The organism is Lentzea albida (assembly GCF_900111005.1).
GTDB lineage: Bacteria > Actinomycetota > Actinomycetes > Mycobacteriales > Pseudonocardiaceae > Lentzea > Lentzea albida.
On sequence record NZ_FOFV01000025.1, the window covers coordinates 1 to 114,051 of the forward strand.

Sequence of the window (114,051 nt, forward strand, 5' to 3'; positions counted from 1 at the left end):
CCACGGCCCCGCCGAACAGGTTAAAACTCAAGCTAGTGGTGTGGCGCAGAAGGTTGCCGGGGGAATTCGCGGTCAGACGGGTGGATCGTGGTGCCGCCCCCACGTCCTCGTACTGGTTGTACGGGGGCGTGGGGGCGGTGCCGCGAGGCGCCCTGCTGGGCGTGGATTACCTCGCCGACCTTCTGGGACGCGCCACTAGTTCTTGTTGGCGCACACCTTCGCGGAACCGCCGCGCTCCCCGGCTGTGCCGATCGCCGCGATCTGGAAGCACCGGCGGTCGCCGCCACCGTCCTCGATGACGTACTTGGTGCCACCGCCGGTGACCGTGACCACCGCGTACGGTTTCTCGCCGGTCACGTCGACCACCACGAACTGCGCCTGGCCGTCGCTCGGGTCGGTCCACTCCAGCTCGATCGACCTGCCCTTGTACTCGGCGCGCTTGAGCACCGGGACGAAGCGAGGATCGCTGTTCGGTGAAGGACCGGCGTCGGCCGAGTCGGACGTCGGCACGGGCGGTGCCGTTGTCGTCACAGGAGGTTGGGCCTGCTGACCGTCGCCGCCGCGGTTGAGGAAGATGCCCGCGGCGAGCCCGGAGGTCACGGCGATCACGGCCAGCAACGCGAGCACCGCGCCGCGTTTGCTCTTGCGGACCGGCCCGGTCATCGGCTCGGCGGGAGGCAGGTCCACCGTCGGCAGCACCGCGACCGGGTGCGGCCGGGGCGGGGGCGGCGGTGGGACGAAGTCGTGGTGGCGGTAGGTCAGGTCCTCGAGGCGGCCCTGCCACGAGTCGTCGGGCTCGGCCTCCGGTTCGGGCTCGGGTTCCGGCTCCGGCCTGAACCCGCGCGGGCCGAAGCCCGGCGCCTCGGTCGGGCCCTCCGGGTAGAACTCCGGGCGCTCGCCCAGCATCGACGTCGCATCGGGGTCCACAGAGGACAGTGCGGTGCCGGAGTTCGCGGCCATCAGCGCGTCCCGCAGCTCCAGCGCGGAGCCGAACCGCTCGGCGCGGTCCTTGCGCAGGCAGCGGTGGATCACCGCGACGAGCCACGCCGGCACGTCGAACCGGGTGAGCGCCCGCGGTTCGCCGGAGCTGACCCGGCCGACGTAGGACAGCAGCGTGTCCTCGTCCGGGTTGTCCGAGGCGAACGGGGGTTTGCCCTCCAGCAACGTGAACAGCGTCGAGCCGAGCGACCAGATGTCGTCGGCGGACGACGGAGTGGCGCCCTCGATCATCTGCGGGGCGGCGTGCCGGTAGCTGACCATCTGCAGCGACGCGGAATGGCCCGCGTCGGCGCCGCGCGCGATGCCGAAATCGGCCAGCACGTACGAGGTCGGGAGGACCAGGACGTTCTGCGGCTTCACGTCCCGGTGCAGGATGCCCTGGCCGTGCGCGAACGCCAGCGCGTCCGCGACCGCGATGCCCGCGGCCACCACGTCCTGCACGGGCAACGGGCCCATGGCGCGCAACCTGTCGTGCAGCGAGCCCCGCTCGTAGAACTCCATGACGATGCTCGGGCGGCCGTCGGGCAGCGTGCCGGTGTCGAGCACCGTGACGATGTGGGGGTGCTGGCGGCCCAGTTCGACGGTGATCGCGAGCTCGCGGCGGAAGCGCGCCACCGTGGCCGGGTCCGTCACCTGGAGCACCTTGACCGCGACGTCACGGCCCAGGCCGTCCTGGCGGGCGCGGTAGATCGTGCCCTCGCCGCCCTGCGCGATCACGCGGAAGGCGCTGTAGCCGGGCAACGCGATCTCGGGCGCCTGCGCAGCGCCCTGCGCGGGTGCCCAGGCCATCAGATCGTCTTCCACCAACGGATCCTATCCCGGAGCGATGGGGTCACCGCTCGACGTTCGGAAGGATCGGGAGGAAGGGTTCGGCTCAGTCGCCGACGACTTTCACCTGGAATCCCAGCGCCTGCAGCATTCCGGTGAGCATCACTCGTGTGTTGTCCTCAGCGCGCTTGAGCAGTTCGGACTGCTTCGCCGCCTCCGCGAGCTTGCCCTCCGCAGCGACGTAGAACTTCTGCTGGTCGGGAGGGCCCGCCAGCGCCTGCAGGTCGTTGATCAGGCCGCGTTCCTGGCTGAAGACGTACGACCTGTCGTGGTGCAGGTTCGGCTTGTCCAGCTGGGGCTTCGGCACGCGCAGTTCGACGGTCTTGCCGTCCGGGGACACGACCAGGCCGTCGTCGGCGAGCGTCCCGAAGTCGACGAAGGCGTTGACCGACCCGGCCGCGACGAACAGCGTCCGCTCGCCCGCGAGGGCCGCCGGCACCCACTTGACGTCGTCCTCGATGTCGAGCACGACCTGGAACTCGCCCGCCGCGGCGTGGTACTGGCTCAGGTCCCGCACGGACTTGAGCATCGCGGGCTGGCTGCGGTCGATCGATTCACCGCCGAAGGGCCTGAATTGGCCGAAGACGAACACCGCCGCGCCGAGGAGAATGACGACGGCCGCGACCACAGTTCCACGCATCACCCAGCGCCTGTCCACCGCGTGGGAGTACCCGTGAGGTGATGCGCGCACACGGTCCGTATGGGCTAATCGACCCGTGCGGAATCAGTTCCGTGTCCTCGTGGTTGGCTTGGACGAGACGAGAGCTAGTGATCAGGAGGCGCGCGGTGGACCCGGAGAACCTGTACGAGGTGGACTCGGAGGTGCCGGACCTGACGGGTGCGGTGCTGCTGCACCACTTCGAGGGCTTCATGGACGCCGGCGCCGCGGGCCGCCTGCTCTCCGAACACCTGCTGGAGACGCTCGAGAGCCGCGTCGTGGCGCGGTTCGACATCGACGGCCTGATCGACTACCGCTCGCGCCGCCCGCTGATGACCTACGCGACCGACCACTGGGAGGACTACGCCGCTCCCGAACTGGTCGTGCACCTGCTCTGGGACAGCGCCGGGCACCCGTTCCTGCTGCTCACCGGCCCGGAGCCGGACCGCGGCTGGGAGGCGTTCATCCAGGCCGTGCGTTCCCTGATCGACCGCTGGGGCGTGCGTCTGACCGTGGGCTTCCACGGCATCCCGATGGGCGTGCCGCACACACGGCCGTTGAACGTCATCGGCCACGCCACGCGCCCCGAGCTGGTGAGCGAGTACCAGCCGTTCTTCAACCGCGTGCAGGTGCCGGGCAACGTGTCGGGCCTGCTCGAGTTCCGCCTGGGCCAGGCGGGCCACGACGCGATGGGCTTCGCCGCCCAGGTGCCGCACTACCTGGCGCAGTCCCAGTACCCTACGGCCGCCGTGACGCTGCTGGACGCCGTCGCCCGCGCCTCGGGCCTCGCCCTGCCCATCGGCTCGCTCGTCGAGGCCGCCCAGGCCGCCGACGCCGAGATCCACCGCCAGGTCGCGGAGTCGGACGAGGTCGCGCAGGTCGTCGAAGCGCTCGAGCGGCAGTACGACGCGTTCATCCAGACTGTCGGCACCACCGACATCCCCAGCGCGGACGAACTGGGCGCCGAGTTCGAACGGTTCCTCGCCGAGCAGCAGCGTCCGCCGGACCACCTGTAGGAGCTCGTGATGGCCACCTGGGACGACGTGCACCGGATCGCCACCTCCATGCCCGACGTGACGGAGCGGGTGCGCGAGGGCGTCGTCGACTGGAGGGTCAGGGACAAGCTGTTCGTCTGGGAACGGCCGCTGCGCAAGGTCGACCTCAAGGCGTTGGGCGCGGCGGCTCCTTCCGGGCCGATCCTGGCCGCTCGGGTGCCCGACCTGGGGGCCAAGGAGGCCCTGCTCGCCTCCGACCACTCGGTGTACTTCACGACGCCGCACTTCAACGGGTATCCGGCGATCCTGGTGCGGCTGGAGCACATCGAGGTGGGGGAGTTGGAGGAGCTGATCGTGGAGGCGTGGCACGCGCGGGCGCGGCGGCGCTGATGGAGTTCTTCACCTACCACCGGGACCGTCCCGGTTCGATGCCGTTGCGCCGAGCCATGCTCGAGGAGCACTGGTCCTACATGGACCGCTTCGAGCTGATCGCCCGCGGTCCGACGTTCGCGGGCGGCGTGCTCACCGGCAGCGTGCACGTCGTCGACGTGCCGGACGCGGCGGCCGCGCGGGCGTTCGCGTTCGACGAACCCGTCTACCAGGCCGGTGGCTACCGGGACGTGCTGGTGCGCAGGTGGCGCAACGTGCTCGGGCGGACGATGTGGGACTTCACCGGCGGCAGGGAGGGGCACCTGGTGCTCGGGTTCTCCTCCGGCGAGCCCGCCGACCTCGTGCCCGCCCGACCGGACGAGCTGATCGCGTACGGGCCGCTGCTGTCGGACGACGGCAGCGCCTGGCTGGGGACGGCGGCGCTGGTCGCGTCGGCCGACCCGGTGGCGGTGCTGACCGCGGAGCGGTACGACGCCGTCGAGGTGCACGAGTGGGAGTTCGGCGGGCGCCGCTAGGAGGTCCGGATCGCCTTCAGCGAGCGGTCTACCACGTTGACGAGCAGGAACGCGAGGCTCGTGACGACGAGGAAGATCGCCAGTTCGTGCAGGCCGCGGGTGTCGACGGTGTCACCGAACACGAGTCCCAGCACGACGGCCGACACGATGGCGCCGAGGTAGCCGAACGTGCGCAGCAGGCCCGCCGACGCGCCGACGGAGGCGGGATCGGCCTGCCGGTACACGGCGTTCTGCAGCGCCAGGCTGGTGAGGCCCTGGGGAACGCCGCTCAGCACCGTCACCGCCAGGAGCATCCACAGCGGACTCGACGTGCCCAGCGCGAGCAGGAGCGCGCAGACCGCGAGCTGGCCGGCCGCCGCGACGATCAGCTTGCCGCGCAACGCTTCGCTGCGTCCGGTGAGCGCGGACACGGCGACGCCGACGCCGAACACCGGCAGGACGACCAGGCCCGCCTGGCCCGCGCTGAACCCGCGTTCCGCCTGCAGCCACTGGGTGAAGCCGAAGATGAAGCTGTACGACACGAGGTACGAGAGCACCGCGCGGACGTAGGTGATCACCAGTGGTGTGTTCAGGCCGCTGAGGTCGAACAACGGCCTGCGCTCGCGCATCCGAGGCCGTGAGCGGGGGAAGTAGCGCCACCCGAGCGCGAACGCGGCCAGGGCGAGCGGCACGTTGATCGCGAGCGTCGTGCGCCAGCCGCCGAAGTCGACCAGCAGGCCGCCGAGCGGCGGGCCGAGCACGGAGACGGTCTGGGTGGAGATCGCGAGGATCGTGAGGACGCCGCCGGGGCTGTCGTCGCCCGTGCGGTCGGCCTCGTCGCGCAGCAGGCGCATCGCCGCGGGGTAGCCGGCGCACGTGCCGAGGCCGAGCAATACGCGCGCTACGACGAGCACGGCCAGGTTCGGTGCGAAGGTGCCGAGCACGCCGGCGATCCCGACGAGCGCGGTCGCCGGGAGGAACAGCCTGCGCGGCCCGCAGGTGTCGATCAGACGGCCCGCCACGGGTTGCCCGATCGCGGTGGCCACGTACAGCGAGGTGATCAGCCACGCCGTCGCCGAGGGCGGTTCGCCGAACGACACCCCGATCGGCACCAGCGCGACCGACAGGATCGTGGTGTTGACCGGGTTCAGCACCGCCCCGGCGACCAGAGGTGTGATCAGGCGGCGGTCGAAGCCGGTGGTGGCCGTCATTCGTCCACCACGCGCTCGAGCAACGTGAGCGCCTCGGCGATCACCTGCCGCTCGGACTCGGTGAACCGCTGCGCGATCAGCTCGGTCAGCCGCTCGTTGCGGGCGGCTCGCGCGCCCCGGGCGGCCGCACGGCCCTCGTCGGTGAGCGTGATCAGCTGACGCCGGCCGTCGCTCGGGTCGGCCGCGCGCCGGATGAGGCCCTGCTCGTGCAACGAGGTCAGGGTCTTGGCCATGGACTGCGGCTTCACGCGTTCGGCGCCCGCGAGCTGACTCGCGGTCGACGGCTCGTCCATCAGCAACAGCCTGGCCAGCGCGGACGCCTGCGGTGCGCTCAGCTCGTCGACCGACGACTCGTCCTGCAGCCTGCGGCGCAGCCGTCCGACGAGCACGCGCAGCCGTTGGAGGAGGGAGGCCGGATCGGTCATGGTAGACAGCCTAGACTGAACAGTCTGGGCTGTCGATTTCAGTACGTGACGAACCGGTAGTGCAGGCCGCCGCTCGACTCCAGCCACTCACCGACGCTGACCGGCTCGCGGTCGATCGCCGGCGCGTACGTGTCGCCTTCGAACGATTCGCGGATCTCGGTCACCTCGACCCGGTCGGCGAACGGCAGCGCGGCCGCGTACACCGCCGACCCGCCGATCACCCACACGTCCCCGGTGACGTCGGCCAGGGCCTTCTCGAGCGAGGAGAACGTCTCCACGCCCTCCTGCGGCGTGCGCGACAGCACGAGGTTGCGCCGGCCGGGCAACGGGCGGAAGCGCGGCGGCAGCGACTCCCAGGTGCGGCGTCCCATGAGGACGGCCGCGCCCGACGTGATCTGCCGGAAGCGCTTCATGTCCTCGGGAACGTGCCACGGGATGGCGTTGTCGCGGCCGATCACGCCGTTCGCGGCCTGCGCCCAGATCAGGCCGATCACACCGCCACCGGCGCCTTGATGCCGGGGTGCGGGTCGTAGCCCTCGATCGCGAAGTCCTCGTAGGCGTAGTCGAACAGGGAGGCGGCGGGAGCCATCTTCAGCTCGGGGAACTCGCGCGCGTCACGGCTGAGCTGCAGCTCGACCTGCTCGACGTGGTTGTCGTAGATGTGGCAGTCGCCGCCGGTCCAGATGAAGTCGCCGACGCCGAGACCGGTCTGCGCGGCGATCATGTGCGTCAGCAGGGCGTAGGAGGCGATGTTGAACGGCACGCCGAGGAACAGGTCCGCGCTGCGCTGGTAGAGCTGGCAGGAGAGCTTGCCGTCGGCGACGTAGAACTGGAAGAAGGCGTGGCACGGCGGCAGCGCCATGTTCGCGATCTCGCCGACGTTCCACGCGGAGACGATGATCCGGCGCGAGTCGGGGTTCGTCTTCAGCGTCTTCAGCACCTCGGCGATCTGGTCGACGTGCCCGCCGTCCGGGGTGGGCCACGAGCGCCACTGCACGCCGTAGACCGGGCCGAGTTCGCCCTCGGGGGAGGCCCACTCGTCCCAGATGGACACACCGTGGTCCTGCAACCACTTCACGTTGCTGTCGCCGCGCAGGAACCACAGCAGCTCGTACGCGATCGACTTGAAGTGGACCTTCTTCGTCGTGATCAGCGGGAAGCCCGCGGCGAGCGGGTAGCGCAGCTGGTGGCCGAAGATCGACCGCGTGCCGGTGCCGGTGCGGTCCTCTTTGCGCACGCCTTCTTTCAGGACGTGGCGGAGCAGGTCTTCGTACTGCGTGTCGGGCATGCCCCGCACACTACCCAGCTCCCGGATCAGAACCTCGACATGTCCGGGGCGAGTCCCAGCCGCAGCATCGAGTACGTCTCCAGCATCCGCCGCGACACGACGGTGTGCTGCGCGGCCACGTGCGCGTCCCGCAGGCAACGCTGCAACGCCGACGACTCGAACACCGAGCTGCCGCCGCCCGCCGCGAACGCCTTCTGCGTCACGTCCGTCGCCTCGCCCGAGGCGAACGAGCAGGCCAGCCGCAGCCGTGCCTTGATCGGGTCAGGGGTCGGCTCGCCGTTCACGGCGTGGTCCCAGGCCGTGCTCAGCGCCTCGTGCAGGAACGCCGCCGCGGACGACAGCCGTGCCTCCGCCAGCGCGAGCTCGATCTGCACGCCGGTCTGCTCGGCGAGCCGGGACGTCGCGTACTGGGGCACCTTCTCGACGGCCAGCGACTCCATCTCGTCGATCGCGCGGCGCGCCACGCCGAGGCACACGGACGCGACGCCGACGGCCAGGAAGCTGAAGTAGGGGAACACCGTGATCGGGCCCTCGATGCCGGGTGGGGTGCCGATCGGCCACACCGCGCGGCGGGCGGGCAGGAAGGCGTCCGAGACGGAGAACTCGTGCGAGCTGGTGGCGCGCAGGCCGGCGGCGTGCCACGTGTCGTGGATCGTCACGTCCTCACGCGGATACACGGCCAGACGCGGGCCCACGGGCGTGATGGTGCCGCCGATGACCCACGAGCAGTACGCGACGGCGCTGCCCCAGCCCCAGCGGCCGGTGGCGCGGTAGCCGCCGTCGGCCTCCACGGCCTTGCCCAGCGGTGCGGCGGTGCCCGCGATCAACGCGCGCGGGTCGCCGAAGACCTCGTCGGCGGCGTCGGTGGGCAGGTACCAGGCCAGTGACGACGAGGAGGTGGTCGTCATCGCGGTCCAGCCGGTCGAGGCGTCCGCGCGCGCCAGTTCCTGCAGCTCGCGGCTCCACTCGGGCAGGCCGAGCTCGGCACCGCCGTAGCGCTTCGGGGCGATCATGCGGTGCACGCCGTGGTCGACGAGCGCGGTCAGCACCGGTTCGGTGAGGGCGCGCTGCTGCTCGGCCAGCGGTGCTTCGGCGCGGATCAGGGCGTGGAGATCCATGTGCGCGATCTTGCTGGAACGGTCAGAGCTTGGCGAGCGCCTCAACGAGTGGCTTCAGCTCCGGGACGTCCCCCGCCTCCGCGAGCGACTCGGACAGCACCTCGTCGTGCGTGGGGCGGGCGAGCGCGAGCAGCTCGTGGCCCTTCTCGGTGACCTCGGTGTAGATGCCGCGCCGGTCGGTCGGGCAGAGGTAGCGCGCGAGCAGGCCGCGGTCCTCCAGGCGCGTGACCAGCCGCGTCGTGGCCGACTGGCTGAGCACCACGGCGTTGGAGAGCTGGTTCATCCGAAGGTGGAAGCCGTCCTGGCGGTTGAGGACGTCCAGAACGGTGTACTCGCTGACGGAAAGCTCGTGGGCCTTCTGCAGCGCTCGCTCCAGACGGTCCTCGATGCGCGCGTGCAACGCCGCGAGCGTGCGCCAGCCCTGTGCGCGCGCCTGGACGGCGTCGTCGTCCAGTGACATAGGTCAACCCTTCTCGAATAGACAGCGTGTGCAACTATTGCGTACGCTTGTAATCGTCTTCAACAAGTCTACCGGGGAGAGACATGGATCTGTCGGGACGCACGGCACTTGTGACGGGCTCCACCGCCGGCATCGGCTTCGCCACGGCGGAAGCCCTGCTGAAGGCGGGTGCCGCCGTCGTCATCACCGGCCGCACCGAGGAGCGCGTGGCCGAGGCGGTCGGCAAGCTCAGCGGAAACGGTGACGTGCGCGGAGTCGCGACGGACCTCGCGACCGCCGAGGGAGCCGCTTCGCTGGTCGACCAGGTGCCGGACGTCGACGTGCTCGTCAACAACCTCGGCATCTACGGCGCGAAGCCGGTGTTCGAGGTCGACGACGCCGAGTGGCAGCGCTACTTCGACACCAACATCATGTCCGGCGTCCGGCTCGCCCGGCACTACACGCCCCGCATGGTCGGCCGCGGCTGGGGCCGGGTGATCTTCGTGAGCAGCGAGTCGTCCGTCTTCACGCCGACCGAGATGGTCCATTACGGCATGACGAAGACCGCCCAGCTGGCGTTGTCGCGCGGCATGGCGCAGGAGGTCAAGGGCACCGGCGTGACCGTGAACTCGGTGCTGCCCGGCCCGACCCTGACGCCCGGCGTCGAGGAGTTCATCCGCGACCGCGTCGGCGAGGGCGGCGAGGCCGAGTTCGTCCGCACCGAACGCCCCACGCTGCTGCTGGGCCGCCTGATCCGTCCCCACGAGGTCGCGAACCTCATCACCTACGTCGCGTCGGACCTGTCGTCCGCGACGACCGGAGCCGCGTTGCGCGTCGACGGCGGCACCGCTCCGACGCTGATCCCGTAACGACCGTAAGGATTTCTCTTGAACACCGTGAAGCTCAACAACGGCGTTGTCATGCCCCAGCTCGGTTTCGGCGTCTGGCAGGTGCCCGACGCGGAGGCCACCCCGGCCGTCGCGGAGGCGCTGAAGGCCGGCTACCGCAGCATCGACACCGCCGCCGCCTACGGCAACGAGGCGGGCACCGGCGCGGCGATCGCGCAGTCCGGCGTGGCCCGGGACGAGGTCTTCGTCACCACCAAGCTGTGGAACGACGACCACGGCCACGACAACACGCTGCGCGCGTTCGACGCGTCGATGTCCAAGCTGGGCCTCGACGTGCTCGACCTGTACCTGATCCACTGGCCGACCCCGGCGCGCGACAACTACGTCGACACCTGGAAGGCGTTCGTGGAGCTGCAGAAGGAGGGCCGCGTCCGCGCGATCGGCGTCTCCAACTTCCAGCCCGCGCACCTCCAGCGGCTGATCGACGAGACCGGCGTGACGCCCGCGGTCAACCAGATCGAGCTGCACCCGTACTTCCAGCAGGCCGACCTGCGCGCGTTCCACGCCGAGCACGGCATCGTCACCGAGGCGTGGTCACCGCTCGGCCAGGGCGGCGAGCTGCTCACCGACCCGGTGGTGCAGAAGATCGCGCTCGCGCACGGCAAGTCCGCGGCCCAGGTCGTGCTGCGCTGGCACCTGCAGCTCGGCAACGTCGTGATCCCGAAGTCCGTGACGCCGTCGCGGATCCGGGAGAACATCGACGTGTTCGACTTCGAGCTGCCGGACGCCGAGGTGGAGGCTCTGTCCACTCTGGACCGGGGTGGGCGCATCGGGCCGAACCCGGACGAGCTCAACTAGTCCCCGGGAAAACGCGAAACCCCGGCCCGCAGCAAGCGGTCCGGGGCTTCGCCGGCGACGAGCCGAAAGCGCTGTGGCCGCCGAACCCCCGGTTCGGCGGCCACAGCACTCAGGCTCGCATGACTGTGGCGATCGGGATCCGCGCCGCCCGGATGGCCGGGATGAGCCCACCCAGCACACCCGCGATCAGCCCGGCGATCACGCCCGCGACACCCGCCTCCCACGGGAAGGCGGTGCCCTGCAACGACGGGAACCGGCTGCCGAACATCATCAGCGCCACCTGCAGCCCGGCCGCGCCCGCGCCGATCGCCAGCGCGGCCGTCAGCAGGCCGGTGAGCAGGGTCTCGGCGAGCACGATGCCGGCGAGCAGCATGCGGGACATGCCGACCGCGCGGCGCAGCGCGAACTCCTCGACGCGTTCGCCGACCGTGGCGAGGCCGACGTTCAGGATGCCCGCGACACCGATCAGCAGCACCAGGAGCGCCATGCCGAGGAAGATCAGCCGCATGATGCGCAGCTCGGACTCCATGCGCTCCTTGGACTTCACGACCTGGAAGTGCATCTGGTCCTGCGGGATGCCGACGCCCGCGAGCTTCGCCTTCAGCAGCTGCTGGAGCTCGTCGGAGCCCGGCTGCAGGTAGAGCTCGAGGTTCGTGCCGCCGCCGCGCATCCGGTCGACCTCGGTGGTCTCGGCCGCCGCGGGCATCCACGTGCGCAGTTCGTCGAGGCGCATGTAGATGCGCGGCTGGAAGTAGCCGTCCTGGACCACGCCCGTGATCTGCGGAGACACGTGGTGGGTGGCGCCTTCGATCATCATCTCGCCGGGCACGCGGTACTGCCGCAGGCCCTTGGCGGCCTCCTCGTTCAGCACGATCCTCGGGGCGAGCGAGGGCGCGGTGTCGAACTCGAGCCAGCTGCCGGAGACCGGGCGGAACGGCTTGAACGGGCGGATGTCGCCGGTCAGCGCGACCATGCTGACCTCGATCGCCTGGCCGTCCGGCTTCTTCTCCGGCTGCTTCTGCTCGGTGCAGGTGCCGTTCGAGTCGCAGTAGACCTGCGGGCCGGAGTAGTCGCCGCCGCGGCCCGCGTACTCGAACGGCATGCCGCCCTCGTTGATCGGGCGCACGCCGGGCTCGCCGATGATCGCCTTCGAGCCGATCATCGCGACCGCGTCCGTGCGGCCCTTCATCATGGCCTCGACGATGCCCGGCGCGCCCTTCTCACCGGGGACGTAGCCCGTGACGGTGCCGTCCTTGCCCGACTGGAGCTCGACGTCGGTGAGCATCGCGCGTTCGGCGATCTCGGCGCCCGCCTGCACGGCGACGACGGCGAGGACGCCGAGGAAGAGCGACACCATCGAGAGGAACGTGCGCAGTTTTCGGGCGCGGATGCCCTGTCCGCCGATGACGAGGGCGGACCGGAACTTGCCGGAAAGCATCAGTTGAACCGCCCGTCGCGCAGCTCCAGCACGCGGCCCATCTTGCGCGCGTGGTCGTGGTCGTGCGTGACCAGCACGAGGCCGCAGCCCTGCCTGGTCGTGTTGAGCAGCACCTCGACGACGAGGTTGCCGGTCTCGGTGTCGAGCGCGCCCGTGGGCTCGTCCGCGAGGATGATCCGCGGCTGCCGCACGAGGGCGCGGGCGATCGCGACGCGTTGCTGCTCACCGCCGGAAAGCCTGGTGGGCTTGGACTTCGCGAGGTGCGCGATGCCGACCTGCTCCAGCGCGTCCATCACCTGCTGCCTGCGCTTGCGCCGCGCCGACCAGCCCTGGCCGTTCACGAGCGCCATGGCCACGTTCTGCGCTGCGGTGAGGTGCTTGAGCAGGAAGAAGCGCTGGAACACGAACCCGAACTCCGCGCTGCGCAACGCCGCCGCCCTGCGTTCGGGGAGCTTCGTGATGTCGTCGCCGTGCAGGAGGTACTGGCCCTCGTCGGCGCGGTCGAAGAGCCCGATCAGCGACAGCAGCGTCGACTTGCCGGAGCCGGAGCGGCCGAGGATCGCCACGCTCTGTCCCGCGTGGACGGTGAAGTCCACACCGGACAGGATCGTGCGCGGTTCCCCTTGCCCCTTCAGGACTTTCGTGATGCCGTTGAGCTGCAGCAGTGGTGCCTGCACCTGCACCGTCGGCTGGTCGAAGGTCTGGGTCATCACGGGCCCGTCGGCTTCTGCTGCTGGTCGCCGCCCTGCTGCTGCCCCTCCGGCAGGTTCGGGCCGGGCACCGCGAGCTCCTCGTCGCCGGTGAGGCCCGACTTGACCTCGACGACCTTGCCGTCGGTCAGGCCCAGCACCACGTCGGTGGTGCGGCGCGACCCGTCGGGCTGGATGACGTCGACCTTGCCCTTGCCCTGCTGGCCCGCGACCGCCTCGACCGGGACGACCAGCGCCTGCGCCGCCTTGCCGGTGGTGACCTCGATCGACGCGGTGGCGCCGTTGATCATCTGCACGTCCGCGGGCGCGCTGCACACGATGCGCAGGCCCGTCGAGGAGCTCGGCTGCTGCTGCGGCTGTTGCTGCTGAGGCTGCTGCTGCGGCTGGTCCTTCTTCTCGCCGTCCTTGTTGTCCTGCGTGACCGGCGGCTTCTCCGGGATCGTGCCCTGCGGCAGCGCGGCGATCGTGCCGAGCACCGTGCACGGGAACGGACCGGGACCGTTCTTGATCTGCGCCGTCACGTCGGTCAGCGCGCCGCTGATCTTGTACGCCTGCTGGCCGTCGATGTCGCCGACGAGCGCGTAGCCGACGTGCTTGGCCGACGCGATCGGCATGCCCGCCGTCACCGTCGCCTTGTCGTCGACGAGCCTGCCGCTGAACGTGGACCCCGCGGGTGCCTCGACGTAGTTCGGCGTCTGGTCCTTCCACACGGTCGCGACCCGGATCGGCTTGGTCGGCGTGCCGTTCGGCGCGGGCACGTCGAAGTACCGCACCTGGCCCGCGACCGGCGCGACGAGCCCGAACGTCGGGTTCATCTCGACCTTGCCCGCGATGCTGAGCTTGGTGGTCAGGTCCTGCCTGGTCGGCTTGACCTTGGTCATCGTCGTGCCGCGCGGCGCCAGCTCCGGGTTGGCCTGGTCCGGACCTGACGGACTGCACGCAGCCACGCCCACCGTGACCAGCGCGCACAGCGGCGCGAGAAGAATTTTGCGCACGAATGTCCCCCATGTCGTTTCGACCAACCTACCGATAAGGACACCCGATGGGGTGAGGAGGTTGCATCGGTCTTTCGGCCGATGCGCATCGACCTGGTGGCCACGGGTATCCGGGCTCTGACCCGAAGGGAGAACGCCTGTGAATGCGCTTGCCGTGGTAACCGGTGCGTCCAGTGGAATAGGTTACGAACTCGCGAAAGTCCTCGCCGACAACGCCTTCGACGTCGTCGTCGTGGCGGAGGACGAGGGGATCGAGGACGCGGCCGCACAACTGCGGTTGCGCAGCGGTGGTGTGCACGTGGAACCCCTGCGGGCCGACCTGCGCGGCTACGAGGGCGTGGAGTCCGTCGTGGCGCGCGTCCGCGCGATGGGGCGCCCGGTCGACGTGCTCGCGGTGAACGCGGGCGTGGGCGTCGGCGGCGACTTCGTGCGCGACACGTCGGTCGACGACAACCTGGAGATCGTGGACCTGAACGTCCGCTCGGCCGTGCACCTCTCGCACCGCCTGATCGGCGACATGGTGGACCGCAAGGAGGGCAAGGTGCTCTTCACGTCGTCCGTCGCCGCCACCGCGCCGGGCCCGTTCCACGCGGTCTACGCGGCCTCCAAGGCGTTCCTCGCGTCGTTCGCGCAGGGCCTGCGGGAAGAGCTGCGAGACAACGGTGTCAGCGTGACCACGCTGATGCCCGGACCGACCGACACGGAGTTCTTCGACCGCGCCGGCATGCAGGACACCAAGGTCGCCACGGGCGACAAGGACGACCCCGCGCAGGTCGCCCAGCAGGGATTCGACGCGCTGATGAAGGGCGACGACCACGTGGTCGCGGGATCGCTGAAGAACAAGGTGCAGGCGATCGCGGGCAAGGTCGCGCCGGACCCCGTCAAGGCGAAGATGACGCGGTCGATGACGGAACCGGGTTCGGCCGAGTCCTGACGGGTATTCGCGCCCCATGAGCGATCAGAACCCCATCGAGGTCCAGAAGCACCTGTCCGGCGTCGACTACCCGGTGGCCAGGCAGCAACTGGTCGACAAGGCCCGGGAGAACGGCGCGTCCGACGACATCGTGTCGGCGCTCGAGAAGCTGCCCGACCGCGAGTACAACGGCCCGAACGCCGTCAGCGCGGAGGTTTCGAAGGCGTGAGGAAGATCTGGAAGGCGTACGGCGAGGGCAGGCCGCTCCCGGGCTACCTGCTCGCCATCGGCAGCTACGCGACCCTCGCCGGCGCCGTCTCGGTGGCAGGACGCCTCACGGGTGTCCGGTTGCCCGAACGGTTCTCGCTCGTGGACACCGCACTCGTGTCCGTGGCGACGCACAAGGCGAGCCGTCTGCTCACCAAGGAGGCGGTGACCAGCCCGATCAGGGCGCCGTTCACCCGGTACGAGGAACCGGCGGGGCACGCGGAGCTCAAGGAGTCGGTGCGCTCGGACCACCCGGCGCAGCACGCGATCGGCGAGCTGCTGACGTGCCCGTTCTGCGCCGGGGTGTGGATCGCCAGCGGTCTCACCGCCGGGCTGGTGTTCGCGCCGCGGCTCACCCGGTTCGTGTCGACCGCGCTGACGGCCGTCGCCGCGTCGGACGTGCTGAACCTGGTGTACGACAAGCTGAAGTCATGACCCCCGGCGGCCGAGCCTGCTGCCCCGGTAGGCCTGCGCGCGCAGCCGGGCGAACCAGCGCGGCGCGAGTTCCAGCTCCGGCGGCAGGGTGAGCACCGGGTCGAACGCCACCGGCTCCGTCTCGCGGTGGTGCAGCGTCAGCTCGGCGACCTGCCGCAGGCCGCCGTCCCTGCCCGAGGCGTGCAGGGTGAACCGCTCCGGCGGTTCGCCCGCACCCGGCAGGGCCGTGAACCACACCAGTTCGCCGCGGTAGCGGTAGGGCAGGAGCGTGCCGAGCCGGGCGTTCTGCCACCGGCGCGCGAACTTCGGCAGCATCCGCGTCCACCGGCCCGTTCCGGCGCTGGACAGCAGCAGGTCCCAGTCGCCCGACTCGGTGGGGATCCGCACCGCGAGCCCCAGCACGTCCGGCCTGCCCGGCGCCGTTTCTGCCCCTTTGGACAGCCTGGCGGTCACGGTGGCATGGTGCGGGAAGGGCTCGGTGCCGCGCAGTTCGCCGCTCCTGCGCACCCCGCGAGGATGCAGCGCGGGAGCTCCCCGCACGCGGGCGAGCAGGCGGAACGCAGTCGTCAGCACATCCTCGTGTACCCGTCGAAAACCCCGGAAAACACGGTGTTTCAAGGTCTTTTGGCGGGGGATTCCAACGCCGTGAGGCTGCTCAGAGCACCAGGCGTGTACACGCCCCAGGACGACACTGCGCTTCTGGTCGAAGCGCTGCACGCGGCGGCGATCGCGCCCGGTGGCCGTGTGCTCGACATCGGGACCGGCACGGGCGCGCTCGCCATCGCGGCGATCCGCGCCGGCGCCGCCGAGGTGACCGGGGTCGACGTTTCGAGGCGTGCCGTGTGGACGGCGCGCGTCAACGCCGCCCTGCAGCGGGTGCCGTTGCGCGTCAGGCTGGGCAACGCGCTCGACGTCGTGGCGGACGAGAGCTTCGACCTGGTGCTCTCGAACCCGCCGTACGTGCCCGCCGCGAGCACCTGTGCCGCCAAGGGACCGGCCAGGGCGTGGGACGCGGGGCTCGACGGCCGTCAGTTGCTGGACCCGTTGTGCGCCAGGATCCACGACCTGCTGGTGCCCGGCGGTGTGCTGCTGATGGTCCATTCAGCACTGTGCGGAGTGGACACGACGCTGCAACGCCTGCGCGACTGCGGCCTCAAGGCGGCGGTCGTGCAACGGCGCTGGGTGCCGTTCGGCCCGGTCATGAACGGCCGGATCGGCTTCCTGGAACAGCACGGCCTGATCGAGGCGGGCCAGCGGCACGAGGAACTGGTGGTGATCCGAGGTGACCGGCCAGAACGCCCGCAGGGTGACGGTGGTGCCGAACGGGCCGATGCTCGTTGAGGGCCCCGTCGAGCTCGTCACCGACGACGGCGTGACGCACACGAGTGACCGGTTCGTGGTCGCGGTGTGCGCGTGCCGGCGCAGCAAACGCTTTCCCTTCTGCGACACCAGCCACCGCAAACGCGTGCGCGACGACCCGCCGGACGGAGCGGGTCAGCCGCCGAACCCCGCCGCGAAGGCGGAGAGCGACTCCCGGTCGGGCTGACCGGTCTTCGCGATGAGCGAGGCGACGTGCTTCTCCACCGTGCGCGGGGAGATGTGCAGACGCGTGCCGATCGCCTTGTTGCCCATGCGGTCGGCCAGCAGCACGAACACCTCGAACTCGCGCACCGTCACGCCCTGCCCGCGCAGTTGCCGCGGCACCTGGTCCGTGCCGCTGCGCCGTTGCTGCACGGGCGCGCCCGCCTGGCGCAGCAGGCCCCGGCACGCCGACGCCACCGCCGGGATCGTGCGCTGGTGGAAGTACTCCTCGGCGGAGCGCAGCCACGCCACCGGGTCGCCCCACGACGCCGCGTCCCCGGCGACCAGCCGCAGACCGAGGTGGCGTGCCAGCGGGTACGGCTCCGCGGCCTCCTGCGCGCGCTGGAAGGCCTGCAGGGCCTCGTCCCCACGCCCGTCGCGGCCGAGCAGGACGGCCTGCGCCAGTTCGGTGAACTGCCGGTTCCACCGCATCCCCGAGGCGGACGACGTCGTGAGCGCGCGGTGGTCCGCCCAGCCGAAGCGGCCGTCGAGCACGCCGAGCAGCACCCGCATGCCGTGCGTGCCGGACAGGTGGAACGTGGTGGGGTTCTGCGACTCCAGGGCGAGCGCGCGGTCGAGCTCCGTCATCGCCAGGGTGTGGTTCTCCTCCAGCAACGCGCAGAACGCGCGGGCCAGCCCGAAGCACAGCGGGTACTCCTGCGCCCCGTTCTTCGCGACCGCCTCGAACTCCGTGATGGCGTCGTCGGTCGCGGCCCGGTTGCCCTGGTGCGCGGCCAGCGTCGCCTTGCTCATCAACAGGTACCGGGTCAGCGAGTGGAACCGCAGGCGCGTGGTGGTCTGCAGGCACCGCTCGATCTGCTCGGCCGCCACGGCGTAGTCACCGGTCAGCACGGACTGCAGCGCGAGGATCGCGTCGACGTTGTGCGCCACCGCGATCGCGCCCGCCCGGGACGCCTCGGCGTGCGTGCGGTCGAGGGAGGTGGTGTCGCCGTGCTGCAGCCAGTCGTTGCCCGCCAGGCGGACCAGGGCGTAGACGTGCTGGATCGGCATGTGGTGGGTGTCCGCGAGCGCGAGGGCCTTGCCGAAGCACGCGTTGGCCTCGTTGATGTCGTGCTCGCGCGCGATGATGCCGAGCAGCTGCCACGCCTCGCACGCCTCCACCGGCAGCTGCGCCCGGTCCGCCGCCTGGGCGGCCCGCCGGGCGAGGCCCTCCGCCGACGAGATCCGGTCGGGGCTCGGGATGTTCAGCGTCAGGTGGGCCAGGTTGACGTCGAGCGACGCGGTGAGCGCGTCGGGTGCGTCCGGTCCGAGCAACGTCCTCGCGATCCGCACCTGCTCGACGCCCTCGGTGAACCACCCCGCGGTGAAGGCGACGCGGGACAGTCGCGAGTGGAGCTTCGCGCGGCGTGGTCCGTCCAGGGCCTGGAGATCCGCGACGTCGAGTGCGAAGGCGCGTTCGAACTCACCCGTCTCGGCGAGCGCGGGCAGCAATGTGTCGAGGACGTCGGCGCGCAGGCCGGCCTCCCCGGTGAGCAGGCCCTGCGCGCGGTCGAGCAGCGTGACGGCCGACTCCGCGGCGCCACCCGCGAGCGCGCGCCTGCCCGCCTCGGCGAAGAGGAGCCCCGCCTCGGTCTCGGTTCCCGCGTCCAGGCGCAGCTTCGCGACGAGCGGGCACCAGTCGCCGGGCAGTCCCGGGTGCAGGTCCTCGATCGCGTCGGCGGTGCGCGCCGACAGGTCGACGCGTTCGGCCAGGGTCAGCTGCGCGAGCAACGCGTCCGCGGTGAGCGGGTGGCGGAACGCGTACCAGTCGGGCGCGGGCTCGTCCGGTGTCACGAGCTGCGCGGCCACGCCCGCGTGCAGGTGGCTCAGCAGCTCGCGGTCGTCGACGCCGGTCACCTTCTGCACCAGGGAGAGCGGGAACCGGTGGCCCAGCACCGCCGCGATGGACAGCACCTCGCGGCCCTGCGGCCCCAGCCTGTCCGTGCGGTGCGCGACGCTGCGCACGAACGCCGCCGGCACCGGGAGCTTGAGCTCTCCCAGCACCTGCCAGCCGTGCGCCCCGGCCACCAGCAGGCCGCCGCTGACCATGCCGTGCAGCAGTTCCTCGACCACGAACGGGTTTCCGGCGCTGTCCGTCCACAAGCGATCGACGAGCTCCGGCGGGATGCGGTCGCTGTCCAGGCAGGCGGCCGCCATCTGGCCGACCTCGTCCTGCGACAGCCGGTGCAGCTCCACCAGCGCGCCCGACCCGCGTTGCACCATCCGGCGGACCAGCTCCAGCGCGTGGCCGGGTTCGCTGCGGATCGTCGCGAGCAGCAGGACCGGCTGGTCCTCCAGGTTGTCCGCCAGGTACTCCACGACCGCAAGCGTTTCCGCGTCCGCCTCGTGCAGGTCCTCGAGCACGAGCAGCACCGGGGTCTTGCGCGCGACGGAGGCGAGGAGCCTGAGCACGGCCTCGGCCAGCACCACGACCGACTCCGTGGTCGACCGGTGGTCGTGCCACTCCGGGATCAGCGTGCCCAGCACGGGTTTGTACGGCCCGAGCGCGGAATCGTCCGGCGGATCACCGCGGAAGAGGCCCAGCAGCGCCTCCGCGATCGGGCGGAACGGCACCATCGGGCCGATCGTCGTGCCGCGCCCCTTGAGCACCCGCATGCCCTCGTCGAACGCCGCGCCCGCCGCGTACCGGGCGAGCCTCGACTTGCCGATCCCCGCCTCACCGGTGAGGAAGACGGCGCCGCCGCGGGAGTCACGGGTGCGGGCGAGTGCCCCGGTGACGGCCGTGACTTCCTGATCACGACCGATCACCCGGGACGCTCCTGTCTGCATGTGTGGACCCTAACGGGCCCGTACCGGTCTCGAAATCGACCGGCCAGACGTATTCGACGTGAAAGTTTCCTACTTCGCGCTGACCGTCGTGTCCGTGAGAAGCGGGGTGATCGCCACGAACGCGCTCGTCGCCATGGTCAGGCCCATCAACGCACGCGCCCGCGCACCCGCCAGCGTCTTCGGCGCCAGTTCCATCTCGCCGATCGCGTGCTCGGCGGTGTCGGACCGGTCGGCCGCGCTGTGCAGGGACTCGTTCATCGGGTGCACTCCTCTTCGTCAGGTGATGCTTGCAGTAGCAGGACCGAGGGGATCGGGAATCCTTGGCGCAGCAGGCCGTGACCGATTCCGGACAGGCCGGTGAGCAGTCCGGGTGACGGCACGCCGCCCGGGGTGGCGCAGCGCGCGCCCTGCTCGTCCAGCGTTCCCAGCAACAGGGCCGTGCGCCGGTTCGCGGCGCTCGGGTGGTGCGCGGCCAGTGCCTCGACGACGCCCAGTTCGCCGTGGCAGAGACTCATGTCCCGCAACGGTTCCCTGGAGGCGAGCAGACCGGCCAGGCGCTCGTCGTCCCTGGCGAGCGCGACACCGGCCAGTCCCGTGCACCACCCGGTGTCGGTGGGGTCGATCGCGTCGCTCTCCAGGGACGTTCGTGCGGCCACATCTGATAACTCGTCACGAACCGTTGCCGCGTAACGCCTCAGGGCCCATCCGATTCCCGCATCGCCACGGGCGAAACCATTCGTGGAACTGATGACCCCACGCAGAGTGGACGCGTAGTGATCGGCGAGCGCGAGGGATTCGGGCGTGCCCACGGCGAGCATCGCGGCCAGTGAGCCCGCGACGCCGTCCAGGACGGTGTGCGACGAATCCTCCCTCGGCATCAGCTGAACGGCCTGCGCGAGCAGCTTCGGGTCGAGGCCGAGCAACGGTGTGAGGCGCGCGAGGCCGTAGCAGATGCCGCCCAGGCCGTGGATCCCGCCGCCGACCACCGAGACGAGCTCGGGCTGCTCGGCGAAGAGGTGCAGCAGGTCGGGCAACGGCCGCAGCGCGTCCCGCGCGAAGTCGACGTAGCGCGCGGCCCCGGTGAGCGCGCCCAGCTCGGCGAGGAACAGCGCCACGCCCGTGTAGCCGTTCGACAGGCCGGCGCCGAGCGGCTGCACCGTCCAGTGCCGGTCGTCGACCAGTTCGAGCCCGAGCCAGTTGACGCGGTCCTCCCCGGTGACGGCGTGCGCGAGGATCTGGTCGGCGATCCCGCAGGCGGCGACGAGCAGCCGCGCCGGGTCCGGGTCGACCGGCGCGACGTGCCCCTGCACCGCGGCGCCGCTGTGGTGCGACACCGGGCGCGGCCGCGACGCCAGCAGGGCCGTGATCACCCACTGCTGGTCGTGCCGGTCGACCTCGCTCATCGCGAGGATCTTGCGCGTGACGGCGTGCAGCCCGGGCTCCGGCAGCATCCCCGGCAGCCGGAGCCCGGACGCGGTCCACAGGTCGGTCGAGCCCGGCCGGCAGGTGAACAGCGGCACGTCCCCGCGCCACAGGTCGGACACCTCGAACGGCACCAGCCGGTCGAGCAGCGGGTCGTCGACCACCAGCACGCCGAACGCCAGGTCGCGGTCGAGCGCGTCGGCCAGCACGGACGGGTGCGTCGACTCGTCGAGCAGCCGCGCGTACTGCCGCGTCGCCCGCGCCACGAACCGCACTTCCTCGTCGACGCACTCCCGGACGAGCTGCAGCAGCTCGTCGCGGTGCGCCACGATCGCGTCGTAGCCCGCGCGGAACCCGGCCAGCAGCGAGTCCTGGTAGTCGGCGGGCTCGGCGGGCGTGCCGTCGAGCAGCGGCCGGTTGCGCGCCCCCGACGACGTCCGCGGGCGCCTGACCAGCCGCATCCTGTCGGTTCCCGGGTCGGCCCAGTCGACCGAGTTCAACGGCGACAGCACGCCGTGGTCACCGCCGACACCGGACACGTCCGCCACCCCGTTGTCACCGAGCAGCACGTGGGGGAGCAGGGCCGTGCGGTGCACCGACCGCACCAGCGCGGCCGCGGCGGGATCGGCGTCGTTCACGAGAGTCGGGTGGAACAGCGTCTCGACGTCCACGAGAACCGGCTGGTCACCGCACGCGATGAGGTTCTCGTAGTGCATGTCGGTGCCGTCGACCGCGTAGAGCAGCGCCAGCAGCGCGCCCAGCCGCCGGTAGAATTCGGCGACCTGCGACACGTCCGCACACGGCTCGTGGGTGACGTGCTCGATCCACCCGTAGCCGTCGCGGGGCAGCAGCCTCGGCGACCTGAAGTCGATCCTGGTCCGCTCGGACAGCCACCGGACCTGCTCCTGGAAGCGCACGTGCAGCCCGACCGGCCGCGGCCGGTAGACGAGCTTCGCACCGGACTCGAAGGTCAGGACCGCCACGGTCCGCCCCTGCTGGTGCGCGTCGCCCTGCCCCGTCTCGATGGAGATCAGCGCGCCGGGGTCGTGGTCGTCGAAGATCGTGCGGACGATCTGGGCGCGGTCGCGGGTGAACCGCGACGACAGCTCGTGGTGAGTGGAAACGGCCTGCTCACAGGCCTGCGCGAGCAGCCGGGCGAGCACCGGGTACCGGTTGAAGACGCTCGAGAGGTTCAGCGTCCGCGTGAACTCGGCGAACCGCTCCTCACTGGTCGCGCTCGTCAGCGTGCCGCGCACGGTGTGCAGCTCGAGCACGAGCGTCCGCGCCGCGATCTCCACCAACCGGCGCCCGAGCTGCTCGGCGAACGCCGCGTCGAACGGCGGCGCCACCTCGGTGCGCGAGGCGTCGATCAGCGGGCGCAGGGCGTGGGCGAAAGCTGCTGTCCAGCTCTCGCCGGTGCTGGTCTCGGCCGCGGAGGTCACCGGCACAACCTCGCACGCGCGGCCGCCCCGCACATGGGGATCAACCCCCCAGATTTGCGAACGCCCCCGGCCACCGCTGCTCCCGAGCCCGCCCGCGGCCCGGCCGTGCCTGCTCGCGGCCGTGAATATGGGGGTCCGCCACCCATGTCCCGCCGCCCGATCACCCCGAGACTCGAAGTCCGAGGGAGGGAACGGGATGAGGGAGTTCGGAGAACTGCTGCGCACGCACCGCATCGGCGCGGGCCTCACCCAGCAACAGCTGGCTGACTTCGCGATGGTGAGCGTGCGGGCGATCCGGGACCTGGAGTGCGGCCGCACCCGCTCGCCACGTGCGGAGACGGTGCGCCTGCTCGCCGACGGCCTGCGGCTGGACGAGGGCAGCCGCGCCGACCTGCAGCAGGCCGGGGGGCGGTCGGCCGGTCGCGCGGCGGTGGCGCCACCCGCGCCGGCCGGGCCCGGCGGGCTGATCGTGGGGCGGGAGGCGGAGGCGGCGGCTTTGGCGGCGTTGCTGACGGAGGCGCCGGGTGGGGCCGGCGGTGGTGGGGGTGCCGCAGGGCCGGGCCAGGCCGGGGCCGGGCCGGGTCAGGTGAGGGGTGGTGCCGAGCCGGGGGAGGCGCGGCATCGAGCCGGGAGCGCTGCCGGGCTGGGGAACGCCGTGCGGCACATCGCCGCACCAGGCGGCACCGTTGCCGACGCCATCGTGCTCGGCCGCGCCGACACGCTTGGCCGCGCCGACACGCTCGGCCGCGCCGACACGCTCGGCCGCGCCGACACCCTCCGCGGGCCGCTCCCCCCGACGCGCCTCATCACCATCACCGGGGTCAGCGGCGTCGGCAAGACGAGGCTCGCCCTCGAGGTCGCGGGCGACCTCCACTTCCGGCACGGCTGGTCCGTGCTCTGGCACCCGTCGCACGCCACTCCTGCCGTCGACGACGACCAGGACACCGTCCTCGTCACCGACCACCGCCCCGACCCTCACCTGCTGGACGCGCACCCGCGGCTGCGGGTGGTCGTCACGGCGCTGGCGCCGACCGGGTTGCCCGGTGAGCACGTGTTCCCGCTGGGGCCGCTGGCCGACGACGCCGCGGTGCGGCTGTTGCTCACGCACGTGCACCGGGTGCGGCCCGCGTTCAAGCCAGAGCCCGCCAACCAGGCCGCACTCATGGGGCTCGTGCACGCGTTGGACGGGTTGCCGTCGGCGCTGGAGTTCGCCGCGGGGTGGTTCATGGTCTACTCGCCGCAGCACCTGCTCGAGCGGTTGCGGTCGCACCCCCTCGACCCGACGTCGGCGCACCTGCGCGACTCGCTGCGGCGCTCGCTGTCCACAATGGACGACGAGGCTCGCGCGCTGCTCGTCAGGATGGCGGAGGGGCAGGAGGCCGGGCACGGCCGCGCGCTCCAGGAACTGCGCGTGCGCGGGCTCGTCCGGCGTGCCGGGGACCGGTACGAGGTGCTGGGCCTCGTGCGCGCGGCCGTGCTGGAGCCCGTGTCAGGGCCGCACCTGCACGGAAGCGTGGCCCTGACCTGGCCGGTCTGAAAGCGCGGCTAGAAGGTGGCGGTCAGGCACGCCAGGCGGTCGCCCGCGGTGCCCGCCTTGCCGTGTTCCGTGCTGGTGTGCGCGGCGTGCACGACGACGGCGTTCGCCTCGCCCTCGCGGAACTCCCACGCCACGGTGGCCGTGGCGGACGCGGCGCCCTGCGCGTCGGTGGTGAAGTCCAGCCAGATCTCGTTCTCCGCGTTGGCGTAGCGGGGGTCGACGCTCGGTGACACCGGGTCCTTCGAGTTCTGGTAGTGCGGGCCCGAGTCGGCCGGCTTCGCGCCACACGGCTTGGTGTGCACGTGCGAGCCGTACTTCGTGTCCGGCAGCAGACCGGACACCTTCAGCTCCACGGTCGTCCGTCCATCCGCGACGGTCGAGCCGGTGGAAAGACGAGCTCCCACGGGGATTCGCGCCACGTCGTAGGTGATGCCGGCGGGCTGGTCGCCCGACGCGGCGGGCGCGGCCACGGCCGTCTCGGCGATCGGCTTCACGGAAGGCGATCCGGCCGGGCCGTCGGGTGCCGAGCAGGCGGCCAGTCCCGCGGCCAGGAGCACGGCGCCCGTGAGGGCCGCCACAGTCGTGCGCATGTTTCTCCTCGAGTCAACTGCGTTCCAGGTTCCCATCCTCTCCACGTCCACGATCGGGTGACTGGTTCAGATCGGTCGGGACGAGTTCCGCGAACGCCTTCCGGTAGGCCGCGCACCGGTGGTAGTCGCTGTGGGTCTCCACTGTGGACGCGCCCTCCAGGGTCTCGTCCGCGCGGCGGTCGGCGGTACCGCCCGTCCAGCTCTGCACCGGGAAACCGAGGTAGTCGGTCCGGCGCCACAGGTTCACCCAGTTCGCGCCCAGCAACGACGACAGCCCGCCCTCCTGCGGCTCGCCCGGCGGCCGCCACCACGGGTCGAGGCTGAAGAACGTGCCCGCGCGCACCTGCGGGGTGCCGAGCACCGGCGGCCCGAGCAGCTCGGGGAAGATCCGCCCGAAGTAGGGCCGCAGCTGCACGCCGTACGTCAGCAGCCGCACGCGCCCCAGATCCTCCGGCGGCAACGCGTAGATGGCCGCCACGGCGAGCACCGCGCCGAGGCTGTGCGCCGAGAGCACCACGCGGTTCTCCGGCGACTGCGCCAGCCACGAGTGGGTGTGCTCGGCGAGTTCCGGCACCGCGCGCTCCGCGTAGCAGGGCGGCGCGAACGGGTGCGCCGCGCGCGGCAGGAAGCACATCAGGTCCCACACCAGCCCGAGCGGCCGGCGGTTGGTGAGCGTGCCGGCCCCGATGAACGCCCCGACCACCGCCACTCCCACGAGACCGATGACCCAGTTGCTCCCGTTCACCACCCACGTGATGTTCGACCACCGGGCCCACGCGGGCGACGCGAAGGAGAGGTAACACGTCAGCACGAGAGCGAGCACGCTGATCGTCGACAGCACGCCGACGACGTTCTCGGCGCGGTGGGCCACGGCGGCGAGGTGCCGCGCCCGCACCACCGACGACGTGCCCTCACCGTCGAACGGCGACGGCCTCTTCCAGCGGGCCATGAAGAATCCGGCGTGCACCAACAAGAACACCAGCAGCAGGACCGCGACACAGGCGAAGGTCGCGCCGAACCACAGGTAGAACGACGACGCCCGCAGCCCCGCGCCGACCCAGCCGCGGAACGTCAGCACCAGCACGGTCGACAACGTCACCGACGCCGTCAGCGACAGCCCGAGCAGCACACCGGGTCCCGCGCCGTGCCACGCCTGCCACCCGTCGCCCTTCCGCGGCCACGCCCTCCACAGGAAGGCGCCACCCACCAGGACAACGCCGATCCACGCCCACGAGGACCAGTGCCCCGCAACCATGAACGCGGCGAACAGCACCACGAACACGAGCGGGCCCTTCTTGTCGTTGCGCCGCCACGACCACGCCGCCAGCGTCGACCCGAGCAACGCCGCGGTGACGACCGGCGGCCCCCACTGCACGAGCAGCAGCGGACCGTCGAACGCGGGCGCGAGGACGTAGATCCCGGCCAGGTGCGCGGCCAGCACGAGTGCCGCCGCCACCACCAGCCAGCGCGACCACGGACCGTTCCCGACCGACTGCGGCACGTCCGGTCCGTCCGCCGCCGTCACGACCACCCGCGCGACGACGACGGCGAGCACCGCGGCAGCGGCGACGGTGACGCCGAAGAAGAAGGTCTGCGGCACCTGGACGCTCGTCACCAGCGCCACCACCGAGAACCCCGCCGCGAGGTGCAGCCGGGTGAGCCGGCCGACCCGCGAGTCGCCCTGCCACATCGACGACCGGCCGAGCATCACCCCGTCATGGCGTTCCGGCGTGCTCTGCGCCGCCTCGTACCTGCTGCGGGACAACGAGGTGAGCGCCACCAGACCGAGGAGCAGCAGCACCGGCACGACGGAGGCGACGAGCACCCGGACGTGCCGCGGCGGGTCCCCGAGCACGTCGAGGAACTCGGGCAGCCGCCGGCAGTTCGCCGCGGGCAGCGAGCACTGGACCGCGTAGACGTCGATCGCGACCTCGCACACGGCGAGCACGAGCAGCAACGTGAGCCCCAGCCCGAACAGGCGCGTGCTGGCCGCGCCGCGCCCGGAGTTCCACCACACCTTCTGCGGCTTGTCCGGCGACGCGTCGACGGGCAGTTTCCGGGACCAGTAGGCGACGTTCGCGAGCCCGAACGGCAGCAGCAGCGCCCATCCGATGCGGCCCAGCAGGTTCACGGCCCTGGACGGAACCCCGCTGCCGCCGATCCCCGGACTGCTGCGCGCCATCCCGCCCCACGAGTAGGCCTCCCGCCGCACGCCGGGCGGGGCCTGACCGGGGTGTCCCTGGGGCAGCGCGGCCACCCGGTCCGGTTTCGTCTCCCAGAAGCTGCCGAGCTTGTCGCAGCCGCTGAACCGCTCGACGTCGTCCGGTGACAGGGCCAGCATCGCGTGCGGGGGCGTGTTGTTCACCCCGTGGATGCGCAGTTCGAGGACACGTGGACTCATGGCGCGCCTCCCTCTACTCCAGTTGTCGTCCCGGGAACTGCTCCAGTTAGCGGCCGAACGGGTGAAAAAGGTGTATCCAGACGGCCTCGGAAGCCTCTACTGAGCAAGGAGGCCCCACCATGACCGCAACCGCTCACCCGAACATCGCGAACTCCGTCGGACTCGCCGAGTTCCTCGCCACCGCGGGCACGCTCACCCTGGCGCAGCGCAAGCTCATCGTCGACCAGGCGTTGATCCTGCTGGAGCAGAACTACGCGCACCTGCCTCTGAAAGTCGCCATGCACGCCGTGAACCCCGTGCAGCGACTCAGAGTTCTCAGAGCGAGACTCGAACGGCAGACCGACGCGACGGCCGAGGCCGAGTGGCAGTTCCACCGCGAGCTGTCGAGCACCTTCCACTCGGTGCGCGACCTGCACACGAACTACCTGCTGCCCGCGCCGTTCGCCGGCAAGATCGCCTTCCTGCCGTTCCAGCTGGAGCGCTGCTTCGCGCAGGACGGCACCGAGCAGTACCTCGTCGCCCGCACGGTCGCCGGCTTCACCGGCCTGGCGGTCGGCGCCGAGGTGACGCACTGGAACGGCACGCCGATCGCCCGTGCCGTCGCGCTGAACGGCGCGGTCTTCGCGGGCAGCAACACCGCCGCGAACCTCGCCCGCGGCCTCGAGTCGCTCACGTTGCGCCCCTTGGTGATCCAGCTCCCGCCCGACGAGGACTGGGTCGTCGTCAGCTACCGCACCGAGGCGGGCGCCGCGGAGGAGATCCGCGTCGACTGGCAGGTCACCGAGAACCTGCCACCGATGACGGACGTGGATTCTCTGTCACCGGCCGCGGCCGCCCAGGGCGTCGACCTCGACTCGGACGAGAAGGCGCGCGCCAAGAAGTTGTTGCACGCGCCCAAAGTCGTGCAGGCAGAGGCCGCGGGCGGCGCGGTCGCGATGGCCGCGCAGGACGTCGCGACGACGATGCCCGGCGTGTTCCGGGCGCGTCCCGTCACCACGCCGTCCGGCACGTTCGGGCACCTGCGGATCTTCACCTTCAGCGTCGACGACCCGGAGGCGTTCCTCGCCGAGTTCGTCCGGCTCGCGAACCTGTTGCCGCAGAACGGACTCATCGTCGACGTCCGCGACAACGGCGGCGGCCACATCTTCGCCTCGGAGTTCCTGCTCCAGACGATGACGCCGAAGCGGATCGCGCCGGAACCCGTGCAGTTCCTGAGCACGCCGCTCAACCTGAGGATCTGCCGCCGCCACGCGGAGGACCCGACCGGCCAGATCGACCTCGGCCCGTGGTTCCCGTCGCTCGACAGCTCGACCGAGACGGGCCAGGCGTTCTCCTGCTCGCACACCATCACGCCGGTCGACGGCGCGAACGCCGTGGGCCAGACCTACCACGGCCCGGTCGTGCTGATCACCGACGCGCGCTGCTACTCGGCCACGGACATCTTCGCCGCGGGCTGGGCCGACCACGAACTGGGCCCCATCCTCGGCGTGGACGACAACACCGGCGCGGGTGGCGCGAACGTGTGGACGCACGGACTGCTGGCGACCCTGCTGAAGATCCCGGCGCCGGTGGACCCGGAGTCGCCGTACCGGCCGTTGCCCAACAAGGCGAACATGCGCGTGTCGATCCGCCGCACGTTGCGCGTCGGCAAGCTCGCGGGCACGCCCGTGGAGGACCTCGGCGTGCGTCCGACGCACCAGCACAAGACCACGCGCGCGGATCTCCTGCAGGGCAACGTGGACCTGCTCGCACGGGCGGGGGAGTTGTTGGAGGAGCTGCCGGTGCGGCGGCTCGGGGTGGCGGTCGCGGGCACGACCGTCTCACTGGACACCGTGAACCTCGACCGGGTGGACGTCTACGTCGACGGCCGCCCGGCGACCTCGCTGGACGTGACCGACGGCGCGCACACCGCGACGTTGACCGCGACCGGGCGCGAGGTGCGCGTCGAGGGGTTCGCGGACGGGCAGCTGGTGGCCGCGCGCAAGGTCGCCAGTTGATCGGGCGGGCGCTTCCGGTGACTCCATGGCCGGAAGCGCCCGCACCCTCAGCCCCTACCGCGTGAAGGTGTACGCGCGGTCGGCGGCGATGGCCGCCACCTGGGCCTTGGTGTCCGGAGCCCAGCTCTGCGCCCAGACGACCTCACCGTTGCGGCGGAAGTTCCACGCGATGGTGATGCCGTACTGGGTGTTCTCGGTGAACACGGTCACGCCGCCCTTGTGGTCGCTGACCTGGCCGGTGCAGGTGTCCCGCTCGCAGAGTTGCTTCGGTGAGTCCGTGAAGAAGCCCGGCGCGTTGACCTGCGTGAACACCTCGGTGTCCTGGCCGCGGTAGGTGAGCCTGGTCCAGCTGGTCAGGTACTGCTGACCGTCCTCGATCCTGCCGGCCGACTCGCCGCCCCACTGCCCGTGCACGACGTTCTGGGCGCCGCGGAAGAGCCGCGGGAACGTCTGCTCCTGGCGGTCGGTGAACTCCGCCGCCTGCTCCTGCAGCTCCGCCTTGGTCTTGTGGACCGGCGTGACGTCCTTCGGCGGCCACGTCAGGTCCGCGGACGCCGACGCCGTACCCGTGATCCCGATGAGTGCCAGGCCCGTCAGGGCAGCCGCCATCACCTTGAGCATGCGCATTTTTTGAATCCCCCTGGGTGAGTACTTGCTTGCTGTGGGTAAGACGCCACAAGATCACCCGGGGTTGCATGCCGCCTAGAGCCAGCCTCGCCGCATCGCCTGGACGCCGGCCTGGAACCGCGTCTGCGCCCCGCACCGGTCCATCAGCTGCCGCACCCGCCGCTGCACCGTCCGCGGCGCGAGCCCGAGCTGCCGCGCGATCGACTCGTCGGTGAGCCCGGCGGCCAGCAGCCCCAGCAGGTTCGGGTCGACGTCGGCCGCGGCCGCGTAGATGCCCCCCGGGCTGAACGGGATCCCCTTGTCCCAGTACAGCTCGAACGTCGACCGCAGCACGTCGAGCAACGCGGACGGGCGGATCAGCAGCACCTTGTCGACCACGTCGCCGTTGACGACGGGGAGCACGGCCGCGTGCGTGTCGATCACCGCGAGCTTGAACGGCAGCGTCGGCGTGACGCGGGCGCGTTCGCCGGCCGCGACCAGTTCGATGATCTCCGTGACCCTGCCGGGGATGTCGACGGCCGAGCGGTCGTAGACGACGCGCCACTGCACGTCCCGTTCGCGCGTCTCGTCCTCGAGCGCGACGTGCTGGCCCAGCGGCGTCACGTACGGCGGCTGGTCGAGCACGCAGACCTCGTCGCGGGCGCCGCGCAGCAGGGCGTGCCACAGCTCGCGGACGGCGTCCACACCGGACACCACCTCGACGAACGCGTTGTCCGCCAGCTCCTCGCCGCGGTTGCGCAGGTACAGCTCCATCAGCGGGCCGACGTCCGCGCGGGCTCGGCGGTTCTGCTCCTCGCGGGCCGCGATCAGCGCCTCCACGGCCAGGTCGGGCGCGACGGCCTGCCACACGTCCCCTGGCAGGTGCCGGACCAGGCCGAACTCCCGCATCCGCTCCAGCAGCGAGGCGTTGACGCCGATTTCGTCCGTCGTGCGGCTTCCGCCCGTTACCAGGAGCTCGTAAACGGCGGTGAGCTCCGGTGCGACGCCCAAGTGTCCGAACACGGCCACATTGTGCGCCATTCAGCGCAACACCCGTGTCGTGAACACGACAGTGTCGGAAATCGGACTCCGCTAGACCTGTTTTCGCAGGTGTGACCCGACTTACGGTCCCTCCACCTCCGCAGCCGGTTCAGAACCCTGACGCCCTCAACGGCACGCGAAGGCCCTGCGTGGAAGGACCTCACGTGAACAAGATGCGACGCACGAGTGTGTGCGCCGCGGCAGTTTCCGCCGCCGTGCTCAGCGTTGTCGCCCCCTCGGCGACCGCTGCCCCCGCCCAGATCCAGTCCCAGCCGGACTCGACCCAGGTGAACCGCCCCTTCGAGCGGCTGATCGTCGGCTACAAGCCCGGCACCGCCGAGGCCTCGTCCGACACCGCTGCCTCGGACGACGCCCGCAAGAAGGGCAAGTCGCTGCACCGCCGCACGGCGAGTGGCGCTGTCGTCGTCGACCTCGGCTCGAAGACCACGAACGCCGACAGCACCATCCAGGCGTTCAAGAACGACCCGAAGGTCGCCTACGTCGAGCCGGACCTGCTGATGCAGCCGTTCGCCGACCCGAACGACACCGAGTACTCCAGGCAGTGGGACCTCTTCGAGGCCACCGCGGGCATGAACGTGCCCGGCGCCTGGTCCAGCACCACCGGCGCGGGCGTCACCGTCGCCGTGATCGACACCGGGTACGTCGCGCACAGCGACCTGGCGAGCAAGGTCGTCGCGGGGTACGACTTCGTTTCGGACTCGGCGCGCGCTCGGGACAACAACGGCCGTGACTCGAACCCGGCCGACGAGGGCGACTGGGTCGCCCGCGGCGAGTGCGGCACCGACGCCAACGGCAACCCGGTTCCGGCCGCCGACCAGGGCTCGTCCTGGCACGGCACGCACGTCGCCGGCACCATCGCCGCGGCCACGAACAACAGCAAGGGCATCGCGGGCATCGCCTACGACGCGAAGATCCAGCCCCTGCGCGTCCTCGCCAAGTGCGGCGGCGCCACCTCGGACATCGCCGACGCGATCACCTGGGCCTCCGGCGGCACGGTGAGCGGCGTGCCCGCGAACCAGAACGTCGCCAAGGTCATCAACATGTCCCTGGGCGGCCAGTCCTCCTGCTCCACGACGTACCAGAACGCGATCAACGGCGCCATCAACCGCGGCACCACGGTCGTCGTCGCGGCGGGCAACTCCAACATGAACGTCGCGAACTTCACCCCGGCCAACTGCAACGGCGTCATCACCGTCGCGGCCTCCTCTCGTGAGGGCAACAAGGCGTTCTACTCGAACTTCGGCACCCGCATCGACATCGCGGCCCCCGGCGGCGAGACCCGCCGAGGCACCGACACCCCCGGCACCATCACCACGCCGGAGAACGGCATCTGGTCGACGCTGAACGCCGGCACCACCACCCCCGGCGCCGAGAACTACAAGCCCTACCAGGGCACCTCGATGGCGGCCCCGCACATCGCGGGCCTCGCGGCACTGCTCGTCGCCAAGAAGCCGTCGCTCACCCCGGCCGAGGTCAAGGACCTGATCAAGACCAACGCCCGCACCTTCCCCGGCACCTGCTCGGGCGGCTGCGGCGCGGGCCTCGCGGACGCCACCAAGACCGTGAACGCCGTCGACACCACCCCGCCGCCCTCCGGCGGCCTGGAGAACACGACCGACGTGGCCATCCCGGACCGCGGCACCGCCGTCACGTCCTCCATCAACTCCACGGTGACGGGCAACGCCTCCGCCACCACCAAGGTCGGCGTGGACATCGTCCACACCTACCGCGGCGACCTGGTGATCGACCTGGTCGCGCCGGACGGCACCGCCTACCGGCTGAAGAACTCGTCCTCTTCGGACAGTGCCGACAACGTGGTGGCGACCTACACGGTCAACGCCTCGTCCGAGGTCGCGGCGGGCACGTGGAAGCTGCGGGTCCAGGACGTGTACTCCGGTGACACCGGGTACATCAACGCCTGGAACCTGACCCTGCGATAGCTCCACGAGTTCGCCGAGGGGCGGCGCCTCCCAGCCTGTACTGGGGGAGCGCCGCCCTTTCACGTGCGGCGCGAACTGCCCAAGGGCTGCCGGGGGCGAGAAGCCCCTCGCACGACAGGGCGACGGCGGAGCGGAGACACCTGCTGCCAGCGGCAATGCCGAAGGCGAGGCGTCCCTCTGCGCTGAACGGCCAATGGTGAAGCCGAGGCACCCTGCCGCCAACCGCAATGCCGCAGGCGAGGCGTCCTTACCTTCGCCTGCCCGGGACGCGGACACGACAGCCGCCCACCCCGCTGGAACCGGCACCAGCCGGCACAACCCGACCCGCGTAGGCGAATAACCCCACCCGCCCACGGGTAACGTCAAAACCATGGCCACACTGGTGACGTTCCACGCCCACCCCGACGACGAGTGCATCGTGACCGGCGGCGTGATGCGCAAGGCGTTCGAAGAGGGGCACCGGGTCGTGCTCGTCGTCGCGACGCGCGGCGAGGCCGGCGAGGTCCCGGACTTCCTGGACGAGGGCGAAGAACTCTGGCAGCGCCGCGTCGTCGAGACGCACGCGGCAGCGGACCTGCTGGGCGTGGCGCGCGTGGAGTTCCTGGGGTACCGCGATTCCGGGATGATGGGCGACGAGCTCAACGACCAGCCCGGCTCGTTCTGGACCGCGGACGTCGAGGAGGCGGCCCAGAAGCTCGCGGCGATCCTCGTCGACGAGGATGCGAAGGTGCTCACCACGTACGACAGCTTCGGCGGCTACGGTCACCCCGACCACATCCAGACGCACCGCGTGGGCATGCGCGCCGCGGAGATCGCGGGCACGCCGGCCGTCTACCAGGCGCTGGTGCGGGAGTCGGCGTTCCGCGAGGCGTTCCGGCGGGCGAACATCGAGGAGCCGCCGCCGCTGGGTGAGGGTGCGGTGCCGGAGTCGGAGATCAACGTCGGTGTCGACGTCTCGAAGTACCTGGAGGTGAAGCGGCAGGCGATGCGGGCGCACGCCTCGCAGATCCCCGAGCAGTCGTTCTTCCTGTCGCTCGACGAACCCACGTTCGCGCACGCGTTCGCCACGGAGTGGTTCATCCGCGAGGGACACGAGCCCGCGACCGCGATGGACCTCTAGAAACGAAAGCGGGGCGGTCCTCGGAAGGACCGCCCCGCTTCGTGGTTCAGCTAGTTCACGCGCTGCGGCGGCGACGCAGGAACAGCAGGGTGCCGGCACCGGCACCGACGAGACCCACACCCGAGAGCAGCAGCCACATCGGCGAGGCACCGGTCGCCGCGAGGGGCGGTTCCGGGGCGCTGCCGGCGGGAGCGGCCGGGGTGGACGACGGCGGGACCTCGGAGGACGAGGGCGTCTCCGGGGACGTCACGACCGGCTTGGTCGTGGTCGTCGTCGTGGTGGTCGTGGTCGTGGTCGGCGGCGTCTTCACGCACGCCGGGGTCTCGTGCGTCTTCTCGTAGTTGTACTTCGAGCCGTCCGAGGCGGTCACCTTGATGGTGAAGGTGTGCTTGACGGTGCCGTCGGCCTCGAACTTCTTCTCGCCCCAGTTCTGGCCGAACTTCTCGTCGGCCAGGACCTTGTCACCGTCCTTGATCAGCACGGTGTTCTTGTCGCCGCCCGCGTACTGGGTCAGCTTGACCTTCAGCACAGCCTTGTCCTTGACGCACTCCGCTGACGACACCGGGGTGTGCGCGCTGGCCGGGGTAGCCAGTGCCAGCGAAGCGAGGGCTGCGGTGGCCGTCACCGCGAGCGCGCCGAGAACTCTGCTTGCCATGGAAACTCCTGCTCTGCATTGGTGCGATGGCGGATCAAACAAGTGAAATGCCAAATCACCCGACCGGGTGAACCGCGCCACGCTAACAACTCAGAGCGTTCGAAAGGTCACTGTATGGCAACGCTACGGTGTCACCACGGGTAGATCCGCATGTTTTCTGTTAGCCCGATCGTGCCGGCGACCAACCGCATCTGTTCCACGCCCCGCACGTCGGCGTCCAGCAGCCGCGGCGAGCAGATCATCACGGCGAGCACCTGGGCGCGCGACAGGGCCACGTTCAATCTGTTGCGTGACAAAAGAAAGTCCAGGCCACGCGGCAGGTCCACGGTGGACGACGACGTCATGGACATGATGACGGCCGGTGCCTCCTGGCCCTGGAAGCGGTCCACCGTGCCCACTCGGGTGTCCCCGAAGCCCGCCTCGGCGAGCTTGCGGCGGATCACCCGCACCTGCAGGTTGTACGGCGCGACGACCAGAACGTCCGTATCGGTCAGTTCGCGCGTTTTGCCGTTGTCCGTCCAAGTGCGACCGACGATCGCGCGCACGGTGTCGACCACGGCGTCGGCCTCTTCGACCGACGACGTGATGTTGTGCCGGTGGTCGACCTCGCGCAGGTAGATGCCGGGTTCGACCCCGGAGATCGACCGCAGTGCCGCCGACTCGTGCGAATGGAGCAGCCCGGCGTACGAGAGCTCCGACACGGGACGGCACACCGCCGGGTGCATCCGGCGCGTCTCCGCCAGGAAGTAGCCGAGGTGCGGGGGGATCACGTCCGCGTCGCCCAGCAGGTGGCCCAGCGCCGAGGCGTCCGAACCGGGCGGGTGCACGCCCTGCACCACCTGCGGCAGTTGCTGGGGATCGCCCAGCAGCACGAGGTTGCGCGCCGCCGTCCCCACCGCCACGGCGTCGGCCAGCGCGAACTGGCCCGCCTCGTCGATGATCATCACGTCGAACGGCTGCGCCTTGATCACCGCGTTGGAGAAGGTCCAGGCCGTGCCGCCGACCAGGTGACCCTGCGGGTGCTCCTCACGCCACTGCGCCAGGGCGCCGTTGCTCTTCGGCTGGTCCCACGGCAGGCCCTCCTCGGGCTTCTTCTCCTTGGGGCGCTTGGCCATCGGGATGTCCGGGTCGACGCTCGACAGCACGTTCTCCACGGCCTTGTGCGACGTCGACGTCACCGCGACCGTCTTGCCCTGGTCGATCAGGTGCCGCACGAGCTTCGTCGCGAGGTAGGTCTTGCCGGCGCCGGGCGGCCCCTGCACGGCGAGCGTGCCGCCGTCGAGCTGGTCGACGGCCTTGATCACGGCCTGCACCACGTCGGGGTGCTGCGGCAGCGGTTGCGCGGGCGGCGTGCGCAGCAGCAGGTCGATGCCGGGGTTGCGGGGGAGCAGCGGCAACAGGCCGACGGCCTGCTCGGCCAGTTCCGCGACGGCCTCGTCCTTCGGCGACGCGGGCACCGGGCTGCCCGGCAGCACCGCGATCGGCATCTCGCCGTGCTCGACCGCGTTGCTCTCGGTCAGCACCAGCTCGTACGGGTTGTCGTCCGCCACGACCGCGTTGCGCGTCATGTTGCCGGGGTAGAGCAGCCGGACCTGCTCCCCGGAACCGAACGGGTGCGGCCGCTCCGGGTCGATCCGCGCGTGCACCTGCCGCTTGTGCGTCCGGACCCGCCCGGCCGGCGGCACCCAGTCGTCCGCCCGCACCGTGATCGGCACCGCGCAGTTCGAGTCGGTCTCCAGGTCGGAGATCGGCGCCAGGGCCTGCCGGAAGAAGTCGCCCCACGCCGGACTGGCCTCGCGCCGGTGGTACCCGACCGTCGCCGCGAACAACGCGTGTCCCTCGGCCATCAACGGCTCGGTCAGCGCCGCCATCCGGCGCGCCCGCTCGGCGGCCTTCTCCAACGCGGCCTCGTCGCGTTCCTCGCGCACGGCCGTCTCGATCTCGCGCTCGACCTTGATGCGGTGCAACAGGTCCCGGAGGCCCCGTGTCGGGACCTCGTCGTCCAGCAACGGCTTCAGCGCGGACAGCGTGTACTCCCTTGTGGACACCCGCAACACCCGCCGCGTCAACGCCCCGAGGTCGACGCACCGCCGCACGAGCTCGTCCACTTCGGACTCCAGTGTCGCCGACCGCGCGGCCCGTCCGGCGAGGTCGTGCGGCGCGAAGTGGTAGACGGTGCCGGCCGGTGTGCGCTCGACGAACTCCGCGAACGTGCCGGACCACCCCGGAGTGCGGAACGTGTCGCCGTCGACCTCCAGGAACACGTCGTCCTCGGAGGGCCCCGGCAGGTTCGCCAGCGCCTCGGGCGCCACGACCTCGTAGGTGGTGACGCCGGTGCGCTCCTGCTGCACCTGGAGCCGCGCCTGCGCGGTCAGCGCGGTGAACGACGCCGGCGACAGGGTGGCGGGACGTTCCTCGGTCTCGGCAAGTGCGTCGATGGTGTCAATGCCGACCGAAACCAGCTTTCGCCTCTGGTCGGCCCGCAACCCCGCCACCAGCGAGAGGTCCCGTGCCTGCTCACGGCCGGAAGCGCAGTGACGGGCGAACCGGCAGCCGGTGCAGGCCGCGCGCACGTCACCCCACGAGCGGGCAGGCGCGGGGGAGGGCTTCGCGAGCCGGGTCCGCAGGCGGCCGAGCAGGGGCGTGAAGTCGGCGACGCGGAACGACGTGCGCCTGCCGTCGACGACCAGGTGGGCGCGCGCGGCACCCAGCGACTCGGCAGCCGCCACCAGCGACAACACGGCCAGTGGCGTTGCCTCGGGGACCTCGTCGCACGGCTCGTAGCCGTCGGGGGTGCGCACGAGCATCTGGGCCGAGCAGTGGAAGGCGCCGTCGAAGAACACGGCGTTCTCGACCAGCTCCGCGCCGGAGCGCATCTCCTCGGCCGTCCTGGCCGCCTGCCGGTGCAGCTCGGCGGGGTCGCCACGCCGCTCGTCGCGCGCCAGGTAGCTGCGGTGTTCGCATTCGAGCAGGTCGACGAGGTCGGACGGACTGGCGAGCATGGTCGGTGATGCTAGTCAGCCCCACCGACAACGGTGGGACCTCGCCCCCGGCGGCACGGGCGCGCGACCCGCGTTCATCCCCGACTCGCGGGTCGCGCGCCCGCTCCCACCTGGAGCGGTGGCCTAGACGTTCGCCTCCACGAGATGCAGCAACGCCTCGTGGTGCGTGTTCGGGTAGTCGCGCGGCTTGAACGGACGCATCTGCGCCCGCACCAGCGCCGCCGCCGCGGCCAGTTCGCCGGTGCGCACCTCGGTGTCGCGGTGCAGGAACGCGAAGTGCGGCTCCCGCACCTCGTCCGGCCACAGCAACGTGTGCAGCACCAGCACGCCCTGCTGCGGTCGCAGCGCGGCCAGCGTTTCCTTGCCGCGCAGGGCGAACTTGACGATCGCGGCGGTCTTGGTGCGTTCCAGGGTCTCGCGCAGCAGCACGTAGGACCGCACGGCCAGGTCGTCCGGCTCGACGTAGTAGCTGCGGTGCAGCGCCACCGGGTCGACGTCGGTCTGCGGCGCGAACTGCTGGACGTCGATGACGCCGTCCTCCGGTGAGGGGAGGTCGCCGGGATCGATCTGCACGATCCGGCCGTCGTCGAGCTCGTAGCCGCGCCCGATGTCCTCGGGTGTGAGTCTCAGCGAGCACTCGCCGCACACCTGTTGGTGGCGCACGCGGCCGCTGTCCTCGCGGTGCACCAGGTGTACCTTGCCGCGGTGCTCGGTCGCCGCCGAGACCAGCCGCACCGTCATGGTCGTCATCCCGAACCGAAGTGCTCCCCGCCACACAGTTCTCATGACAAATGAGTACTCGAACAGGTGTTCAACTACGCGTAAGGGCTGGTGGAAGGCCTCGTTCGGACGCGTCCGACAGGTGTCTCGGACGCGTGTATCCGACGAAAGTCACCCCAACGGCCTCACCAGGCAGAGGGTGCGTAGTCCTTCAGGAAGCAGCCGTACAGGTCCTCGCCGGCCTCGCCGCGCACGATCGGGTCGTACACCCGCGCCGCGCCGTCGACCAGGTCCAGCGGGGCGTGGAAGCCCTCCTCGGCCAGCCGCATCTTCATCGGGTGCGGCCGCTCGTCGGTGATCCACCCGGTGTCGACCGCGGTCATCAGGATGCCGTCGGCCTGCAGCATCTCCTCGGCGCTGGTGCGCGTCAACATGTTCAGCGCGGCCTTCGCCATGTTGGTGTGCGGGTGCCCGGAACCCTTGTAGGCGCGGGAGAACTGCCCCTCCATGGCCGACACGTTCACCACGTACTTGCGGCGGTACGACGACTTGGCCATCGACGCGCGCAGCCGGGAGATGAGCAGGAACGGTGCCGTCGAGTTGCAGAGCTGCACCTCGAGCAGTTCCACCGGGTCGACCTCGTCGACGTTCTGGATCCACGAGTTCGTGGCCGCGGTGTCCGGCACCAGGCCGCCCGCGTCGATGTCCTTGGAACCGGCCATCAGCGCGAGCGTCGTGACCGAGTGCGCCTCGGGCACGGCGGTGCCGGGCAGCGCCAGCTGGCCGTGGCCGCCGAACGAGATCAGCTCGGGCCGCCGGGCGTCGCCGGTCAGGGCCTCGTGCTCGGCGTGGGCCAGCGGCGCGTAGGCCCCGGGGGACCGCCGCACGGTCTGGGCGGCGTTGTTGATGAGGACGTCGAGGGGCCCGCGGGAGGCCACCTCGTCGGCCAGCGCCAGCACCTGGGCCGGGTCGCGCAGGTCGATGCCGACGATCTTGAGGCGGTCGATCCACTCGGCGGCGTCGGGCATCGAGGCGAAGCGGCGGGCCGCGTCCTTGGGGAACCGGGTGGTGATCGTGGTGTGCGCGCCGTCACGCAGCAGGCGCAGCGCGATGTACATGCCGATCTTGGCGCGGCCGCCGGTCAGCAGCGCGTTGCGGCCGGTCAGGTCGGTGCGGGCGTCGCGCTTGCTGTGGTTGAACGCGGCGCAGTCCGGGCAGAGGTTGTGGTAGAAGGCGTCCACCTCGACGAACCTCTTGCGGCACGTGTAGCAGGAACGCGCGCGCAGCAGCGTGCCCGCCGTGGCGCCGACGGCGTTCGACACGAGCGGAAGGCCCTGGGTCTCGTCGTCGATGCGGTCGGGCGAGCCGGTGGCCGTGAGCGCCGTCACGGCCCGGTCGTTGGCGACGATGGCGGCCTTGCGCTCGGTTTTGCGGAACTTCTTCGCGGCCTTGAAGATCTTCGCGGTGGCCCGGCGGACGCGCACGGCGTCGTCGTGTTCCGCCGGCAGGTCCTCGACCTGGGCAAGCACGCGCAGGCAGACTTCCAGCTCTGCGGGGTCGATCGAGGTCATGAGCAGGCATTTTACGGGGTTGGGGGTGGTGGCCGGATGACCGGGCCCGAACTGCTGGTGCTGTGGGACATCGACGGCACGCTGATCTCGGCGCGCGGCTTCGGCGGGCTGATGTACCGCCACGCGTTCCAGGCGGCGTTCGGCAGGGAGCTGGAGGGGCCCGTCGACCTCGGCGGGCGCACCGAGCTCGACATCATCGAGGAGACGCTGCGGCAGCACGGCATCGAGCACACCGAGGAGTCCTCGCGGCTGTTGGCCGACGCGTTGGCGAGCTCATTCGAGACGCGGCGGGGCGAGCTGCCCGGCCACGGCGAGGTGCTGCCCGGCGCGCTCGAGGCCCTGGAGCACTTCGCGGACGACCCTCGCGTGCACCAGGGCGTGCTGACCGCGAACCTGAAGAGCGTCGCGTTGATCAAGCTGGAGGAGTTCGGCCTCGCCCACCTCGTCGACTTCGAGGTCAGCGCGTTCGGCGACGACCACGTCGACCGGGCCGAGCTCGTGACGTTCGCCCGCGAACGCGCGCGGCACATCCGCCCGTTCGCCCACCACGAGGTCGTGCTGATCGGGGACACCCCGCACGACGTCCAGGCGGCGGCGAAGGCCGGGGTGCGGCTGGTCGCCGTGGCCACCGGCAGGAGTTCGAGGCAGGACCTCCACCGGGCCGGGGCCCAGATCGTGATCGACGACCTGAGCGACCTGAAAGAGCTGACCAGGGGCGTGTGGGCGACCTGAGACGGGTCTGAACGGCTCTGGCCTACCGTCGATCACGGCGTTATGGTGCGCGGCATGCCCACAGCAGGCGGCCCGACAGTCAAACGGCTGTCCCAGCCGGACGCCGACATCAAACCCAAGGCCCTCGGACTGCCCCGGGGCCGCACGGTCATCTCGGTCTTCGGCTCCACCCAGGACATCGAGACGGATCTCGCCGCGAAGTTGTTGCCGGTGCTCAGATCCGTGGTCGTGACCGCGGCGCGCAACGGCGCCGTGTTCGTCACCGAAGGCACCGACAGAGGCGTTGTCCACTTGCTGGGCATGGCTTTGCAGGCGTGCGAGCAGCGCTGGCCCGTCGTGGTCGGGGTCGCGCCGAGCAGCAAGGTGCACGACCTCACCGAGACCTCCACCAACGGTCAGGTCCCGCTGGAACCCAACCACAGCGTCGCCGTCATCGTCCCCGGTTCGGAGTGGACGGACGCGACACCGGTGCTGTTCCGCACGATCGACGCCGTGCGCCACAAGAAGCCCGTCGTCGCCCTCGTCGTCGGAGGCGAGAACGAGAAGGAGGTCGTCGACCACCTCAGCGGCGACAACCCGTTGCTGGTGCTCGCCGGCACGGGCGGTCTCGCCGACCGCATCGCGACGGGTGACCTCACCGGCGACCTCGCGGTCCTCGTGCGCAGCGGCAAGATCTTCATCATCCACGTGGACGAAGGCGCCGGCAAAGCCGTCACCGCGCTGGAACGGTTGCTGGGCAAGGAGAAGCCCGTCAAGCCACCGAGGATCTGGCCCAAGGTCCGCTACCGGGCACCGGAGGCGCGGCCGCTCGTCGACCCCGGCTTCGTCGTGGCGTACCCGGCGCTCGCCGACGCCATCCACGACGCGAACCAGGTCGTCGCGCCCGCCTTCCAGGAGCTCGACGCGGAAGCCGACGTCGAGCAGAACCGCTACCGGCTCATGGCCGTGCTCGCGATCGCGGGCGGCCTGACGACGACGGTGTTCGCCGCGTTGCAGACGTGGCTCAAGGACACGCCGTGGCCCGGTGTGCTCGTCGTGGCGGGCGGCGCGTTCGCCGCGGCCGTCACGATCGTGGCGCGCAAGCGGGAGTCGCTCGACAAGTACCTCACCGCCCGGTCGCGCGCGGAACGCTTGAGGGCGCTGTACTTCGCGCACCTCGCCTCCGTCGCGCCGGCCACCGAGGAAGAACGCCAGGACAAGGTGGCGGACCTGGAAGCCGCCGTCAGCAACCGCAAGCACGAGGTGGTGCGGACATGAGCGACAAGCAGCGCCAGGCCCAGTTCGTGGAAGCCTATCTGCGCCACCGCTTCCAGGACCGGCTCGACCACTTCGAACGCTCCCGCAAGCGCTTCTCCCGCGCTCGCACTTGGACGGTCGCGCTCGCCGCAGCCTTCTTCATCGCCGCCGCGGCCGCGGCCGCCGTCGGGATGGCGGACGGGCCGCGCAGGGCCATGTGGGGTTTCGCCGCAACGACCCTGGCCGCGCTGGGCACCGCGATGTCGCTCTACGAGGCGACGTTCGGGTTCCGCCGCCTGGCGCGGGAAAGCGCGACCACTTCCGTTGCGCTGCAACGGCTCGCGGTCGACGGTCCCACGCCGGACGACGTGGACGACGAACGGCTCGTCGCATTCGTGACCGAAGTGGAGTCGGTGCTCAGGTACGGCCGGTGAACCCGGGAAAACAGCAAAAATCGTTTGCAGAGCGTAAGAAAAGAAAGCGCTCCCACGGTTTACACGCTGCGTGGGTGATCGATTACGGTAAGCACAAGTTCTGGTGTTTCCGTCACCCAGTTGCCATGATGACCACATCCCCCGATGCGGAAGCAGGCACGACATGACTTGGGCGCGTCCCGCGATCGCCGAGCCCGAAACCGGCACCTTCGCCGAGGCCAAGGCTCTGGAAAAGGAGCACAGCTCGATTCAGAACAGCAAGGCGGCACGCACCGTGGCCTGTCACGCCACGGACGCGCTCGACTGCGCCGACTTGCTCGAGATGCTGGGCCTCAGCGCCACGGAGGGCAAGGTCCGGGTGTAACCCCGCGACTGGATCCACCACTCGGCCACCAGCAGGTTCACCACGAACGACAGCCAGTTCGCGGTGGCGAAGACCAGCAGCCCGTCCCCCTCGGGCAGCAGGGCACCGAGTGCGAGCCCCCAAAGGCGACCCGTGATGGCGGCGCCGGTGAGTGCGAAACCGCGGATCATCCAGATGCGGTGTTCGCCGAACCGGCGCCGCCTCGCCGTTTTCAGGCCGTGCACCGCGCTGACGAACCAGAGCACCGACAGCACCGTCAGCGGTGCCGACGACGCCAGGCCGGCCAGCGACAGCTGCGCGCACACCACCCCCAGCACGGACGACGGCAGCACCGCCGCGAAGTAGACGCGGCCCATCACCCGGTGCACCCGCGGATGGCGTGCCCTCAGGCCCGGCCAGAACTGCGAGACACCCGCCAGGACGGCGACCGTTCCGGTGAAGATGTGCGCGACGAGAAGGCCGTAGTGCACCGGTCCGTGCAACGGCGGGCGCGACTGCGCCATGTCCAGGGTGACGTACGCGCTCGCGGCGAAGATCGTTATCGCGACGCAGACGAATCCCGACACCGCCAACCAGGCGGTGTACCCCCACGAAGTTTTCATACTTCAAGCGTGTCAACGGGTTCACTCGAACGCGCTGGGGAGCGCCCCCGAGCGAGCGGTGGGGCACACCCTACTGGGATGATGTGACTCATGCGGACGGTCGAGATCTCCGAAGAGCCGATCAGGCTAGGGCAGTTCCTCAAGCTGGCTCAGCTGGCCGAGGACGGTGGGCACGCGAAGGAGCTCATCGAGGACGGAGAAGTCCACGTCAACGGCGCTGTGGAGCTCCGGCGCGGGGCGCAGTTGCGGCACGGTGACGTTGTGGTCGTCAACAGTGACGAAGTGCGCATTTCCGTGCGACCTTAGAGCATTACTCCGTTCAGCGGTAAGTACATGCACAATCGCAGACGATCAGACTAGGGCCTGAAGACCTGTTCTAGGCCATTACCTCGCGGCATACGACACCTCTATGTCCCTTTTGGACATGAGTAATCGTCTTGCCTCGCCACGGTTTCCAGGTGGTGAGACGCGCGTCACGTCCGATATGCGGGCACCGGGGAAACTTTTTTCCAGGGTCTGTAACGCGGATGCCAGAACGTGCGAATCACCGGTTGCGAGCTCCGGCTGCCGAGCCCGAATGCGGCAGATCCGAAGTTCGCGCCAGATCTGAGAATCAAGGTCCTCGGGGTGACCTGCGTACGTGCACGTCCGAAATCGCCGCTGAGCCGGGGAGATCAGAACGATGAGTGAGCAGGTCCGCGCTGCCCGTGACGTTGACGGGCTGCGCTCCACGCTCAATACGCTGTCGGAACGCAGACAGACCCACCCACCCGTAGCGCGTTGGGAAAGTCGCTACCGCTATGCCGTGATCACCGCAGACGTGCTGACCATTGCCCTGGTCGTCGTCGCCGTCGGTGCCGTCATGAGCATGCGGCACACCGCCTTCGGGCCGCTTTCCCTTGCATTGCTGGACGTACTCACAGTAGTCCTCGTCGTCGGCTCACTCGCCATCAACCGCGTGTGGCAGCCGGCGGTCCTCGGCCAGGGAGCCGAGGAGTTCCGAAGACTCGGCCGGGGTTTGTTCGGTGCCGTCGTGGCGCTCGGTCTAGGAGCGCTCGCCGTCGACATCCCCGGCGCCCGCCTGTGGATCTTCGTCGTAGTACCCGCGATCGCCCTGGTCGCGTTCCCCATGCGCTACCTCCTGCGCCGCCCGCTGCACCGCGGCCGCAAGGAAGGGCGCTTCCTGCTCTCGGTCCTCGCCGCCGGCAACCTGGACACGGTCGAGGACCTCATCCACCGCACCAAGCGCGTCGCCCACCTCGGCTGGCGCGTGGACGCGATCTGCACCATCGACGGCCGCGGCCGCGCCGGCACCGACGTCGAGGGCGTTCCCGTCGTCGGCCAGCTGCGCGAGCTCGCCGAGCACGTCCGCCGCGGTGGCTACCGCATCGTCGCCGTCACACCCGACGCCTACTGGACACCTCGCCGTCTCCAGCAGCTCGCGTGGGCGCTCGAAGGCTCCGGCGCCGAGATGGTCGTGTCGCCCGGTCTCATGGACGTCGCCGGCCCGCGACTGCACATGAGCGCCGTGCTCGGCATGCCGCTGCTGCGCGTGAGCGAGCCGGCACTGAGCGGGTTCCGCCGCCTGGTCAAGGAGGTCGTCGACCGCGTCGGAGCGTTCGCCCTCCTGATCGCGTTGGCACCGCTCATGTTCGCCGTCGCCGCGTTCGTCATGATCGACAGCCGCGGCCCCGTCTTCTACCGCCAGAAGCGGGTCGGCAAGACCGGCGTGCCGTTCACGATCATCAAGTTCCGCACCATGGTGACCAACGCCGACGCGTTGCGCGCCCGGCTCGCCGCCGTCGACGAGGGCAACGGCGTGCTGTTCAAGATGAAGAGGGACCCGCGCATCACCAAGGTCGGCACGTTCCTGCGCCGCTACTCGATCGACGAGCTCCCGCAGCTGTTCAACGTCCTCGCGGGCAGCATGTCGCTCGTCGGTCCCCGCCCACCGCTGCCGGAGGAGACCGCCAAGTACTCCTCGGACGTGCGGCGCCGCCTGCTCGTGAAGCCCGGCCTGACCGGTCTCTGGCAGGTGAGCGGGCGCAGCGACCTCTCGTGGGAGGAGTCGGTCCGCCTCGACCTGCGCTACGTGGAGGACTGGTCGCTCGCGCTCGACCTCGTGATCATGTGGAAGACCTTCCGCGCCGTCTTCGGCGGTCAGGGGGCCTACTGATGGAGAACCAAGACGTGATTGGCCTTGCCGTCATCGGCGCCGGGTACTGGGGGCCGAACCTCGTTCGCAACGCCCAGGCCACCCCGGCGCTGCACCTGCGCCACCTCTGCGACCTCGACGTGGAGAAGGCTCGGCGCGTGCTGGGCCAGTACTCCACGGTGCGCGCCACCGCTTCGCTCGACGAGGTCCTCGCCGACCCCGAGGTGCACGCCGTCGCCATCGCCACCCCCGCCGCCACGCACCTTCCCGTCGCGCTCGCGGCGCTGGAGGCCGGCAAGCACGTCCTCGTCGAGAAGCCACTCGCGGCCAACTTCGAGGACGGCCTCAAGCTCGTCGAGACGGCGGAACAGCGCGGCCTCACGCTGATGCTGGACCACACCTTCGCGTACACGTCGTCCGTGCAGCACCTGCGCAAGATCATCCGCGGCGGCGAACTCGGTGACATCCAGTACATCGACTCGGTGCGCATCAACCTCGGTCTGGTGCAGCCGGACGTCGACGTGCTGTGGGACCTCGCCCCGCACGACCTGTCGATCTTCGAAGCGATCCTGCCCGACGACGTCCACCCGGTGGAGGTCGCGGCGCACGGCTCGGACCCGATCGGCGCGGGCGTCGCGTGCGTCGGCCACCTCACGGTCCGGCTGTCCAACGGCGCGATCACCCACGTGCACGTGAACTGGCTGTCGCCGACCAAGATCCGCACGATGGTCATCGGCGGCTCGCAGCGCACGGTCGTGTGGGACGACAACAACCCGGCGCAGCGACTGTCCATTTACGACCGCGGCGTCGACCGCTCCGTGGAGCAGCAGAAGATCTCCTACCGCACCGGCGACATGGTCGCGCCGGCACTGGTGGAACGCGAGGCGCTGCGCACGATGATGGCGGAGTTCGCCGCGTCCATCACCGAGAAGCGGGCGCCGCTCACCGACGGCCGCGCGGGCCTGCGCGTGCTGGCGGTGCTGGAGGCGGCGTCGGAGTCGCTGCGCTCCGGCGGGCTTTTCGTTCCCGTACAACAAGTCGAAGGCAGGGTTTCAGCATGACGGCACAGCCGATCACCGGTCAGCGCGCGCTCGTGACGGGCGGCGCTGGAACCATCGGGTCGTCGGTCGTGGACCAGCTCGTCGAGGCCGGCGCGGCGGAGGTCGTCGTGCTGGACAACTTCGTGCGCGGCCGCCGCGAGAACCTCGCTTCCGCGCTGGAGTCCGGTGTCGTCCGCGTCGTCGAGGGCGACATCAACGACAAGGCCCTCGTGGGTTCGCTCATGGAGGGCGTGGACCTCGTCTTCCACCTCGCCGCCATCCGCATCACCCAGTGCGCGGAGGAACCGCGCCTCGCACTGGAGTGCCTGGTCGACGGCACGTTCACGGTGATCGAAGCCGCCGCGGCGGCCGGGGTGAAGAAGGTCATCGCCTCGTCGTCGGCCTCGGTCTACGGCCTCGCGGAGTCGTTCCCCACCGACGAACGCCACCACCCGTACAACAACGACACCTTCTACGGCGCCGCGAAGGCGTTCAACGAGGGCATGCTGCGCAGCTTCAAGGCCATGTACGACCTCGACTACGTGGCGCTGCGCTACTTCAACGTGTACGGACCGCGGATGGACGTCCACGGCCTGTACACCGAGGTGCTCATCCGCTGGATGGAGCGCATCGTCGACGGCAAGTCGCCGCTCATCTTCGGCGACGGTGCCCAGACGATGGACTTCGTGCACGTGCACGACATCGCACGCGCCAACATCCTCGCGGCCAAGGCACCGGTCACGGACGCGGTGTACAACATCGCGTCCTCCAAGGAGACCTCGCTCAAGGAGCTCGCCCTCGCGCTGCTCGCCGCGATGGACTCCGACCTGCCGCTGGAGCACGGCCCGGAGCGCAAGGTGAACGGCGTGACGCGCCGGCTCGCCGACATCAGCCTCGCGGCCCGCGAGCTCGGGTGGAAGCCCGAGATCGAGATGGACGGCGGACTGCGCGACCTGGTCGCGTGGTGGCGCGCGGAGAAGGACGCCGCGCGGAACGCCTGAACGGCTCGGGGTCCGCGGTGAAGGTGCCGCGGGCCCTGCCCGAACCGCGACGAAGCTGCGGTGACGGCACCGCTTGACCCGCAGCGAAGCCGCTGGACCCGCCATGACCGCAGTGAACCAGCGGCCACGGCACCGCTCGAACCGCACTGCTCAACCCGCCACGACCGCACCGAACAAGCGGCCAAGGCGCCGCACGAACCGCATCACCCCCAAGCCGCGGCGGCGGCGCCGGCCGACACCCCCAGGTCCTCCGGCGCCCCGCCGCACCCTTGCGTCCCGAACAGCAGTGCCGCCGTTCGGGAACCGATCGTCCCCACCGGTGGCGCCGATCTGACGCACCGTGACGAAGTCGCGGAAGTCGTTGCGCCCGTTGGGTTTTGTTTGGGCCGATACCTCAAGTCGTGTAACGACAGGCGGTTTCGGCTCGACGTCCTATTAGGAATGCCGATGGCTCACGCCTCGTGGAAAAGGGAGTTCCGTCGATGATCCCGGTGATGCGTCCGCTGATGGGCGAGGAGGAGGCCCAGGCGGCGGCGGAGGCCGTGCGTTCCGGCTGGGTCGCGCAGGGGCCTCGGGTGCGGAGCTTCGAGGAGGCGTTCGCGGCACGGGTCGGCGCCGGGCACGGTGTCGCCGTGTCGTCGTGCACCACCGCGTTGCACCTGGCGCTGCACCTGCTGGAGATCGGGCCCGGTGACGAGGTCGTCGTGCCGTCGTTCTCGTTCATCGCGACGGCCAACGCCGTGCGGTACTGCGGTGCGACACCGGTGTTCGCCGACGTGTCCGCGGAGACGGGCAACCTGACGGCCGACACGGTGGCCGCGGTCGTCACGCCGAGGACGCGCGCTGTCGTTCTCGTGCACCAGGGTGGTGTGCCCGCGGACGTCGAGTCGTTCGCCCCACTAGGGTTGCCGGTCGTCGAGGACGCCGCGTGTGCCGCCGGGTCGACCTATCGCGGCGCGCCCGTGGGGCAGGGCGCGAACCTGGCCGCGTGGTCGTTCCACCCGCGCAAGCTGCTCACCACCGGTGAGGGCGGCATGCTCACGACCTACGACGCCGACGTGGCGGTGCGGGCGCGGCGGCTGCGCGAGCACGGGATGAGCGTCAGTGCGGCGGACCGCCACGCGGGTGGTGGTGTCGTGCTGGAGGAGTACCTCGAGACGGCGTTCAACTACCGCATGACCGACATCCAGGCCGCGGTCGGGCTGGTGCAGCTCGGGCGGCTGGACGCGATCATCGCGCGCCGGCGTGAGCTGGCCGCGCGGTACCACGAGCTGCTCGCCGGCATCCCCGGCCTGCGCGCCGTCCGCGATCCGTCCCACGGCACGACGAACTACCAGTCGTTCTGGGTGGAGCTGTCGCAGGACTGCCCGGTGGAGCGCAACGAGGTGCTGAACCGGCTGGCGGCCAAGGGCGTGTCCGCGCGGCGCGGGATCATGGCGTCGCACCTCGAGCCCGCGTACGCCGGTCACCCGCACGCGCCGCTGCCGGTCACCGAACGACTGACGGGCCGCACGCTGATCCTCCCGCTCTTCCACGAGCTGACCGCGGCCGAGCAGGAGCAGGTCGTCGACGCGCTCGAGCTGGCGTGTGACGCGCGATGACCCCGCTGCTGCTGATCGGTGCCGGTGGCCTCGCGCGTGAGGCACTGGCCACGATCGCCGCGGTGAACGAGGTCCGTCCGCAGTGGACCGTGCTCGGCCTGCTCGACGACGCACCTGGGAAGCACGGTGCGGTGGTCGACGGCGCCGAGGTGCTCGGACCGGTCGACCTGGTCCGTGACCACCCGGACGCACAGGTGCTGATCTGCACGGCGAGTCCGGCACGCCGGGACAGCAGGGTGCGCATCGCGCAACGGCTCGGGTTCGACGACGAGCGCTACGCCACGCTCGTGCACCCGCAGGCGAGCGTCGCTGCCGGGGTGGAGCTCGGTGCGGGCACGATGTTGTTCGCCTGCGCGGTGATCACCGCGCCGCAACGGGTCGGGCGGTTCGTGCTCGCCATGCCGCACGTGCTGCTGACCCACGACGACTCCGTCGCGGACGGCGTGACGCTCGCCGGCCGGGCCGCGCTGGCCGGTGCCGTGCAGGTGGGGGAGAGCGCCTACATCGGGTCGGGCGCGCTGGTGCGCGAAGGCGTGACGATCGGCGCGGGAGCTCTGGTGGGCATGGGATCGGTGGTGCTGCGGGACGTCCCGGCCGGGGAGACCTGGGCCGGTGTGCCCGCGCGAGAACTGGGGGTGAGGGTGTGAGAACGCGCCCTGAGACGAGGAAGCGAACGAGAGGGCAGTCCCTGTGAACATCCCGTTGGTCGATCTCGGCCTCCAGCGCGACCGCATCGCCGCTGAGGTCGAGGAGGGTTTCGCCAGGGTGCTGGCGAAGACCGCGTTCATCGGCGGCCCGGACGTCACGGCGTTCGAGGAGGAGTTCGCCGCGTTCACCGGCACGGCGCACTGCGTCGGCGTCGCGAACGGCACGGACGCGCTGGAGCTCGCCCTGCGCGCCGCCGGCATCCGCGAGGGCGACCACGTCGCGTTGCCCGCCAACACCTTCGTCGCCACGGCCGAGGCCGCCGTGCGCGCGGGCGCGGTACCGGTACCGGTCGACGTCGACCCGGCGCACCTGCTGCTCGACCCCGCCGAGTTCGCGAAGGTCGCGCCGCGGTGCGAGGCCGTGCTCCCCGTGCACCTGTTCGGCCAGCTGGCGCCGATGGACGAGATCCGCGCGATCGCGGCCCAGCACGGCGTGAAGATCGTCGAGGACGCCGCGCAGTGCCAGGGCGCCACGCAGAACGGCACCTCCATGGGCGGCTTCGGCGTCGCCGCGGCCACGAGCTTCTACCCCGGCAAGAACCTCGGCGCGTTCGGGGACGCGGGCGCCGTCGTCACCGACGACCCGGAGGTCGCCCGCAGGCTCCGGCTGCTCGCCAACCACGGCAGCGACAAGAAGTACTCGCACCCCGAACTGGGCTTCAACTCCCGCCTCGACACGCTGCAGGCCGTCGTGCTGCGCGCGAAGCTCAAGCAGCTCAGCGGCTGGAACACCGAACGCGCCCTCGCCGCCGACACCTACGCCGAGCTGCTCGCCGACGTCGCCGAGGTCCGGCTGCCGGGCACCGCCGCCGGCAACGAGCACGTGTGGCACCTGTACGTGGTGCGCGTGCGCAACCGAGACGCGATCTTGAAGCACCTCAACGACAACGGCGTCGGCGCGGGCATCCACTACCCGACGCCGGTGCACCGCACGGGAGCGTTCGCGAAGTACGGCCGGCCGGAGGGCTACCCGGTGGCCGAGCTCGCGGCGGACGAGATCCTGTCCCTGCCCCTGTTCCCCGGTATCACCCACGAACAGCAGGCGCGCGTCGCCGCTGTGCTGAAGGAAGCGGTGGCGTCCCATGCCTAGCGTCCACCCCCTGGGGCTCAACGAGAGCGACTCGGTCGGCGAGGGCACGCGCGTCTGGGCGTGGGCCCACGTGCTGCCCGGAGCCGTCGTCGGCAGGGACTGCAACATCTGCGACCACGCGTTCGTCGAGGGCGGCGTCGTCCTGGGCGATCGCGTCACGGTCAAGAACGCCGTGCTGCTGTTCGACGGCGTCTCGGTCGGCGACGACGTGTTCCTCGGTCCCAACGTCGTCTTCACCAACGACCTGAGGCCGCGCGCGCACGTCAAGAAGGGCCCCGAGGCCCTCCTGACCACGCGCGTGGAGAACGGCGTCACGCTCGGTGCCGGTACGACCGTTGTGTGTGGAACGAAGATCGGCGCGCACGCGTTCGCCGCGGCCGGCGCGGTGATCACGAAGGACGTTCCGGCGCACGCGTTCGTCGCGGGCAACCCGGCCAGGGTCCGCGGCTGGGTCTGCGAGTGCGGCGAACGGCTGGCCGAAGACCTCATCTGCGTGTGCGGCAAGGCCTACCAGAAGTCCGGTGACGGGCTCGTGCCCGCCTGAAAGGTGCTCGTCCGTCCTCGGTGGACGGGTGCACTGACGGTGAACGGCATGTGACGCCAGGAATTTGAAGACCTCTGTGGACGGCTGTTTCGGTCGCTCGTCGGTTATCCGAAGGGCACTGACAGTGAAAAGTGTTGGTATACACCAAATTTCGTAACGTTGCGAGGTGTATGGCCGAATGTAAGACAAACGGCGTAGGGCCCTATGGAGGCACGTGATGGGCAGACCGGCGCACAGGATTCGTGTAGCCAAGAAGGTCTGGGGAAGCGCCCTTGTGGGCGCGCTGGCCGCGACATTCGTCGTAGGCCTTTCGGGCAGCGCCACGGCGGGCCCTTGTGATCCACCGAACAACGCGATCGTCTGCGAGAACTCGCTGGACGGCACGCCCAAGGACGAGTGGTGGATCGAGTCTCCGTACGGCGACATCGAGGGATTCGCCACGGCGACGAGCGTGCAACCGGGGGAGCAGCTCAACTTCAAGATCAAAACCCCGAGCAACAACTACAAGGTCGAGATCCTGCGACTCGGCTACTACCGCAACGGTGAGGGCGCCCGGCGCATCACCACGCTGAACCCCATCGTCTCCCTGCCCCAGAGCCAGCCCTTCTGCGCCTACGACGGCAACGTCGGCCTCGTCGACTGCGGCAACTGGGCCGTGTCGGCGCGCTGGAACGTGCCGTCCACCCAGATCCCCGGGTTCTACATCGCGAACTTCATCCGCGAGGACGGCCAGGCGGGCGCGAGCCAGTACCCGTTCGTCGTGCGCAGCGACTCGTCCACGTCGGACATCGTCGTGCAGACCTCCGACCAGACGTGGCAGGCGTACAACAAGTACGGCGACCGCCCGAACGTCAACGAGTTCAACCTCTACGAGGGCGGCTTCAGCGGCTCCTCCGACGGCCGGGCCTACAAGGTCAGCTACAACCGCCCGTACCGCAACGGTGGCACGGCGAACTTCCTCAACGCCGAGTACCCGCTGGTGCGCTGGCTCGAGAAGAACGGGTACAACGTCTCCTACCTGTCCGGTGTGGACGTCACCCGCAACCCGGCGCTGGTGCGCAACCACAAGGTGTACGTGTCGTCGGGTCACGACGAGTACGTGAACGCCGCGCAGCGCACGGGCATCGAGCAGGCGCGCGCGGCCGGCGTCAACATGATGTTCATGTCGGGCAACGAGTGGTTCTGGAAGACCCGCTTCGAGAACAGCATCGACCCGTCGAACACCCCGTACCGGACCCTGGTCTGCTACAAGGAGACGAAGGCCGTCCCGCTGGCGAAGCTCGACCCGAGCCCGGAGTGGACCGGCACCTGGCGTGACGCGCGCCTGTCGCCGCCCAGTGACGGCGGCCGGCCGGAGAACGCCATCACCGGCACGCTGTTCATGGTCAACGGCTACCGCGCGGACGCCATCCAGGTCCCGGCCGCCTACGGGAAGATGCGCTTCTGGCGCGACACCCCGCTCGCGACCGCGACGACCACGACGACGCTGCCCGTCGGCACGCTCGGCTACGAGTGGAACGTCGACCCGGACAACAACTACCGGCCGCCGGGCGCGGTGCCGCTGTCCGAGACGACCGTGACGGTCGACGACGGTCAGCTGCTGCTCGACAACGGCCACTTCTACGGCGGTGGCCCGGCCACCCACAAGATGGTGCTCTACCGCGACCAGACCAGCCGCGCGCTGGTGTGGGGCGCCGGCACCGTGCAGTGGTCGTGGGGCCTCGACGGCGACCACCTCTACCCGCACGGCGCGCCGACGACCACGCCGACCAGCCAGGCGATGCAGCAGGCGACGGTCAACGTGCTGGCGGACATGAACGTCCAGCCGCAGAACCTGCGCTCGCCGCTGACCCTCGCGACCCGCAGCACCGACACGACCGGACCGGCCGTGGCCGTCACCAACCCGGCGGCGAACTCCACGGTCCCGGCGGGCACGCAGCACACGATCTCCGGCACCGCGACCGACTCGGGCGGCGGCAAGGTCGGCGCGGTCGAGGTCTCCCTCGACAACGGCACCACGTGGCGGCGCGCCAACGGCACCTCGACGTGGACCTACCCGTGGACGCCGTCGAACCTCGGACCGGTCTCGATCAAGGTCCGCGCGTCCGACGACAACGCCAACCTCGGCGCGACCACCACGGTGAACCTCACCGTCGGCGCGCAGCAGTGCCCGTGCACCGTGTTCGGCAACCAGACACCGTCCACCGTGGACAGCGGTGACACGTCGGCGATCGAGCTCGGCATGAAGATCAAGACGTCGGTCAACGCGAACGTCACCGGTGTGCGGTTCTACAAGTCGGCCGCCAACACCGGCACCCACACCGGCTCGCTCTGGAACTCCTCCGGCCAGCGCCTCGCGACCGGAACGTTCAGCGGTGAGTCCGCGAGCGGCTGGCAGACGCTGAACTTCGCGCAGCCGGTGGGCATCAGGGCCGGCCAGACCTACATCGTGTCGTACTCGACGACGACCGGTCACTACGCGTTCACCGCCGGGTACTTCAACGGCAAGGGCGCGGGCGTCGTCCCGGTCACGGCCCCGTCCGCGGAGTCGTCCGGTGGCAACGGCGTGTTCCGCTACGGCGCCGGGTTCCCGGACTCGACGTTCAACGGCGGCAACTACTGGGTCGACGCGGTCGTCACCACCGACGGCGCCGACAACAACCCGCCGACGGTGACCTCCAGCAACCCGGCGGTCAACGGCACGGGCGCGTACACCGACCAGGACGTGGCGGTGACGTTCTCCGAACCGGTCGACCCGTCGAGCGTGACGTTCACGCTCACCCAGGGCTCCACCCAGGTGCCGGGCGCGACCAGCACGAACGACAACGTCGTGCGGTTCACCCCGACGAACCTGTTGCTGCCCAACACCTCCTACACCGCGACGATCAACGCCACGGACGGCTTCGGCAACGCGCTCGCGCAACCGAGGACGTGGAACTTCACGACCGGTGCGGGACCGGCGCCGTGCCCCTGCACGGTGTTCGGGCAGGCGGTGCCGAACAACACCGACACCAACGACCCGAGCGACGTCGAGCTGGGCATGAAGTTCACCAGCTCCACCAACGCCGTCGTCACCGGTGTCCGCTACTACAAGTCGGCCGCCAACACGGGCACGCACACCGGCTCGCTCTACGCGGCCAACGGCACGCGCCTCGCCACCGGCACGTTCGTCAACGAGACGGCGACCGGCTGGCAGACGCTGACCTTCGCGCAGGGCGTGCAGATCCAGGCCGGCAAGACCTACGTCGTGTCGTACCGCACGCCGACGGGCCACTACGCGGCCGACGGCGGGTACTTCGCGAACAAGGGCGCCGGACGCGGTGTGGTGACCGCGCCGACCTCGGCGGCCGCCGGCGGCCAGGGCGTCTTCCAGTACGGCGGCGGGTTCCCGTCGAACTCCTACAACGACACCAACTACTGGGTCGACCCGATCGTCGTGACCGACGGCGCGGACAACTCGCCGCCGACCGTGACGAACCGCGACCCGCAGGCGAACGCGACCGACGTGCCCACCGGCAACGGTGTGACGGCCACGTTCAACGAACCGGTCGAAGCCGAGTCGGTCAGCCTCACGGTCAAGGTGACCGGTGGCGCCACCGTCGCGGGTACCACGCGCGTGACGCCGGACGGCAGGTCGGTGAGCTTCGCGCCGAACGCGGACCTCGCGGGCAACACGTCCTACACGGTCACGGTCTCCGCGACGGACCTGCAGGGCAACTCGATGCCGGCACCGCACACCTGGACGTTCACGACCGGAGCGGCGGGCGCCTGCCCGTGCACCCTGTTCCGCTCGGTGGACGCCCCGGCGGTGACCGCGATCGACTCGCCGGTGGAGCTCGGCACGAGGATCACGCCGTCCGCCAACGGTTCCATCACCGGTGTCCGGTTCTACAAGTCCGTGGGCGACACGGGCACGCACACCGGCACGCTGTGGTCGTCGACGGGCCAGGTGCTCGCCACGGGCACGTTCAGCAACGAGACCGGAAGCGGCTGGCAGACGCTGACGTTCTCCAGCCCGGTCGCGGTGACCGCGGGGACCACGTACGTGGTGTCGTTCCACACCTCCGCGGGCTACTACGGCTACACGACCGGTTACTTCAACGAGAACAGGACGAGGGGCCCGCTGACCGCACCCGCCCACACCGGCTCGGCGCCCAACGGCGTCTACCGGTACGGCTCGGGCGGGGTCATGCCGGGTGACAGTGGTGGCGGCACCAACTACTGGGTCGACGCCGTGTTCGACAACTAGGGGAGGGTGAACGGCAGTGTCTTCGGTGGATGTGGTGATCCCGTGCTACAAGTACGGCTCGGTGTTGCCCGGCGCGGTCCGCAGCGTCCTGGACCAACCAGGGGTGGACGTGCGAGTGCTGGTGATCGACGACTGTTCCCGTGACGGGAGCGCCGACGTCGCCAGGGAGCTCGCCGCGGCGGACAGCCGGGTGACCGTCTGGGAGCACGAGACCAACAAGGGTCACATCGCCACCTACAACGAAGGCCTGCTGGGCTGGGCGTCCGCGGACTACTGCGCGTTGCTGTCCGCGGACGACGCCCTCACCCCCGGTGCGCTCAAGCGGGCGGCCGACCTGATGGACGCCCACCCGTCGGTGGGCTTCGTCTACGGCCGCCCGCTGCACTGGGACGGCAGCGACCCGTACCCGCACGCGCGGACCGAGTCGCAGGGCTGGATCGTCTACGAGGGCGAGAAGTGGCTGCGCCGCCGCTTCGAGCTCGGCGACGGGTGCATCACCTCGCCGGAAGTGGTGGTGCGCACCGAACTGCAGCAGAAGATCGGTGGCTACGACCCGGCGCTGCCGCACACCGGCGACATCGAGATGTGGATGCGGTTCGCGCTGCACGCCGACGTCGGCTACCTCCGCGGGGTCGACCAGGCCTTCTACCGCGTTCACGGCAACAACATGTCGGTGAACTACTACGCTGGGTCAGGTGTACGCGACTTGCAGCAACGCCTCGCCGCCTACGAGGCCTTGCTGGACCGGGCCGACGGCAGCAGGCGTGACGTGGCGTCGATGGAGCAGCGGGTGCGGCGGGTCCTCGCCAAGGACGCGCTGCGCCGGGCCGGCCGCGCCTACGACAAGGGCCGGGTCGACGCCGAACCGGTCGAGGAGCTCGTCGAGTTCGCCCGCAAGGCGTTCGACGGCGCCGACCGGCTGCCCGAGTGGCACACCCTCCGCCTCCGCCAACGCCTCGGGGTGCGCGCCTGCAGAGCGCTCAGCCCACTGGTGCTCACCGCGGCCGCTCGCCGGCTGCGGCAGACGTACCGGCTGAGGCAGTGGAAACGTGAGGGCATCTGATGGTCGTCTGCCGTCACTGACCGGGCTGCGCTTCGTCGCTGCCCTCGCGGTGTTCGGCTTCCACCTCAACGCCTTGGGGTTGTTCAGGGGCGGACCGGCCGAGAGCGCCATGGGCCTGCTGTTCGGGCCCGGCGCCATCGGCGTCAGCTTCTTCTTCGTGCTGTCCGGGTTCGTGCTGACGTGGTCGGCACGACCGGGGCAGGCGGCGACGTCGATCTGGCGCCGCCGGGCCGCGAAGATCTACCCGAACCACGTCGTCGCCTGGTTCGTCGCACTGCTCGGCCTCGTGGTGCTCGGTGCCCACGAGGTCTCCGCCGTGTCGGTCGTGCTGGGCGCATTGTTGTTGCAGGCGTGGGTTCCGGCGGAGAGCGTGTTCTTCGCCGTGAACACCCCGGCGTGGTCGCTTTCCTGCGAAGCGGCGTTCTACCTCGCGTTCCCGTTGCTGATCCGGTGGGTCACGCGCGTCACCAGGCCGTGGTGGATCGCGGGGGCACTGGCCGCGGCGGTGGCGCTGGTTCCCGTGGCGGCGATGTTGTTCCCGCCACCGGTCGAGTACTGGTTCGTCTACGTCTTCCCGGTGACCCGGGCGCTCGAGTTCGCGCTGGGCATGGTGATGGCGCGGATCGTCATGACCGGGCAGTGGATCGGCCTCAGGCCGCTGCCGGCCTCCGCGCTGGTCCTGGTGGCCTACTTCGGCTCCGCGCACGTGCCCGGCACGTTCGGGTTCGTCGCCGTGACGGTGGTGCCGCTGGCGTTGCTGATCGCGGCGGTCGCGGTGTCCGATGTGGACGGCACGCGGTCGCCGTGGCGATCACGGCCGATGGTGTGGCTCGGTGAGGTGTCGTTCGCCTTCTACCTCGTGCACCACTTCGTGATCCGCACGGTCGCCGAAGGGCTCGACGAGCTGGGCGTGACGGGGATTCCCGCGGTCGTCCCCGCCGCGCTCATGTTCTCGGTGTCGCTGGTGCTGGCCTGGTTGCTGTTCCGGTTCGTCGAGAAACCCGCGTTCCGGCTGCTGACCCGTCAGTCCCAGGCGGTGTAGTAGCTGGCCTCGTTGACGAGGTAGCGCACGGTGGGCTGCGGCACGTGCTCGACCACGTGCCGCTTCGCCAGGCGGTGCACGAACTCCCAGTCCTCCTTGGGCAGGGTGGACTTGGTGCGCGGCAACCTGCTGAAGATCACGTCGGGGGAGCGGCGCACCACGAGCGAGTTCGCGTCGACGTACGGCGTGCCGTCGCGGAACGAGACCCGGTCGAACTCCCGCGTGAGCACGTCGAGCACGGTGCCGTCGGCGCGGCGGCGTTCCACGGCCGTGTAGACGACGTCCGGGCCCTTTTCGAGGCCTGCCAACGCCAGCGCGAGGTGGTCTTCGCGCCACGTGTTGTCGTCGTCGAGGAAGGCGATGTACTTCGAGTCGGTGAGCCGGATGCCGACGTTGCGGACCAGGCCGAGCACGGCGGTGTTGCGCGACAGGCTGACGGCGTGCAGCCGCGGGTCCTCCGGGAGGGCGGGCAGGCCGGCGCCGTCGTCGACCACGACGACCACCTGGTCGGTGACGGTCTGCGCGAGAGCCGAGTTCACCGCGTCGACGAGCAGCTCGGGACGCTTGTAGGTGGGGATGACGGTCGCGACGAGCGCCTTGGGCCGCGTGGGGCCGAGCCGGTAGACCTCGTCGTCCTCGAACCGTCTCAGCTTGCGGACGTGTCTGCCGAGCACGACGGTGTTCTTGACCTCGTGCAACGGCCACAGGCCGAACGCGTCGCGCAGCGCCTTGCGCGCGATGGCCGAGACCTTGGTGCGGTTCATGATCAGGATCTCCCGGGGAGCATCGCGCGCATCGGGTACACGACGGGCAGGTAGACGGCCAGTGCCACGAGCCCGCCGACGGCGAGCAGGGCGAACGATCCCTCGACGAACTCGTGGACCGCGAACGACGACAACACGATCAGCACCCCGCCGATCGCGGGCCTGCGACAGGCCTTCAGCGTCGAGCCCAGCTTGAGGCCCCTGCGGCGCAACACGATCGCGAACGCGGGGATCATGACGAGCGCGGCGACGGCGAGCAGCGCGAGCGAGGCGCCGCGGATGCCGTCGAGGTGCGTGCCGATCAGCAACGTCGGCAGCATCGCGCCCAGCCACAACGCCTGCAGGCCGAGCAGCTGGCGGTTGGAGTCGAACGCGACGAGCAGGTCGTAGCCGATGAACAGCGCGACCCGCAGCAGCCCGAGGATCGCGAGGATCTGCAACGCCTGCGCGGCGCCCGTCCACTTCTCGCCGTAGACGAACGCGAGCATCGGCTCGGCGTAGCACGCGAGCACCACGCACACCGGGATCGTGGCCGCCATCAGCAACCCGGCCCCGCGCGCCAGCGAGTCCTCGAGCTTCTGCCGGTCGTCGAGCAACCGGGAGAACCCGGCGAGCGACACCCGCCGCGCCGCCTCGGAGAACACCTGCAGCGGCAGGCTCGACTGGTTGAACGCCATCAGGTACAGGCCGAGCGTGACCTCGTCGGTGAGCGCGCCGATCGCGATCTTGTCGACGTTCGTCACCGACAGCACCAGAAGGCTCGCCCCGGCGAGCGGCAACCCGAACGCGATCAGCTCGCGTGCGATGACCCCGTCCCAGCCCGGCTTGATCTTGACCGGGCACAGCACCAGGTAGATCGTCACCGACACGACGTTGCCCGCGATCTGCCCGACGGCGAAGCTCATCGGGCCGAAACCGTTGAGTGCCATCGTGATCGTGATGGACGTGGTGACCGAGAAGGCCGCGAAGTCCGTGAAGAACCTGCGGGCCTGCATGAACTCGCGGTTCAGGATGGCGGCGGGCACGACCGCGATGCCGTCGAGCACCACGGCCAGGCACAGCACCCGCAGCACCCCGACCGCGGACGGGCTGCCCATCGCCTCGCAGAACGCGGGCGCCGCGAAGAACGTGATGGCGTACAGGGCGGAACTGCTCGCCACCGCGATGGTCATCGCCGTGGGCGCGAACTCGCGGACGTCCCGCTCCCAGCGCACCAGGGCGAGGCTGACGCCGAGTTCGTTGAAGGCCTGGAGCAGCGTCATCGCGACGAGGGCGACGGCGAACACGCCGTAGTCGGCGGGGGAGAGGATGCGGGCGAGGGCGATGCCGGACACCAGCACGCCGAGGCGCAGGACGACGTTGTTGAGCAGGCTCCACAACGCGCCCTTGCCGACCTTGCCGCCGATGGTGGTGGTCACGCGCCGGCCTCCTGCCGCGCGGGGCGTGGTGACGACGGCGGTGCCGCCACCCGGCACCAGGACGCGCCCGGCGTGCGGGTCCTGTGACAGTGCGCGCTGGTGGTCATGGCAGAACCAGCACCCCCCTCATACTTTTCTCTTCGCGCACGGCTCGGAGCAGGGCTCCGCTGGCGCCCATGAGCAGGAAGGCGAACCCGGTCGCGACCGAGAACGCGAGCAGGTCGAACGTCGCCGCCGACACGGCCGGGACGGAGAGCGAGGCGGCGAGGGTGACGCCGAGGTCGCGGACCTTCGGGTCGTCGGAGGTGATCCGCGCCCGCATGGCCGCGTACCCCGCCGCGAGGAACAGGAAGATGAGCGCGGCGAGCCCGACCATGCCCGCCATCACCATCGTGCCGAGGTACTGGTTGTCCAGGTAGCCGTACTTGGTCGGCAGGAACGTGCCCAGGCCGCGGCCGAGCCACAGGTGTTCGGAGATCTCCTGGCCCGCGCGGGTGATGCCCCGCTCGCGGCTGTCGATCGACGGGTCGATGCCGATGTTGGTGAACAACGCGATCAGCGTGCCGACGAGGCCGGGCACCAGGAACCGCAGGGCCACCACGAAACCGGCGACCGCGACGACGGCCTTCCAGCGGCGGCCCTTCGGCAGGTGCGGGATGAGGATCAGGCCGGCGAGCGAGAGGCCGAGGATCGCCGAGCGCGACAACGACTGCGTGGCGGCGACGCCGAGGATGGCGGTGCAGAACCACCAACGCCAGTGCTTGCCGCCGTAGTCCATGGCGCGGAACGAGTAGTGCAACGCCAGTGGCACGGCCATCGCGCACACCACACCGAACTCGATGGGGTGCTCGGCGGTGCCCGCGGGACGGCGGAAACCCGCCCGGTCGAGCACGAACGAGATCTCACCGGCGAGCTTCAGGCCGGGGAACATCAGGTACTGCGTGAGGTCGAACGCCAGCACGAACTGCAGGATGCCGACGATCGCCATGAACGTGGCGCCGCTGACGAGGAACTTCAGCACGCGGTCGATGCGCGCGAGGCCGCGGACGCCGTCGCACACCGCGATGCCGACGCACACGAACGCCATCATCGTGATGAACGTCCGGTCGGTCGCCTTGAGCTCGTCGTTGGGCAGCCAGCTGTACGTCGAGTAGCCGTACGTCGCCACCTGCGAGAGCGCGAAGAGGAACATCGACGTGCGCACGGCGCTGCGGCCCTTGGCCACCCCGAGCGTGTCGACCATCTGCGCGCAGAACCACAGCACGCCCATGATCAGGCCGATGAGCATCGCGGGCGTGAGCGCGAGCGGCAGGCCCTTGAAGATGAGGCGTGCCGGGATGACCGTGAGCGACAGGGCGAAGAAGCAGCCGAGCGTCGCCCCGTCGACCCTGCCGTACCTGCGCGGTCCGTTCAGTTCCTGCGGCGGGAGCACGAGCCCCCGCGACGACAGGCGCACCGGTGTCACCGCGCAGGCTTGGACCCGGTCTTGGCCGGCTCCATCCGCATGGTCGGCTCGGACCAGTTCTTCTGCTCCGCAGGCGGCGTGCCGCCCGGCGTGGCGGCCTTGGTCTTGCGCTCCTCGGCGTCGCGCTTGCGCTTGCGGGCGAGCGACCAGCTCTCGATGCCGTAGGCGCCGGTCAGCATCGCGGCCAGGCCGAGCACCAGCGCGGCGCCCGTGGCGCGCAGCTTGCCGCCCCGCAGCGGTTCCGCCTCCGTGGGCGGCGCGACCGGTTCGACCAGGATGAACGTGCTCGGCGGTGCCTGCAGCGCGGTCTGCCGGTCGATGAGGTCCTTGTTGATCCGCTCCAGCGCGCGCTTGACGATGTCCGACGCGCCCTCCTTGGTCGTCGACTCGGCGACGACGTGGATGAACGGCGTGCCGATCTCCGGACCGGTGACCTCGTAGGTGGAGTCCTTGCCGTCCACGCCGAGCTCGTCCTGCACGGACGGCGCCTTCATGTTCTGGATGAGGATCGCGGCGGTGACGCCGAGGCTCATGTCGAACGCGAGGAACGGGTTGGTGAGCCCTCGCTGCTTGGCCGCCTCACTGCTGGCGCCGGAGGCGGGGGTGGTGAGAACGACGGTTCCGGACGATTCCCAGCGCAGTGGCACGGCCGCGTAGGCCGCACCCGCCAGTCCCAACGAAACGACGAAGACCGGCACCGCGACATACCAGCGTCGCAGCAGCACCAGAATCGTCTTCCACAAATCCATCCGCGTCCCAACGGAGAAGTGACCCCAACTGATTAGGAGATCGACGTCCCGCCGGTCGCTGTTACAAGATGTGATCAACCTTCGGTCCGCTGTCTGGGATGCCAGGGAGACCGGCGGCGCACGACCCTGGTGTGCCTGTGGTGCCGGGGCTACGATGCCGCGCCGGCGGTCGCGGTGCCGCGCCATTTCGTCACCGTGCGTCGCGACGGCATTCATGATTCTTATGTCGCTCCGTTCCAATTTCCGTGATCGTGTTGAGATCTGCGCGTGACTGTGTCTAGGGTGGCCGCCGTCCGACGGGCGGTCGCACGTCCACGGGCCATGGGGGACGAATAGTCCATTTCGAAAGGAACTCATGTCCGCACGACTGATCAGGTCGGCGAGCTCGGAGAGGTCAGCCCGGTTGTCGGCACGCAGGAGGCCGTACGCCGCGTCCATCGCACTTGCTGGCGTTCTCGCGTTCACCGCCGCCTGCGGTTCCGGCAAGGACGTCGCTCTGCCGACGTCAGCGCCGACGTCGGACCCGGCCACTCCCAGTAGCAGCACGTCTGAGTCCAGCGCTGCGCCGAGCAGCAGTTCGGTGGCGCCGACGACCACCACGACCACCCCGCCGAAGGCGACGGGGCAACCGGTCAAGCAGCCCGCGCCCCCCGTCGGTGCACCGGGTCCCGGCACCGTTCCCGCGCCCGGCTCCGTCGGTTTCCGCGGCGACGCCGCCGCGCTGAAGGTCATCGACGGTCCCGGCAACGCCCCGGCCGGCACGAAGTGGAACGCCGGTCAGCTCCAGGTCATCGCGAACGACCTCGTTCTCGACGGTGTTTCCGTGAAGGGTGGAATCACCTTCCAAGGCGGAGGAACGCTCACCATCCGCAATTCCATCGTCGAGGGAAACCGCTCCAGCCAGTCCGCCGTGCTCGGGCTGAAAGGTCACCTCGACATTTCCGACTCGACCCTGCGCTGGAAGGCGGGCGACACCCCGGGCAACACCTGGGGCAATGGCGCGGTCCACGGCGACTCGACCATGACGCTGCGCCGGAACGACATTTCCGGCACGCCGGACGGCATCCAGAACGGCCCCGGCCGCAGCCTCATCGAGCAGAACTGGATCCACGACCTCGCCCGGCTCGGGACGTACCCGAACAACACGCACAACGACGGCATCCAGAGCTACGGCGGCCCCGACCTGATCATCCGCAACAACCGGATCGACATCGAGGGCCCGGACGGCGTCGCGTACGACGGCACGCACCAGAACGGCGCGGTGTTCGTGCAGCCCGGCGGCGGTGGCGCCTCCAACCTCCAGGTGGTCGGCAACTTCCTGGCGGGCGGCGGGTACATCATGCGGCTCGAGGGCCCGATCACCGGTGCCGTGGTGACGGACAACAAGTTCGGCCCGATCACCGGCGGCTGGGGCGAGGTCCTGGTCGAGAAGAACGTCGGCATCACCGCGTGGTCGAACAACGTGGCCGACTCGGGCAAGGCGGTCAACAAGCCGAGCTAGGTGGTGCGGCTCGCGGTGCGGGCCACAACGCCGACACCAGGGGCGTGGTTCGCGACGATGCGAACCACGCCCCTGTCTCACGCTTGTCGCGCTAGCGCGGTGACGGCGAGGAGGCCGACTCCACCAGCACGCGGGGTTCGCCCGTCCCGTCCGCCGCCGAGGCGTAGATGGCAGGGGCCTGCCCCTGCGGCACCTTCGCGTACGCGAGCGTCGCCTCGTCGAGCCACGCGGCCTGGTCGTCGAGGCCGTCGGTGCCGGGCAGCCGCGTCTCCTTGCCGCTGTCGAGTTCCAGCACGAAGAGCTGCCAGGCCCCGAGCGTGCCGCCGCGCTTCTTGTACGCCACGCGCTTGCCGTCCGGGGAGAGCGACGGGCACTCGGCGTTGGTGCGCATCGTGCGCACCTCCTGGGTCTTCACGTCACCCTTGACGAGCCAGGTCTGCGTCCCCGATCCGAGGGTGGCGTAGAACGTCCTGTCGTCGTCGGCGAACGTCATGCCCCAGTAGTTGAAGTTCTCGTGGGCACGGGCCGTGTCGTCGAAGTAGGCCGTGAAGTGTTCGAGCGACTCCACCACCGTGCCGTCGGCGAGGTTCAGGTACCCGGTGCGGGTCGAGAAGCCGCCCGGCGCCAGGTACGAGTCACCGGTGACGAACACGGTCCACGACACGACCTTGCCGGAGTCCGACACGCGGGTGCGGCTCGGCACGCCGGGCAGCCCCACGGTCTTCAGCACCGTGCCCGCAGAGTCCAGCACCGCGAGCTCGTAGGTGGGGCCGGGACCGGCCAGGCGCAGGCACGAGGTCGTGCCCGCCGCGGTGTAGAACCGCTGGCACTTCAGCGATCCGGTCGTGCGCGCGCCGTCGGGGGCGAGCTCGTCGACGGTGTTGCGCCCGTCACTCTGCTCGACGAACTTCAGACCCGCGGTGGAGGCGTTGCCGGACGAGGCGGAGCTCGGCTTGTTCAGCGTCCACACCACGTACGCGACGCCGAACACGATCACGGCCGCGATGGCGATGACGCCCGTGAGCCGGCGGTTCACGGCTTCACCAGCACGCGGACGGCGAGGAGCGAGGCGAGCAGGGCGACGAGTCCGATGAGGACGGACGTGCCGAAGCTGAGGAACGTGAGCATGAGACCGAACCCGACGGAGGAGAGCAACCGGGCCAGCGCCTGCCCGGTCTGGATCATGGACAGCCCGGACGCGCGCAGCTCCGGGTCGATCATGGTGGCGCCGTGCGCCATCAGCACGCCGTCGGTGGCGGCGTAGAACAGGCCGTGCAGCAGGAGCACCGCCACGACCAGCGGCCAGCCGGTGACCGGGCCGAGCAGCAGGGCGTAGGCGCCGAGCAGCAGCACGTGGCCGAGGTAGAAGATCCGCCAGCGGCCGATCCGGTCCGAGAGCGAGCCCAGGGGTGTCGCGGCCAGCAGGAAGATCAGCGCGGTGCCGACCGGCATGAGCGTGAGCCACATCGGGCTGAGCCCGGAGACCTTCTGCAGCACCACGAACACGAACGCGTCGGACATCGTGGCGAAGCCGAGCAGTGCCGCGGCGATCGTCGTGCGGCGGACCCCGGCCGTGCGCAGCAGCCCGAGCGACCGCTTGATCGACACCTGGCGCGTGGTCTCGGTCTTCGGCGGCTGGCGCACGAAGAACGCGAGCACGATCACGCCGAGCAGCGCGAAGCAGAAGCTGATGACGAACACCGGTTCCGGGTGCGTGGTGACCCAGGCGAGCACCGCGAAAGTCGCAAGTGGACCGAGCAGTGCGCCGATCGTGTCCATCGTGCGGTGCACGCCGAACGCCGCGCCGAGCGAGTCGGCCGGGGTGGCGAGCGAGATCATGGCGTCGCGCGGCGCGGACCGGACGCCCTTGCCCGCGCGGTCGGCGGCGAGCACGGCGCCGATGCCGAACGTGGACGCGCCCACCGCCGGGAACACGAGCTTCGTGACGGCCGAGAGGCCGTACCCGGCGAGCGCGACGCTCTTGTGGCGGTTGGCCTTGTCCGACACGTACCCGCCGACGAGCCGCAGCACGGCGGTCGCACCGGTGTAGATGCCGTCGAGCAGACCGAACTGCAGGTAGCTCATCTGGAGCGTGAAGAGCAGGTACACCGGCAGGAACGCGGTGACCATCTCGGAGGAGATGTCGGTCAGCAGGCTGACCGTGCCGAGCGCGAAGACCGTGCCCGGCAGCCTCTTGCGGAAGTCGGTCCCGGCGGGGCGGGAGGAGGCGACGTACACGAGATCACCCACCTGCCTGGGAAGCGAACGCGAAATCCCTGTTCATGTGCCGTCCTACCAGCTGAGCGTTTGGTGCCACACCTCGAGCGAGAGCAGCGTCCAGATGCGGGGCTGCTCGTTGCGGTCACCGGAGGAGTGGTCGTCGAGCAGTGCGCGGACGGCCGCGCGGTCGAAGGTCTTGCCCACGAACGACGTGGGTCCGGTCAGCAGGTCGTAGGCCATGTCGCGCAGGCCGTCGCGGAACCACGCGTCGAGCGGCACCTTGAAGCCCGACTTCGGCCGGTCGACGATGTCGGCCGGCAGGTGCTGCCGCGCCACCTCCTTCACGACCCACTTGGTCGTGCCGCCGCGCACCTTCACGCTGCTGGGCAACGAGAACGCGAGCTCGGCCACGCGGTGGTCGAGGAACGGCGGCCGGAGCTCGAGCGACGCGGCCATCGACATGCGGTCACCGCGTTCGAGGAGGTTGTCCGCGAGCCAGGTGTGCGAGTCGGCGTAGAGCATGCGCCGCACCGCGTCCCCGCGCCCGTTCTCGTACGGCGCGAGCACCGACCTGGTGGCGGGCCCGCCGAGCAGCTCTGCCCGCTCGGACACCGTGAAGGGCGCGAACCAGCCGCGCATGCGTTCGGCGTAGGAGGGCTCGGCGAGGGCGCGCAGGGCGATGCCCAGCCGTGCCTTGGAGGCCGGCAACGCCTTCTCCAGGCGCTTCAACGCGAACGAGGGCGCGGCACCGGCCAGGCGGGTCGGCAGCGCGAAGCGGTACTTCGGGTAGCCGCCGAAGAGCTCGTCGCTGCCCTCACCCGACAGCACGACCTTGACGTCCCTGCGGGCCAACTCGGCGAGGCGGAACACGGCCACGTCGGCGGGTTCGGACAGCGGCGCGTCGCGGTGCCAGGAGAGCTTCGCCCAGCTGTCGCGGAAGTCGTCGGCCGTGACGGTCACGTTGTGGTGCCGGCTGCCGACGATCCCGGCGACCTTCTCGGCGTGGTGGACCTCGTCCACGCGCGGGTCGCCGAAGCCCGCGGAGAACGTGTGCAGCTCCGCGTCACCCCGTTCGCGGGCCACCAGCGCCGTGATGAGCGAGGAGTCGACCCCGCCGGACAGGTAGGCGCCGACGGGCACGTCCGCGACCAGAGCGTCGCGCACGGAGGCCGTGAGGGCCTCGTCCACGAGCCGCACGGCCTCCTCGGGCGTGACCTTGCGGATCTCCGACTCACGCGGCAGCTCCCAGTACGCCTCGGTGCGCACCTCACCGGACGCCGACACCACCAGGTGGTGGCCCTGCGGCACCTTCCGGACGCCGCGCACCAGCGTGTGGGGCGCTGGGACGGACCGGTGCGCCAGGTAGTCGTGCAGCGACTCCTGGTCGACCTCGGCCGCGCCGATCGCGGGCAGCAGCGCCTTGATCTCGGACGCGAACGCGAACATCTTCGCGTCGGCGTAGTAGTACAGCGGCAGGATGCCGAGGCGGTCGCGGAAGAGGTGCGTCTCGCCCGTCCTGGCGTCGTGGATCGCGTAGGCGAACTGGCCGCGCAGCTCGGTCACCGCGGAGGGCCCGTGCTGCTCGTACAGCGCCAGGAGCACCTCGGTGTCGCCGTTCGTGCGGAACGGGTAGGTGAGCCCGGAGCGCAGCTGCCGGTAGTTCAGGATCTCGCCGTTGAACGCGATCTGCGTGGTGCCGGACGCGCCCGCCATCGGCTGCGGCGACCCGGCCAGGTCGATGATCGACAGCCGGGTGTGCGCGAAGCCGATCGGCCCGTCCGCCCAGAACCCGCTGTCGTCGGGGCCGCGGTGGTGCAGCCGCTTCGCCATCTCGGCGAGCAGCTCCTGCGAGACGGGCGTGCCGTCGAACCGCCTGATTCCTGCGATGCCGCACATGGTCAGCGGCCCCCAGAAGTGGATTCAGCGATCTGCATGAGCTCACGGGCCCGGGAGTCCCACGACGCGGTCAGCACGGCCGCACGGCGTTCGGCCGGCGTCTTCAGCCCGCCGTCCTTGAGCGTGAGCCGGATCTGGTCGATGAAGTCGGCCTCGCCCTTGGCGATCCGGATGACGTCTCCGTACCGCTCCACCTCGGGGAAGTCCGTCGAGACGACGGCCAGGCCGAGGGCGAGGTACTCCTTCATCTTGATCGGGTTCGCGTGCTTGATCCAGTCGTTGTCGAGCCACGGCATCAGCGCCACGTCGAACCCGCTGCCGTAGCCGGGGATCTGGTCGTAGGACCGGAAGTCCAGCCAGTGCACGTTCGGGTACTTGTCGTAACGCTCCATCGAGCAGGTGGCGTCACCGATAAGCACGACGGACGCGTCGGGGAACTCCTGCGCGACCTTCTCGATCAGGTCGAAGTCGACGAGGTAGTCGTCGAGGCTGCCGAAGAACCCGATGCGCGGCCCGGTGATCGACGCGATGTCCGCGGGGAGTTCGGTGCGGCGGGTGAAGTGGTCGACGTCCACACCGTGGTCGAGGAAGTGCGCACGGTCACCGGTCAGCCTCGACTCCTCCTCCTGGAGGGCGCGGCTGACGTAGAGCACGGTGTCCGAATTGGACAGCAGCTGGTCCTCCAGCGCGGCGATGGTGCCCTGGTCCGCCTCGGGGAACGCCGAGTGCCGGTCCGACCGGTTGAAGATCAGGCCCTTGGTCCTCATCGGCTCCACGACGTCCCACGCCGTGGGAATCGTGGCGACCACCACGGGCGTGCCCATGCGCAGGAAGAAGCAGACCGCCTTCACCTGCGTGCGCACGAGCACCGAGTTGAGCTTGCGCAGCCACGGCTTGCCGTAGAACGGCAGGGGAGCGGGCGTCATCACGTAGAAGTTCGGCGTGTCCTCGATCGGCTGCCGCACGAGCTTCGCGACGCTCATCGCCTTGCGGAAGATCCGGCGCAGGAACTGCGTGCTCTTGCCGGGCGACGGCATCCGCAGGCCGATGCTGTTGACCAGCAACACCTTGCGGTGCTTCGCGACGCGGCGCAGCAACTGGAAGTCCGAGTGCGCCCGGTTGTGGTACCACCAGTCCTGCGCCGAGAAGCACAGGTAGCTCGGCCCCGCGGAGCTCGTCTCCTCCGGCCAGCGGCCCATCCCGAACAGCCCCTTCAACGCGGTGCGGTGCTTCGGCGACCGTGCGCGAAGCCCTTCGTTCGCGACCATGGCCAGCCACATGAACAACGCGGCGAACCGGCCGTGCAGCTCGCGGTGCAGGCGGACCTTGTTCGCGGTGAGCATCGACCACAGCCGGGCGTTCGTGGACACCTCGCCACCGATGTGCGTGATCGTCGCGCGCGGCTCGTACCAGACCCCGCCCGCCCGCATCATGTACTCGGTCTCCTCCGAATAGAGGAAGTACCGTTCGTCCAGAAGGCCGTGCTTCTCGATGGTCTCCCTGGTCACCAGCCACGCGCAGCCCGTGGCCCAGTCGGCGGCGTGCGCGCCCTGGTAGGCCTTCACGTCGGTGACCGTCTCGCCGAGGCCGATCGAGCCGGCCCGCCCACCGCCGAGGAACGCCTCCGCGAACGCACCGGCGACACGGGGCTTGCGGCGCAGCGACAGCGAGAGCGCGCCCGACTCGTCCACCAGACGCGGGACGACGATCGGCTTGCCGGCAGCGCGGAGTGCGTCCACGGCTCCGGGGTGCAACCGGATGTCGGCGTTGAGCACCAGGACGTCGTGACCCTCGGCGGCCTTGATGCCCAGGTTCACCCCGGCGGCGTAGCCACCGTTCACCGGACTGCGCACGACGTCCACGCCGGGGCGGGTGGCGGCCTCCACCGTGCCGTCGGTGGAGGCGTTGTCGACGACGATCACCTTCACGCCGTCCGGCAACGAGTCGAGGCATCCCGCGATGACCTGTTCGCTCTGGTAGGTGACGATGACCACCGCGACAGGTGACCGCTCCACAACCACTCCTCGCATCAGGGCTCCTGCGCGCTACATCGAGCGCTTCGGTACCTCCGTTACGAGAAATGGCGAAGGTGTCACCGTTCCGCCCAGCGGACACGCGCGTGTGTAACCGTTTCGGCCTCCCGAACGAGAACCAAGGCGTGACGTCATCGCCGCACGTGTTGATCATCGTGCAGAACCTCCCCGTGCCGCTGGACCGCCGGGTGTGGCTGGAATGCCGTGCCCTGACCAACGCCGGCTACGAGGTTTCGGTGATCTGCCCCAAGGGTCCGGGTGATCCCGCCTACCAACTGCTCGACGGAGTGCACCTCTACAAGTACGCTCCGCCGCCCCAGGCCGAGGGCGCGCTGGGCTATGCGTGGGAGTTCCTGTACTGCTGGGTGCGCACGGCGTTGCTGAGCGTGAAGGTCCGCGCCCGCAGGCGTTTCCACGTCATGCAGGCTTGCAACCCGCCGGACACCTACTGGGCGCTCGCGTTGCTGTGGCGGCTCGGTGGCGTGAAGTTCGTCTTCGACCACCACGACCTCAACCCCGAGGTGTTCCTGTCCCGCTTCGGCGAGCCCAGGGGGATCGCGGGCAAGGCGCAGTACCGGATCTTGAAGTGGTTGGAGCGCCGCACCTTCCGCACGGCCAACCGGGTGACGTCGACCAACACCTCGTACCAGAAGATCGCGTGGACGCGGGGTGACGTTCCGTCCGAGCACACCACCGTCGTGCGCTCCGGCCCGGACACGACCGTGATGCGGCCTGTCGAGGGCGTGGACGAACTTCGACGCGGCGGCAAACACTTGGTGGCCTATCTCGGAATCATGGGACCGCAGGACGGCGTCGACGGCGTCCTCGAAGTCGCACGGAGAGTTGTTTTCGACCGCGGCCGCACCGACGTCCGGTTCGCCCTGCTGGGGTTCGGCGACTGCCTCGAGGACCTGAAGAAGCAGGCCAGCGCCTGGGGACTCGATCCGTACGTCGAGTTCACCGGGCGAGTCGGGCCCGAACAGATCACCCGTTACCTGTCGACCTCGTCGGTCGGACTGGGCCCGGATCCGTTGTCGCCTTTGAACGACGTGTCCACTATGAACAAGACCATGGAGTACATGGCCTACGCGCTGCCGGTCGTCACCTACCGGTTGCAGGAGACCGTGGTGTCGGCCGGCGAGTGCGCCGTGCTGGTCGAACCGGGTGACGTCGAGGGCTTCACGACGTCGCTGCTCGACCTGCTCGACGACGCGGAACGCCGCGCGCGCCTCGGCTTCGAGGGCAGGCGCCGGTGCGAGGCCGTGCTCGACTGGCGTCCCCAGGCGGAGAACTACGTGGCGGTGTTCGACGGGCTCACCGGTTTCGCCTCGCGCGGCCCGTTCCCCGGCGGCAGGCCCGAGCTCGGCCCGGGCACGGACCAGTGGGGCAACAAGATGATCGACGTGAGCGACGACGCCGTGCTCCGCGCGTTCGCCGTGACCCGAACGGGAGAATGATGTTCGTCAGAAGGATCGCTGTCGTCGGCACGGGCTACGTCGGTCTGACCACCGGTGCCTGCCTCGCCTCGCTGGGTCACCGCGTGGTGTGCGCGGACGTCGACGCCTCGAAGGTCGAGCGGCTCGCCCGTGGTGAGGTCGACATCCTCGAACCCCGTCTTGCCGAACTGGTCGCCGAGGGTTTGGCCTCCGGTCGCCTTTCGTTCGTGCTGGGCGCCTCCGCCGCGGTGTCGGACGCCGAGGTCGTGTTCCTCTGCGTGCCCACGCCGATGGGCGTCGGCGGCATCGCGGACCTCCAGGCCGTCGAGGCCGTTGTGGACGAAACGCGCGACCTGCTGCCGTCCGGGTGCGTGATCGTCAACAAGTCGACCGTGCCCGTCGGCACCTCGCTGCGCACCGCCGAGCTGCTGCGCCGCGACGACGTCGCCGTCGTGTCGAACCCCGAGTTCCTGCGCGAGGGCTCGGCCGTGCACGACTTCCTGAACCCCGACCGCATCGTCGTCGGCTGCGACCAGCAGGACGCCGCCGAGCGCGTCGCCGCCCTGTACGCACGCCTGGGCGCGCCGACGGTGCTGACCGACGCGGCCTCCGCCGAGATGGTCAAGTACGCGGCCAACTGCTTCCTCGCGATGAAGCTCTCGTACGTCAACGCGGTCGCGGAGCTGTGCGAGCGGCTCGGTGCGAACATCACCGACGTCACCGAGGGCATGGGCTACGACAAGCGCATCGGCCAGGCCTTCCTCAACCCCGGTCCCGGCTGGGGCGGTTCGTGCCTGCCGAAGGACACGCACGCGATGCTCCAGGTCGCCGACGCCGCCGACTTCGAGTTCCGCCTGCTGCGCGCCACGATCGACACCAACGAGCGCCAGCGCCAGCGGATGGTCGAGAAGGTCCGCCTCGCCGTGACGGGCAAGCGCGGCGGCTCGCTGTCGCACGTGCGCCTCGGCCTGCTGGGCCTGACGTTCAAGGCGGGCACCGACGACCTGCGCGACTCGCCGGCCCTGGCCGTCGCGGCACTGCTGAAGCAGGCGGGCGCGGAGCTCGTCGGCTACGACCCCGCCCTGACCGGCGGCAGCGACCTCGGCGCGGTGTCCGTTGTGGACGACCCGTACGTGGCCGCCAAGGACGTGGACGCCCTGGTGGTGCTGACCGAGTGGCCGGAGTTCCGCTCGCTCGACTGGCCGCGCCTGGCCGAGACCGTCCGGCAGCCCGTCGTCGTCGACACCCGCAACCTGCTGGACCCGGACGTCCTGCGGCGCGCTGGTTTGACCTGCACCTCGCTGGGTCGCCGTTAGTCCTTTTCAGACAGACCGGCTACCAGGTCGGTCTCCGGCGGGGCGTTCGTCGGTGTCCAGGTAGCGCGAGAAGCGCTCCCGGACGCCCTCACCACCGCGGCAGGTCCGGCCCGTGGTGCGTGATGCCGGCGAACAGGTCGGTCTCGGGCAGCCGGGCGTTCGTGGTGTCGAACGCCCGGATGTACGACTCGGTCGCGAACCTCTGCTGCGCCGTCAGCTTCCCGATGAGCGACTGGCTTTCGTAGCAGTGCAACGCCTTGCGCTTGAGGTCGGCGACGTGCGACGTGTCGATCCTGGTGGTCGCCAGGCTGTCGTGCGACTCCAGGTACAGCTTCGCCGGGATCCCCGTCTCCTTCACCGCGTGGTGCGCGACCCTGGCGGCGTGCACGTGGTCGCGGTGCTGGTGCGGGTTGTGGTGGTTGTGCGTGACGACGACCTGCGGCCGGAAGTGCTCCAGCAGCGCGGACAGCCGGCCCGCGGCCGTCTCGACGGGAATGGAGCAGAACGCGCCGGGCGGCACCTCACCCGTCTCGCCGGAGTCGTGGTACCCCAACAGTTCCAGGTCCGTGATCCCGAGCACGTCGCACGCGGCGTTGAGCTGCGCCCGCCTGCGCGAGGCCACAGCCTGCGGGTGGTGGTTGGGATCGCCGGGCTTCGCGCCACCGGGCATGTCCCCGAGCTCGCCACCGGTACACGTGACGAGGACGATCCGAACGCCCTGGCGGGCGTAGTGGGCCAGGATTCCGCCGGTCGACCGCGACTCGTCGTCGGGGTGGGCGTGGACGGCCAGCAAGGTTCTCGGTCCATCGAACTGCACGCGGGGGAACGTACCCCGAAACTATTGTCTTGCCGGTGACCGACTTGCCGTCCGGCTTGAAGCCGTTGGAACTCGCACAACACCTCCAGGGACAGATCGCGCGAGGGCACGCCTACGCCCGCTCGCGCAAGCAGCGGTTCAGGTGGAAGTCCGTAACTGTCCGACTGACCACTTTGGTGCTTTCGGCGGTGTCGACGATCATCCTCGGCCTGCAGAACCTCGACCCCTGGACGGGGACGGCGTTCGCGCTCGTGGCGGTCGTCACCGTGGTGTCCGCTTTGGAGCCGTTCTTCGCTTGGCGGTCGTTGTGGGTGTTGATGGAGGAGGCCAGTTACCGGTTCCACCGGCTGGAGGACGACTTGGCCTATTACGTCGCGTCCACTCCGGCTGATCAGGTGGAGGTCGAGCGGGTTCGGGAGATGTTCGAGCGGTACCAGGAGATTTGGGACTCGTTGAGTTCGCGGTGGCTTCAGTTTCGGGACAACGGGTAGGGGCGTGAGGGTCGGCTTGGGTCGTGTCGAGCCGGTGCCGGTCATCGCCGCTTCGCGACGATTGCGATTGAGGCTTGACTTCGGGGCCCTTGCGAGGCCTTTCTCGGCCTAATAGAGGCCGGTCTGTGAAGCCCGGCCGAGTGGTCAAGTTTAAGGCCTCGCACCCGAAGTCAAGCCCCAATCGCCGTCGGGGTTGAGTCATCACCGCTGCTCAGAGCCCGTGGAGGTAGGGACGCCTCGCCTTCGGCATTGCGTGGGTGGTGAGGTGCTCGGCTTCGCCGTTGCCTGTGGTGCGGGGAGTGACGCCTCGGCTTCGCCATTGCCGTGGCGGAAGGGTGTCTCGGCTTCGCCGTCGGCCGGAGGATGTCGGGGGAGGGCTGTGCCTCGGCGCCGCTCGTTGTGCGCCAGTCCTGGCCTGCCGCCTGGCAGCTGCCGCAGCCTGCCCGCCGCCTCTACCCGCCGTCCGCCTGCCCGCCGTCCGCCTGCCTGCCGCGTGGCACCTGCCGCCGCCTGCTTGGCTGACTGCCTACCGCCCACTTGCCGCGTGCCTGGCGCCGACCTGCCGCCGCCGACCTACGGCCGCTCCTGCCCGCCCTCCGCTCAGCGGCCCGTGAAGGTCGCCCGCCCAGGCCCGTCCGTCAGGAAGCTGTGCACGGCCCGAGGCAGGTCCTCGGTCTCGTACAGCCCCGACGCGATGGTCGTCACGTGCGCGTCGGCCTCCGCCACCCCGCCGTGCTCGTAGTGCGCGAGCACCTGCTTGGTGGCGGCGTGCGCGCGCGTCGGGCCCACGGCCAACCCCAGGGCGAACTCCTCGGCGGCGAGGGCGAAGCCGTCGTCCGGGAACACGCGGTTCACGACGTTCCAGCGCTCCAGGGTCGCGGCGTCGTAGAGGTCGCCGGTCATGACGAACTCCTTCGCCCGCGCCACGCCCGCGCGGGCGGCCAGGCGTTGGGTGCCGCCCATGGTCGGGGTGAGGCCCACGACCTTCTCCACCAGGCCGAAGCGGGCCGACGACGAGGCGACGAGGAGGTCGCAGGCCACCGCCAGCTCGAAGGCCCAGGTCAGGCACAGGGCGTGCGCGGCGAAGACGGTCGGCATCGGCAGTGCGGCGAGGCGCTGGGGGAGCAGCAGCATGCGGTCGAACAGCTGCTGGGCCTCCTCGCGGTACTCCTGGGCGGCGAACAGGGAGACGTCGACTCCGCCCGACACCACCTTGCCCGTGGCGTTGACCAGCAGTGCGCGTGCGTCGCCCAGGTCGTCCAGGGCCTCGTGGAACTCGGCGTCGAGGTCCAGGGAGTACAGGTTGAGCGGGGGTGCGTCGATCGTGATGATCGCGAGCTCGTCACGGCGGGTCAGGTGGATCTTCACGGGGGGCTCACAACCAATCGCGGCGCTTGAACATCACGTACAGGAAGTAGGAGAGGCCGAAGATACCCAGCGTGGAGACCCAGAAGCCCCACCTCTGCTCGAAGCCCGGGTAGGGGACGTTCATGCCGTAGTAGCCCGAGATGGCGGTCGGGACGGCGATGATCGCGGCCCAGCTCGTGACCTTCTTCATGATCGAGTTGAGGCGGTTGCCCTGGACGGCGACCTCGGCCTCGCGGAGGTTCGTGACCAGCTCGCGCATCGACTCCGTCAGTTCGGCGATGAAGAGCGTGTGGTCCTTCACGTCCAGGTAGTACGGCATCATCACGTCGTCCACCAGTTCGTGCTCGCGGTGCAGCAGCGAGCCGAGGACCTCGCGCATGGGCAGCGCGACGCGGCGCAGCTGGACCAGCGCGCGGCGGAGCTGCAGGGCCTTGCGGCCCACGTGCGGCTTCTCGTCGTAGATGCGGTCCTCGAGGGCCTCGATGTCGTCGTCGAGCTGCTGGGCGGCGGCGTAGTGGCCGTCCACGACGTCGTCGAGCAGGCCGTGCAGCAGGAAGCCGATGCCCGACGACGCGAGCGTGGGCGCGCTGTCCCACCGCCGCAGCACGCCCGCCAGGTCGTAGTCCTCGCTCTCGCGGACCGTCACGAGCGCGTTGCGCGCCACGAAGACGTCGACCTCGCACGTCCTGATCTCGTGCTGCTCGTACCGGACGGCGTAGACGGAGAGGAACAGGTGGGTGGGGTAGCGGTCGACCTTCGGGCGCTGCCGCTCGGAGAACGCGTCCTCGATCGCGAGCTCGTGCAGCCCCAGTTCGTCGCGCAGCAGACCTATCTCGTCCTCCGACGGCGCGCACAGGTCGAACCACACGATCGCGGACTGATCTTGGAGGTGCCGCGAGACGTCGGCGACCGGGAAGTCCGAGCTGACGAGCTCGCCGTTGCGGTACAACCTTGTCCGGCCCATGGGTGAAAGCCTACGTAGATCTACTCAGATGTGAGGTTTCGGCCCGAGTTCCCGCTACCCTCGATCCGGTGAAGGTGGACCAACCACAGCGCATCGGTGACTACCTGCTCCTGGGCAGGCTTGGTCGTGGCGCCATGGGAACGGTCTACCTGGGACAAGGCAGCGACGGGCGCCAGGTGGCGGTCAAGGTCGCCCGCGCCGAGCTCGCCGACGACCCGCGCTTCCGCGAGCGGTTCCGCCGCGAGGTCCAGATGGCCCGTGCGGTCGGCAGCGCCGGCACGGCGGCCGTCGTGGACGCCGACACGCGGGCGGCCCGGCCGTGGATGGCGACGGAGTACGTGCCCGGCCCGACGCTGCAGGAGGCCATCGAACGGCACGGACCGCTGCCCGAGCACCATTTGAGACGCCTCGCCGAGGGTCTGGCCGAGGCGCTCACCGCGATCCACCGCGCGGGCCTCGTCCACCGCGACCTCAAGCCGTCCAACGTGCTGCTGGGCGCCGACGGCCCGCGCGTCATCGACTTCGGCATCTCCCGCGCGATGGAGCACACCGCGCTGACGGAGACCGGCATGGTCTTCGGCACGCCCGGCTTCCTCTCGCCCGAGCAGATCACCGGCCAGGAGGTCGCGTCGCCGTCCGACGTGTTCGCCCTGGGCGCCGTGCTGGTCTACGCGGCGACGGGCAAGGGCCCGTTCGGCGAGGGCCCGACGGCCACGTTGCTCTACAAGGCCGCCCACGGCGAGCCGGACATCGACGGCGTGCCCAAGGCGCTGCGGCCGCTCGTGCAGAAGTGCATGCACCGCGACCCGGCCAAGCGCCCGGAACCGGCCGAGGTGACGCGCCTGCTCTCGCAGGTCGTCACGCCGAAGCCGCCGACCACCAAGATGCCCGCGCCCATGACGCCCGCCGCCGCGACGTTCTCGACGTCGCGGTTCGTGCCGATGGCGTGGGGCGTGCTGAACCTGGCCGTGGCCCTGCTCGCCGCCGCGATCGCCGACCCGGCCGCCCAGGCCAACGGCGCCACGCAGCTGCTCGCGCTGGCCGCGTTCTGCGTGCTCGTCGTGCGTGCCGTGCGGTACTTCAGCGCGGCCGCCCGCCGTCGGGTCGTCATCGAGATCAGCCGCGAGGGCATCGCCACCACGCGCAACGGCAAGTTCCACCAGTACTGGTGGTACGAGCTCGCACGGGTGCGCGTCGTGCCGCACAAGAAACGGCCGTGGGTCGTCGTCTGGCTGAAGGACCCGGCACCGCGCCGGTTCTTCGGCGCGCACCACGGCGGTGTGCGCGTCTTCCCGATCGCCCACGAGCGCACCAGGAGGCGGCGCGAGCGCGACGTCGCCGAGCTGCGCGCCGCCCTGGCCTGGTACCTGCCGAGGTCCTACGACGGCCGCTGATCGGTCCACTCGTAGGTGACCGCGATGGACATCAGCGAGGTCCCCGCGGGCAGTGCGCCGCCGGCGAAGACCTGCCGTTCCTCGTACCCGGTGACCTCACCCGTCGCCGGGTCGAGGGTGAAGGAGGCCTTGCCGCCCTCCGCGGTCACCGCGCCGTCGTTGTAGCGCACCCCGTCGACGGCGGCGAGCTGGCGGTAGAGAACCGCCTTCTTGTCCTTGGCGGTGAACGGCGAGAGCAACGCGGAGGACGCGGAACCCAGCGTCTCCCGCAGCTCCTGGCTCAGCGGGTTGAGCAGGCTCGTCTCGTAGCACGGGGTCGTCGGGCAGACCGTGTCCCACATCTGCGGGCCCGTGTACACGCGGCTGGGCGTGAAGCCGGGCGTCTCCGGGACGCCGGCGACCGCGCGCGTGCGGCCGGTCGCCCTGCGCTGGATCTTCACCTGCTGTCCGTCGGCCGTCGGCAGCCAGACCTCGGCGACGAACTCCGCCTGCATCGCGGTGGTGGCGCCCTTGTCGTTGTCGGTGAACGTCAGCCAGGTCTCGTACCGGATGTGCCTGTACCGGCCGCGCGGCTGCGACCGCTCCAGCAGCACCGCCGCCTCGGCGAGCGAGGTGGCGGGCGCGGTGGGCATCTCGGCGACGTCCGGGGTGAACCGCTCCGGTCGCACGAACACCACGAGCCCGGTGATCAGCACGACCGCCACGACCGCCGCGGCGATGCCGATCCAGTGGCGCGAGCGCGACGGCGGCTTCTCGGCGAACAACTGCTCGCGCAACCGGGCCAGCCGCACTTCGTCGCCGCCGCGCACCGGGTACAGCTCGGCGAGGTCGTCGTCCAGCACGTCACGCATGTTCCACTTCCTTCAGCTTCGCGCGCAGCCGGTGCAGACGGGACCGGGCGGTTCCGGGGTTGAGGTCGAGGGCTTCGGCCGCCTGCTGCACGGTCAGCCCGGCGAGCGACACGAGCAGCACCAGGTCGCGGTCGGCCTCGGGCATCCTGGCCAGCTCGCGCGCGATCCGGCGCAGGTGCGAGCGGGAGTCGATCCGGGTGACCACCGTGTGCTCCAGCGACTCGGCGACACCCAGGTCGACGCCGTACCGCTCGGCGGTCCGCAGCAGGCGGGTCTCGCGTTTGGCGTGGCCGCGCAACAGGTTCGTCGCGATGCCGTAGAGCCAGCCGACGACGCTGCCCTTCTCCGGGTCGTAGCCCTCCTTCCCGCGCATGGCGGCGAGGAAGGTCTCGCTGACGAGGTCGTCGGCCACGTCGACGCCCACCCGCCGCGCCAGGTATCTGTGCAACGGGTGGGCGTGCTCGTCGAACAGCTCCGCGAACATCACGCCCCCAGTTGGCTTCTCGCCGTGCCGGTGTTGCAGTGACCTGAATCACAGTGGACCGGCTTCCGATGATGGTCGCATGACCACCTGGACCGCGAGGGTCGCCGACGTCGAGGGTTCGCCGCTCACCCGCGAGTACAACGCCGAGATGATCAGCCGCTACCGGGGCCGGCCGGCGAGCGACGCGGAGATCGACGCGTACGAACGCGACGAGCAGGACCACGACGTGCCGGTGTTCCTCGTGCTGTCCCTCGACGGCACCGATGTCGGCTGCCTGGGGATGCGGTTCCTGTCCGGCGACGTCGGTGAGCTGACCCGGATGTTCGTGCGCGAGCCGTTCCGCGGCCGGGGTGCCGCGTCCGCGTTGCTCTCCGCCGTGGAGGCCGAGGCGCGGCGGCGCGGCATCACCGCTCTGAGGCTCGACACGCGCAGGGACCTCGTCGAGGCAAGGGGTTTGTACGCCAAGCGCGGCTTCACCGAGATCGAGCGCTACAACGACGCCGAGTACGCCGACCACTGGTTCGAGAAGCGGCTGAAAAGGCTAACGCCCGCTCCTCCTCCCGCGATGTCCTGAGAAGGTCGGGATGACTCGCCAGGAGGCATCGAACATGCGGTTACGTCCACTGGTGATGGCGGCTGCCGTCACCACGGCACTGGTGGTGAGCCCGGCCCAGGCGGCGCCCGCCGGCCGGGTTCTGGGATACGTCGCCAACAACGGCGGCGGGGTGTCGGTGATCGACACGGCCACGAACGCGGTGTCCACGACGATCGCCGACGGCGGCGGCAACTCGCCGTACATGGCGGCGGTCGCGTTCGACGGGACCCGCGGCTACGTGACGAGCTCCCTGCAGAACACGCTGCTGGTGATCGACACGCCGACCAACACGGTCGACAAGGCGGTTCCCGTCGGCAACCGCCCGGCGGGCGTCGCGGTCGCCCCCGGTGGCGGCTTCGTCTACGTCACCAACTACCTCGGCGGCACGGTGTCCGTGGTCGACACGGCCACGCTCGCCGTCACCGCGACGGTCGCGGTCGGGGAGAACCCCGACGGTGTCGTCGTCACCAGGGACGGCTCGGCCGTCTACGTCACGCACGACGTCACCGGGGCGGGCAAGGTCTCGGTCATCGACACGACGTCCAACGCCGTCGCCACCACGATCGACGTCGGCAGCGCGGCCACCGCCATCGCGGCGTCGTCGGACGGCACGCGGATGTACGTGGTCAACAAGCTCTCGAACAGCGTCTCCGCCATCGACGTCGCCTCGCGCGCCGTCGTCGGCAGCGCGTCCGTCGGCATCACGCCGCACGGCATCGCGCTGACGCCGGACGGCACGCGCGCGTACGTGACGAACAGCCAGTCCGACACGGTGTCCGTCGTGGACCTCACGACGCTCACCGAACTGCAGCAGATCGGCGTCGGCGACCGCCCGATCGGCGTGGCCGTCACGCCGGACGGCGCGAGCGCGTACGTCACGAACTTCGACAGCAACACCGTGTCGGTCATCAGCACGGCGTCGAACTCGGTCACCACGAGCGTCGCCGTCGGGCAGCGCCCGGTGGGCATCGCGATCAACTTCGTGCCGCCCGCCGCGTCGAAGCTCGTGGCCGGCACCGCCCAGCTGCAGCTGCGGCTCCTCGGCTTCACGGTCCGCGGCGTCAACGCCACGCTCACCGACAAGCACACCGGGGCGCCGGTCGCCGGTCAGCAGGTCGTCTTCCGCACGGTGAAGGGCAACCCGCTCTGCACCGCGACGACCAACGCGTCCGGCAAGGCCACCTGCGACGCCCAGGTGCCGCTGCTGGTCGGCGTGTCCACGCTGCTGCAGGGCTTCACGGCCTCGTACGCGGGCAACAACGAGCACGGCGGCTCCTCGGCGCACGGGTACATCCGCCTGCTGTAGGGCTATGCGGCCAACGGCTGGTCGGCCCGGAGCGCGTCCACGTGGTCCGCACAGGACTGCCTGGACGCGACTCCGTGCACGACCAGCCAGCCCGCGGGCACCTGCAGCACCGCCGGCCAGATCGAGTACTGGCCCGACGGGCTGACCAGCACCAGGAACATGGTGTGAGCCTGAGCGATCGGGGAAGTCATACCCCCAGGGTGACCTCCGCCACCTGGGGCCCGGCTGGTCCCGCGCTCGAGCCCTCACCCGGGACACCCGGTTCCCGATCTTGGACCGCGTGTGATTACGTGGTGGCGTGACTGTGGAACAGGTGGTCCTCCTGGCCGAGGACGGTTCGGCCATCGGCGTCGAGGACAAGGCAGTGGTGCACCACGCGGACACCCCGCTGCACCTGGCGTTTTCCAGCTACGTGTTCGACTCGGCGGGCAACACCGTGCTCACCCGCCGAGCTTTGCACAAGAAGACGTTCCCCGGCCTGTGGACCAACACCTGCTGCGGCCACCCGGCGCCCGGCGAGGACATGGAACAGGCCGTCCTGCGCCGGTTGCGCGACGAGCTCGGCATGACCGTCTCCGCGGCCGAGCTCATCCTGCCCGCCTTCCGCTACCGCGCGGTCATGGACGGCGTGGTGGAGAACGAGATGTGCCCGGTGTTCCGGGTGCTCACCGACGACGAGCCGGTGCCCAACCCCGACGAGGTCGACTCGACCGAACGCGTCCCGTGGGCCGAGTTCGCCGCCTCCGCGCTCGACGGCACGCGCGAGATCTCGCCGTGGTCGAGGCTGCAGATCGCCGAGCTCGTGGAGCTCGGGCCCGATCCGCTGGCGTGGCCTGTCGCGGACCGGGCCGGGCTGCCGGAGGCCGTGCGGCTGGGATGAGCCGGCGCGGGGTCACAGCCTGCGGACGCGGGTCACGCGGAACCGGAAGCCGTCCTGCCGGGCCGCCTCGTAGTCGAACTCGACCCGGTCACCCGCTTCCAGGGCGCGGTACCCGTCCATCTCGATCGCGCTGAAGTGCACCCACGCGTCGCATCCGTCCGGCAGCTCCGGCGAGGCGACGGCTCCCCAGCCGTTGTCGGGCCGGAAGAACTTGACGGTGCCGAGTGCCATGCCGGCATCGTCGCAGACGCTCGGGGTGGCGGCGACCGGACGGCCGTGTGACCGTCCGGCCGCCTCACCTCACCACTCCAGTGAGCCGCCGTTCTGGTACTCGATGACGCGGGTCTCGAAGAAGTTCTTCTCCTTCTTGAGGTCCATCATCTCCGACATCCACGGGAACGGGTTCTCCGTCTGCTCCCACACCGGCTCCAGGCCGAGCTGCGCGCAGCGGCGGTTCGTGATGAACCGCATGTACTGCTCGCACAGGTCGGCGTTGAGCCCCAGGATGCCGTTCGGCATCGTGTCGCGGCCGTAGGCGATCTCCAGCTCGCAGCCCTCCGCGAGCATGGTCCGCACCTCCTTCTGGAACACGTCGTTCCACAGGTGCGGGTTCTCGATCTTGATCTGGTTGATCGCGTCGATGCCGAAGTTCAGGTGGATCGACTCGTCGCGCAGGATGTACTGGTACTGCTCGGCGACGCCGACCATCTTGTTGCGCCGGCCGAGTGACAGGATCTGCGCGAACCCGGTGTAGAACCACATGCCCTCGAACACCACGTAGAACGCGACGAGGTCCTTGAGGAACGCCTGGTCCTTCTCCGGCGTGCCGGTCCGGAACTCCGGGTCCTCCAGGTGCTGCGTGAACTGCAGCGCCCACGCCGCCTTGTCCGTGATGGACGGGATCTCCCGGTACATGTTGAACAGCTCGCCGTCGTCGAGGCCGAGCGACTCGCAGATGTACTGGAACGTGTGCGTGTGCACGGCCTCCTCGAAGGCCTGCCGCAGCAGGTACTGGCGGCACTCGGGGTTCGTCAGGTGCCGGTAGACCGCGAGCACGATGTTGTTGGCCACCAACGACTCGCTCGTCGCGAAGAACCCGAGGTTGCGCTTGATCATCAAGCGCTCGTCGTCGGTCAGTCCGTCCTTCGACTTCCACAGGCCGATGTCGGCCTGCATGGACACCTCGGTCGGCATCCACGCGTTGTTGCAGCCGGCCAGGTACTTCTCCCACGCCCAGTGGTACTTGAGCGGCAGCAGCTGGTTGACGTCGGCGCGACAGTTGATCATCGCCTTGTCGTCGACGGAGACGCGGGCGGCGCCCGCCTCGATCATGTTCTCGGTCACTGGCAGGCCTCGCAGTCGGGGTCGGTGATGGAGCAGTTGGGGTCCACTGCCACGGGCGAGACGGCGTTGAGCTTGCCGTCGGTGCCCTGCAACGTGGACTTCTCCACGTGCGTGGCGCTCTGCGTGCGCAGGTAGTACGTGGTCTTGAGCCCGCGCACCCACGCCAGTTGGTACAGCTCGTCGAGCTTGCGGCCGCTCGGCGAGGCCAGGTACAGGTTCAGCGACTGCGCCTGGTCGATCCACTTCTGACGACGCGAGCCCGCCTCGATCAGCCACGAGCTGTCGACCTCGAACGCCGTGGCGTACAACGCCTTCAGGTACGGCGGCACCCGGTCGATCGCACCGAGGCTGCCGTCGTGCAGCTTGAGGTCCGAGATCATCTGCTCGTCCCACAGCCCGCGCTGCTTGAGCGCCCGCACCAGGTCCGGGTTGATCACGGTGAAGTCGCCGGACATGTTCGACTTCACGTACAGGTTGCGGTAGAGCGGCTCGATCGACTGGTTCACGCCCGTGATGTTCGCGATGGTCGCCGTCGGGGCGATCGCCATGACGTTCGAGTTCCGCATGCCCCTGCGGGCCTTCTCGCGCACCGGGGCCCAGTCCATCGTGGACTCGCGGTTCTGCTCCAGCTCACCCTCGCCGCGCGTGGCGGCCAGGATCTCGACCGAGTCGATCGGCAGGATCCCCCTGCTCCACAACGATCCCTCGAACGACCGGTACGCGCCGCGCTCCTGGGCGAGATCGGCGGACGCGTCGATGGCGTAGTAGCTGATCTCCTCCATGCTGCGGTCGGCGAACTCGACGGCCTCCTTCGACGCCATCGGCGTGCCGAGCGTGAACAGCGCGTCCTGGAAGCCCATCAGCCCCAGGCCGACGGGCCGGTGCTTCAGGTTGGAGTTCTTCGCCTCCGGGATCGTGTAGTAGTTCACGTCGATCACGTTGTCGAGCATCCGCACCGCCGTGCGCACGGTCTTCTCGAGCCGCGCGTGGTCGATGCCCTGAGCCGTCACGTGCTGCGCGAGGTTGACGCTGCCCAGGTTGCAGACCGCGACCTCGTCGACCGTGGTGTTCAGGGTGATCTCGGTGCACAGGTTCGACGAGTGCACCACACCGTTGTGCTGCTGCGGCGACCGCAGGTTGCACGGGTCCTTGAACGTGATCCACGGGTGGCCGGTCTCGAACAGCATCGTGAGCATGCGCCGCCACAGGTCCACGGCCGGGAGCCGGCGGAAGACCTTGATCTCGCCGTTGTCGGCCTTGGCCTCGTAGGCGCGGTACTTCTCGGCGAACTCGTCGCCGAACGCGTCGTGCAGGTCCGGCACCTCGTCCGGGGAGAACAGCGTCCACTGGCCGTTCGCGCGGACGCGGCGCAGGAACTCGTCCGGCACCCAGTTCGCGGTGTTCATGTCGTGGGTGCGGCGGCGTTCGTCGCCGGTGTTCTTGCGCAGGTCGAGGAACTCCTCGACGTCGATGTGCCAGGTCTCGAGGTACGCGCAGACCGCGCCCTTGCGACGCCCGCCCTGGTTGACCGCGACCGCGGTGTCGTTGGCGACCTTGAGGAACGGCACGACACCCTGCGACTTGCCGTTGGTCCCCTTGATGTGCGCGCCGATCCCGCGCACCGGCGTCCAGTCGTTGCCCAGCCCGCCCGCGAACTTCGACAGCAGCGCGTTGTTGCTGATGCCGTGGAAGATCGCGGCCAGGTCGTCGTCGACGGTGGTGAGGAAGCACGACGACAGCTGCGGACGCGTGGTGCCGGAGTTGAACAGCGTCGGGGTCGAGCACATGAAGTCGAACGACGACAGCAGCTCGTAGAACTCGATGGCGCGGGCGTCGCGGTCGTCCTCCTCCAACGCCAAACCCATGGCGACGCGCATGAAGAACGCCTGGGGGAGCTCGTAACGGCGGCCGTCGTGGTGCAGGAAGTAGCGGTCGTACAGGGTCTGCATGCCCAGGAACTGGAAGTCCAGGTCCCGCGAGGCCCGCAGGGCGGCACCGAGACGGGCCAGGTCGAAGTCGGCCAGGCGCGGGTCGAGCTGGCCGAACTCGATGCCGTCGCGGACGAACGAAGCGAAGTACGCGGGGTAGCGCTCGGTCATCTCCGCGTGCGACAGCGGGATCCCGCAGGCCTCGGCGCGCAGCTTGTCCAGCAGCAGGCGGGCGCTGACGTAGGAGTAGTCCGGGTCGAGTTCGACCATCGTGCGGGCGGCCATGATCGGCGCGAGTGCCAGCTCGGTGTCGGTGATGCCGTGGTAGAGGTTCCGCTTGGTCTCGGCCAGGACCGCCTCGGCCGACGCGTTGGGCAGGTCGGCGCAGGCTTCGTTGATGACCACTGAAAGGCGGTCGGGCACGCTCTCTCCTCGCGAGCAGGCCCGGGGAAAAGCGCATGCGCACGCCAGTGGACACCACTGGTGCACACAGCCGCCCTCCCTCGGGGCACCGTGTCGTGCGCGCAGGCTTGCGCGCACACCAGTGGCAGGTCTTCGGACTCGTGGGCGCACCGCTGACGCCTACCGGCCGTCGCTTCCCAGGTCGTGCGACCCAGTGCTTCGTTGACGACTTTCGTTCCCACTCACCGCTGCGGGGCAGTCCCGGGTTCTCACCGGGTTCCCTCTTGCCTCACCGGCCCGGTTGAGCCGAGTCGGTGAACCACCAGCGCGGCAGATACTACATGTGGTGGTGGGGTCTGGATCACCACCCAACATGCGCGTGTCGTGGGTTAGGGTCATCAACGTGGGTGATCTTCGGCCGCGGGTCGTCATCGGTGCTCTGGTCAGCGCGGGGCTCGCTTCGACGTCCCTTTTCGTCGGGCCGGCGGCGCCCGCGGCGAGTGTCGGACTGGCCGTCGCGGCGGTGCTGGTGATGATCACGACCCGGCGATCAGGACCACCCCGAGAGTGATCATCACGGCGGCGATGAGGCCGTCGAGGACCCGCCACGCGCGGGGCTTCGCGAACAGCGGGCCGAGCAGGCGGGCGCCGAAGCCGAGCGCGACGAACCACGTGATGCTCGCGGTCACCGCGCCGACGCCGAAGAGCCATCGGCCGGCCGCGATCGAGCCGAGCAGGAGCAGCGTGTCGAGGTAGACGTGCGGGTTGAGCCACGTCAGCGCGAGCGCGGTCAGCACGGGCCGGCTGCTGGTCCCGGTCCCGGCGTCCAGCGCCGACGGGTGCAACGCCCTGCGCGCGGCCAGGAAGCCGTAGCCCAGCAGGAAAAGACCGCCGACGACCGCCGCGACGGTGATCGCCGCGGGGAACCTCTCCACCACGGCACCGAACCCGGCGACGCCCACCGCGACGAGGATCGCGTCGGAGAGGGCGCAGACCGCGACGACCCTGACCACGGCCTCACGGCGAATCCCCTGGCGCAGAACGAAAGCGTTCTGCGCGCCGATCGCGACGATCAGGGTCATCATGGTGCCGAAGCCGAGCAGCAGGTCAGTCACGGCGTCCACGGTATTGACGCCGTCTTGATGAGACCAGCTACAGATTCTTACGTAGCATTAGCGCTCGTGATGGACCTGGACCTGGTGCGCACGCTGCTCGCGGTCGTCGACGCGGGCACGTTCGACGCGGCCGCCGCCGCGCTGCACGTCACTCCTTCCGCTGTCTCGCAACGCATCAAGGCGCTGGAGCAACGCACCGGGCGTGTGCTGCTCGTCCGCGCCCGCCCGGTCCGGCTGACGCCGTCCGGCGAGGTGCTGGTCCGCTACGGTCGGCAACTGCTCGCCCTCGACCAGGACCTGGACGCGGCGCTGGGTCAGGACGCGGTCGTGCGGGTGCCGATCGCCGTGAACGCCGACTCGCTCGCCACGTGGTTCCTGCCCGCCCTGCAACGGGTTCCGCCGGACCTCAGGATCTCGTTCGACCTGCACCGCGAGGACCAGGACCACACGACGGCGTTGCTGCGCCAGGGACTGGTGATGGCGGCGGTCACGTCGTCCCGCGAACCGGTGGCGGGCTGCTCGGTCACCAAGCTCGGCGAGATCCGTTACGCGGCAATGGCTTCGAGGGAGTTCGTCGACCGGCACGAGGACGGCCCGCTGAAGTCGTGGCTGCCGCACGCGCCGGTCGTCGTGTTCGACCGCAACGACGACCTGCAGGACCGGTTCGCGCGCACGCTGACCCGCGGCAGGGGCGCGTCCGAGCACCGCCACTACGTGCCGTCGTCCGAGGTGTACGTGCGGGCCATCGTGGCGGGCCTCGGCTGGGGGATGGTGCCGCCGCAGCAACTCCAGGAGGGGCTGGTCGACCTCGCGCCGGGCCGGACCATCTCCGTGCCGCTGTACTGGCAGCAGTGGAAGCTCGACTCGCCGGCGCTGACCGCGGTGGCCGGGGCGGTGGCGGCGGAGGCGCGCGAGGCGCTGCGGTAGCGGTTAGCCTGCCGGGCATGACCGGCGAACCGATGAACCTCGACGGGAAGATCGCAGTCATCTACGGCGCGGGCACGATCGGCGGTGCCATCGCGAAGGCGTTCCGCGACGCGGGCGCCGAGGTGCACCTGGCCGCGCGCACCGAGGCGTCGCTCAAGGCGAAGGCCGAGCAGCTCGGCGTCAGGTACGCCGTGGTCGACGCGCTGGACGAGCGGAGCGTGGACGAGCACGCGGCCGGGTTCGAGCGGATCGACATCTCCGTGAACGTCATCTCCGACAACGACGTGCAGGGCACGCCGCTGCACGAGATGAGCGTCGACGACTACCTGAGCCCGGTCGTCACGAACGTGCGCTCGAAGTTCCTCACCGCCCGTGCCGCCGCCCGGCACATGATCCGGCAGGAGGACGGCGTGATCCTGTTCTTCGGCGGCACGAGCGACGGCCAGGTGCACCGGCGCTGGAACCTCGGCGGCCTGGTGACGGCGTTCGACGCGGTCGAGGCGATGCGCCGCCAGCTCGCGGCGGAGCTCGGCCCGCACGGCGTCCGCACGGTGACCCTGCAGACCGGTGGCGTCCCCGAGTCGATCCCGGGCGAGTTCCGCGACCAGGTCGAACCCGACATCGTCGGCCAGACGGCGCTCGGCAGGGCCGCGACGCTCGACGACGTGGGCAGGGCCGCGGTGTTCGCGGCCTCGGACTGGGGCCGCACGGTCACGGGTGCGCAGGTCAACATCACGTGCGGCGCGATCCTGAGCTGAACCTGTCGGGTTGCTGAACCCAGGAACCCGGCGCGCCGGCCGGGGCGTTGTCCGTTGTGTGCTGATACCTCGACTCGCCGCCACCGGCGGTTCCCTCGCCGTAGTCGTGACGGTCGCCATGGTCGGCCTGCTCGACCTGACCGTGGGGCCGCTGCGCCGCACGATCAGCGAGTACGCGCTGGGCGACTACCGCCCGGTGTTCGACGTGGCCGTGGTGCTCCTGGCGGTCGGCTCGCTCGCGATCCTCGGCGTGCTGGTCCACAAGGGCGTGGCGAAGTGGCGGTCCACCGGCGCGATCGCGCTGGTCCTCTGGTCGGCCGGCCTGTTCCTCGTGGTGGCGTTCCCCAAGACGAACTGGGCGATGGGCACCAACGAGGTCAGCGGCAGCATCCACCGGTTCGGCAGCATGGTCGCGTTCGTGAGCCTGCCGATCGCGATCATCGCGCTCGCCCGGCCGTGGCTGAAGGACCACGTGTGGGGGCGACACGCCAGGTGGACGATGGCATCCGGTTTGTTGAGCGTTGTCGCATTCATGCCGCTGCTCTACGCCATTGCGCTGAGCGCCGTCTCGGACGTGCGGTGGTGGCGCGTGTTCCCGTTGGGGTACATCGAGAGGATCTTGCTCATCGCCGAGGTCGGCGCCGTGCTCGTCGTCGGGCTGTGGGCCATCGCGGCCAGTAGGGTTGCGCCATGGCGAGTTGGGGAGACCTCGCGGATTACGTCCGCGCCGAGTACGACGTCATCCACGACGAGGACGAGGAGCTGAGGATCCTCTTCACCTTCGGGGACGTGGAGGAGGACGAGGACGACCGCACGCAGGTCGTGATCATCGTCCGGGAAGTGCTCGACAAGATGCACGAGTGGGTGCAGATCGCCTCCCCGTGCGGGCTCGCGGCGCAGGTGGACCTGCGCGCGGTGCTGGAGGAGGTCGGCAACTCCACCGTCGCCTGCGGCCTCGCGATCATGGGGGAGCACGTGGTGGTCCGGCACTCGCTGCCGTTGAAGGACCTCGACATCCACGAGTTCACCGACCCGCTGCAGCTGCTCGCCGGCACCGCGGACACGCTGGAGGAGCAGTTCTGGGGAGGCGACGGCTACTGATGTTCGACCTCACCCCCGCGGCCGCCCGGCTGGCCGACGTGGTGCGCGCCGTGGGCGACAGCGACCTGGAGGCGCCGACCCCGTGCCCGGACTACACGGTCGGCGACCTGCTCGACCACGTCAACGGCCTGGCGGTCGCGTTCACGATGGCGGCGGGCAAGACCCCGCTGGAGGGCACGGCGTCCGGTGACGCGTCCCGGCTGCCGGACGACTTCCGCGAGTCGATCCCGGCGAGGCTGGACGAGCTCGCGCGGGCCTGGCGCGCTCACGAGGCGTGGGAGGGGATGACCCGCGCGGGCGGAGTCGACCTGTCGGGGGAGGTCGCGGCGGCCGTGGCGCTGGACGAGATCGTCCTGCACGGCTGGGACCTCGCGAAGGCGACCGGGCAGCCGTTCGAGGTCGAGGAAGGCCTGCTCCAGGTCGTGCACGGCTTCGTGTCGTCGATCGGGTCGGACGACCGCGACGGCTCGCTGTTCGGCGCGGCGGTCGAGGTCGGCTCGAACGCTCCGCTGTTCGACCGTGTCCTGGGACTCAGTGGGCGGAATCCGCGGTGGGGCCTAGGTTAGGCTCTCCTAATGTGAGAGCGATTACGGTGCAGGTTCGGGCAGGGCTGGGCGTGGGACGCCTCGCCGCCGCCATGGAGTCCCTGGTGGAACTGCATCCCGAGCTGTGTCGTTCCGGCTTCGCGCACCACGAGGTGAGTGATCCCGTCGCCGCCACCCCCGCGGCCCTCGCGGAGGCGGAGGCGGGACTCGACCTGCAGGCCGGTGTGCTGATGCACGTCGTGTGGCTCGACGCCGGGCCCGGGCAGTCCGGCCGGATGGTGCTGGTGCTGCACGACATCGTGGCCGACCGCCTGCCGCGCGTCCTGCCGTGGCTCGTGCAGGCGTGGAAGCAGCCCGCGCTGGTCAGCTGACCTTCCGGGCCACGAACACGTTCTCGAGTCCCGGCCGGTCCGGCGCGTCGCGCACGTCCACGACCTCGAACCCGCACGCCACGAGGCTTTCCTCGATCTCGGCGCGCGAGCGGAACCGCAGCGTCGAGTCCGAGGCGACCTCCGTGCCGTCCGGGAAGCGGTAGGTGTGGCGGAACGACACGAACGGCAGGTCGGCGCCGAGCAGCTCACGCCGTTCCTCGACGCCGTCCACCACCCGGTGCGTGGTCGTGGCCCAGCCCTCCCACGCCTTGGCCTCCGGCCGCCGTGATTCGAACACCAGGTGCCCGCCGGGACCCAACGCGCCGTGCACGCCGCGCAGCGTCGCCTCCCAGTCGTCGCCGAGGAACACCTGCGCCACGTTCGCGGTCATCGTCGCGAGATCGACCTGGAGCGGAGGCAGGGTGGTCGCGTCGCCGTGGATCCACCTGACCCGGGAATCCTTGGCCCGTGCCAGGTCCAGCGACGCGAGCGCCGGGTCGACGCCGACGACCGCGAGACCCGCGCCGGCCAGCACCGTGGCGAAGCACCCCGTGCCGCAGCCGACGTCCAGCACGCTCGCCGCACCGAGTTCGGCGGCGATCGCCAGGTAGTGGTCCAGGTCGTCGCGCGGCCCGTCGAACGCGTCGTAGAGCCGAGCGAGCCGGGGATCGGCGAAGAGCGCGTCAGGCATGCCACATCCCCGGTCCGACGACGAACGGCATCAGCAACTCGATCACCTCTCGGTCAGGGCGCCCGTGCAGTTCCTCTTCGGCGACGCGCCGCGCGATGCCGGCCAGGAAGTCGGCCACCTGCACGCGGGCGTCGAACTGCGAGTCGGCCAGCACCAGGCTCTCCAGCCGGGGCGCGAGTTCCTTGAGCTGCCGGATCCGCCCGTCGGTGAGCGACAGCTGCTGGTCGTGCACGATCGACACCGGCCCGCCCCACTGGGCCACGGCCCGCAGGATCGCCGGGAACAACGGGTCCAGGGCGCCGCGCGGGCCGCGGGCGCGCAGGAGGTCGTTGTACAGCTCCAACGGCCCGGTCACCGAGCCGAACTCCGCCCGCACCCGCGAGGCCAGGAACCGCCGCTTGTCCACGAGTTGCACGCGGGCGCGCCCCGCGAGCGGGCCGTCCGGGCCGAGGAACCACAGCAGCGCCCACCGGTTCTTGGTCCGCAGCAGGTGGTTCGCCTTGTACTCCTGGGCCGGTGACTTGATCATGTCCCGCAACGACTCCACACACGCCGCCGCGTCGGAGTGGGAGAACCGCACGGCCGCGTGCGCGAAGACGGCGGTGACCCCGCCGACGAGCTTCTCGCCCTCGGACCCCGACTCGTCACAGGCGATCTCCATCAGGACATCCGGAAGACCGGGCCGCGGGCGCGGAACGGCAGGTGGGCCCCCGCCGGGATCAGGAACGCGTGCTCCCGCCGGATCCGCAGCACGTCGCACCCGCCGTCGGTGATCACCAGGACCGGCCCGCCGGAGGGGAAGTCCGGGGCGCGTTCGAGCAGGTCGATCCCGGGCTGCAGCACCGTGCCGCCGCGCCCGCGCACCGCCACCCGGCCCGCTATGTCCTCGACGGGCACGTATCCGGCGTCATATGCCATCGCGTCACAGAAAACCACGCGAGCGGCGGGCACGTCACGTGCCGCGGCGTAGGAGGCGATCGCGCCGAGAGCCTTGCCCAGCAACCGCGGGTCCATCGAGCCGGACGTGTCGAGCACGACGCCGAACGTCGGCCGCGCCTCCAGCGACTCGGGTCGCAGCCAGCCGGGCCGCGGGATGTCCGGAGTGGACGCTTGGCGGCGTGACGCCCGCGCGTAGCTGCGCCGCTTCTCCGCGGCCGGGACGAACTCCTCGAACCACCGCGCCAGCTGGGCGTCCCACGACAGCGGCGGGTGCTCCAGCGCGCGGATCTCCTCGACCAGTCCCGCGGGCAGCAGTCCGCGCGCGGACGTGTGGTAGCTCAGTCCCGTCAGCAACGCACGCCGGTAGAAGTCGTCGAGGTCGGCGAAGTCGGCCGGTCCGCGCAACGGTTCGCCGAGCAGGTCGCCCTGGCGGTTCCCGCGCAGCGTCAGCAACTTCCGGTACCGCCGCAGGTCCGTCGTGATCCGGTCGTAGACGGACTCCGCCGACAGGCCGCGCAGTTCGGGGTCGTGCAGCGCCCCGGACGGCGCCGATCCGACGCCCATCTCGACCAGCCAGCCGTTCACCACGAAGTCCGCGGCGACGTTCCACAGGTACGGGTCCCGCCCGCCGGTCCGGTCGCCGTGGCGCAGCGCGGCGTGCAGCATCTCGTGCGCCAGCACGAACCGCCACTCCGGTTTCGTCAAGCCCGCCAACGGGTTCACGTAGATCTCGGCCGAGGCCGCGGACACCGCGGCGATCGAGATGTCCCAGCCGCGCGCCAGTTCCGCGTCCGCCACCACGGTCATCGTCGACGCCAGTGCGCCCAGCAGCGGGTAGTTCGACACGAACCAGCCCAGCGCCAGCTCCCACTCGGTCTTCACCGGCCGGGAGTCGGACAGCGAGGACCGCGCGCCGCCCGCCACGTCGATCGCGGCCACGGCGGCGTTGGACAGCCCGGCGGCGAACCGGTTCGCCCACTTCCCGGGGTCCTTCGACTCCTCACCGCGGACGCATCGGCCGGGCTCCCACGAGCCGGGCCGCCTGCCGAACTTGAGCGCGGGCTGGAAGTCCAGCACGTCGTCACAGGAGAACGTGCTGAAACCCAGGTGCAGCAAGCAGTGCGCGAACACCCACGCCCACTCGTCCTCGGTCGCCCTCCGCGTCGGGTGGGCGAACAGCAGGCCGTCGAGCGAGATGTCCGCCCACGGGTGGTCGGACTGCCGGCGCACGTAGGTGCTCAGGGCGGCGAACAGCGGATGCGCGTTGATCCGCCGGTCCGCCGCCTCGAACGCCAGCGCGGCGGGGTCCGCGACACCCTTGCGGCGACTGCTCATGCGCGTGCCGCGACCAGCCGGGGCAGGTCACGGGTGACCTCGACGAGGAACCACGCGGGTAGCACGGGGTTGCCGTCGTCGTCGGCCGCGATCACCATCTGCGCGATCTCGAGCGACAGCTCGGCCAGCTCCAGCAGCAGCGCCTTGCCCCGGTGCGCGAGCCGCTTGCCCGCCGCGGACGCGTGCGTCTTGTCGTGCGGCAGCTCCTTCACCAGCCGCGCGCGGAACGCCTCACCCAGGAAGTACAGCAGGTCGCGGTCCTGGGGCGCCGACGGCCAGCGCGTGTCCCCGCGCAGCACGGCCTCCAGCCCGTAGGCGTTGCGCACGGTCTTCACGTACGCCTTGAACATCGACGCGTGGTTCGCGGTGACCGTGCCGAACGCGAGCACGCCGAGGAGGTCCTCGGAGATGTCCTCGCCGAACGAGTGCAGCGCGTCCGAGAGCATGTGCCAGCCGCGCGGCGTGGAGAACGTCTCCTCGACCTTCGGCGCCGCGCTCCACAGGTGGTCGGGGCGCTGGGTCAGGTACTCCAGCACCCACGGGTGGATGTCGTTGCGGCGTGCCCAGGCGAGCCAGTCGCGCGCGGACGCGGTGAGGTGCACGTGGATCATGCGGTTCACCAGTGCGGACGCCATCGGGCGCGCCAGGGCGTTGTCGACCGCCCGGTTGCCCGCGCCGATCACGATCGAGCCCTTCGGCAGCTCGTAGGAGCCGATGCGCCGGTCGAGGATCAGTGAGTAGAACGCCTTCTGCACCTCGGGGGAGCTCGCGTTCAGCTCGTCGAGGAACAGGCAGTACGGGTCGTGCCGCGCGATGGACTCGGGCGGGGCGAACCGGGACCGGCCACCGACCAGTTCCGGAACTCCGATGAGGTCCTCGGGCGCCAGCTGGGTGCCCAGCAGCGTCACGCACTCGAGGCCCAGTTCGGTGGCGAACCGGCGGACGAGCGAGGACTTGCCGATACCCGGTGCTCCCCAGAGGAAGACCGGCCGGACGACGGCGACGTGCAGCAGCACCTCCGGGAGCTGTGCTGGTGTCACGGTGACTGTGGATCGCATCAGGTGGTCGAGGATGCCTCATCCCCCTTGTCCCGGTCGCCCGAATTTGTTGACAGGAGCAGAGGTCCGGTGCTGTGATGCCACCGTTAGGAAACCTTCTTAACTAAATCGCCGCCGCGCCCTGCTGTTCCCCTCACACAGGAGGCACCTGTGGCCAGATCCCTGTTGCTGGTAGTCCCAGCAGCGTTGGCGCTCACCGTCGTCCCGGCCGTCGCGGTCGCCGCCCCGGTCCAGTACCAGGCCGAGAACGCGACCATCTCGAACGGCCTCGTCGAGTCGAACCACGCGGGCTTCACCGGCAGTGGTTTCGTCAACTACGACAACGAGATCGGCAGCTCCGTCGAGTTCACCGTGAACGCGGCGGCCGCCGGCCCGGCGAACCTCACCTTCCGGTTCGCCAACGGCCAGACGGCCGACCGCCCGATGGACGTCTCGGTGAACGGCTCGGTGGTCGCGAGCCGGCTGTCGTTCCCGAGCACCGGCGCGTGGACGTCGTGGACCACCAAGTCCACCTCCATCACGCTCAAGGCCGGTACCAACAAGATCAAGACGGTCGCGACGACGTCGAACGGCGGCCCGAACCTGGACCGCGTCGACGTCGACGCGCAGGGCGGCGGCACGCCGGACACCGTGGCCCCCTCCGTGCCCGGCAGCCTGCGCTCCACCGGCACCACGGCGACGTCGATCTCGTTGGCGTGGAACGCGTCCACCGACAACGTGGGCGTGACGGACTACGTGCTGTCCAACGGGCAGACGGCGACCGGCACCACGCACACCGTCTCCGGCCTCACCCCGGACACCGCCTACACCTTCACCGTGCAGGCGCGGGACGCGGCGGGCAACCTGTCCGGCGCGTCGAACTCGATCTCCGTGCGCACCCAGCCGGGCACGCCCGGCGGCACCCGGCCGCACGACGTCAACGGCCTGCTGCGGGTGTGCGGCGTGCAGCTCTGCAACCAGTACGGCAAGCCGATCCAGCTGCGCGGCATGAGCACGCACGGCATCCAGTGGTACCACCAGTGCTCCAAGTCCCAGTGGTGGGACGCCCTGGTGAACGACTGGAACGCGGACTTCATCCGCGTCGCCATGTACATCCAGGAGGACGGCTACGAGACCGACCCCCGCAGGTTCACCGACCTGATGCACGGCTACATCGAGGAGGCCACGCGCCGCGGCATCTACGTCCTCGTGGACTGGCACCAGCTCTCACCCGGTGACCCGAACTACAACCTGGCGCGCGCCAAGACGTTCTTCACCGAGATCGCCCGGCGCCACAAGGACAAGACCAACATCATCTACGACATCGCCAACGAGCCCAACGGCACGTCGTGGTCGCGGGTCAAGTCCTACGCCGAGCAGATGATCCCGGTCATCCGGAACATCGACCCGGACAGCCTCATCGTCTCGGGCACGAACGGCTGGTCGACGTTCGGCCACTCCGACGGCGACAGCCCGTCCGAGGTGCTGAACAACCGGGTCAACGCGACCAACTTCATGTACTCGTTCCACTTCTACGCCCAGGCCCACCGCGACGAGTACCTGAGCGTGCTGGACCAGGTGTCGAGCCAGGTCCCCGTGTTCGTGACCGAGTTCGGCACGCAGGCCGCGTCCGGTGGCGGCTCGAACGACTTCACCATGTCGCAGAAGTACGTCGACCTGATGGCCCGCAAGAAGATCTCGTGGGCCAACTGGAACTTCTCCGACGACGGCCTGACCGGTGCCGTGTTCAAGACCGGGACGTGCTCCGGCACCACGTTCGCGGGCACCGGTGTGCTCAAGCCCGCCGGTGTCTGGGTGCGCGAGCGGATCCGCACGCCGGACAACTTCCCGACGAGCTGAACCGAGGGGCGTGGCCGTCTTCCGGCGGCCACGCCCCGCTCCTACGTCAACGGCCAGCTGTGCACGGGTTCGTTGGCGTGCATCAGGTCCACATAGGTCCGGAGCATCGTGCGCAGCGCGTCGGCCCGGTCCATGTGGCTGTGGTCGTAGTGCCGGTGGAACTCGCGCGCCTGCCAGGTGGCACCGTTCACGCCGCTCAGGCAGCGCTGCTCGATGACGCCCAGCAAACGGTCGCGCTCCGCCGAGTCGACGCCCCACCGGATCAGGCCCTCGTGGGCGAGGGGGAGGAGCCTGCGCAGCACCAGTTCCACGACCGGCACCGTGCCGACGCCCGGCCAGTACATCTGCGCGTCCATGCCGTTGCGCGAGGCCGCGTTGAAGTTCTCCTCGGCCGCCTGGAAGCTCATCTGGGACCACAGTGGACGTTCGTCCTCGGCCAGTGCCCGCACCAGCCCGAAGTACAGGGCGGCGTTGGCGAGCGTGTCCACGACGGTCGGCCCGGCGGGCAGCACGCGGTTCTCCACGCGCAGGTGCGGGCGGTCGCGGACGACGTCGTAGACCGGCCGGTTCCAGCGGTAGATGGTGCCGTTGTGCAGCTTCAGCTCGTTCAACGACGGGGTGTCGCCCTTGTCGAGCACCGCCAGCGGGTCCTCGTCGTCGGTGATCGGCAGCAGCGCCGGGAAGTAGCGGACGTTCTCCTCGAACAGGTCGAAGATCGAGTTGATCCACCGCTCGCCGAACCACACGCGCGGCCGCACGCCCTGCGCCTTGAGCTCGTCGCCGCGGGTGTCGGTGGCCTGCTGGAACAGCGCGATGCGCGTCTCCCGCCACAGCTCCTTGCCGAGGAAGAACGGCGAGTTCGCGCCCACCGCCACCTGCACGCCCGCGATGGCCTGGGCGGCGTTCCAGTAGGCGGGGAACTGCTCGGGGCTCACCTGCAGGTGCAGCTGCGTGCTCGTGCAGGCGGCCTCGGGGACGATCGAGCTGGACGTGAGGTGCAGCCGCTCGACGCCGTCGATGGCGATCTGCAGGTCCTCGCCGCGCGCCGCCAGCACCTGCTCGTTGAGCAACGCGTAGCGCGGGTTGCTCGACAGCAGGTCGGGCGAGATGTCCTTGCTGCGCAACGTCGGCAGGATGCCGTTTATGACCATGTGCGCGCCGACCGAGCGGGCCTTCTGCTCGGCGTCGTTCAGGCTGCGGCGGACCGTGTCCTCGAAGGCCGTGATGCCGCCGCCCGCGAGCCGGCGCGGGGCCACGTTGATCTCGATGTTCCACTGGCCGAGCTCGGTCACGAAGTCCGGGTCGTCGATGACCTGCAGCGCCTCGTGGTTCTTCATCGCCGGATCGGCGTTCTCGTCGATCAGGTTGATCTCGATCTCAAGACCGGTCATCGGCCTCTCGAAGTCGAAGCGCGCCTCACGCAGCATCCGCGCGAACACGTCGAGGCACCGGCGCACCTTGGTGCGGTACCGCGTTCGGTCCTCGCGCGTGAACTCGTGCTTCGCGACGTCCTCGCCCATGGTGGCCTCCCGGCGGTCGAGGGTTCACCCCACCATCGTGCACCATGGTTGATCAATCCGACACTCGTGTGTCGTGTTCCGGGACGAGCGGACAGCGCGTGGCCGCGTCTCAGCCGGTCGCGCTCACACCGCGGGCACGGCGATCGACGTGACCAGGATGTCGCCCTGCACCAGCCAGCGGCCCTCGAACCCGGCGATCGGGCTGTCGGGCAGCAGGATGCGCGAGTGGAACGTGCCGTCGGCGCCGAGGGTGATGTCCGCGTCCTCGAACCCGAGCCAGCGCTTCGTCACCGGGAACCACGCCTTGTAGGTCGACTCCTTGGCGCTGAACAGCAACCGGTCCCAGCAGATCTTCGGGTCGGCGGCCTGCAGGCCCGCCATCCGGTCGAGTTCGGCCTGGACCGCGATCGCGCCCAGCACGCCGTCCGGCGCGGGCTGGTGCGGTTCGGCGTCGATGCCGATCGTCTCGAAGTCCGACGCCCTGGCCAGTGCGGCCGCGCGGTAGCCCTTGCAGTGCGTGAGGCTGCCGACGACGTTCGGCGGCCACAGCGGCTCGCGCTTCGGGCCCGGCAGGATCGGGGCGGGCTCGACGTCCAGGCGCCGCATGGCCTCGCGGGCGCACGCGCGGACCGTGCCGAACTCCGAGCGGCGCTTCTGGACGGCGTTGCTGATCTGCGCCTCCTCCTCGGGGAAGAGCACGACCGGTTCGTCGTCGTCGTACCGCTCCACCGCCGCGATCGGGTGGGGCAGGAGTTGTTCCAGCATGGTCTACGACTCCCGCAGCACGTCGTGCAGCTTCACCTGGGTGGTGCCGCGTGGTTTCCACTCGCGCGGGTAGCCGAGCGAGACCTCGTCGAAGCGCACGCCGTCGTGGTGCGTCGTGCGGGGGATGTGCAGGTGGCCGTAGACCATCTCCACGGCGTTGAACCGGGTGTGCCAGTCGGCGGTGAGGGTCGTGCCGCACCAGAGCGCGAACTCGGGGTAGCGCAGCACGAACGTGGGGTCGCGGACGAGCGGGTAGTGGTTGATCAGCACGGTCGGGCCGGTGATCTGCGCGAGCCGCTCCTCCGTCTCGCGCACGCGCGCCTCGCACCACGCCTGCCGGGACGGGTACGGGTCCGGGTGCAGGAAGTACTCGTCCGTGCACACGACGCCCGCCTGGTGCGCGATGGCGAGGGCCGACTCCACGTCCGTGGCACCCGTCGGCCGGAAGGAGTAGTCGTACCCGAGGAAGAGGGGACAGACGGTGACCGGACCGTTCGGCCCCGGGAACGTGACGTACGGGTCCTCGGGAGTGATCACGTCGAGGCTGCGGCACAGCTCCACGAGCTGCTTGTAGCGCACCTCGCCGCGCGACTGGTTGGCGTCGTCCTTGGTGGTCCAGAGCTCGTGGTTGCCCGGCGACCAGATCACCTTCGCGAACCGCGGGCGGAGCTTGGTGAGCGTCCATTCGATGGAGTCGAACTTCTCCGCGACGTCCCCGGCGATGATCAGCCAGTCGGCCGGGTCGGGAGCGGTGATCGCGTCCACGGCGTCGCGGTTGTCCTGGTAGGAGACGTGCAGGTCGCTGGTGGCCAAGAGCTTCACGCACCGACGGTATCCCCGGAGTCAACGGAACGCGATCACCCCCTCCCGGTGATCGCGCTCTCACTCGATCGTGAGAGCGGTACCACGACCGGTTATCCGTTCGTCGCAGACAGTGCGCCACTCGTCTCAACAGGATGAGCCGCGCATCGCCACGGCACGTCCGCTCATCGCCTTTAGGGGCCTGCGCACTTACCTCGTCTGTAACCGGCTTCTTACTGTGAGCGCTGTCACCAGACGGAAAAGTCCTGGCGGAGGACCACACCATGACCGACTCGCAGTTCGCTCGCACCCCGGACCCGCGCCTCGCGCGCCAGGTCCCGCCCCGTCAGGCGCCGGCCCACCCCACGCGGCAGGCCCCGATCGGACAGGCGGGTGCGGCCCAGGTCGGCTCGCGCCAGGCCGCGGCGGGCCGCCAGGCGGTGCCCGCACGTCAGCAGGCGGTCCCCGGACGCCCGGTCACGGGCCAGGTCCCGTCCCGCGCCGGCCAGCTCGCGCCGCGCCAGACCCCGCCGGCCCGCTACGGCCAGCCGGTGGACCCGCGCCTCGCCGCGAACCCGTCGTTCCGCCGCACCGTGGGCGCCGAGATCGCCCGCCACGCCCAGCAGCAGCAGGCCTACGCCGTCCCGCAACGCCGCACCACGGCCGAGGACACGGCCCTCGCCACCCTGCTCCGCTCCCGCCAGCGCGCCGAGTCCGCCCGCCAGGACCCGAGGCCCGCCGACGTGACGCCGCGAGCGGACTCGTGGATGCGCACCTCCGCCTGGCCCGACACGAGCGTGGACTCTGGCCGCGGCGACGTCATCGAACAGCTCTCCGCCCGCCTCGTGTCCGCGAACCTGTGGTCGGTCGTCGAACCGCTCATCCCGCCGGCCAAGGTCCGCAGGCAGGGCGGCGGCCGCGGCCGCGTCTCGAACCGCGCCGTGTTCACCGCGATCGTGTTCGTGCTGTCGTCCGGGTGCGCCTGGCGGCACCTGCCGGCCTCGTTCGGGGTGACCGTGCCGACGGTGCACCGGCGGTTCCAGGAGTGGACCGACCTGGGACTGTGGGTCCGGCTGCGGCGCGCGGTGGCCGAAGGGGCCTGCGGTGCCGAGGAGATCGAGTGGATCCGGGCCGTGCTGGACGCGGCTGACCGGCGGGCGGCCAAGGCGGCCAGCTGACGCACCGGGTTTCGGCTTCGCCGGAGTCATCCTGAAGAAGGGTGGCTCCGGCGTTTTGTTTGCTTGTTTTGTGGGATGGGTCGAGGGCTTGTGCGGGTCGGTTTGGGTGGGTTGGCGCCGGTTCCAGCGGAGGGGTCACCTAGTGCGGGCGTGTCACCTTTTGCTGGTGGTCGCGTTGGGTCGTGTCGAGCCGGGTTGTTTCATCGCCGCTTCGCGACGATTGCGATTGGGGCTTGACTTCGGGGCCCTTGCGAGGCCTTTCTCGGCCTGGAAAAGGCCGGTCTGTGAAGCCCGGCCGAGTGGTCAAGTTCAAGGCCTCGCACCCAAAGTCAAGCCCCAATCGCCGTCGGGGCCGGGTCACCACCGCTTGCTCGGGCAGGCGAGGTAGGGACGCCTCGGCTTCGCCATTGCGCCGAGTGGCAGGTGTGCTCGGCTACGCCATCGCCTTCTGGCGTGGAGGAGCGCCTCGGCCTCCCCACTGCGCTCGACCGCAGGTGTGCTCGACCGCGCCACCGCTCTTGGCCCCCGCCACCGCCCTTGGCCCTGCCACCGCTCGGCCTGCCACCACTTGGCTCCGCCGCCCTTTGGCTCGCCGCAGGGGACCCCTGCGCGAGCCCGCCCTCACATGTCGCTGATCCCCGCGTGGTACTTCGGCACCCGCACGGTGATCTTCGTGCCCAGCCCGCACGCCGTCTCGACGACCAGGCCGTACTCGTCCCCGTACACGCGCCGCAGCCGCTCGTCGATGTTGCCCAGGCCGATGCCCGCCGACTCGTCCACCTGGCCGGCCAGGGTGCGGCGGAGTTTCTCGGGGTCCATGCCGATGCCGTCGTCCTCGATCGTGATGTGCGCTTCGGCGCCGCCGTCGTTGGCGTAGATCTGGATGTGGCCCGGCTCGACCTTGCCCTCCATGCCGTGGCGCACGGCGTTCTCGACGAGGGGTTGCAGGCACAGGAACGGGACGGTCACCGGCAGCACCTCCGGGGCGACCTGCAGCGTCACCTTCAGGCGTTCGCCGAAGCGGGCTCGTTCCAGGGCCAGGTACTGGTCGATGGAGCGGAGTTCCTCGGCGAGGGTGGTGAAGTCGCCGTGGCGGCGGAAGGAGTAGCGGGTGAAGTCCGCGAAGTCGAGGAGCAGGGTGCGGGCGCGCTCCGGGTTGGTGCGGACGTAGGAGGCGATGGCGGAGAGCGAGTTGTAGATGAAGTGCGGGGAGATCTGGGCTCGCAGGGCGCGCACCTCGGCTTCGACCAGGCGGGTGCGGGAGCGGTCGAGTTCTGCCAGTTCCAGTTGGCCCGCGGCCCAGCGGGCCACCTGGTTCGTGGCTCTGACCAGGCCCGCGGAGGCCTCGCGGGAGTAGGCGGCGAGGGTGCCCACGACCCTGCCCTCGACGGTCAGCGGGGCCACGACCGCGCAGTTGATCGGGCAGTTGGGTTCGTTGCAGCCTATGTCGAACGCCTGGGTGCGGCCGGTCAGGAACACGTCCTCGGCCTGGGCCATGGCGTCGGCCGCGTGGTGGTCGGAGACGCCCTCCCAGGCGACCACCTCGGTCTCGTCGGTCAGCGCCAGCGCCGGGGTGTCGAGCAGGGTGCGCAGGTGGCGCGCCGACTTCTTGGCCGCGTCGGGGACCAGGCCCGCGCGCAGGGGCGGTGCGGCGGACCAGGCCATGTGCAGGGTTTCGTAGGTGACGCGCTGGGCCTCGGTGGAGAGTTGCTGCTTGTTGCGCGTGCCTCGCCACAGGACCAGGACGGCCGCGCCGCCGACGACCAGGATCGCGGCCGCGGTGAGGAAGTCGTGCATCAGCGCGTCACCTTCTAGCTCCGGTCGTCCGAGGAGGAGCCGGAGCCGTCCAGCCCGAGGTTCTCGGGCGCGTGGAGCTTGACCATCGTGCGCTGCACCCCCGCCGGCACGTGCCGTTGGGTGAGCAGCGAGACCACGTACATCACCGCGAAGCCGAGCGGGACCGTCCACGCGGCTGGGCGGGAGAGCAGGATCTCGTACCAGGCGTCACCGGTGTCGGCGAACATCGTGACGAGGCCCGCGGTCAGGGCCGGGACCCCGCCCGCGAGCATGCCGGCGATCGCGCCGACCGTCGTGATGCGGCTCGACCAGATCCCCAGCATCAGCAAGGGGCACAACGAGGACGCGGCCACGGCGAACGCGAGGCCGACCATGTCCGCGACCGGCATCCCGGTCGACACGAACGTCATCGCGAGCGGCACCAGGCCCGCCAGCACCGTGGAGAACCGGAAGCCGCGCACACCGCCCAGCCGCAGCACGTCCTGCGAGAGCACGCCCGCGAGCGACACCACCAGGCCCGACGACGTGGACAGGAACGCCGCGAAGGCGCCGCCCGCCACCAGGGCGCCGAGCAGCTCACCGCCGACGCCGTCGATCATCCGCGTCGGCAGCACCAGCACCACGGCGTCGGTCTGGCCGGTCATCAGCAGTTCGGGGGTGTAGACGCGGCCGAGCGCGCCGTAGATCGGCGGCATCAGGTAGAAGAACGCCAGCAGCCCGAGCACGATCAACGTCGTGCGGCGCGCGGCGGTGCCGTTCGGGTTGGTGTAGAAGCGCACGATCACGTGCGGCAGGCCCATGGTGCCCAGGAACGTCGCGATGATGAGCGAATACGCCCCGTACAACGGGAAGTCCGCGCCGCTCGACATCGGCAGCGACCACATCTCGTTGGTGTTGTGCGCCATCGTGGACAGGTGCGGGACCGGGGCGTCCTTCGGGAACGTGAGCTCCGCGCCCTGCGCGATGCGGTGGTAGCCCTCGCCCAGCACCAGGCCCGTGTCGCCGACCCGCACGCCGTCGACCGAGCCGGTTCCCTTGACCAGCACGGCCTTCTCGACGTGGATCGTCGTCTGGCGCTGGAACGAGACGTCGGTGTTCTGCCGGAACACCGGGAAATCGGGCTTGGTCAGCGACTCGGCGCCGTTCACCTGCCACACGATCACCAGGAACACGATCGGCACGGTGATCGCGGTGAGCTTGAGCCAGTACTGGAACGCCTGCACGAACGTGATCGACCGCATGCCGCCCGACATCACGTTCGCCGTCACGACCGCCGTGACGATCAGCGCGCCCACCCAGTCCGGCGCGCCCGTCACCGTGTTCAGCGTCAGGCCGGCGCCTTCCAGCTGGGGCAACAGGTACAGCCAGCCGATCGCGAGCGCCAGGATCGACGCGACCACGCGCACGCCCCGCGAACGGAAGCGCGCCTCGGCGAAGTCCGGCAGCGTGTAGGCGCCGGACCGGCGCAGAGGCGCCGCGACCATCGTCAGCAGCACCAGGTACCCGGCGGTGTAGCCGACCGGGAACCACAGCATGTCCGGCCCGTAGGCGAAGATCAGCCCGGCGATGCCGACGAACGACGCCGCCGACAGGTACTCGCCGCCGATCGCGGACGCGTTCCACCACGGCGAGACCGTGCGCGAGGCGACGTAGAAGTCGGAGGTGGTGCGGGAGACGCGCAGACCGTAGGCGCCGACGAGGATCGTGCCCAGTACGACGACCACCACCGCCACGATGGCATACCCACTCGTCATGGACGTTCGACCAGCTCCGCGAACTCGCGTTCACTGCGCTCCGCCTGCCGCACGTAGAACCAGCCCGCCAGCAGCAGCATCGGGCACGTCGCCACGCACAGCAGGAACCACGGCAGCCCGAGCCCGAGGACCCGGAACTTGCCGAGGTCGGGCTCGATCGCGAACAGCAGCGGCAGCAGGCCGAGCGCGCCGCACGCCACCAGACACACCGACAGTCCCAGCCGCCGCTGCGCCCGGATCAGCGTGCGCATGTAGACGGCGCCGAGCTCGCTCTGCTCGTTGATCTCGCGCGTGCCCGAGTACGGGCGCCGCGCGCGGGGTGCCCGCGTGCGCGGACTCGTCACCACCACGCGCTGGGTCGGTCTGGGGTCCGGCCTGGGAGGTGGTGGCGTGGTCACGACCCGAGCCCGTTCCTCGGTTGCGTGCCCCCGGTGACGGGCGCGGGCCGGGCGCGGCGCACGAGCAGCTGCCGCAGGTGACGGGCGTGCCGGCGGCTGACCGGCAGCACCGCGCCGCCGATCGTGACGCTCAGGTGCCCCTCCTCCAGGCGCAGCTCGTCGATGTGGCCGAGCGACACCAGGTGGCTGCGGTGGATGCGCACGAAACCGGCGCTGCGCCAGCGTTCCTCGAGGCCGTTCAACGCGGCGCGGACCAGGCCGCTGCCGGTCGCGGTGTGCAGGCGGGCGTAGTCGCCGTGCGCCTCCACGTACCGGATGTCGGCGAGGCGGATGAACCGCGTGACGCCGCCGAGTTCGACGGGGATGACCTCGTCACCCATCTCCGGCGGCGTGGACTTCGCGGGCTGCTGCGCGGGCACCGGGGCGGAGGGTTCGGTGGCGGTCTTCGAGTCCCAGACCTCGTGCACGATGCGGTGCACGGACTCCGCGAGCCGTTCCTGCCGCACGGGCTTGAGCAGGTAGTCGAGCGCCTTGAGCTCGAACGCCTCGACGGCCGGCTGCTGGTGCGCCGTCACGAACACGACGGGCGGCGGCTGCGCGAACCGCGACAGCACGCGGGCGAGGTCGAGCCCGTCGAGCCCGGGCATGCGGATGTCGAGGAACACCGCGTCCAACGGCTGGCCGGCGTCCATCGCGCGGTGCAGCACCCGGAGCGCCTTGGTGGCGTCGGTGACCGCTTCCACGTGGGCGATGCGCGGATCGGAGCGCAACAGGTACGTGAGGTCTTCCAGCGCCGGTGCCTCGTCGTCGACGGCGAGCACCCGCAGCGAGCGCTCGAGGCTGCCACGTCGATCCGGCCCCTCGCAGATGGGGCAGGGCAGACCTGAGGTCATTCGAGATCGAGTCCAAACTGTGTGCGGCCGATCCTCACGTGGCGCGATTGGACCACGCTCGGTCATCGCGCGCCGGGTGAGCCGAGGGCGTCGGATACGCGATCATGCCCCCTCACGGAGGGTGACTTCTCGCGGGGGGCCGGTCGCAGGGCGTGTGCACGGCAGCATCCCCTCCCACCCCGTGAACCCGATTGGCCGCATCATCCGACAGGTGGGGGAGGAGCGGAAACCCTCCGATCGGGTGTCAGGAGTGTCTGACCGCCCGGGGCTGCGCGGCCAAGGCGTCACCGAGCGTGATCTCCAACTCGATGAACGACTCCTCGGCACGACGGGCGGCCACGCTCACGGAGGCGGCGGCGGCCGGGCCGACGAGTCTGCGGGTGGGCGCGCGGAGCGCCTGGATCGCCTCCGACCACTGGTTCGAGAGCTTGGCGAGACCGCTCAGCGTGTCCACGAGCTCCTCGGTGTTGTCCGGCGGCGACGCGACGATCTCCGCCAGCCGGTCGCGCAAGGCGTCCAGTGCCGGGTCCACTTCACTCCTCCAGACGGGGCCGTGCCAGGAATTTCTGCCACTGCGGCATCACCATATCCCGGCCGTGGTGTCCCAGTGCAATGATGTTGCCCCCAACGGCTCCATGTGATCAATCGATTGCACTGTCGTCTCATATGGTTCGTCTCAACTGGCATGTCCTCATTGCCGCCGAAATGCGTCCTGTTTCGACGTTCGGATCGAATATGCGCGCGCCGCGCGGGTGAATTCGCCGACCCCCCGCGGACAGGACATGAAATCGGCCACGCGCGAGCCCGTGACAGGTACCGTTGCCAGACCTTCGAAGCCGAACGAGTGCTGCGCCAGCTGTTGGGCGTGTTCGAGCCGGAAGAAGGCGCGCGTGCACCGCAGGGCCGCCTGTGCCCTCGCGCGGTGGAGCGACCTCGCGTCGGACGAGGCCCGCGGCTGGCTCAGAGCCTGCCGACGTCCGTGATCGTCACGACGGCCTCGCCCAGTTCGTCGGACGCGGCCAGGTCGACCTCGGCGTTGAAGCCCCAGTCCTTGTCGCCCGCCGGGTCCTCGAAGATCTGGCGGCAGACCCAGCGCTCGCGCTCGACGTTGATGATCAGGAACGCCGGGCCGCGCGCGTTCGGGCCCGCGCCGATGTCCGAGTGCTCCTCGAAGTACGGCTCCAGCGCGTCCATCCACTCCTTGGCGGTCCAGCCCGACTCGTGGTCGAGCTCCCCGAGGGAGTACCAGTCGCGCTTGGCGGCGAGTTCGACGCGGCGGAACAGGGCGTTGCGGACCAGGACGCGGAACGCGCGGACGTTGCGGGTGACCGCGGGCGGGAGGTCGACGCGGACCTCCTCGACCGGCGCGTCGGGGTTGGTGAGCTTCTCCCACTCGTCGATCAGCGACGAGTCGACCTGGCGGACGAGCTCGCCGAGCCATGAGATCAGGTCCTGCAGCTCCTCGGTCTTCGCCTCGTCGGGCACCGTCTGCGACAGCGCCTTGTAGGCGTCGGCCAGGTACCGCAGCACCAGGCCCTCGGAGCGCGCCAGGCCGTAGAACGACACGTACTCCGTGAACGTCATCGCGCGCTCGTACATGTCGCGCACGACGGCCTTGGGGGACAGGTGGTAGTCGCCGACCCACGGGTGGCCGCGGCGGTAGGTGAAGAAGGCGGCTTCCAGCAGTTCGTTCAGCGGCTTCGGGTACGTGACCTCGTCGAGCAGCTCCATGCGCTGGTCGTACTCGATGCCGTCGGCCTTCATCGCGCCGATCGCCTCGCCGCGCGCCTTGTGCTCCTGCGCGCCCAGGATCTGCCTCGGGTCGTCCAGGATGGACTCGATCACCGACAGCACGTCCAGCTCGTAGCCCGGCGCCTCGCGGTCGAGCAGTTCGATCGCGGCCAGCGCGAACGGCGACAGCGGCTGGTTCAGCGCGAAGTTGAACTGCAGGTCCATCGTGAGGCGGAAGTCGTCGCCGTCGCGTTCCACGACACCGGCGGCGACCAGCGCCTTGTACATCGCCAAAGCGCGCTTGATGTGCCTGAGCTGCTTCGGGCGGTCCTCGTGGTTGTCCTCCAGCAGGTGCCGCATGGCCTGGAACGCGCCACCGGCGGGACGGCCGATCACGTTCAGCAGCATCGCGTGCGAGACCTGGAACGACGACGTCAGCGGCTCGGGCTCGGCGCCCACGAGCCGTTCGAACGTCGACTCGCTCCACGACACGAACCCGTCCGGGGCCTTCTTGCGGACGACCTTGCGGCGCTTCTTCGGGTCGTCGCCCGCCTTCGCGAGCGCCTTGATGTTCTCGACCTCGTGCTCGGGCGCCTGCACGACGACCGTGCCGACCGTGTCGTAGCCAGCGCGGCCCGCCCGTCCGGCGATCTGGTGGAACTCACGGGCCTTCAAGATCCGCGTGCGCGTGCCGTCGTACTTCGAGAGAGCCGTGAACACGACCGTGCGGATCGGCACGTTGATGCCGACACCGAGGGTGTCCGTGCCGCAGATGACCTTGAGCAGACCGGCCTGCGCGAGCTGCTCGACCAGTCGGCGGTACTTCGGCAGCATGCCGGCGTGGTGCACGCCGATGCCGTGCCGGACCAGCCGCGACAGCGTCTTGCCGAACCCCGAGGAGAAGCGGAAGTTGCCGATCGTGGAGGCGATCTCCTCCTTCTCGGCCTTGGTGGCGACGTTGACGCTCATCAGCGACTGCGCGCGCTCCAGGGCCGCGGCCTGCGTGAAGTGCACGACGTAGATCGGCGCCTCACGGCCGTGCAGCAGGTCTTCGATCGTCTCGTGCAACGGCGTGGTGACGTACTGGAAGTTCAACGGCACCGGGCGCTGCGCCGAGCGGACCACGGCCGTCGGACGGCCGGTGCGCCGCGTCAGGTCCTTCTCGAAGAACGAGACGTCGCCGAGCGTCGCCGACATCAGCAGGAACTGGGCCTGCGGCAGCTCGACGATCGGCACCTGCCAGGCCCAGCCGCGGTCGGGCTCGCTGTAGAAGTGGAACTCGTCCATCACGACCTGGCCGACGTCGGCCGCGGCGCCGTCGCGCAGCGCGATGTTCGCGAGGATCTCGGCGGTGCAGCAGATGATGGGCGCCTGGTCGTTGACCGAGGCGTCGCCGGTCATCATGCCGACGTTCTCCGGCCCGAAGACCTCGCACAGCGCGAAGAACTTCTCCGAGACCAGCGCCTTGATCGGCGCCGTGTAGAAGCTGCGCTGGTTGCCCGCCATCGCGACGAGGTGCGCGCCGATGGCCACCAGGCTCTTGCCCGACCCCGTGGGCGTGCTGAGGATGACGTTGGCCCCCGAGACGAGCTCGATGACCGCTTCCTCCTGCGCCGGGTACAGCGCCAGGCCGCGCTCGGTCGCCCAGTGGGAGAAGGCGTCGAACAGTTCGTCTTCGTCGGCGATCGAGGTGAGCCGGTCCGTGAGTGCAGTCATCGCAGGTGAACTATAGGTGGTACGCGTATTCGGTGAACTCCCAGTCGGTCACGAACCGCTGGAACCGGGCCACCTCCTCCCACTTGAAGTCCACATAGGACCGCACGAAGTCCTTGCCCAGCACGTCGACCATCGACGTGTCCTCCTCCAGGTAGGCGAGGGCGTCGGGCAGCGTGGCGGGCAGCGTCGGGGCCTTGGCCGGGTCGTAGCCGTACCCGGCGGACGGCCGCGGCGGCTCGATCTGGTCGCGAATGCCCAGGTAGGTGGCGGCGATGAGGCCCGCGATGCCGAGGTACGGGTTCGCGCTCGCGTCGCCGAGCCGCAGCTCGAGCCGCGTGGTCTCGCCGCGCTCGGCCGGCACCCGCAGCATCGCGCTGCGGTTGTCGAGGCCCCAGTCGATCAGCCACGGCGCGAGCGAGTCCGGCCCGAACCGCTTGTAGGAGTTGACCGTGGGGTTGAGCAGCGCGGCGAGCGCCGGCGCGTGCTTGAGGATGCCGCCGATCGCCCAGCGCGCCTCGTCCGACAGCCCGCTCGACGTGCCCGCCGCCTGGAACGCGTTGCGGCCGTCCTTCTCGTGGCACGAGAGGTGCAGGTGGAACCCGCTGCCGCCGCCGTCGTTGAACGGCTTGGCCATGAACGTCGCGAGCCGGCCTTCCCGCCTCGCGAGCTCCTTGACGCTCGTCTTGAACCGGAACGCGCGGTCGGCCGCGTCCATCGCCGGCGAGTGGACGAGGTTGATCTCGAACTGCCCGCCGGCGTACTCGTGGTTGCCGCCGGTCGTCTGCAGACCCGCGCTGCTGAGCGTGCGAAGAGTTCTCAACAGATGACCGTCGGAATCACCGCGGCGCCCCGTCGCGTAGACGTTGCCGGGCTCGTCGCAGTACGGACGCCACCCGTTCGGGCGATCTTCGTCGGGTTCGCAGAGAAAATATTCCAGCTCGGGACCGATCACGGGGGAGAGCCCCGTGGTGTCGAATATCTCCAGCGCCCTTCGAAGCACCTGCCGCGGTGATTCGTCCACGGGTCTTTCGTCGGCGGGGCTCACCGCGTCGCCGATGCACCACGCCACGCCCGGCTCCCACGGGATCGGGAGCAGCGTGTCGAGGTCGGGGACCACGATGACGTCGGGCAGCCCGGCGTCCAGCACACCCCCGTTCTCGGTGGTCTTGCCGCCCGGCGTCGTGCTGTAGACGGCGCGGCAGAACGACAGCCCGCGCTGGGTAACCGCAGGTAGGTGCTCTACGAGGACGTCACGGCCCCGGTCGGTGCCGAGCAGGTCGGGGAAGACGACGCGCACCACGTCGATCCCGTCCTCGCCGAGTCTTGCCGCGAGTTCCCGTGTCACCTGTTCACCGGCCACGTCGAACTACCTTTCCGGCACTGTGTGTCGCTGACGCGGAGGGGATAACGTCGAGGGGCAAACGCTATCGACCCGTCCGTGGAGCGAAGACCGTCATTGGTCCCAGTCGGGGTGCTCCACACTCATCGTCCACCACCGGGCAACAGTCCGTAACTGGACGGGTGACGACCGTCACGAGATCATGCACGATGTGGGATCGTGATCAAAGAGGTTGCGGATCGACTCGCACCACATCACAGACATAGTTCGGAACCGCAAGTATTGTGCCGGGAACACCTGAGCTCGAGCACGGGAGACTTTGAGTTGTCTGGTCACCACACGATTGCCGAGACCGAGAAAGCCGTCCAGGCCAAGCTCGGTGCGGTGCCGCTGCATCGCGAGCAGATGGCGGCGGTGTCGAACATCCACCGCGCCGCCACCGCGATCCGCCAGCACCTCGAGAACTCGGTGCTGCGCACCAGCGATCTGACCTGGACCGGCTTCGTCGTGCTCTGGGTCGTGTGGATCTGGGGCGAGATGGAGACGCGCTACGTGGCCGAGGAGGCCGGGATCTCCAAGGGCACCCTGACCGGCGTCGCCAAGACGCTGCAGTCGCGGGGCCTGCTGGAGCGCCTCGGGCACCCGACCGACGGGCGGCTGGCCGTGCTGCGACTCACCCCCGAGGGTGAAGAGCTGATGGCCGACCTCTTCCCCAAGTTCAACGAGGAAGAGGTCTTCGTCTCCGACCCGCTGGAGTCGTCCGAGGCCCAGTCGCTGGCCGAGATGCTGCGCCGGATGGTGACGCACCTGGAGGCCAACGGGGAGCAGCGCCGGCTGGACCTGCGCGGGGACACGCCGTTGCCGCCGCGCCGGTCGGGGCGCCGGGCCAAGCACGGCTGACGGCTGCGCTCGTTGTGGGCGACTCACCGGGGGTGAGTCGCCCAATTCGGCGTTCGGTCGGGGTCTGGGTGGGCAGAGGGTGTTGGCCTGACCAGGCCGTTCGGGTCGGCTTGTTGCGCCTCAGCGGGCAGGGACAGCTCACCTGCTGCCCCTTTCCCGTGACCGGCTCGGCGCCGCTCAGAGCAGGCTCAACACCCGCGCGTGCAGCGTGTCCAGGTAGTCCTCGGACTCCGGCTTCATCAGCACGCTCCGCAGCACCCGAGCCCCGTCCGCATCCGCCGCCACCTCGGGGTGCCGAGCCGCGAACGCGCTCTTCGACGCCCGTGCCACGCTCAGGAACACCGGGTCGACGGGGGCGTTCATGCCGGTGTCCATCACACGGTGCGAGGCCGCGTCCACGGCGGAGAGGGTCAGCGGGTCGGTGCGCGGGAAGTACGTGACGATGTCCAGCTCGGGCTCCTGGTAGAGCTCCAGCGCCTCCGACTCGCGGATCATCGACGCCCACCGCACGGCCGCCCGCCGACCGGCTGCCAGGACCTCGCCCAGGCCGTCGCGCGTGAGGGGGAGCAGCCGCAACGTCAGCCACAAGCCCGCCGCCGCGGCGCCCGCGCGGGAGCATTCCAGGCTGATCTCGCCCAGGTGCATCTCGTCGGACGTGAAGTACGTGTAGGGGGAGTCGTGCAGGTAGAAGCGGCCCACGGAGGCGTCGCGGAACAGGACCGCGCCGCAGCCGTACGGCTGTAGGCCGTGCTTGTGGGGGTCCACCACCACGGAGTCGCACGAGGCGATGGCCTGCCACGGCTCGGGGGCCAGGTCGGTGCCCGCCAGCAGCGTGAAGAAGCCGCCGTACGCGCCGTCCACGTGCACCCGTGCGTCGTAGCGGCGTGCTACGTCCAGCACGAGGTGCACCGGTTCGATGGCGCCCAAAGCGGTGGTTCCCGGGGTGACCACGACCGTGCCGACCTTGCCGGTGCGGAGAAGCTCTTCGAGCGCGTCCAGGTCCATGCGGCCGAGGCCGTCCACGGCGACAGGGAAACCCTCGATGCCCAGGACGCCGCACATGCGTGAATGGGTGTAGTGCGCCTCGGAGGAGTAGGCGACGCCACGACCCGGATGCAGCGAACGGGCTACGAACAACGCCTCCAGGTTCGCGATCGTGCCGCTGGAGGTGAGGTGGCCGAGGTGCTGGTCGCCATAGCCGAACATCCTCGCCAGGTCCGAGACGACCTCGCGTTCCATGGCTGCGGTGGCGGGGCCGCCGTCGAGGGCGTGGTTGTTCGGGTTGATCAGCATCGCGGACAGGTAGCCGACGACGGCGGCCGGGTGCGGGGGCTTGAGCATCTGGCCCGCGTAGCGCGGGTGGAAGAACGGGTAGTTGTCGCGGAGGCGGTCCTGGAGCTCGGCCAGCGCCGAGCCGAAGAGGGCCGGGTCGACCTGCAGGGACGAGTGGGGTGTGAAGGTGCCGTAGTCGGCCGTCCACTTCTCGTGGTTGGCCAGCGCCTCGTTGAGCCAGTGCTGAAGATCCACCGCGCACACCCCACTCGTTCCCACGCACGTCCTGATGTTCGAATTTGGACGTTACGGCAGACCCCAGCGCGGTGACGAGCCGTTGGCTTTCACATCACGTGCTGAGACGTCGGGGCGTGTGCCGCGGCGGGAGACGACGGCGCTCTGACCTCGGCGAAGCGGGATTTCGACGGCAGAGCCACGAATTCTGTGGTCGAGCCGGCGTCCCCACGTGTCGCGCACGTCGATGTCGCCCGTGATTCCGTGTTCCAGCAACAAAGGTGAGCCCGCCTCGGAATGCACCTTCACCCAGTCGGTGCGGCCGCCGGAGCGCGAAGCGTCCACAAGGAACGCTCCTTGCGTGCGCAACGACGAGATGGAGGCATCGGCCCAAGTGGACGAAACCGACGGGAAGACGCGCACGACGCCGTTGTGCGACTGGACCATCATCTCCAGCACGGCCTGCGCGGACATCAGCGGCGACTCGATGGCGAGGTTGCCGCCCTCGCGGTAGAAGGTGTTCTCGGTCAGCACGGCGTTGGAGCCGACCTGGTTGCGGTCGAGGAAGTAGCGCAGGAACGTGAGCGCCTCCTCCGGGCGGCCCATGGCCGACGCCATCGCGGACGCGGCGCCGTAGCTGTAGCCGGCCCACGCCCCGCGTCGCGAGACCCAGTGGTCGAAGGTCTTGTCGATCAGGGCGCGGTGCTCCGGCATGTCGTACGTCAGTTCGCGCAACGGGTAGAGCCACAGCATGTGCGAGAAGTGGCGGTGCGAGTCGTTCAGTGCGACGTCACGACCGATCAGCACGCCGTCCGGGCCCTGTGCGTACGGCACGAGCCGTTGAGCGATGTCACGCCAACGCGGGTTCTCCTCGATGGAGAGCAGCGTGCGTACACCCCAGCGGATCAGCGAGAGGTCGTACGTCGTGTCCGTGGCGTTCGCGTATTCCGGTGAGCGCGTCTCGGGCAGATGCAGCTTGCCGTCCGTTCCCTCGACGAGGAACCGCGCGTAGTAGTTGACGGCCTTCGTCAGGATGGGGAACAGGACGTCCTTCAGAATCTTGCGATCCATCGTGTGCCGGTAGCCCAGCCAGACGTTGTGGCAGGCCCACAGAAGATTGCCCGTATGGTCGTTCGGCGCGACGCCCGGAACGCCGCAGTAACGAGGTCCCGACCGCAGTGTGCGGTCACCGGGGTGGCAGATGGCGTACGAGTTCCCGTCGCGGTAGGCGGGGTTCACGTTGAATTCGAGGTTGTGCTCGAACCGCTTCAACGTCGTCGTCACTGCGTCCAGCTCGTGGTGGTTCGAGCCGTTGACCAGCGGATACGAGATCTGGACGTTCAGGTTCCACCACACGGCCGTCCAGCTGTTGCCCTGCTCGGGGAACCACGGGCCCCACTCGGAGATCACCGGGGCGTCGGCCCTCGTCGCCGCCGCCATCTTGTAGAGCTGCAACCAGTAGAAGCGCTGCACCAGCTTGTCCGGCACCGAGACCAGCGACTTCGCGTAGTAGGCGTTCCACCAGCGACGATGCTGCAACACCAGCACCTCGAACGGGATCGCGTGCGCCTGACGCACCTCGCGGATCGCGTCAGACGTGTGCGTGTCCGCAGGGTGTGTGTACGCCACGTGCGCGGCGAACCGGCCGTCACGGGTCTGCCAGGCCGTGGTGTAGCCACCGCCCGCGAGCAGCGGTTGTGCGGCGTAGGAGACGCCGTTCGCGGTGCCCAGGGTCGGCGCCGGGTTGGCCGTGTAGTCGGCAGGCCTGCGGATCTGACGGGTGGTCGACGACTCCAGCGGCTGGAAACCCCAGGTCACGTTCCCCTCCGCGAACGCGAGGAACGTGC

Annotated in this window: 102 protein-coding genes, 1 pseudogene and 1 riboswitch (1 of these 104 only partly in view); of the genes and pseudogenes, 45 read left to right on the forward strand and 58 right to left on the reverse strand. The window is 70.1% G+C overall.

Translation table 11 applies throughout. The features are described from left to right. Nucleotides 1-195: 195 nt before the first annotated feature. On the reverse strand, nt 196-1,803 hold the full coding sequence (locus tag BMY74_RS39585) for a serine/threonine-protein kinase (protein WP_089926100.1): 1,608 nt from the start codon (nt 1,801-1,803) through the stop codon (nt 196-198). 70 nt (nt 1,804-1,873) lie between these two features. Further along, nucleotides 1,874-2,467, reverse strand: coding sequence for a DUF4230 domain-containing protein (locus BMY74_RS39590; RefSeq protein WP_089926416.1), 594 nt, complete (start codon nt 2,465-2,467; stop codon nt 1,874-1,876). Between the two features lie 128 nt (nt 2,468-2,595). On the opposite strand from BMY74_RS39590, the gene BMY74_RS39595 reads away from it, so the two are divergent. The 3 genes from BMY74_RS39595 to BMY74_RS39605 are packed head-to-tail and all read left to right on the forward strand — an operon-like array spanning nt 2,596 to nt 4,385. Next, complete coding sequence (locus BMY74_RS39595) at nt 2,596-3,501, forward strand: proteasome assembly chaperone family protein (protein WP_245786640.1); 906 nt, start codon at nt 2,596-2,598, stop codon at nt 3,499-3,501. Nucleotides 3,502-3,510: 9 nt separating this feature from the next. Beyond that, nucleotides 3,511-3,870 carry an MmcQ/YjbR family DNA-binding protein gene (locus tag BMY74_RS39600; protein WP_089926106.1) on the forward strand — a complete coding sequence of 120 codons (360 nt, stop codon included), beginning with the start codon at nt 3,511-3,513 and terminating at the stop codon, nt 3,868-3,870. Continuing rightward, a complete protein-coding gene (locus BMY74_RS39605; protein WP_342718409.1) occupies nt 3,843-4,385 on the forward strand; it encodes a YciI family protein in 543 nt (180 codons plus the stop codon). The genes BMY74_RS39600 and BMY74_RS39605 overlap by 28 nt, the downstream gene beginning before the upstream one ends. Here the strand turns inward: BMY74_RS39605 and BMY74_RS39610 are convergent. From BMY74_RS39610 to BMY74_RS39635, 6 genes are read right to left on the reverse strand one after another with little or no spacing between them, the layout of a single operon-like run. Further along, nucleotides 4,382-5,575, reverse strand: coding sequence for an MFS transporter (locus BMY74_RS39610; RefSeq protein WP_089926109.1), 1,194 nt, complete (start codon nt 5,573-5,575; stop codon nt 4,382-4,384). The two genes, BMY74_RS39605 and BMY74_RS39610, sit on opposite strands and share 4 nt — an antisense overlap. Then, nucleotides 5,572-6,000, reverse strand: coding sequence for a MarR family winged helix-turn-helix transcriptional regulator (locus BMY74_RS39615; protein WP_218159908.1), 429 nt, complete (start codon nt 5,998-6,000; stop codon nt 5,572-5,574). Before BMY74_RS39615 ends, BMY74_RS39610 begins: the two co-directional genes overlap by 4 nt. A gap of 38 nt (nt 6,001-6,038) precedes the next feature. Then, nucleotides 6,039-6,494 carry a dihydrofolate reductase gene (locus tag BMY74_RS39620; RefSeq protein WP_089926114.1) on the reverse strand — a complete coding sequence of 152 codons (456 nt, stop codon included), beginning with the start codon at nt 6,492-6,494 and terminating at the stop codon, nt 6,039-6,041. After that, nucleotides 6,491-7,288: a thymidylate synthase gene (locus tag BMY74_RS39625; protein ID WP_089926117.1), complete on the reverse strand. Its 798-nt coding sequence runs from the start codon at nt 7,286-7,288 to the stop codon at nt 6,491-6,493. The genes BMY74_RS39620 and BMY74_RS39625 overlap by 4 nt, the downstream gene beginning before the upstream one ends. A gap of 26 nt (nt 7,289-7,314) precedes the next feature. After that, on the reverse strand, nt 7,315-8,406 hold the full coding sequence (locus tag BMY74_RS39630) for an acyl-CoA dehydrogenase family protein (RefSeq protein ID WP_089926120.1): 1,092 nt from the start codon (nt 8,404-8,406) through the stop codon (nt 7,315-7,317). Between the two features lie 22 nt (nt 8,407-8,428). After that, entirely contained in the window at nt 8,429-8,866 is a 438-nt protein-coding gene (locus BMY74_RS39635; RefSeq protein WP_089926123.1) for a MarR family winged helix-turn-helix transcriptional regulator, read from the reverse strand. A gap of 83 nt (nt 8,867-8,949) precedes the next feature. Here BMY74_RS39635 and BMY74_RS39640 point away from each other — a divergent pair, with 83 nt between their 5' ends. Next, nucleotides 8,950-9,714: an SDR family NAD(P)-dependent oxidoreductase gene (locus tag BMY74_RS39640; RefSeq protein ID WP_089926125.1), complete on the forward strand. Its 765-nt coding sequence runs from the start codon at nt 8,950-8,952 to the stop codon at nt 9,712-9,714. Nucleotides 9,715-9,765: 51 nt separating this feature from the next. After that, nucleotides 9,766-10,551, forward strand: coding sequence for an aldo/keto reductase (locus BMY74_RS39645; RefSeq protein ID WP_089926427.1), 786 nt, complete (start codon nt 9,766-9,768; stop codon nt 10,549-10,551). A gap of 109 nt (nt 10,552-10,660) precedes the next feature. On the opposite strand, the gene BMY74_RS39650 is transcribed toward BMY74_RS39645, so the two are convergent. From BMY74_RS39650 to BMY74_RS39660, 3 genes are read right to left on the reverse strand one after another with little or no spacing between them, the layout of a single operon-like run. Beyond that, on the reverse strand, nt 10,661-11,989 hold the full coding sequence (locus tag BMY74_RS39650) for an ABC transporter permease (protein ID WP_177230159.1): 1,329 nt from the start codon (nt 11,987-11,989) through the stop codon (nt 10,661-10,663). Continuing rightward, on the reverse strand, nt 11,989-12,699 hold the full coding sequence (locus BMY74_RS39655; protein ID WP_089926131.1) for an ABC transporter ATP-binding protein: 711 nt from the start codon (nt 12,697-12,699) through the stop codon (nt 11,989-11,991). Before BMY74_RS39655 ends, BMY74_RS39650 begins: the two co-directional genes overlap by 1 nt. Next, nucleotides 12,699-13,694: an efflux RND transporter periplasmic adaptor subunit gene (locus tag BMY74_RS39660; RefSeq protein ID WP_089926134.1), complete on the reverse strand. Its 996-nt coding sequence runs from the start codon at nt 13,692-13,694 to the stop codon at nt 12,699-12,701. Before BMY74_RS39660 ends, BMY74_RS39655 begins: the two co-directional genes overlap by 1 nt. Nucleotides 13,695-13,833: 139 nt before the next feature. Here BMY74_RS39660 and BMY74_RS39665 point away from each other — a divergent pair, with 139 nt between their 5' ends. Genes BMY74_RS39665 through BMY74_RS39675 form a run of 3 tightly spaced genes read left to right on the forward strand, consistent with a single transcriptional unit; the run spans nt 13,834 to nt 15,309 of the window. After that, nucleotides 13,834-14,628 carry an SDR family NAD(P)-dependent oxidoreductase gene (locus tag BMY74_RS39665; protein ID WP_218159909.1) on the forward strand — a complete coding sequence of 265 codons (795 nt, stop codon included), beginning with the start codon at nt 13,834-13,836 and terminating at the stop codon, nt 14,626-14,628. 16 nt (nt 14,629-14,644) lie between these two features. After that, nucleotides 14,645-14,836: a DUF2795 domain-containing protein gene (locus BMY74_RS39670; RefSeq protein WP_089926140.1), complete on the forward strand. Its 192-nt coding sequence runs from the start codon at nt 14,645-14,647 to the stop codon at nt 14,834-14,836. Beyond that, complete coding sequence (locus BMY74_RS39675; protein WP_089926143.1) at nt 14,833-15,309, forward strand: DUF1360 domain-containing protein; 477 nt, start codon at nt 14,833-14,835, stop codon at nt 15,307-15,309. The genes BMY74_RS39670 and BMY74_RS39675 overlap by 4 nt, the downstream gene beginning before the upstream one ends. Here BMY74_RS39675 and BMY74_RS39680 read toward each other — a convergent pair. Then, complete coding sequence (locus BMY74_RS39680; protein ID WP_143091904.1) at nt 15,304-15,762, reverse strand: hypothetical protein; 459 nt, start codon at nt 15,760-15,762, stop codon at nt 15,304-15,306. The two genes, BMY74_RS39675 and BMY74_RS39680, sit on opposite strands and share 6 nt — an antisense overlap. A 192-nt stretch (nt 15,763-15,954) precedes the next feature. Here BMY74_RS39680 and BMY74_RS39685 point away from each other — a divergent pair, with 192 nt between their 5' ends. Together BMY74_RS39685 and BMY74_RS39690 are read left to right on the forward strand one after the other, a co-directional pair. Further along, complete coding sequence (locus BMY74_RS39685; RefSeq protein ID WP_089926429.1) at nt 15,955-16,650, forward strand: HemK2/MTQ2 family protein methyltransferase; 696 nt, start codon at nt 15,955-15,957, stop codon at nt 16,648-16,650. After that, entirely contained in the window at nt 16,640-16,855 is a 216-nt protein-coding gene (locus BMY74_RS39690; RefSeq protein WP_089926432.1) for a CDGSH iron-sulfur domain-containing protein, read from the forward strand. Before BMY74_RS39685 ends, BMY74_RS39690 begins: the two co-directional genes overlap by 11 nt. Here the strand turns inward: BMY74_RS39690 and BMY74_RS39695 are convergent. The 3 genes from BMY74_RS39695 to BMY74_RS39705 form a co-directional block, all read right to left on the reverse strand. After that, on the reverse strand, nt 16,804-19,659 hold the full coding sequence (locus BMY74_RS39695) for a helix-turn-helix transcriptional regulator (protein WP_245786641.1): 2,856 nt from the start codon (nt 19,657-19,659) through the stop codon (nt 16,804-16,806). The genes BMY74_RS39690 and BMY74_RS39695 overlap by 52 nt on opposite strands. A 90-nt stretch (nt 19,660-19,749) precedes the next feature. Next, nucleotides 19,750-19,938 (reverse strand): hypothetical protein, encoded by a 189-nt coding sequence (locus tag BMY74_RS39700; protein WP_143091905.1) that lies wholly within the window; start codon nt 19,936-19,938, stop codon nt 19,750-19,752. Next, the gene (locus BMY74_RS39705; RefSeq protein WP_245786642.1) at nt 19,935-22,544 is read right to left on the reverse strand and encodes a type 2 lanthipeptide synthetase LanM family protein; all 2,610 of its coding nucleotides are present in this window, start codon (nt 22,542-22,544) and stop codon (nt 19,935-19,937) included. The genes BMY74_RS39700 and BMY74_RS39705 overlap by 4 nt, the downstream gene beginning before the upstream one ends. 196 nt (nt 22,545-22,740) lie before the next feature. Here BMY74_RS39705 and BMY74_RS45850 point away from each other — a divergent pair, with 196 nt between their 5' ends. Further along, nucleotides 22,741-24,081: a helix-turn-helix domain-containing protein gene (locus BMY74_RS45850; protein ID WP_218159910.1), complete on the forward strand. Its 1,341-nt coding sequence runs from the start codon at nt 22,741-22,743 to the stop codon at nt 24,079-24,081. Between the two features lie 8 nt (nt 24,082-24,089). Here the strand turns inward: BMY74_RS45850 and BMY74_RS39720 are convergent, their stop codons facing one another. After that, nucleotides 24,090-24,671, reverse strand: a complete 582-nt coding sequence (locus BMY74_RS39720) for a superoxide dismutase family protein (protein ID WP_089926160.1) — start codon at nt 24,669-24,671, stop codon at nt 24,090-24,092. A gap of 13 nt (nt 24,672-24,684) precedes the next feature. After that, the gene (locus BMY74_RS39725) at nt 24,685-27,072 is read right to left on the reverse strand and encodes an alpha/beta hydrolase family protein (RefSeq protein ID WP_089926163.1); all 2,388 of its coding nucleotides are present in this window, start codon (nt 27,070-27,072) and stop codon (nt 24,685-24,687) included. A 119-nt stretch (nt 27,073-27,191) separates the two neighbouring features. Here BMY74_RS39725 and BMY74_RS39730 point away from each other — a divergent pair, with 119 nt between their 5' ends. Continuing rightward, nucleotides 27,192-29,069 (forward strand): S41 family peptidase, encoded by a 1,878-nt coding sequence (locus BMY74_RS39730; protein WP_089926166.1) that lies wholly within the window; start codon nt 27,192-27,194, stop codon nt 29,067-29,069. Between the two features lie 54 nt (nt 29,070-29,123). On the opposite strand, the gene BMY74_RS39735 is transcribed toward BMY74_RS39730, so the two are convergent. Together BMY74_RS39735 and BMY74_RS39740 are read right to left on the reverse strand one after the other, a co-directional pair. Beyond that, the gene (locus BMY74_RS39735; RefSeq protein WP_089926169.1) at nt 29,124-29,696 is read right to left on the reverse strand and encodes a hypothetical protein; all 573 of its coding nucleotides are present in this window, start codon (nt 29,694-29,696) and stop codon (nt 29,124-29,126) included. Nucleotides 29,697-29,771: 75 nt separating this feature from the next. Next, complete coding sequence (locus tag BMY74_RS39740; RefSeq protein WP_143091907.1) at nt 29,772-30,698, reverse strand: LuxR C-terminal-related transcriptional regulator; 927 nt, start codon at nt 30,696-30,698, stop codon at nt 29,772-29,774. A gap of 191 nt (nt 30,699-30,889) precedes the next feature. Between BMY74_RS39740 and BMY74_RS39745 the strand changes: the two genes are divergently transcribed. After that, complete coding sequence (locus BMY74_RS39745; RefSeq protein WP_089926435.1) at nt 30,890-32,677, forward strand: S8 family peptidase; 1,788 nt, start codon at nt 30,890-30,892, stop codon at nt 32,675-32,677. A 370-nt stretch (nt 32,678-33,047) separates the two neighbouring features. Next, a complete protein-coding gene (locus BMY74_RS39750; protein ID WP_089926175.1) occupies nt 33,048-33,797 on the forward strand; it encodes a PIG-L family deacetylase in 750 nt (249 codons plus the stop codon). A gap of 55 nt (nt 33,798-33,852) precedes the next feature. On the opposite strand, the gene BMY74_RS39755 is transcribed toward BMY74_RS39750, so the two are convergent. The 4 genes from BMY74_RS39755 to BMY74_RS39770 form a co-directional block, all read right to left on the reverse strand. After that, complete coding sequence (locus BMY74_RS39755; protein ID WP_143091908.1) at nt 33,853-34,452, reverse strand: LPXTG cell wall anchor domain-containing protein; 600 nt, start codon at nt 34,450-34,452, stop codon at nt 33,853-33,855. Between the two features lie 131 nt (nt 34,453-34,583). After that, on the reverse strand, nt 34,584-37,454 hold the full coding sequence (locus BMY74_RS39760; RefSeq protein WP_089926182.1) for a bifunctional RecB family nuclease/DEAD/DEAH box helicase: 2,871 nt from the start codon (nt 37,452-37,454) through the stop codon (nt 34,584-34,586). 123 nt (nt 37,455-37,577) lie between these two features. Beyond that, complete coding sequence (ku, locus tag BMY74_RS39765) at nt 37,578-38,240, reverse strand: non-homologous end joining protein Ku (RefSeq protein WP_089926185.1); 663 nt, start codon at nt 38,238-38,240, stop codon at nt 37,578-37,580. A 119-nt stretch (nt 38,241-38,359) separates the two neighbouring features. Beyond that, the gene (locus BMY74_RS39770) at nt 38,360-39,745 is read right to left on the reverse strand and encodes an SDR family oxidoreductase (RefSeq protein WP_089926188.1); all 1,386 of its coding nucleotides are present in this window, start codon (nt 39,743-39,745) and stop codon (nt 38,360-38,362) included. 36 nt (nt 39,746-39,781) lie between these two features. Between BMY74_RS39770 and BMY74_RS39775 the strand changes: the two genes are divergently transcribed. Genes BMY74_RS39775 through BMY74_RS39785 form a run of 3 tightly spaced genes read left to right on the forward strand, consistent with a single transcriptional unit; the run spans nt 39,782 to nt 42,147 of the window. Beyond that, nucleotides 39,782-40,477, forward strand: coding sequence for an HAD family hydrolase (locus tag BMY74_RS39775; protein ID WP_089926190.1), 696 nt, complete (start codon nt 39,782-39,784; stop codon nt 40,475-40,477). Between the two features lie 54 nt (nt 40,478-40,531). Beyond that, nucleotides 40,532-41,734, forward strand: coding sequence for a DUF4231 domain-containing protein (locus tag BMY74_RS39780; protein ID WP_089926438.1), 1,203 nt, complete (start codon nt 40,532-40,534; stop codon nt 41,732-41,734). Then, on the forward strand, nt 41,731-42,147 hold the full coding sequence (locus tag BMY74_RS39785) for an SLATT domain-containing protein (RefSeq protein ID WP_089926193.1): 417 nt from the start codon (nt 41,731-41,733) through the stop codon (nt 42,145-42,147). Before BMY74_RS39780 ends, BMY74_RS39785 begins: the two co-directional genes overlap by 4 nt. Before the next feature lie 282 nt (nt 42,148-42,429). Here BMY74_RS39785 and BMY74_RS39795 read toward each other — a convergent pair whose 3' ends face one another. Further along, the gene (locus BMY74_RS39795; RefSeq protein ID WP_089926197.1) at nt 42,430-43,113 is read right to left on the reverse strand and encodes a DUF2306 domain-containing protein; all 684 of its coding nucleotides are present in this window, start codon (nt 43,111-43,113) and stop codon (nt 42,430-42,432) included. Nucleotides 43,114-43,203: 90 nt separating this feature from the next. Here BMY74_RS39795 and BMY74_RS39800 point away from each other — a divergent pair, with 90 nt between their 5' ends. The 11 genes from BMY74_RS39800 to BMY74_RS39850 all read left to right on the forward strand — a co-directional run bounded on the left by BMY74_RS39800 (nt 43,204) and on the right by BMY74_RS39850 (nt 57,605). Further along, nucleotides 43,204-43,419, forward strand: a complete 216-nt coding sequence (locus BMY74_RS39800; protein WP_089926200.1) for an RNA-binding S4 domain-containing protein — start codon at nt 43,204-43,206, stop codon at nt 43,417-43,419. A gap of 376 nt (nt 43,420-43,795) precedes the next feature. Continuing rightward, on the forward strand, nt 43,796-45,289 hold the full coding sequence (locus BMY74_RS39805) for a sugar transferase (RefSeq protein WP_089926203.1): 1,494 nt from the start codon (nt 43,796-43,798) through the stop codon (nt 45,287-45,289). Between the two features lie 14 nt (nt 45,290-45,303). After that, on the forward strand, nt 45,304-46,329 hold the full coding sequence (locus tag BMY74_RS39810; RefSeq protein ID WP_245786643.1) for a Gfo/Idh/MocA family protein: 1,026 nt from the start codon (nt 45,304-45,306) through the stop codon (nt 46,327-46,329). Beyond that, nucleotides 46,326-47,309, forward strand: a complete 984-nt coding sequence (locus BMY74_RS39815) for an NAD-dependent epimerase/dehydratase family protein (protein WP_089926209.1) — start codon at nt 46,326-46,328, stop codon at nt 47,307-47,309. The genes BMY74_RS39810 and BMY74_RS39815 overlap by 4 nt, the downstream gene beginning before the upstream one ends. A 482-nt stretch (nt 47,310-47,791) precedes the next feature. Then, entirely contained in the window at nt 47,792-48,910 is a 1,119-nt protein-coding gene (locus BMY74_RS39820) for a DegT/DnrJ/EryC1/StrS family aminotransferase (RefSeq protein ID WP_218159912.1), read from the forward strand. Then, nucleotides 48,907-49,557 (forward strand): NeuD/PglB/VioB family sugar acetyltransferase, encoded by a 651-nt coding sequence (locus BMY74_RS39825; RefSeq protein WP_089926211.1) that lies wholly within the window; start codon nt 48,907-48,909, stop codon nt 49,555-49,557. The genes BMY74_RS39820 and BMY74_RS39825 overlap by 4 nt, the downstream gene beginning before the upstream one ends. 43 nt (nt 49,558-49,600) lie before the next feature. Continuing rightward, the gene (locus tag BMY74_RS39830) at nt 49,601-50,707 is read left to right on the forward strand and encodes a DegT/DnrJ/EryC1/StrS family aminotransferase (protein ID WP_089926213.1); all 1,107 of its coding nucleotides are present in this window, start codon (nt 49,601-49,603) and stop codon (nt 50,705-50,707) included. Beyond that, on the forward strand, nt 50,700-51,251 hold the full coding sequence (locus tag BMY74_RS39835; RefSeq protein WP_089926216.1) for an acyltransferase: 552 nt from the start codon (nt 50,700-50,702) through the stop codon (nt 51,249-51,251). Before BMY74_RS39830 ends, BMY74_RS39835 begins: the two co-directional genes overlap by 8 nt. A gap of 217 nt (nt 51,252-51,468) precedes the next feature. Further along, a complete protein-coding gene (locus BMY74_RS39840) occupies nt 51,469-55,500 on the forward strand; it encodes a DUF4082 domain-containing protein (protein ID WP_177230161.1) in 4,032 nt (1,343 codons plus the stop codon). Nucleotides 55,501-55,516: 16 nt separating this feature from the next. Beyond that, entirely contained in the window at nt 55,517-56,563 is a 1,047-nt protein-coding gene (locus BMY74_RS39845) for a glycosyltransferase family 2 protein (protein WP_089926219.1), read from the forward strand. Continuing rightward, a complete protein-coding gene (locus BMY74_RS39850) occupies nt 56,550-57,605 on the forward strand; it encodes an acyltransferase family protein (RefSeq protein ID WP_089926223.1) in 1,056 nt (351 codons plus the stop codon). The genes BMY74_RS39845 and BMY74_RS39850 overlap by 14 nt, the downstream gene beginning before the upstream one ends. Here BMY74_RS39850 and BMY74_RS39855 read toward each other — a convergent pair. The 4 genes from BMY74_RS39855 to BMY74_RS39870 form a co-directional block, all read right to left on the reverse strand. Continuing rightward, nucleotides 57,587-58,369, reverse strand: a complete 783-nt coding sequence (locus BMY74_RS39855) for a glycosyltransferase family 2 protein (protein WP_089926227.1) — start codon at nt 58,367-58,369, stop codon at nt 57,587-57,589. The two genes, BMY74_RS39850 and BMY74_RS39855, sit on opposite strands and share 19 nt — an antisense overlap. A 2-nt stretch (nt 58,370-58,371) precedes the next feature. After that, nucleotides 58,372-59,787, reverse strand: coding sequence for a lipopolysaccharide biosynthesis protein (locus BMY74_RS39860; protein WP_177230162.1), 1,416 nt, complete (start codon nt 59,785-59,787; stop codon nt 58,372-58,374). Nucleotides 59,788-59,890: 103 nt separating this feature from the next. Further along, nucleotides 59,891-61,243, reverse strand: coding sequence for an O-antigen ligase family protein (locus BMY74_RS39865; protein ID WP_143091909.1), 1,353 nt, complete (start codon nt 61,241-61,243; stop codon nt 59,891-59,893). Nucleotides 61,244-61,248: 5 nt separating this feature from the next. Then, nucleotides 61,249-62,001, reverse strand: a complete 753-nt coding sequence (locus BMY74_RS39870) for a hypothetical protein (protein WP_143091910.1) — start codon at nt 61,999-62,001, stop codon at nt 61,249-61,251. 580 nt (nt 62,002-62,581) lie between these two features. Here BMY74_RS39870 and BMY74_RS39875 point away from each other — a divergent pair. Then, complete coding sequence (locus BMY74_RS39875; RefSeq protein WP_089926239.1) at nt 62,582-63,502, forward strand: right-handed parallel beta-helix repeat-containing protein; 921 nt, start codon at nt 62,582-62,584, stop codon at nt 63,500-63,502. Between the two features lie 91 nt (nt 63,503-63,593). On the opposite strand, the gene BMY74_RS39880 is transcribed toward BMY74_RS39875, so the two are convergent. From BMY74_RS39880 to BMY74_RS39895, 4 genes are read right to left on the reverse strand one after another with little or no spacing between them, the layout of a single operon-like run. Continuing rightward, nucleotides 63,594-64,538, reverse strand: coding sequence for a TolB family protein (locus BMY74_RS39880; RefSeq protein ID WP_089926242.1), 945 nt, complete (start codon nt 64,536-64,538; stop codon nt 63,594-63,596). Next, a complete protein-coding gene (locus BMY74_RS39885) occupies nt 64,535-65,740 on the reverse strand; it encodes an MFS transporter (protein ID WP_089926444.1) in 1,206 nt (401 codons plus the stop codon). The genes BMY74_RS39880 and BMY74_RS39885 overlap by 4 nt, the downstream gene beginning before the upstream one ends. A gap of 54 nt (nt 65,741-65,794) precedes the next feature. Then, a complete protein-coding gene (gene asnB / locus BMY74_RS39890; RefSeq protein WP_089926245.1) occupies nt 65,795-67,618 on the reverse strand; it encodes an asparagine synthase (glutamine-hydrolyzing) in 1,824 nt (607 codons plus the stop codon). A 2-nt stretch (nt 67,619-67,620) separates the two neighbouring features. After that, complete coding sequence (locus BMY74_RS39895) at nt 67,621-69,648, reverse strand: glycosyltransferase (protein WP_177230163.1); 2,028 nt, start codon at nt 69,646-69,648, stop codon at nt 67,621-67,623. A 128-nt stretch (nt 69,649-69,776) separates the two neighbouring features. Between BMY74_RS39895 and BMY74_RS39900 the strand changes: the two genes are divergently transcribed. Continuing rightward, nucleotides 69,777-71,108 carry a glycosyltransferase family 4 protein gene (locus tag BMY74_RS39900; RefSeq protein ID WP_245786644.1) on the forward strand — a complete coding sequence of 444 codons (1,332 nt, stop codon included), beginning with the start codon at nt 69,777-69,779 and terminating at the stop codon, nt 71,106-71,108. After that, nucleotides 71,108-72,403, forward strand: coding sequence for a UDP-glucose dehydrogenase family protein (locus BMY74_RS39905; RefSeq protein ID WP_089926448.1), 1,296 nt, complete (start codon nt 71,108-71,110; stop codon nt 72,401-72,403). The genes BMY74_RS39900 and BMY74_RS39905 overlap by 1 nt, the downstream gene beginning before the upstream one ends. 88 nt (nt 72,404-72,491) lie before the next feature. On the opposite strand, the gene BMY74_RS47070 is transcribed toward BMY74_RS39905, so the two are convergent. Beyond that, on the reverse strand, nt 72,492-73,220 hold the full coding sequence (locus BMY74_RS47070) for a PIG-L deacetylase family protein (protein WP_089926254.1): 729 nt from the start codon (nt 73,218-73,220) through the stop codon (nt 72,492-72,494). A gap of 35 nt (nt 73,221-73,255) precedes the next feature. Between BMY74_RS47070 and BMY74_RS39915 the strand changes: the two genes are divergently transcribed. Further along, complete coding sequence (locus BMY74_RS39915) at nt 73,256-73,711, forward strand: DUF4231 domain-containing protein (protein WP_245786645.1); 456 nt, start codon at nt 73,256-73,258, stop codon at nt 73,709-73,711. 600 nt (nt 73,712-74,311) lie between these two features. On the opposite strand, the gene BMY74_RS39920 is transcribed toward BMY74_RS39915, so the two are convergent. Together BMY74_RS39920 and BMY74_RS39925 are read right to left on the reverse strand one after the other, a co-directional pair. After that, nucleotides 74,312-75,079 (reverse strand): enoyl-CoA hydratase/isomerase family protein, encoded by a 768-nt coding sequence (locus BMY74_RS39920; protein WP_245786646.1) that lies wholly within the window; start codon nt 75,077-75,079, stop codon nt 74,312-74,314. Nucleotides 75,080-75,086: 7 nt separating this feature from the next. Further along, nucleotides 75,087-76,043, reverse strand: coding sequence for a magnesium transporter CorA family protein (locus tag BMY74_RS39925; RefSeq protein ID WP_177230164.1), 957 nt, complete (start codon nt 76,041-76,043; stop codon nt 75,087-75,089). 68 nt (nt 76,044-76,111) lie between these two features. Between BMY74_RS39925 and BMY74_RS39930 the strand changes: the two genes are divergently transcribed. Then, nucleotides 76,112-77,437 (forward strand): serine/threonine-protein kinase, encoded by a 1,326-nt coding sequence (locus BMY74_RS39930; RefSeq protein WP_245786647.1) that lies wholly within the window; start codon nt 76,112-76,114, stop codon nt 77,435-77,437. Here the strand turns inward: BMY74_RS39930 and BMY74_RS39935 are convergent. Together BMY74_RS39935 and BMY74_RS39940 are read right to left on the reverse strand one after the other, a co-directional pair. Further along, nucleotides 77,422-78,288: a hypothetical protein gene (locus tag BMY74_RS39935; protein ID WP_089926263.1), complete on the reverse strand. Its 867-nt coding sequence runs from the start codon at nt 78,286-78,288 to the stop codon at nt 77,422-77,424. The genes BMY74_RS39930 and BMY74_RS39935 overlap by 16 nt on opposite strands. Continuing rightward, nucleotides 78,281-78,811, reverse strand: coding sequence for an RNA polymerase sigma factor (locus BMY74_RS39940; RefSeq protein WP_281245046.1), 531 nt, complete (start codon nt 78,809-78,811; stop codon nt 78,281-78,283). Before BMY74_RS39940 ends, BMY74_RS39935 begins: the two co-directional genes overlap by 8 nt. Nucleotides 78,812-78,851: 40 nt before the next feature. On the opposite strand from BMY74_RS39940, the gene BMY74_RS39945 reads away from it, so the two are divergent. After that, nucleotides 78,852-79,346 carry a GNAT family N-acetyltransferase gene (locus tag BMY74_RS39945; protein ID WP_143091912.1) on the forward strand — a complete coding sequence of 165 codons (495 nt, stop codon included), beginning with the start codon at nt 78,852-78,854 and terminating at the stop codon, nt 79,344-79,346. Nucleotides 79,347-79,380: 34 nt separating this feature from the next. Continuing rightward, the gene (locus BMY74_RS39950) at nt 79,381-80,673 is read left to right on the forward strand and encodes a YVTN family beta-propeller repeat protein (RefSeq protein ID WP_245786648.1); all 1,293 of its coding nucleotides are present in this window, start codon (nt 79,381-79,383) and stop codon (nt 80,671-80,673) included. Nucleotides 80,674-80,675: 2 nt separating this feature from the next. Here BMY74_RS39950 and BMY74_RS39955 read toward each other — a convergent pair whose 3' ends face one another. Beyond that, nucleotides 80,676-80,864 carry an MbtH family protein gene (locus tag BMY74_RS39955; RefSeq protein ID WP_089926277.1) on the reverse strand — a complete coding sequence of 63 codons (189 nt, stop codon included), beginning with the start codon at nt 80,862-80,864 and terminating at the stop codon, nt 80,676-80,678. Nucleotides 80,865-80,977: 113 nt separating this feature from the next. On the opposite strand from BMY74_RS39955, the gene idi reads away from it, so the two are divergent. Next, nucleotides 80,978-81,553: an isopentenyl-diphosphate Delta-isomerase gene (gene idi / locus BMY74_RS39960; RefSeq protein ID WP_089926280.1), complete on the forward strand. Its 576-nt coding sequence runs from the start codon at nt 80,978-80,980 to the stop codon at nt 81,551-81,553. A gap of 12 nt (nt 81,554-81,565) precedes the next feature. Here idi and BMY74_RS39965 read toward each other — a convergent pair whose 3' ends face one another. The 4 genes from BMY74_RS39965 to BMY74_RS39980 form a co-directional block, all read right to left on the reverse strand. Continuing rightward, nucleotides 81,566-81,784 carry a cold-shock protein gene (locus BMY74_RS39965; RefSeq protein WP_089926283.1) on the reverse strand — a complete coding sequence of 73 codons (219 nt, stop codon included), beginning with the start codon at nt 81,782-81,784 and terminating at the stop codon, nt 81,566-81,568. 69 nt (nt 81,785-81,853) lie between these two features. Continuing rightward, entirely contained in the window at nt 81,854-82,885 is a 1,032-nt protein-coding gene (locus BMY74_RS39970; protein ID WP_089926458.1) for a ribonucleotide-diphosphate reductase subunit beta, read from the reverse strand. An 8-nt stretch (nt 82,886-82,893) separates the two neighbouring features. Beyond that, nucleotides 82,894-85,248 carry a ribonucleoside-diphosphate reductase subunit alpha gene (locus tag BMY74_RS39975; protein ID WP_245786649.1) on the reverse strand — a complete coding sequence of 785 codons (2,355 nt, stop codon included), beginning with the start codon at nt 85,246-85,248 and terminating at the stop codon, nt 82,894-82,896. 106 nt (nt 85,249-85,354) lie between these two features. Beyond that, nucleotides 85,355-85,566, reverse strand: a riboswitch (cobalamin riboswitch). Between the two features lie 197 nt (nt 85,567-85,763). After that, on the reverse strand, nt 85,764-86,312 hold the full coding sequence (locus tag BMY74_RS39980) for a LysE/ArgO family amino acid transporter (protein ID WP_089926461.1): 549 nt from the start codon (nt 86,310-86,312) through the stop codon (nt 85,764-85,766). 99 nt (nt 86,313-86,411) lie between these two features. Here BMY74_RS39980 and BMY74_RS39985 point away from each other — a divergent pair, with 99 nt between their 5' ends. Genes BMY74_RS39985 through BMY74_RS40010 form a run of 6 tightly spaced genes read left to right on the forward strand, consistent with a single transcriptional unit; the run spans nt 86,412 to nt 90,044 of the window. Further along, nucleotides 86,412-87,269 (forward strand): LysR family transcriptional regulator ArgP, encoded by an 858-nt coding sequence (locus BMY74_RS39985; protein ID WP_089926465.1) that lies wholly within the window; start codon nt 86,412-86,414, stop codon nt 87,267-87,269. 17 nt (nt 87,270-87,286) lie between these two features. Further along, nucleotides 87,287-88,027: an SDR family NAD(P)-dependent oxidoreductase gene (locus tag BMY74_RS39990; protein ID WP_245786650.1), complete on the forward strand. Its 741-nt coding sequence runs from the start codon at nt 87,287-87,289 to the stop codon at nt 88,025-88,027. Nucleotides 88,028-88,085: 58 nt separating this feature from the next. Next, nucleotides 88,086-88,793 carry a DUF998 domain-containing protein gene (locus tag BMY74_RS39995; protein ID WP_245786651.1) on the forward strand — a complete coding sequence of 236 codons (708 nt, stop codon included), beginning with the start codon at nt 88,086-88,088 and terminating at the stop codon, nt 88,791-88,793. After that, a complete protein-coding gene (locus tag BMY74_RS40000) occupies nt 88,718-89,128 on the forward strand; it encodes a type III secretion system chaperone family protein (protein ID WP_089926286.1) in 411 nt (136 codons plus the stop codon). The genes BMY74_RS39995 and BMY74_RS40000 overlap by 76 nt, the downstream gene beginning before the upstream one ends. After that, complete coding sequence (locus BMY74_RS40005; RefSeq protein WP_089926288.1) at nt 89,128-89,694, forward strand: TIGR03086 family metal-binding protein; 567 nt, start codon at nt 89,128-89,130, stop codon at nt 89,692-89,694. The genes BMY74_RS40000 and BMY74_RS40005 overlap by 1 nt, the downstream gene beginning before the upstream one ends. 11 nt (nt 89,695-89,705) lie before the next feature. Next, nucleotides 89,706-90,044 carry a condensation domain-containing protein gene (locus BMY74_RS40010; RefSeq protein WP_143091913.1) on the forward strand — a complete coding sequence of 113 codons (339 nt, stop codon included), beginning with the start codon at nt 89,706-89,708 and terminating at the stop codon, nt 90,042-90,044. Here BMY74_RS40010 and BMY74_RS40015 read toward each other — a convergent pair. The 4 genes from BMY74_RS40015 to BMY74_RS40030 are packed head-to-tail and all read right to left on the reverse strand — an operon-like array spanning nt 90,037 to nt 94,067. Next, complete coding sequence (locus BMY74_RS40015) at nt 90,037-90,735, reverse strand: class I SAM-dependent DNA methyltransferase (protein WP_089926295.1); 699 nt, start codon at nt 90,733-90,735, stop codon at nt 90,037-90,039. The genes BMY74_RS40010 and BMY74_RS40015 overlap by 8 nt on opposite strands. Beyond that, complete coding sequence (locus BMY74_RS40020; RefSeq protein ID WP_089926297.1) at nt 90,728-91,396, reverse strand: hypothetical protein; 669 nt, start codon at nt 91,394-91,396, stop codon at nt 90,728-90,730. Before BMY74_RS40020 ends, BMY74_RS40015 begins: the two co-directional genes overlap by 8 nt. After that, entirely contained in the window at nt 91,396-93,009 is a 1,614-nt protein-coding gene (locus tag BMY74_RS40025; RefSeq protein ID WP_089926300.1) for a vWA domain-containing protein, read from the reverse strand. Before BMY74_RS40025 ends, BMY74_RS40020 begins: the two co-directional genes overlap by 1 nt. Beyond that, complete coding sequence (locus BMY74_RS40030; protein ID WP_089926303.1) at nt 93,006-94,067, reverse strand: ATP-binding protein; 1,062 nt, start codon at nt 94,065-94,067, stop codon at nt 93,006-93,008. The genes BMY74_RS40025 and BMY74_RS40030 overlap by 4 nt, the downstream gene beginning before the upstream one ends. A gap of 150 nt (nt 94,068-94,217) precedes the next feature. On the opposite strand from BMY74_RS40030, the gene BMY74_RS40035 reads away from it, so the two are divergent. Further along, nucleotides 94,218-95,906 (forward strand): cellulase family glycosylhydrolase, encoded by a 1,689-nt coding sequence (locus BMY74_RS40035; protein WP_089926306.1) that lies wholly within the window; start codon nt 94,218-94,220, stop codon nt 95,904-95,906. Between the two features lie 41 nt (nt 95,907-95,947). On the opposite strand, the gene BMY74_RS40040 is transcribed toward BMY74_RS40035, so the two are convergent. The 3 genes from BMY74_RS40040 to BMY74_RS40050 all read right to left on the reverse strand — a co-directional run bounded on the left by BMY74_RS40040 (nt 95,948) and on the right by BMY74_RS40050 (nt 99,013). Further along, complete coding sequence (locus tag BMY74_RS40040) at nt 95,948-97,426, reverse strand: glutamate-cysteine ligase family protein (RefSeq protein ID WP_089926309.1); 1,479 nt, start codon at nt 97,424-97,426, stop codon at nt 95,948-95,950. A 123-nt stretch (nt 97,427-97,549) separates the two neighbouring features. Then, on the reverse strand, nt 97,550-98,191 hold the full coding sequence (locus BMY74_RS40045; protein ID WP_089926312.1) for a 4'-phosphopantetheinyl transferase family protein: 642 nt from the start codon (nt 98,189-98,191) through the stop codon (nt 97,550-97,552). A gap of 3 nt (nt 98,192-98,194) precedes the next feature. Then, the gene (locus tag BMY74_RS40050; protein WP_089926315.1) at nt 98,195-99,013 is read right to left on the reverse strand and encodes a metallophosphoesterase family protein; all 819 of its coding nucleotides are present in this window, start codon (nt 99,011-99,013) and stop codon (nt 98,195-98,197) included. A gap of 746 nt (nt 99,014-99,759) precedes the next feature. On the opposite strand from BMY74_RS40050, the pseudogene BMY74_RS46470 reads away from it, so the two are divergent. Continuing rightward, nucleotides 99,760-100,167 (forward strand): annotated as a pseudogene (locus tag BMY74_RS46470) (transposase); the annotation flags it as partial. 624 nt (nt 100,168-100,791) lie between these two features. On the opposite strand, the gene BMY74_RS40060 reads toward BMY74_RS46470, so the two are convergent. From BMY74_RS40060 to BMY74_RS40090, 7 genes are all read right to left on the reverse strand, one after another. Continuing rightward, nucleotides 100,792-101,967 (reverse strand): sensor histidine kinase, encoded by a 1,176-nt coding sequence (locus tag BMY74_RS40060; RefSeq protein WP_089926321.1) that lies wholly within the window; start codon nt 101,965-101,967, stop codon nt 100,792-100,794. Between the two features lie 14 nt (nt 101,968-101,981). Continuing rightward, the gene (locus BMY74_RS40065; protein ID WP_089926324.1) at nt 101,982-103,721 is read right to left on the reverse strand and encodes a sodium/solute symporter; all 1,740 of its coding nucleotides are present in this window, start codon (nt 103,719-103,721) and stop codon (nt 101,982-101,984) included. Beyond that, the gene (locus BMY74_RS40070; protein WP_245786652.1) at nt 103,718-104,065 is read right to left on the reverse strand and encodes a hypothetical protein; all 348 of its coding nucleotides are present in this window, start codon (nt 104,063-104,065) and stop codon (nt 103,718-103,720) included. Before BMY74_RS40070 ends, BMY74_RS40065 begins: the two co-directional genes overlap by 4 nt. Nucleotides 104,066-104,115: 50 nt before the next feature. Next, nucleotides 104,116-105,012 carry a LytR/AlgR family response regulator transcription factor gene (locus tag BMY74_RS40075; protein WP_089926329.1) on the reverse strand — a complete coding sequence of 299 codons (897 nt, stop codon included), beginning with the start codon at nt 105,010-105,012 and terminating at the stop codon, nt 104,116-104,118. Between the two features lie 244 nt (nt 105,013-105,256). Continuing rightward, nucleotides 105,257-105,544, reverse strand: a complete 288-nt coding sequence (locus BMY74_RS40080; RefSeq protein ID WP_089926332.1) for a hypothetical protein — start codon at nt 105,542-105,544, stop codon at nt 105,257-105,259. A gap of 428 nt (nt 105,545-105,972) precedes the next feature. Beyond that, nucleotides 105,973-108,459 carry a DEAD/DEAH box helicase gene (locus tag BMY74_RS40085; protein WP_089926335.1) on the reverse strand — a complete coding sequence of 829 codons (2,487 nt, stop codon included), beginning with the start codon at nt 108,457-108,459 and terminating at the stop codon, nt 105,973-105,975. A gap of 10 nt (nt 108,460-108,469) precedes the next feature. Continuing rightward, nucleotides 108,470-109,819 (reverse strand): glutamine synthetase family protein, encoded by a 1,350-nt coding sequence (locus tag BMY74_RS40090; protein ID WP_089926338.1) that lies wholly within the window; start codon nt 109,817-109,819, stop codon nt 108,470-108,472. A 363-nt stretch (nt 109,820-110,182) separates the two neighbouring features. On the opposite strand from BMY74_RS40090, the gene BMY74_RS40095 reads away from it, so the two are divergent. Continuing rightward, nucleotides 110,183-110,698, forward strand: coding sequence for a MarR family winged helix-turn-helix transcriptional regulator (locus BMY74_RS40095; RefSeq protein WP_236219911.1), 516 nt, complete (start codon nt 110,183-110,185; stop codon nt 110,696-110,698). 177 nt (nt 110,699-110,875) lie between these two features. Here BMY74_RS40095 and BMY74_RS40100 read toward each other — a convergent pair whose 3' ends face one another. Next, entirely contained in the window at nt 110,876-112,225 is a 1,350-nt protein-coding gene (locus tag BMY74_RS40100; protein WP_089926473.1) for a pyridoxal phosphate-dependent decarboxylase family protein, read from the reverse strand. A 51-nt stretch (nt 112,226-112,276) separates the two neighbouring features. Then, nucleotides 112,277-114,051 carry the 3' portion of a glycosyl hydrolase family 95 catalytic domain-containing protein gene (locus BMY74_RS40105; RefSeq protein ID WP_245786653.1) on the reverse strand. 322 nt of this gene lie beyond the right edge of the window, so the window shows 1,775 of its 2,097 coding nt (coding positions 323-2,097); its start codon lies beyond the right edge, outside the window; the stop codon is at nt 112,277-112,279.

Excerpts from the sequence above, each read along its gene's own strand:
- BMY74_RS39760 (WP_089926182.1), bottom strand. The coding sequence starts at position 37,454 with ATGCTCGCCAGTCCGTCCGACCTCGTCGACCTGCTCGAATGCGAACAC.
- BMY74_RS39855 (WP_089926227.1), bottom strand. The coding sequence starts at position 58,369 with ATGAACCGCACCAAGGTCTCGGCCATCGCGCGCAAGGCGCTGCGCGAC.
- BMY74_RS39785 (WP_089926193.1), top strand. The coding sequence starts at position 41,731 with ATGAGCGACAAGCAGCGCCAGGCCCAGTTCGTGGAAGCCTATCTGCGC.
- BMY74_RS39700 (WP_143091905.1), bottom strand. The coding sequence starts at position 19,938 with ATGAACGAGTCCCTGCACAGCGCGGCCGACCGGTCCGACACCGCCGAG.
- BMY74_RS39950 (WP_245786648.1), top strand. The coding sequence starts at position 79,381 with ATGCGGTTACGTCCACTGGTGATGGCGGCTGCCGTCACCACGGCACTG.
- BMY74_RS39840 (WP_177230161.1), top strand. The coding sequence starts at position 51,469 with ATGGGCAGACCGGCGCACAGGATTCGTGTAGCCAAGAAGGTCTGGGGA.
- BMY74_RS39670 (WP_089926140.1), top strand. The coding sequence starts at position 14,645 with ATGAGCGATCAGAACCCCATCGAGGTCCAGAAGCACCTGTCCGGCGTC.
- BMY74_RS40015 (WP_089926295.1), bottom strand. The coding sequence starts at position 90,735 with ATGCCTGACGCGCTCTTCGCCGATCCCCGGCTCGCTCGGCTCTACGAC.
- BMY74_RS39990 (WP_245786650.1), top strand. The coding sequence starts at position 87,287 with ATGACCGGCGAACCGATGAACCTCGACGGGAAGATCGCAGTCATCTAC.
- BMY74_RS39965 (WP_089926283.1), bottom strand. The coding sequence starts at position 81,784 with ATGGCACTCGGCACCGTCAAGTTCTTCCGGCCCGACAACGGCTGGGGA.
- BMY74_RS39870 (WP_143091910.1), bottom strand. The coding sequence starts at position 62,001 with ATGGATTTGTGGAAGACGATTCTGGTGCTGCTGCGACGCTGGTATGTC.
- BMY74_RS39985 (WP_089926465.1), top strand. The coding sequence starts at position 86,412 with ATGGACCTGGACCTGGTGCGCACGCTGCTCGCGGTCGTCGACGCGGGC.
- BMY74_RS39935 (WP_089926263.1), bottom strand. The coding sequence starts at position 78,288 with ATGCGTGACGTGCTGGACGACGACCTCGCCGAGCTGTACCCGGTGCGC.
- BMY74_RS39895 (WP_177230163.1), bottom strand. The coding sequence starts at position 69,648 with ATGCGAGGAGTGGTTGTGGAGCGGTCACCTGTCGCGGTGGTCATCGTC.
- BMY74_RS39795 (WP_089926197.1), bottom strand. The coding sequence starts at position 43,113 with ATGAAAACTTCGTGGGGGTACACCGCCTGGTTGGCGGTGTCGGGATTC.
- BMY74_RS39800 (WP_089926200.1), top strand. The coding sequence starts at position 43,204 with ATGCGGACGGTCGAGATCTCCGAAGAGCCGATCAGGCTAGGGCAGTTC.
- BMY74_RS39815 (WP_089926209.1), top strand. The coding sequence starts at position 46,326 with ATGACGGCACAGCCGATCACCGGTCAGCGCGCGCTCGTGACGGGCGGC.
- BMY74_RS39720 (WP_089926160.1), bottom strand. The coding sequence starts at position 24,671 with ATGCGCACGACTGTGGCGGCCCTCACGGGCGCCGTGCTCCTGGCCGCG.
- BMY74_RS39805 (WP_089926203.1), top strand. The coding sequence starts at position 43,796 with ATGAGTGAGCAGGTCCGCGCTGCCCGTGACGTTGACGGGCTGCGCTCC.
- BMY74_RS39745 (WP_089926435.1), top strand. The coding sequence starts at position 30,890 with ATGCGACGCACGAGTGTGTGCGCCGCGGCAGTTTCCGCCGCCGTGCTC.
- BMY74_RS39775 (WP_089926190.1), top strand. The coding sequence starts at position 39,782 with ATGACCGGGCCCGAACTGCTGGTGCTGTGGGACATCGACGGCACGCTG.
- BMY74_RS39825 (WP_089926211.1), top strand. The coding sequence starts at position 48,907 with ATGACCCCGCTGCTGCTGATCGGTGCCGGTGGCCTCGCGCGTGAGGCA.
- asnB (WP_089926245.1), bottom strand. The coding sequence starts at position 67,618 with ATGTGCGGCATCGCAGGAATCAGGCGGTTCGACGGCACGCCCGTCTCG.
- BMY74_RS40000 (WP_089926286.1), top strand. The coding sequence starts at position 88,718 with ATGGCGAGTTGGGGAGACCTCGCGGATTACGTCCGCGCCGAGTACGAC.
- BMY74_RS40065 (WP_089926324.1), bottom strand. The coding sequence starts at position 103,721 with ATGACGAGTGGGTATGCCATCGTGGCGGTGGTGGTCGTCGTACTGGGC.
- BMY74_RS39725 (WP_089926163.1), bottom strand. The coding sequence starts at position 27,072 with ATGAGTCCACGTGTCCTCGAACTGCGCATCCACGGGGTGAACAACACG.
- BMY74_RS39635 (WP_089926123.1), bottom strand. The coding sequence starts at position 8,866 with ATGTCACTGGACGACGACGCCGTCCAGGCGCGCGCACAGGGCTGGCGC.
- BMY74_RS39630 (WP_089926120.1), bottom strand. The coding sequence starts at position 8,406 with ATGGATCTCCACGCCCTGATCCGCGCCGAAGCACCGCTGGCCGAGCAG.
- BMY74_RS39905 (WP_089926448.1), top strand. The coding sequence starts at position 71,108 with ATGTTCGTCAGAAGGATCGCTGTCGTCGGCACGGGCTACGTCGGTCTG.
- BMY74_RS40005 (WP_089926288.1), top strand. The coding sequence starts at position 89,128 with ATGTTCGACCTCACCCCCGCGGCCGCCCGGCTGGCCGACGTGGTGCGC.
- BMY74_RS39600 (WP_089926106.1), top strand. The coding sequence starts at position 3,511 with ATGGCCACCTGGGACGACGTGCACCGGATCGCCACCTCCATGCCCGAC.
- BMY74_RS39755 (WP_143091908.1), bottom strand. The coding sequence starts at position 34,452 with ATGGCAAGCAGAGTTCTCGGCGCGCTCGCGGTGACGGCCACCGCAGCC.
- BMY74_RS39615 (WP_218159908.1), bottom strand. The coding sequence starts at position 6,000 with ATGACCGATCCGGCCTCCCTCCTCCAACGGCTGCGCGTGCTCGTCGGA.
- BMY74_RS39640 (WP_089926125.1), top strand. The coding sequence starts at position 8,950 with ATGGATCTGTCGGGACGCACGGCACTTGTGACGGGCTCCACCGCCGGC.
- BMY74_RS40075 (WP_089926329.1), bottom strand. The coding sequence starts at position 105,012 with ATGACCTCAGGTCTGCCCTGCCCCATCTGCGAGGGGCCGGATCGACGT.
- BMY74_RS39770 (WP_089926188.1), bottom strand. The coding sequence starts at position 39,745 with ATGACCTCGATCGACCCCGCAGAGCTGGAAGTCTGCCTGCGCGTGCTT.
- BMY74_RS40025 (WP_089926300.1), bottom strand. The coding sequence starts at position 93,009 with ATGAGCAGTCGCCGCAAGGGTGTCGCGGACCCCGCCGCGCTGGCGTTC.
- BMY74_RS40020 (WP_089926297.1), bottom strand. The coding sequence starts at position 91,396 with ATGGAGATCGCCTGTGACGAGTCGGGGTCCGAGGGCGAGAAGCTCGTC.
- BMY74_RS40040 (WP_089926309.1), bottom strand. The coding sequence starts at position 97,426 with ATGGGCGAGGACGTCGCGAAGCACGAGTTCACGCGCGAGGACCGAACG.
- BMY74_RS39645 (WP_089926427.1), top strand. The coding sequence starts at position 9,766 with ATGCCCCAGCTCGGTTTCGGCGTCTGGCAGGTGCCCGACGCGGAGGCC.
- BMY74_RS45850 (WP_218159910.1), top strand. The coding sequence starts at position 22,741 with ATGAGGGAGTTCGGAGAACTGCTGCGCACGCACCGCATCGGCGCGGGC.
- BMY74_RS39980 (WP_089926461.1), bottom strand. The coding sequence starts at position 86,312 with ATGATGACCCTGATCGTCGCGATCGGCGCGCAGAACGCTTTCGTTCTG.
- BMY74_RS40030 (WP_089926303.1), bottom strand. The coding sequence starts at position 94,067 with ATGCGATCCACAGTCACCGTGACACCAGCACAGCTCCCGGAGGTGCTG.
- BMY74_RS39750 (WP_089926175.1), top strand. The coding sequence starts at position 33,048 with ATGGCCACACTGGTGACGTTCCACGCCCACCCCGACGACGAGTGCATC.
- BMY74_RS39655 (WP_089926131.1), bottom strand. The coding sequence starts at position 12,699 with ATGACCCAGACCTTCGACCAGCCGACGGTGCAGGTGCAGGCACCACTG.
- BMY74_RS39625 (WP_089926117.1), bottom strand. The coding sequence starts at position 7,288 with ATGCCCGACACGCAGTACGAAGACCTGCTCCGCCACGTCCTGAAAGAA.
- BMY74_RS39780 (WP_089926438.1), top strand. The coding sequence starts at position 40,532 with ATGCCCACAGCAGGCGGCCCGACAGTCAAACGGCTGTCCCAGCCGGAC.
- BMY74_RS39925 (WP_177230164.1), bottom strand. The coding sequence starts at position 76,043 with ATGGGCCGGACAAGGTTGTACCGCAACGGCGAGCTCGTCAGCTCGGAC.
- BMY74_RS39820 (WP_218159912.1), top strand. The coding sequence starts at position 47,792 with ATGATCCCGGTGATGCGTCCGCTGATGGGCGAGGAGGAGGCCCAGGCG.
- BMY74_RS39955 (WP_089926277.1), bottom strand. The coding sequence starts at position 80,864 with ATGACTTCCCCGATCGCTCAGGCTCACACCATGTTCCTGGTGCTGGTC.
- BMY74_RS39650 (WP_177230159.1), bottom strand. The coding sequence starts at position 11,989 with ATGCTTTCCGGCAAGTTCCGGTCCGCCCTCGTCATCGGCGGACAGGGC.
- BMY74_RS39590 (WP_089926416.1), bottom strand. The coding sequence starts at position 2,467 with ATGCGTGGAACTGTGGTCGCGGCCGTCGTCATTCTCCTCGGCGCGGCG.
- ku (WP_089926185.1), bottom strand. The coding sequence starts at position 38,240 with ATGAGAACTGTGTGGCGGGGAGCACTTCGGTTCGGGATGACGACCATG.
- BMY74_RS39970 (WP_089926458.1), bottom strand. The coding sequence starts at position 82,885 with ATGATCGAGGCGGGCGCCGCCCGCGTCTCCGTCGACGACAAGGCGATG.
- BMY74_RS40085 (WP_089926335.1), bottom strand. The coding sequence starts at position 108,459 with ATGACTGCACTCACGGACCGGCTCACCTCGATCGCCGACGAAGACGAA.
- BMY74_RS39945 (WP_143091912.1), top strand. The coding sequence starts at position 78,852 with ATGACCACCTGGACCGCGAGGGTCGCCGACGTCGAGGGTTCGCCGCTC.
- BMY74_RS39730 (WP_089926166.1), top strand. The coding sequence starts at position 27,192 with ATGACCGCAACCGCTCACCCGAACATCGCGAACTCCGTCGGACTCGCC.
- BMY74_RS39610 (WP_089926109.1), bottom strand. The coding sequence starts at position 5,575 with ATGACGGCCACCACCGGCTTCGACCGCCGCCTGATCACACCTCTGGTC.
- BMY74_RS40060 (WP_089926321.1), bottom strand. The coding sequence starts at position 101,967 with ATGCACGACTTCCTCACCGCGGCCGCGATCCTGGTCGTCGGCGGCGCG.
- BMY74_RS40045 (WP_089926312.1), bottom strand. The coding sequence starts at position 98,191 with ATGCTGGAACAACTCCTGCCCCACCCGATCGCGGCGGTGGAGCGGTAC.
- BMY74_RS39690 (WP_089926432.1), top strand. The coding sequence starts at position 16,640 with ATGCTCGTTGAGGGCCCCGTCGAGCTCGTCACCGACGACGGCGTGACG.
- BMY74_RS39835 (WP_089926216.1), top strand. The coding sequence starts at position 50,700 with ATGCCTAGCGTCCACCCCCTGGGGCTCAACGAGAGCGACTCGGTCGGC.
- BMY74_RS39735 (WP_089926169.1), bottom strand. The coding sequence starts at position 29,696 with ATGCGCATGCTCAAGGTGATGGCGGCTGCCCTGACGGGCCTGGCACTC.